The 115343-nt window shown below is 44.4% G+C and carries 101 protein-coding genes and 1 tRNA gene (2 of these 102 running past the window's edge); 58 read left to right on the top strand and 44 right to left on the bottom strand.

Translation table 11 applies throughout. The features are described from left to right. Positions 1–48, top strand: the 3' portion of a protein-coding gene (locus tag JJ941_RS13995) for an Ig domain-containing protein (protein ID WP_290966482.1). It extends 1488 nt beyond the left edge of the window; 48 of the gene's 1536 nt are visible here — the last part of the coding sequence; its start codon lies off the left edge, out of view; it ends in the stop codon at positions 46–48. Between the two features lie 24 nt (positions 49–72). Beyond that, a complete protein-coding gene (gene mutY / locus JJ941_RS13990) occupies positions 73–1161 on the top strand; it encodes an A/G-specific adenine glycosylase (protein ID WP_290966479.1) in 1089 nt (362 codons plus the stop codon). Here the strand turns inward: mutY and JJ941_RS13985 are convergent, their stop codons facing one another. Next, the gene (locus JJ941_RS13985; protein ID WP_290966476.1) at positions 1162–1725 is read right to left on the bottom strand and encodes a class I SAM-dependent methyltransferase; all 564 of its coding nucleotides are present in this window, start codon (positions 1723–1725) and stop codon (positions 1162–1164) included. It abuts the gene before it with no gap. A gap of 150 nt (positions 1726–1875) precedes the next feature. On the opposite strand from JJ941_RS13985, the gene JJ941_RS13980 reads away from it, so the two are divergent. Together JJ941_RS13980 and rpsU are read left to right on the top strand one after the other, a co-directional pair. After that, positions 1876–2724: a TIGR02757 family protein gene (locus JJ941_RS13980; RefSeq protein ID WP_290966473.1), complete on the top strand. Its 849-nt coding sequence runs from the start codon at positions 1876–1878 to the stop codon at positions 2722–2724. Positions 2725–2817: 93 nt separating this feature from the next. After that, entirely contained in the window at positions 2818–3012 is a 195-nt protein-coding gene (gene rpsU, locus JJ941_RS13975) for a 30S ribosomal protein S21 (protein WP_255135103.1), read from the top strand. Positions 3013–3043: 31 nt separating this feature from the next. Here rpsU and radA read toward each other — a convergent pair whose 3' ends face one another. The 3 genes from radA to JJ941_RS13960 form a co-directional block, all read right to left on the bottom strand. Beyond that, positions 3044–4384 carry a DNA repair protein RadA gene (gene radA / locus JJ941_RS13970; protein WP_290966469.1) on the bottom strand — a complete coding sequence of 447 codons (1341 nt, stop codon included), beginning with the start codon at positions 4382–4384 and terminating at the stop codon, positions 3044–3046. Positions 4385–4387: 3 nt separating this feature from the next. Next, a complete protein-coding gene (locus JJ941_RS13965; RefSeq protein WP_290966466.1) occupies positions 4388–5431 on the bottom strand; it encodes a lysylphosphatidylglycerol synthase transmembrane domain-containing protein in 1044 nt (347 codons plus the stop codon). An 82-nt stretch (positions 5432–5513) separates the two neighbouring features. Next, positions 5514–6590, bottom strand: a complete 1077-nt coding sequence (locus JJ941_RS13960) for a class I fructose-bisphosphate aldolase (RefSeq protein ID WP_290966463.1) — start codon at positions 6588–6590, stop codon at positions 5514–5516. A 253-nt stretch (positions 6591–6843) separates the two neighbouring features. On the opposite strand from JJ941_RS13960, the gene dusB reads away from it, so the two are divergent. Then, positions 6844–7833 (top strand): tRNA dihydrouridine synthase DusB, encoded by a 990-nt coding sequence (dusB, locus tag JJ941_RS13955; protein WP_290966460.1) that lies wholly within the window; start codon positions 6844–6846, stop codon positions 7831–7833. 224 nt (positions 7834–8057) lie between these two features. Then, positions 8058–8264 (top strand): hypothetical protein, encoded by a 207-nt coding sequence (locus tag JJ941_RS13950; protein ID WP_290966458.1) that lies wholly within the window; start codon positions 8058–8060, stop codon positions 8262–8264. A gap of 21 nt (positions 8265–8285) precedes the next feature. On the opposite strand, the gene serS is transcribed toward JJ941_RS13950, so the two are convergent. Then, entirely contained in the window at positions 8286–9554 is a 1269-nt protein-coding gene (gene serS / locus JJ941_RS13945; RefSeq protein WP_290966455.1) for a serine--tRNA ligase, read from the bottom strand. A 190-nt stretch (positions 9555–9744) separates the two neighbouring features. Here serS and JJ941_RS13940 point away from each other — a divergent pair, with 190 nt between their 5' ends. The 4 genes from JJ941_RS13940 to JJ941_RS13925 all read left to right on the top strand — a co-directional run bounded on the left by JJ941_RS13940 (position 9745) and on the right by JJ941_RS13925 (position 12855). After that, positions 9745–10227, top strand: a complete 483-nt coding sequence (locus JJ941_RS13940) for an Lrp/AsnC family transcriptional regulator (RefSeq protein WP_255135112.1) — start codon at positions 9745–9747, stop codon at positions 10225–10227. A gap of 150 nt (positions 10228–10377) precedes the next feature. Then, a complete protein-coding gene (locus JJ941_RS13935; protein WP_290966452.1) occupies positions 10378–11670 on the top strand; it encodes a sigma-54 dependent transcriptional regulator in 1293 nt (430 codons plus the stop codon). Further along, complete coding sequence (locus JJ941_RS13930) at positions 11657–12172, top strand: LptE family protein (protein WP_290966450.1); 516 nt, start codon at positions 11657–11659, stop codon at positions 12170–12172. Before JJ941_RS13935 ends, JJ941_RS13930 begins: the two co-directional genes overlap by 14 nt. Before the next feature lie 56 nt (positions 12173–12228). After that, a complete protein-coding gene (locus JJ941_RS13925; protein WP_290966447.1) occupies positions 12229–12855 on the top strand; it encodes a hypothetical protein in 627 nt (208 codons plus the stop codon). Positions 12856–12869: 14 nt separating this feature from the next. On the opposite strand, the gene JJ941_RS13920 is transcribed toward JJ941_RS13925, so the two are convergent. The 4 genes from JJ941_RS13920 to JJ941_RS13905 form a co-directional block, all read right to left on the bottom strand. Next, a complete protein-coding gene (locus JJ941_RS13920) occupies positions 12870–13493 on the bottom strand; it encodes an MBL fold metallo-hydrolase (RefSeq protein ID WP_290966444.1) in 624 nt (207 codons plus the stop codon). Between the two features lie 63 nt (positions 13494–13556). After that, positions 13557–13778 carry a 50S ribosomal protein L31 gene (gene rpmE / locus JJ941_RS13915; RefSeq protein WP_255135117.1) on the bottom strand — a complete coding sequence of 74 codons (222 nt, stop codon included), beginning with the start codon at positions 13776–13778 and terminating at the stop codon, positions 13557–13559. Between the two features lie 72 nt (positions 13779–13850). Further along, on the bottom strand, positions 13851–15338 hold the full coding sequence (locus JJ941_RS13910) for a sigma 54-interacting transcriptional regulator (protein ID WP_290966440.1): 1488 nt from the start codon (positions 15336–15338) through the stop codon (positions 13851–13853). 62 nt (positions 15339–15400) lie between these two features. Further along, a complete protein-coding gene (locus JJ941_RS13905) occupies positions 15401–16681 on the bottom strand; it encodes an anthranilate synthase component I family protein (RefSeq protein ID WP_290966437.1) in 1281 nt (426 codons plus the stop codon). Positions 16682–16749: 68 nt separating this feature from the next. Here JJ941_RS13905 and JJ941_RS13900 point away from each other — a divergent pair, with 68 nt between their 5' ends. After that, positions 16750–17772, top strand: a complete 1023-nt coding sequence (locus tag JJ941_RS13900; RefSeq protein WP_290966434.1) for a quinone-dependent dihydroorotate dehydrogenase — start codon at positions 16750–16752, stop codon at positions 17770–17772. A gap of 10 nt (positions 17773–17782) precedes the next feature. Here JJ941_RS13900 and JJ941_RS13895 read toward each other — a convergent pair whose 3' ends face one another. After that, positions 17783–20524, bottom strand: a complete 2742-nt coding sequence (locus JJ941_RS13895) for a tetratricopeptide repeat protein (RefSeq protein WP_290966433.1) — start codon at positions 20522–20524, stop codon at positions 17783–17785. 22 nt (positions 20525–20546) lie between these two features. After that, the gene (gene pyk, locus JJ941_RS13890; RefSeq protein ID WP_290966430.1) at positions 20547–21980 is read right to left on the bottom strand and encodes a pyruvate kinase; all 1434 of its coding nucleotides are present in this window, start codon (positions 21978–21980) and stop codon (positions 20547–20549) included. A gap of 99 nt (positions 21981–22079) precedes the next feature. Here pyk and JJ941_RS13885 point away from each other — a divergent pair, with 99 nt between their 5' ends. After that, positions 22080–23501, top strand: a complete 1422-nt coding sequence (locus JJ941_RS13885; protein ID WP_290966428.1) for a GWxTD domain-containing protein — start codon at positions 22080–22082, stop codon at positions 23499–23501. Positions 23502–23990: 489 nt separating this feature from the next. Here JJ941_RS13885 and JJ941_RS13880 read toward each other — a convergent pair whose 3' ends face one another. Together JJ941_RS13880 and JJ941_RS13875 are read right to left on the bottom strand one after the other, a co-directional pair. Then, positions 23991–25445 carry a SusD/RagB family nutrient-binding outer membrane lipoprotein gene (locus JJ941_RS13880; RefSeq protein WP_290966426.1) on the bottom strand — a complete coding sequence of 485 codons (1455 nt, stop codon included), beginning with the start codon at positions 25443–25445 and terminating at the stop codon, positions 23991–23993. A 44-nt stretch (positions 25446–25489) separates the two neighbouring features. Next, entirely contained in the window at positions 25490–28771 is a 3282-nt protein-coding gene (locus JJ941_RS13875) for a SusC/RagA family TonB-linked outer membrane protein (RefSeq protein WP_290966423.1), read from the bottom strand. 276 nt (positions 28772–29047) lie between these two features. Between JJ941_RS13875 and JJ941_RS13870 the strand changes: the two genes are divergently transcribed. Further along, complete coding sequence (locus JJ941_RS13870) at positions 29048–30478, top strand: GWxTD domain-containing protein (RefSeq protein ID WP_290966420.1); 1431 nt, start codon at positions 29048–29050, stop codon at positions 30476–30478. 217 nt (positions 30479–30695) lie between these two features. Here the strand turns inward: JJ941_RS13870 and JJ941_RS13865 are convergent, their stop codons facing one another. The 9 genes from JJ941_RS13865 to JJ941_RS13825 form a co-directional block, all read right to left on the bottom strand. Beyond that, positions 30696–31379: a hypothetical protein gene (locus JJ941_RS13865; RefSeq protein ID WP_290966418.1), complete on the bottom strand. Its 684-nt coding sequence runs from the start codon at positions 31377–31379 to the stop codon at positions 30696–30698. Positions 31380–31457: 78 nt separating this feature from the next. Further along, positions 31458–31901: a Calx-beta domain-containing protein gene (locus tag JJ941_RS13860; protein WP_290966415.1), complete on the bottom strand. Its 444-nt coding sequence runs from the start codon at positions 31899–31901 to the stop codon at positions 31458–31460. Positions 31902–31939: 38 nt separating this feature from the next. Further along, positions 31940–33439: a RagB/SusD family nutrient uptake outer membrane protein gene (locus JJ941_RS13855; RefSeq protein WP_290966412.1), complete on the bottom strand. Its 1500-nt coding sequence runs from the start codon at positions 33437–33439 to the stop codon at positions 31940–31942. 20 nt (positions 33440–33459) lie between these two features. Further along, a complete protein-coding gene (locus JJ941_RS13850; protein ID WP_290966407.1) occupies positions 33460–36537 on the bottom strand; it encodes a SusC/RagA family TonB-linked outer membrane protein in 3078 nt (1025 codons plus the stop codon). 304 nt (positions 36538–36841) lie between these two features. Further along, positions 36842–37513 carry a hypothetical protein gene (locus JJ941_RS13845; protein ID WP_290966404.1) on the bottom strand — a complete coding sequence of 224 codons (672 nt, stop codon included), beginning with the start codon at positions 37511–37513 and terminating at the stop codon, positions 36842–36844. Positions 37514–37642: 129 nt separating this feature from the next. After that, positions 37643–38341: a hypothetical protein gene (locus JJ941_RS13840; protein ID WP_290966400.1), complete on the bottom strand. Its 699-nt coding sequence runs from the start codon at positions 38339–38341 to the stop codon at positions 37643–37645. 23 nt (positions 38342–38364) lie between these two features. Then, a complete protein-coding gene (locus JJ941_RS13835; RefSeq protein ID WP_290966397.1) occupies positions 38365–39798 on the bottom strand; it encodes a GWxTD domain-containing protein in 1434 nt (477 codons plus the stop codon). Between the two features lie 306 nt (positions 39799–40104). Then, positions 40105–40359, bottom strand: coding sequence for a GIY-YIG nuclease family protein (locus JJ941_RS13830; protein WP_290966394.1), 255 nt, complete (start codon positions 40357–40359; stop codon positions 40105–40107). Between the two features lie 63 nt (positions 40360–40422). After that, positions 40423–40495 (bottom strand) — tRNA-Met (locus JJ941_RS13825). 118 nt (positions 40496–40613) lie between these two features. Here JJ941_RS13825 and rocD point away from each other — a divergent pair. Continuing rightward, positions 40614–41876, top strand: a complete 1263-nt coding sequence (rocD, locus tag JJ941_RS13820; RefSeq protein ID WP_290966391.1) for an ornithine--oxo-acid transaminase — start codon at positions 40614–40616, stop codon at positions 41874–41876. A gap of 38 nt (positions 41877–41914) precedes the next feature. Here the strand turns inward: rocD and JJ941_RS13815 are convergent, their stop codons facing one another. Genes JJ941_RS13815 through JJ941_RS13805 form a run of 3 tightly spaced genes read right to left on the bottom strand, consistent with a single transcriptional unit; the run spans position 41915 to position 45919 of the window. Continuing rightward, positions 41915–42781 (bottom strand): hypothetical protein, encoded by an 867-nt coding sequence (locus JJ941_RS13815; RefSeq protein ID WP_290966388.1) that lies wholly within the window; start codon positions 42779–42781, stop codon positions 41915–41917. A gap of 13 nt (positions 42782–42794) precedes the next feature. Continuing rightward, the gene (locus JJ941_RS13810; protein WP_290966385.1) at positions 42795–43658 is read right to left on the bottom strand and encodes a hypothetical protein; all 864 of its coding nucleotides are present in this window, start codon (positions 43656–43658) and stop codon (positions 42795–42797) included. A gap of 11 nt (positions 43659–43669) precedes the next feature. Continuing rightward, the gene (locus tag JJ941_RS13805) at positions 43670–45919 is read right to left on the bottom strand and encodes a carboxypeptidase regulatory-like domain-containing protein (protein WP_290966382.1); all 2250 of its coding nucleotides are present in this window, start codon (positions 45917–45919) and stop codon (positions 43670–43672) included. 397 nt (positions 45920–46316) lie between these two features. Here JJ941_RS13805 and lat point away from each other — a divergent pair, with 397 nt between their 5' ends. Beyond that, positions 46317–47651 (top strand): L-lysine 6-transaminase, encoded by a 1335-nt coding sequence (lat, locus tag JJ941_RS13800; protein ID WP_290966379.1) that lies wholly within the window; start codon positions 46317–46319, stop codon positions 47649–47651. A gap of 12 nt (positions 47652–47663) precedes the next feature. On the opposite strand, the gene JJ941_RS13795 is transcribed toward lat, so the two are convergent. The 4 genes from JJ941_RS13795 to JJ941_RS13780 all read right to left on the bottom strand — a co-directional run bounded on the left by JJ941_RS13795 (position 47664) and on the right by JJ941_RS13780 (position 49640). After that, the gene (locus JJ941_RS13795) at positions 47664–48032 is read right to left on the bottom strand and encodes a DUF5615 family PIN-like protein (protein WP_290966376.1); all 369 of its coding nucleotides are present in this window, start codon (positions 48030–48032) and stop codon (positions 47664–47666) included. Continuing rightward, positions 48029–48259 carry a DUF433 domain-containing protein gene (locus JJ941_RS13790; RefSeq protein WP_290966372.1) on the bottom strand — a complete coding sequence of 77 codons (231 nt, stop codon included), beginning with the start codon at positions 48257–48259 and terminating at the stop codon, positions 48029–48031. Before JJ941_RS13790 ends, JJ941_RS13795 begins: the two co-directional genes overlap by 4 nt. Positions 48260–48329: 70 nt before the next feature. Continuing rightward, complete coding sequence (locus JJ941_RS13785) at positions 48330–49049, bottom strand: SDR family oxidoreductase (protein ID WP_290966370.1); 720 nt, start codon at positions 49047–49049, stop codon at positions 48330–48332. Between the two features lie 66 nt (positions 49050–49115). Beyond that, positions 49116–49640, bottom strand: a complete 525-nt coding sequence (locus JJ941_RS13780; RefSeq protein WP_290966367.1) for a DUF1579 family protein — start codon at positions 49638–49640, stop codon at positions 49116–49118. Between the two features lie 140 nt (positions 49641–49780). Between JJ941_RS13780 and JJ941_RS13775 the strand changes: the two genes are divergently transcribed. After that, positions 49781–50632: a helix-turn-helix transcriptional regulator gene (locus tag JJ941_RS13775; protein WP_290966365.1), complete on the top strand. Its 852-nt coding sequence runs from the start codon at positions 49781–49783 to the stop codon at positions 50630–50632. On the opposite strand, the gene purL is transcribed toward JJ941_RS13775, so the two are convergent. After that, positions 50633–52870: a phosphoribosylformylglycinamidine synthase subunit PurL gene (gene purL, locus JJ941_RS13770; protein WP_290966362.1), complete on the bottom strand. Its 2238-nt coding sequence runs from the start codon at positions 52868–52870 to the stop codon at positions 50633–50635. An 87-nt stretch (positions 52871–52957) separates the two neighbouring features. Further along, positions 52958–54232, bottom strand: a complete 1275-nt coding sequence (locus JJ941_RS13765; protein WP_290966359.1) for an acetyl-CoA hydrolase/transferase C-terminal domain-containing protein — start codon at positions 54230–54232, stop codon at positions 52958–52960. A 186-nt stretch (positions 54233–54418) separates the two neighbouring features. Here JJ941_RS13765 and JJ941_RS13760 point away from each other — a divergent pair, with 186 nt between their 5' ends. The 9 genes from JJ941_RS13760 (at position 54419) to JJ941_RS13720 (ending at position 63353) form a co-directional block, all read left to right on the top strand. Then, positions 54419–54886, top strand: a complete 468-nt coding sequence (locus JJ941_RS13760) for an Rrf2 family transcriptional regulator (protein WP_290966356.1) — start codon at positions 54419–54421, stop codon at positions 54884–54886. Continuing rightward, on the top strand, positions 54883–57345 hold the full coding sequence (locus tag JJ941_RS13755; RefSeq protein WP_290966353.1) for a heavy metal translocating P-type ATPase metal-binding domain-containing protein: 2463 nt from the start codon (positions 54883–54885) through the stop codon (positions 57343–57345). Before JJ941_RS13760 ends, JJ941_RS13755 begins: the two co-directional genes overlap by 4 nt. Further along, on the top strand, positions 57336–57518 hold the full coding sequence (ccoS, locus tag JJ941_RS13750; RefSeq protein ID WP_255132812.1) for a cbb3-type cytochrome oxidase assembly protein CcoS: 183 nt from the start codon (positions 57336–57338) through the stop codon (positions 57516–57518). Before JJ941_RS13755 ends, ccoS begins: the two co-directional genes overlap by 10 nt. Next, complete coding sequence (ccoN, locus tag JJ941_RS13745; RefSeq protein ID WP_290966348.1) at positions 57518–59716, top strand: cytochrome-c oxidase, cbb3-type subunit I; 2199 nt, start codon at positions 57518–57520, stop codon at positions 59714–59716. Before ccoS ends, ccoN begins: the two co-directional genes overlap by 1 nt. 2 nt (positions 59717–59718) lie before the next feature. Then, entirely contained in the window at positions 59719–59907 is a 189-nt protein-coding gene (locus JJ941_RS13740; protein ID WP_255132816.1) for a cbb3-type cytochrome c oxidase subunit 3, read from the top strand. Further along, positions 59904–60509, top strand: a complete 606-nt coding sequence (locus tag JJ941_RS13735) for a cbb3-type cytochrome c oxidase N-terminal domain-containing protein (RefSeq protein WP_255132818.1) — start codon at positions 59904–59906, stop codon at positions 60507–60509. Before JJ941_RS13740 ends, JJ941_RS13735 begins: the two co-directional genes overlap by 4 nt. Positions 60510–60754: 245 nt before the next feature. Beyond that, positions 60755–62224 carry a cytochrome c oxidase accessory protein CcoG gene (gene ccoG / locus JJ941_RS13730; protein WP_290966345.1) on the top strand — a complete coding sequence of 490 codons (1470 nt, stop codon included), beginning with the start codon at positions 60755–60757 and terminating at the stop codon, positions 62222–62224. 4 nt (positions 62225–62228) lie between these two features. Continuing rightward, positions 62229–62678, top strand: coding sequence for a FixH family protein (locus tag JJ941_RS13725; protein ID WP_290966342.1), 450 nt, complete (start codon positions 62229–62231; stop codon positions 62676–62678). Positions 62679–62687: 9 nt separating this feature from the next. Continuing rightward, positions 62688–63353 (top strand): sulfite exporter TauE/SafE family protein, encoded by a 666-nt coding sequence (locus JJ941_RS13720; protein ID WP_290966341.1) that lies wholly within the window; start codon positions 62688–62690, stop codon positions 63351–63353. Between the two features lie 8 nt (positions 63354–63361). On the opposite strand, the gene JJ941_RS13715 is transcribed toward JJ941_RS13720, so the two are convergent. Beyond that, positions 63362–64063 carry an HAD-IA family hydrolase gene (locus JJ941_RS13715; RefSeq protein WP_290966340.1) on the bottom strand — a complete coding sequence of 234 codons (702 nt, stop codon included), beginning with the start codon at positions 64061–64063 and terminating at the stop codon, positions 63362–63364. A gap of 113 nt (positions 64064–64176) precedes the next feature. Here JJ941_RS13715 and JJ941_RS13710 point away from each other — a divergent pair, with 113 nt between their 5' ends. From JJ941_RS13710 to JJ941_RS13700, 3 genes are all read left to right on the top strand, one after another. Further along, positions 64177–64767 (top strand): LemA family protein, encoded by a 591-nt coding sequence (locus JJ941_RS13710; RefSeq protein ID WP_255132827.1) that lies wholly within the window; start codon positions 64177–64179, stop codon positions 64765–64767. A gap of 86 nt (positions 64768–64853) precedes the next feature. Then, the gene (locus JJ941_RS13705; protein ID WP_290966335.1) at positions 64854–65315 is read left to right on the top strand and encodes a TPM domain-containing protein; all 462 of its coding nucleotides are present in this window, start codon (positions 64854–64856) and stop codon (positions 65313–65315) included. After that, positions 65308–66069 carry a TPM domain-containing protein gene (locus JJ941_RS13700; RefSeq protein ID WP_290966333.1) on the top strand — a complete coding sequence of 254 codons (762 nt, stop codon included), beginning with the start codon at positions 65308–65310 and terminating at the stop codon, positions 66067–66069. Before JJ941_RS13705 ends, JJ941_RS13700 begins: the two co-directional genes overlap by 8 nt. 89 nt (positions 66070–66158) lie before the next feature. On the opposite strand, the gene JJ941_RS13695 is transcribed toward JJ941_RS13700, so the two are convergent. The 4 genes from JJ941_RS13695 to xrtX all read right to left on the bottom strand — a co-directional run bounded on the left by JJ941_RS13695 (position 66159) and on the right by xrtX (position 69954). Then, positions 66159–67388 (bottom strand): PLP-dependent aspartate aminotransferase family protein, encoded by a 1230-nt coding sequence (locus JJ941_RS13695; protein ID WP_290966330.1) that lies wholly within the window; start codon positions 67386–67388, stop codon positions 66159–66161. After that, positions 67369–67854: an Lrp/AsnC family transcriptional regulator gene (locus JJ941_RS13690; protein ID WP_255132835.1), complete on the bottom strand. Its 486-nt coding sequence runs from the start codon at positions 67852–67854 to the stop codon at positions 67369–67371. Before JJ941_RS13690 ends, JJ941_RS13695 begins: the two co-directional genes overlap by 20 nt. A gap of 207 nt (positions 67855–68061) precedes the next feature. Continuing rightward, complete coding sequence (locus tag JJ941_RS13685; protein WP_290966326.1) at positions 68062–69354, bottom strand: DUF4147 domain-containing protein; 1293 nt, start codon at positions 69352–69354, stop codon at positions 68062–68064. A gap of 81 nt (positions 69355–69435) precedes the next feature. After that, on the bottom strand, positions 69436–69954 hold the full coding sequence (gene xrtX, locus JJ941_RS13680) for an exosortase X (RefSeq protein ID WP_290966323.1): 519 nt from the start codon (positions 69952–69954) through the stop codon (positions 69436–69438). 213 nt (positions 69955–70167) lie between these two features. Here xrtX and JJ941_RS13675 point away from each other — a divergent pair, with 213 nt between their 5' ends. The 5 genes from JJ941_RS13675 to JJ941_RS13655 all read left to right on the top strand — a co-directional run bounded on the left by JJ941_RS13675 (position 70168) and on the right by JJ941_RS13655 (position 74683). Then, the gene (locus tag JJ941_RS13675) at positions 70168–71340 is read left to right on the top strand and encodes an acyl-CoA dehydrogenase family protein (RefSeq protein WP_290966320.1); all 1173 of its coding nucleotides are present in this window, start codon (positions 70168–70170) and stop codon (positions 71338–71340) included. A 154-nt stretch (positions 71341–71494) separates the two neighbouring features. Continuing rightward, a complete protein-coding gene (locus JJ941_RS13670) occupies positions 71495–72703 on the top strand; it encodes an acyl-CoA dehydrogenase (RefSeq protein WP_290966317.1) in 1209 nt (402 codons plus the stop codon). Positions 72704–72705: 2 nt separating this feature from the next. Continuing rightward, a complete protein-coding gene (locus JJ941_RS13665) occupies positions 72706–73080 on the top strand; it encodes a YccF domain-containing protein (protein ID WP_290966314.1) in 375 nt (124 codons plus the stop codon). Between the two features lie 83 nt (positions 73081–73163). Continuing rightward, positions 73164–73664, top strand: coding sequence for a DinB family protein (locus JJ941_RS13660; protein ID WP_290966313.1), 501 nt, complete (start codon positions 73164–73166; stop codon positions 73662–73664). A gap of 44 nt (positions 73665–73708) precedes the next feature. Next, a complete protein-coding gene (locus tag JJ941_RS13655) occupies positions 73709–74683 on the top strand; it encodes a CocE/NonD family hydrolase (protein ID WP_290966310.1) in 975 nt (324 codons plus the stop codon). A gap of 6 nt (positions 74684–74689) precedes the next feature. On the opposite strand, the gene JJ941_RS13650 is transcribed toward JJ941_RS13655, so the two are convergent. Continuing rightward, positions 74690–76696, bottom strand: a complete 2007-nt coding sequence (locus JJ941_RS13650) for a peptidylprolyl isomerase (protein WP_290966308.1) — start codon at positions 76694–76696, stop codon at positions 74690–74692. Between the two features lie 80 nt (positions 76697–76776). Between JJ941_RS13650 and lexA the strand changes: the two genes are divergently transcribed. Further along, positions 76777–77433, top strand: a complete 657-nt coding sequence (lexA, locus tag JJ941_RS13645) for a transcriptional repressor LexA (protein ID WP_255132855.1) — start codon at positions 76777–76779, stop codon at positions 77431–77433. A gap of 1 nt (position 77434) precedes the next feature. Here the strand turns inward: lexA and JJ941_RS13640 are convergent, their stop codons facing one another. Next, complete coding sequence (locus JJ941_RS13640; RefSeq protein ID WP_290966306.1) at positions 77435–77671, bottom strand: hypothetical protein; 237 nt, start codon at positions 77669–77671, stop codon at positions 77435–77437. A 138-nt stretch (positions 77672–77809) separates the two neighbouring features. Here JJ941_RS13640 and rplU point away from each other — a divergent pair, with 138 nt between their 5' ends. The 4 genes from rplU to JJ941_RS13620 all read left to right on the top strand — a co-directional run bounded on the left by rplU (position 77810) and on the right by JJ941_RS13620 (position 81147). Then, positions 77810–78325 carry a 50S ribosomal protein L21 gene (gene rplU, locus JJ941_RS13635; protein WP_255132859.1) on the top strand — a complete coding sequence of 172 codons (516 nt, stop codon included), beginning with the start codon at positions 77810–77812 and terminating at the stop codon, positions 78323–78325. 26 nt (positions 78326–78351) lie between these two features. Next, positions 78352–78609, top strand: a complete 258-nt coding sequence (gene rpmA, locus JJ941_RS13630; RefSeq protein ID WP_255132860.1) for a 50S ribosomal protein L27 — start codon at positions 78352–78354, stop codon at positions 78607–78609. Positions 78610–78681: 72 nt separating this feature from the next. Continuing rightward, a complete protein-coding gene (locus tag JJ941_RS13625) occupies positions 78682–79335 on the top strand; it encodes a fumarylacetoacetate hydrolase family protein (RefSeq protein WP_290966302.1) in 654 nt (217 codons plus the stop codon). 3 nt (positions 79336–79338) lie between these two features. Beyond that, the gene (locus JJ941_RS13620; RefSeq protein ID WP_290966300.1) at positions 79339–81147 is read left to right on the top strand and encodes a M23 family metallopeptidase; all 1809 of its coding nucleotides are present in this window, start codon (positions 79339–79341) and stop codon (positions 81145–81147) included. Between the two features lie 21 nt (positions 81148–81168). On the opposite strand, the gene JJ941_RS13615 is transcribed toward JJ941_RS13620, so the two are convergent. Then, positions 81169–81546, bottom strand: a complete 378-nt coding sequence (locus JJ941_RS13615) for a RidA family protein (RefSeq protein WP_255132866.1) — start codon at positions 81544–81546, stop codon at positions 81169–81171. Positions 81547–81685: 139 nt separating this feature from the next. On the opposite strand from JJ941_RS13615, the gene JJ941_RS13610 reads away from it, so the two are divergent. From JJ941_RS13610 to JJ941_RS13545, 14 genes are all read left to right on the top strand, one after another. Then, on the top strand, positions 81686–82999 hold the full coding sequence (locus JJ941_RS13610; protein WP_290966296.1) for a tetratricopeptide repeat protein: 1314 nt from the start codon (positions 81686–81688) through the stop codon (positions 82997–82999). 23 nt (positions 83000–83022) lie between these two features. After that, positions 83023–84213, top strand: coding sequence for a tetratricopeptide repeat protein (locus JJ941_RS13605; protein ID WP_290966293.1), 1191 nt, complete (start codon positions 83023–83025; stop codon positions 84211–84213). 2 nt (positions 84214–84215) lie between these two features. Further along, complete coding sequence (locus tag JJ941_RS13600) at positions 84216–85352, top strand: cystathionine gamma-synthase (protein WP_290966290.1); 1137 nt, start codon at positions 84216–84218, stop codon at positions 85350–85352. Positions 85353–85435: 83 nt separating this feature from the next. Then, positions 85436–86614 carry an acetyl-CoA C-acyltransferase gene (locus JJ941_RS13595; protein WP_290966288.1) on the top strand — a complete coding sequence of 393 codons (1179 nt, stop codon included), beginning with the start codon at positions 85436–85438 and terminating at the stop codon, positions 86612–86614. Positions 86615–86881: 267 nt separating this feature from the next. Then, entirely contained in the window at positions 86882–90796 is a 3915-nt protein-coding gene (porU, locus tag JJ941_RS13590; RefSeq protein ID WP_290966285.1) for a type IX secretion system sortase PorU, read from the top strand. A gap of 54 nt (positions 90797–90850) precedes the next feature. Continuing rightward, the gene (porV, locus tag JJ941_RS13585; protein WP_290966283.1) at positions 90851–91996 is read left to right on the top strand and encodes a type IX secretion system outer membrane channel protein PorV; all 1146 of its coding nucleotides are present in this window, start codon (positions 90851–90853) and stop codon (positions 91994–91996) included. A 48-nt stretch (positions 91997–92044) separates the two neighbouring features. Continuing rightward, a complete protein-coding gene (locus JJ941_RS13580) occupies positions 92045–95194 on the top strand; it encodes a hypothetical protein (RefSeq protein ID WP_290966282.1) in 3150 nt (1049 codons plus the stop codon). Next, positions 95194–98556, top strand: a complete 3363-nt coding sequence (locus tag JJ941_RS13575; RefSeq protein WP_290966281.1) for a hypothetical protein — start codon at positions 95194–95196, stop codon at positions 98554–98556. The genes JJ941_RS13580 and JJ941_RS13575 overlap by 1 nt, the downstream gene beginning before the upstream one ends. Then, entirely contained in the window at positions 98553–99521 is a 969-nt protein-coding gene (locus JJ941_RS13570; RefSeq protein WP_290966279.1) for a hypothetical protein, read from the top strand. The genes JJ941_RS13575 and JJ941_RS13570 overlap by 4 nt, the downstream gene beginning before the upstream one ends. Positions 99522–99550: 29 nt before the next feature. Then, entirely contained in the window at positions 99551–100405 is an 855-nt protein-coding gene (locus JJ941_RS13565; protein ID WP_255132885.1) for a PASTA domain-containing protein, read from the top strand. Further along, the gene (gene rpe, locus JJ941_RS13560; protein WP_290966277.1) at positions 100402–101070 is read left to right on the top strand and encodes a ribulose-phosphate 3-epimerase; all 669 of its coding nucleotides are present in this window, start codon (positions 100402–100404) and stop codon (positions 101068–101070) included. Before JJ941_RS13565 ends, rpe begins: the two co-directional genes overlap by 4 nt. A gap of 328 nt (positions 101071–101398) precedes the next feature. Then, on the top strand, positions 101399–102193 hold the full coding sequence (locus tag JJ941_RS13555) for a PhoH family protein (RefSeq protein WP_290966276.1): 795 nt from the start codon (positions 101399–101401) through the stop codon (positions 102191–102193). A 141-nt stretch (positions 102194–102334) separates the two neighbouring features. Next, entirely contained in the window at positions 102335–103135 is an 801-nt protein-coding gene (locus JJ941_RS13550) for an MBL fold metallo-hydrolase (protein ID WP_290966273.1), read from the top strand. Further along, a complete protein-coding gene (locus JJ941_RS13545; protein WP_290966270.1) occupies positions 103122–103913 on the top strand; it encodes a purine-nucleoside phosphorylase in 792 nt (263 codons plus the stop codon). The genes JJ941_RS13550 and JJ941_RS13545 overlap by 14 nt, the downstream gene beginning before the upstream one ends. Before the next feature lie 83 nt (positions 103914–103996). Here JJ941_RS13545 and JJ941_RS13540 read toward each other — a convergent pair whose 3' ends face one another. After that, the gene (locus tag JJ941_RS13540) at positions 103997–104866 is read right to left on the bottom strand and encodes a hypothetical protein (RefSeq protein WP_290966267.1); all 870 of its coding nucleotides are present in this window, start codon (positions 104864–104866) and stop codon (positions 103997–103999) included. A 165-nt stretch (positions 104867–105031) separates the two neighbouring features. Continuing rightward, positions 105032–105883, bottom strand: a complete 852-nt coding sequence (locus JJ941_RS13535) for a DUF4384 domain-containing protein (protein WP_290966265.1) — start codon at positions 105881–105883, stop codon at positions 105032–105034. Positions 105884–106005: 122 nt separating this feature from the next. Between JJ941_RS13535 and JJ941_RS13530 the strand changes: the two genes are divergently transcribed. The 3 genes from JJ941_RS13530 to JJ941_RS13520 are packed head-to-tail and all read left to right on the top strand — an operon-like array spanning position 106006 to position 108086. After that, positions 106006–106380, top strand: a complete 375-nt coding sequence (locus tag JJ941_RS13530; RefSeq protein WP_290966263.1) for a hypothetical protein — start codon at positions 106006–106008, stop codon at positions 106378–106380. 12 nt (positions 106381–106392) lie between these two features. Continuing rightward, the gene (locus JJ941_RS13525; RefSeq protein ID WP_255132904.1) at positions 106393–106836 is read left to right on the top strand and encodes a hypothetical protein; all 444 of its coding nucleotides are present in this window, start codon (positions 106393–106395) and stop codon (positions 106834–106836) included. After that, a complete protein-coding gene (locus JJ941_RS13520) occupies positions 106833–108086 on the top strand; it encodes a caspase family protein (RefSeq protein WP_290966259.1) in 1254 nt (417 codons plus the stop codon). Before JJ941_RS13525 ends, JJ941_RS13520 begins: the two co-directional genes overlap by 4 nt. A 104-nt stretch (positions 108087–108190) precedes the next feature. Here JJ941_RS13520 and JJ941_RS13515 read toward each other — a convergent pair whose 3' ends face one another. Together JJ941_RS13515 and JJ941_RS13510 are read right to left on the bottom strand one after the other, a co-directional pair. Next, positions 108191–109741, bottom strand: coding sequence for an acyl-CoA carboxylase subunit beta (locus tag JJ941_RS13515; RefSeq protein ID WP_290966256.1), 1551 nt, complete (start codon positions 109739–109741; stop codon positions 108191–108193). Between the two features lie 14 nt (positions 109742–109755). Then, positions 109756–111414: a hypothetical protein gene (locus JJ941_RS13510; RefSeq protein WP_290966253.1), complete on the bottom strand. Its 1659-nt coding sequence runs from the start codon at positions 111412–111414 to the stop codon at positions 109756–109758. 139 nt (positions 111415–111553) lie between these two features. Between JJ941_RS13510 and JJ941_RS13505 the strand changes: the two genes are divergently transcribed. The 3 genes from JJ941_RS13505 to JJ941_RS13495 all read left to right on the top strand — a co-directional run bounded on the left by JJ941_RS13505 (position 111554) and on the right by JJ941_RS13495 (position 113953). Next, positions 111554–112174 carry an ABC transporter ATP-binding protein gene (locus JJ941_RS13505; protein WP_290966252.1) on the top strand — a complete coding sequence of 207 codons (621 nt, stop codon included), beginning with the start codon at positions 111554–111556 and terminating at the stop codon, positions 112172–112174. Positions 112175–112410: 236 nt separating this feature from the next. Beyond that, positions 112411–113511, top strand: a complete 1101-nt coding sequence (locus JJ941_RS13500; protein WP_290966249.1) for an aminopeptidase — start codon at positions 112411–112413, stop codon at positions 113509–113511. Positions 113512–113527: 16 nt separating this feature from the next. Further along, positions 113528–113953 (top strand): LuxR C-terminal-related transcriptional regulator, encoded by a 426-nt coding sequence (locus JJ941_RS13495; RefSeq protein ID WP_290966247.1) that lies wholly within the window; start codon positions 113528–113530, stop codon positions 113951–113953. A 55-nt stretch (positions 113954–114008) separates the two neighbouring features. On the opposite strand, the gene pckA is transcribed toward JJ941_RS13495, so the two are convergent. Beyond that, a protein-coding gene (gene pckA, locus JJ941_RS13490; protein ID WP_290966245.1) for a phosphoenolpyruvate carboxykinase (ATP) crosses the window boundary here: on the bottom strand, positions 114009–115343 show its 3' portion. It continues 264 nt past the right edge of the window; only the last 1335 of its 1599 coding nucleotides appear in the window; its start codon lies beyond the right edge, outside the window — the gene reads right to left on this strand; the stop codon is at positions 114009–114011.

Below are 115343 nucleotides of genomic sequence, written 5' to 3'. Positions count from 1 at the left end.
ATTGATGTGACTCTGAATGTGCTCAATATTACCCGCGGCGACGAATAACAATATTAGAACGCAGTTTCTCTTTTGAATAACAACGACTTTACTAATCACCTGCAAAGCTGGTACCAGGATCATAAACGCCAAATGCCGTGGCGGGGTGAAGCCGATCCCTACAAAATTTGGGTATCGGAAATAATGCTCCAGCAAACGCGGGTTGATCAAGCCACACCTTACTTCCAGAATTTCATTTCCCTGTTTCCCACCGTTTTTGATTTGGCCAATGCTGAACAGCAGGAAGTGCTGAAAGCCTGGGAAGGATTGGGATACTACAGCCGTGCAAGAAACCTTCACTCTGCTGCCAAAACGGTTGTTCAGGATTATAACGGCAAACTACCGGAGAGCTATGATGAAATCATCAAGCTGAAAGGAATTGGCCCATACACGGCTGCCGCTGTTACCAGTATTGCCTTCAACAAACCGAATGCGGTAGTAGATGGAAACGTAATTCGCGTACTTACCCGGTATTTTGGGATTGAGGAGGACATCCGCAGCAGCAAAACAAAGAACAAAGTTCAGGATTTTGCCACTGAACTGATTGATGAGGATAACCCGGCCGATTTCAACCAGGCAATGATGGAACTGGGGTCAGTAGTTTGTAAACCCACCAATCCGGAATGTGATAAATGCCCGGTTCAGTCAGGTTGTGTAGCTGCCAAAACCGCAAAAACGGATACCATCCCCTACAAGTCTCCGGCAAAAAAGAAACCACACCACACCATTGGCGTTGGCATTATTGAAGCCGAAGACGGAAAGTTGTTGATAGCTTTAAGGCCTGAAGATGCCATGCTTGGAGGACTTTGGGAATTCCCCGGAGGCAAACAAGAAGGTGATGAAGAAATTCAGGAAACTATAGAGCGGGAATTACAAGAAGAACTGGGTGTGGAAGTAAAAGCCTTTAAGGAATTAATGAGCCTGAAACACACCTACTCTCATTTCTCCATCACCATGCATGCGTGGATGTGTAAGCTGGTGTCGGGAGAACCACGGCCTAAGTCGAGCCAGGAAATTCGCTGGGTGGAGCGCAATGAACTTGAAAGGTATCCCTTTCCCAAAGCGAATAAAGTATTAACCGAACGACTGGTGGGTAAAGGCCAGGGTGAGCTGGGTATTTAGTTATTTGACGGCTATACCTGCTATATGCGGCCTGATGGGAACAAAAAAGGTGGGAAGTTGGAATTCATCTTGCTTTATCTCGCTGAATCCGGCCATCATGATAATCCGCCCGGTATCACGGGTAACATTGCAACCGTCAAAAAACCACTTCCATGAGCTTTTTACCATTCGCTGAATCTTGCATACCCAACTATGCTTGTGCGCCCTTACATGCTCCAGGTAAACAAACTTCCCTTCCGGCTCAAGAATCCTTTTCACCTCAGATAATACTTTCGGCATGTTCTTAACTGAGCAAAGCACCAAACTGCTTATCACCATTGCAGCAGAGGAATCTGAAAGTGGTATTTCCTCAGCAACCGACTCATAAATTTCCAGATTGACTCCATATTTTCCGGCCTGGTATTTGAGAACATCTTTAAACCCGGCATTGGGTTCCACTACTTTAACTTTGGTTCCTTTTCTTAAATACCTGAAATTCGCTCCATATCCCGCACCAATCTCTACGATTACATTCGGATGGCTTTCGAATAAAACTTCTTTACGGCTACCGTATTGTGAATGCATATAGTTATCCACAGCGGCAAAAAACCGATTTTTTAGAAACTGAATCAATTCGCTTTGTTTTTGTTTGAAAGGGAAAGAGGAACGATCTCCACCCTTTGTTTATCGTCCTGTATAACTAATACTTTATAATAAATAATTCAGAGCAGCACATTGCCCCGAAAAAGAAAGAAATTCAAAACGCTTTCCAGGAATAAACTCACTGAGCTTAAACCCTTTCTGGATGAATTGGTTGAAAAAATCGAGCAGCCGAACTACATCAATGAAGACCCCGTTCAATTCATGCATGCCTTTGAGGATAAGCGGGATCAGGAACTTGCCGGTTTTTTTGCAGCAACCATGGCCTGGGGGCGCCGGGATATTGTGAATGCAAAAGTTGAAGAACTGCTTCAACGCATGCAGTACAAACCTGCTGAATTTATAGAACATTACTCGGAAAATGATTTTTCAGCCTTTGATGGTTTTAAGCACCGCACCTTTAAGCCTGTTGACATACACTGGCTAACGAAAATTCTGCAAACCATTCTGTTAAAGTATGGCTCCTTCGAACGGTTCTGGAAACACTGTTCTGATGAGGCTAAATGCCAGAAGAGAGAGTTGATTGCTGTTTTCCATGAGAAGTTTTTCACCTTTCATCCCGAGATGCCACGACGAACTCGTAAACATGTATCCAATCCCGAGAAAAACAGCTCAGCCAAACGACTGTATATGTATCTGAGATGGTGCATTCGCAAAAACAGCCCGGTAGATCCTGGTATTATGGATTTCATCTCCCCTGCCGAGTTAAAAATTCCTCTGGATGTACACGTAGCCCGGCAGGCCAGAAAACTGGGGTTATTATCCAGAAAGCAAAACGACTGGAAATCGGTGCTCGAGTTGAATGCAAGGTTGAAGTTTTTAGACCCTGAAGATCCGGCAAAATATGATTATGCGCTGTTCGGTATTGGTGTTTTGGGGTCTGAAATACCTGAAAAATACATCATAAACAGAAAGGTGGATTGATATACGCAAGATACTTCCAATTCTCGGTATGAGTGTGTATATTTGGTGCTCCCAATTAAGGGAAACAAATTAAACGAAAGGATGTGATACTTCATGTTAGGAGTCGAAGTTAAAGACAACGAAAGTGTTGACCGCGCAATTAATCGCTTCAAGAAACTGGTAACAAGATCACGTGTTCTTAATGAATACAAAGATCGTCAACAGTATACGAAGCCATCTGTTGAGCGACGCGAAGCTTTGAAAAAAGCGAAACGTGAACAACGACGTCGCCAGCGCGACAACTTCTAAACGAAGTTAACTCATTTGAGCCCTCAGGTTTTTAACCGAGGGCTTTTTTTATGGCCTGATGTACGTATCGAACCCCTTCTCTCTCTTTTGAGCCGGGTAAGATCACTTGTTTGTACCCCAATTTTTTGGCCTCTTTCTCGCGCTGCTCAAGGTGAGGTACCGTTCGGATTTCTCCTCCCAAACCCACCTCGCCTATAAACGCCATATTTTGAGAAACCGCTTCATCCATTAAACTGGACACCAATGCACAGCATACTCCTAAATCACCAGCCGGGTCGTTAAGCCTGAATCCTCCGGCAATATTTAAATACACATCGTGATTGGAAAAATTCTTCCCCACTCTCTTTTCCAAAACGGCGAGCAATAAGGCGAGCCTGTTTCGGTCAAAACCATTTGCTGTTCGTTGGGGTGAACCGTACGACGATGGAGTTACAAGTGCTTGTACTTCAATCAAAAGCGGACGTGTTCCTTCCATGGTGCACACAACCGCATTTCCGCTTACCCCGGCTGTTTTGTCAGATATAAACAGTTCGGAAGGATTAGAAACTTCAATGAGCCCATCCGATTTCATCTCAAAGACGCCCACTTCCTGAGCAGCTCCAAAACGGTTTTTCAGGCTTCGCAGTAACCGGTAGGTATATTGCTTATCTCCTTCAAACTGAAGCACGGTATCTACCATATGCTCCAGCACTCTCGGGCCCGCTATGTCTCCTTCTTTGGTAACATGTCCAATCACCAGGGTTGTAATATCCTTTTTCTTAGCCAGTTGCTGAAACAAAGCCGCGCATTCTTTCACCTGTTGAATGCTCCCCGGCATACTCGATAGTTCGGTTCGATACACTGTTTGAATGGAATCCACAATCAGTAAGTCCGGCTTCATCTTTTGCGCTTCGGCGATGATGTTATCGACCTGGGTTTCATTGTAGATCAGCAACTTGTCGGATTCCACACCCAGCCGTGCTGCCCGCTGTTTTATCTGCCCGGCCGATTCCTCTCCGGCACAATATAAAATGGTTAAATCAGGATTTGCCTTGGCAATCTGAAGGGTGAGTGTACTTTTCCCCACCCCAGGCTCACCCCCAATAAGCACGTAAGATCCGGGTAAGAAACCACCGCCCAGTACCCTGTCCAGCTCTGTAATATTACTTTTAAAGCGACTCTTTTCGGAAGTTTCTACCTCATCCAATTTTTGAGGAGCAGCAGATGAGTCCAATCCTTCTACTTTGGCTTTGTGACCGGATGAGGATTTGTTCTTACTTACCGTTTTTTCAACAAAGGTATTCCACTCTCCGCACGATGGGCAGCTTCCATTCCATTTTGGTGATATGTATCCGCAGCTGGAACATTCATATTGCGTTTTCACCTTGGCCATGGGTTAATCCTGCGCTTTAATTTCAACAACTTTTTGATTCACATACCAGGTTGTAGCCATCATCCCCAACCCAATACTAATGTAATAGCTGATGATCCTCCACAGGAATACAGCAAGCCCGATAAACCCTTCTCTCGAAATCAAAGGTCCCTGGAACAGCACGAAGAGTCCTTCAACTCCTCCACTTCCACCAGGAGTAGGGACTACCAAAAATGCCAGGTTCATTGCCAGGCTCCTCAGCACCGAAAGTACTTCAGGCGCCGGCAGCAGGCTCAATACCACGATTGTAGGCAACGCAATTCTGGCCAACCACGACATCGTTGAAAGGAAGAAAGCCTTCAACAAAAAACTTAATGGTTTCTGCCCCAACTGCTGAGCATACTCTTCAAGATTTTCCGCTTCTTCTTCCACCTTATCTCCCATCCTCCGGAGCACAGGCAGCTTGAACACATACTTCACGACCCTTTTAATGGCAGTGGGATTTACCAAAACGCCATAGGCAAGCAAGCCAGCATAACTTAACAATCCCACATAAAGTAATCCCATTGAAACATCCCCTACCAAACCAATTTCAGGGGGAACTACTTCATAGAAAATGCCGGAAATCAGCAGAATCGGAATGGCGAGGGCAAACCAGATTTGATCGAGCAATACACCATAGAGAATAATAGCACCTGAATCTCCGAGCTTAAGTCCTTCTTTGGTCATGGCATAGGTTGCCATAGGAGCCCCGCCAATGGTTGAGGGTGTCACAGCGGAGGTAAAATCCCAGGCTAATACAACCCGAACCGAAGCATACCAATCTAATTTCTTTTCAGAAAGAAACCGGATTTTAGCCGCTGAAAACCAAACCCTTAACAAAGAAACAACGAGGGCGATAATCAGTCCCGGCAGCCTGCTTTTGGATAGAAACTCTAAAACCCCGGGGGTGTACGTCCAATAAATAACCCCCGCCATGGTAGCAAGACTCAATAATATGGAAATAATCAGGTACTTCCTGGAAATCAGGGATTGCGGCTGGCTGATATTTACGGATTCAGAACTCAATTAAAAAATTTTAGGTAAAGATGGGCTTGAATAAAAAAAGCCTTACAGGGTAACCCTGCAAGGCTGTAATTATTATGCACGATCAGGCGAGGGTGATTTCATCATTCAGGTAAACGTCCTGAATCATATTCAATAGTTTCACCCCTTCTTTCAGTGGACGCTGGAATGCTTTACGTCCACTAATAAGTCCCATACCACCGGCTCTCTTGTTGATGATTGCTGTTTTAACCGCATCAGCAAAGTCGTTGGAACCGGAAGCACCGCCTGAGTTAATCAATCCGGCACGTCCCATAAAGCAGTTCGCTACCTGGTAGCGGGTCAAGTCAATAGGGTGATCAGATGATAATTCGGTATAGATACGCTCGTCCAGTTTACCATAGCTGGAATCGCCGGAGTTCAGCGCTTTGTATCCGCCGTTGTTAGTCGGCTGCTTCTGCTTGATGATATCAGCTCCCAGCGTAGTACCGATGTGGTTAGCCTGTCCGGTCAAATCTGCCGAAGAATGATAGTCAACACCATCTACTTTAAAGGCTGAGTTTCGGGTATAGCACCACAAAATAGTAGCCATTCCGAGTTCGTGAGCGTAGGCAAAAGCCTGAGCTACTTCCTGAATTTGTCGGTTTGATTCTTCGGAGCCGAAATAAATGGTTGCACCAACAGCAGCGGCACCCATATCATAAGCCTGATCGATGGTTCCAAACATAATCTGATCGTAGTTGTTTGGATAAGTCAACAGCTCATTATGGTTAATCTTAACCACAAAGGGAATTTTGTGAGCATATTTTCGGGATACAGAAGCTAAGGCTCCAAAAGTAGAAGCAACGGCATTACATCCTGCTTCCATAGCCAGGTTCACGATATGATCCGGATCAAAGTAATCGGGATTTTTTGCGAATGAGGCACCGGCTGAGTGTTCAATACCCTGATCTACCGGAAGAATGGATACATATCCGGTTCCGCCTAAGCGTCCGTTATTTAAAAGTCTTTGAAGGTTTTGCAACACCCGGTTATTTCGGTCAGAATGGTACCAAACATCATCAACGTAATTGGCTGTTGGTGTTACAAGTTGATCCTTACCAATAGTCTTGCATTTGTGGTTGAGAAGATCCGAAGCTTCGTCTCCAAGAAGTTCTTCGATACTGTTAATTCCAAGTGACATATTAAGTTTTCCCTTATTAGAATTAGTTTTTTTATGAGTGAGTAAGTGGGCTGAAAATATAAGCCTAAAAGAGGGAAATGGCTAAAGGTAAGTTATATGAATTCATAGCGAAAGATAAACCGGGGCTTTATAGTTTTCGAACAAATGACCGTTGAATAGACTATCTAATCTTTTTATACCGAGCGCAAGCTTATAAATCCTTCTGAAAAGCTGTATCTTTGGTTTAAAATTAAGCCAAAACCATTTTATAGTAATGAATATCGGTCCTATTGAACTGCCAAATCAACCCCTGTTTCTTGCCCCCATGGAAGATGTCACGGATTCCCCGTTCCGACAGCTCTGCCGACGTAAAGGAGCAGATATTGTCTTCACGGAATTCATCAGTTCAGAAGCCATTATCCGGGCTTCTGATATTGCCATGCAGAAAATGGATTTCGAAGAAATGGAACGTCCGTTTGGTGTTCAGATTTTTGGCGGACGTGAGGAAGCGATGGAAGGAGCAGCAAAAGTGGCTGTTGATCAAAATCCTGACCTGGTCGATATCAATTTTGGATGCCCGGTTTATAAGATTGTGAAAAAAGGAGCCGGAGCCGGCTGCCTGAAAGATCTTGCCATGATGGAACGAATGGCCGGTACCGTGGTTGATGCCGTCCAAGACCGGCCGGTTACTGTTAAAACCCGACTGGGATGGGATGACAACACCATCAAAATCCAGGAAGTGGCCCTGATGCTTCAAAAACTTGGTGTTAAAGCCCTTACGGTTCATGCCCGCACTCGCTCCCAAAAATACAAAGGGGATGCCCGGTGGGACTGGCTGAAGAAACTTAAAAATACACCCGGACTCGAAATTCCCATCATTGGGAATGGAGATGTGACTTCTCCCGAGCTCGCAAAAAAAATGTTTGAGGAAACAGGAGTTGACGGCGTAATGATTGGCCGGGGAGCTATTGGCAACCCATGGATTTTTGAACAAACCCGACATTACCTGGAAACCGGGGAGCTACTTCCGGAACCAACCGTTCGTCAACGTGTTGAGCTCTGTGCAGAACAATTACGCCTTTCCGTTCAACAACACGGTGAGCGATATGGGGTCATCATCATGAAAAAACACTACGGGCAGTACCTGAAAGGCGTACGTAACGGAAAGAATTTACGGATGCAGCTTATGGAACACGATGAGATGGATCCTATACTGGAACTCCTTCTCAACTTTGACGAAACCGAGATTCATGCGGTAGCTTGACAGTTGACAGTTGACAGTTGACAGTTGACAGTTGACAGTTGACAGTTGACAGTTGACAGTTGACAGTTGACAGTAACTTGTGATTTAATGGAATAACTCCAAAATTGATCTCTTTTGTATAAAAAACTGCACTGCTCACTGCTCACTGCTCACTGCTCACTGAAAATGAATCTTTTCCCTACCCCGGACGTACCTTGCTAAACCTTTGAACCAAAACTCATCCCATGTTAGCACGATTGGCCCGACTTTTTAAATCATTGCTTGGAGCTTCAGCTGTAGCCGCCTCTCCTCTTAAAGCCATCACCGGTATCATTATCAGTATTATTCTGCCCTATTTACTGTATGCATTCCTCGGAGGCTTTGGGATTGCATTAGCCCTGGTAGGTTTGGTTTGGGGAATCGTTTGGCTGACTAAGAAAAACAATAATTAAAGAAGCTAAATACCTGCTACTCTACAAATAATCCCTTCCGATAAATGGCTTCAGCACCTCAGGCACTCTGACCTTCCCATTCTCTTCCTGGTAAGCCTCCAAAATTGCTGAAACAACACGCGGTAATGCCAGACCCGATCCGTTCAGCGTGTGCAGCGTCTCAATTTCATTTTCATCTTTTCGGTAGCGGAGTTGCATCCGGCGTGCCTGGAAACTTTCAAAATTAGAGCATGAACTCACTTCCAGCCAGCGCTGTTGGCCCGGACTCCATACCTCAATATCATATTTTTTACTCTGAGTGAAACCCATATCGCCGGTGCACATTAACAAAGTGCGGTATGGAAGTTCCAGTGCTTCGAGCAGTTTTTCGGCATGTTCCCGCAGGCTTTCCAGTTCATCATAAGAATCTTCCGGTTTTACAATTTTCACCAGTTCCACTTTATCAAACTGATGCAGCCTGTTCAATCCACGAACGTCTTTTCCGTATGAACCGGCTTCCCGTCTCCAACAGGGAGTATGGCAGACATATTTCAGCGGCAGCTCTTTTAGTTCAATAATCTCATCACGATGGAAGTTTGTAACCGGCACTTCAGCCGTTGGAATCGTAAAAAACTCATCCCGGGGAATCACATACATCATGTCTTCCTTATCGGGAATCTGTCCTGTTCCTCTCGCTGAGTCTTCATTCACAAAATAAGGAGCCTGAAGCTCGGTATATCCTGCCTTTCCTGCTTCATTGATGAAATAATTTATCAATGCTCTTTGTAGTTGAGCAACCCCACCTACATAAAAAGGGAAACCGGCACCCGTTACTTTCACACCTCGCTCAAAATCAACCCAGCCGTGCCGTTCAGTCAACTCCCAATGCGGTTTTCGCCAATCATTCTCGTTGGGCTCGCCCCAGGTTTTGAACGTCTCGTTATCATCTTCCGTGGCACCAACGGGAACGCTCGGGTGAGGAACATTCGGGATGCGGAGCAGCATGTCATCCCTTTTTTCACGAAGCTCTTTAACCTCTTCTTCAATTTCCTTGATCCGCTCCTTCATCTGAGAGGTTTTCTTGATAATCTCCTGGGCTTCTTCCTTCTTTCCCTGCCCCATCAGCTTTCCAATTTCCTTGGCCTTGGTGTTGCTTTCGCTTCGAAGCAGATCCCCCTCATGTACTTTAGACCTCCAGTCTTCATCCACGGCCAGAACTTTTTCTACTACAGAAGTATCCTTTTCCCCCTTATTGATAATCGCCTTTTCTACCAATTCGCGGTTTTCTTTGATGAAGTTGATGTCGAGCATGTTTAGGTACGGTATATTTTTTTGATTTAAGCATCAAAGATAAGAGGTATTCGACTTTTTGTTACACCTTTTTTGAGCTTAATAATTCCGGGTAAACAGTTCCGCTGGAAGCGCTTTTCTAATTGATTACCTAAATAATTAAGGTTATCATCCAACAATCAAAGAATTTTTAGGGAGTTTAAGATAAAATATGAGTCATTTATTAGACGATACCGATCTGGCTATTTTAAACCATCTTCAGGAGCATGGCCGGGCACAGCGAAACACCATTGCTGAATTGGTAAACTTGTCGGTTCCTTCGGTTTCCGAACGAATGAAAAAACTGGAAGAACGCGGACTTATAGAAGGATATAAAGCCATCCTTAACAGCAAGAAATTTCACTTCGATATTACAGCCTTCATCTTTGTGCAGGTTGACGGTTCGGAAAACTATCAATCCTTTGTAGAGAGAGCTGCTGAAGAAAGAGAAATTTTGGAGTGCCATTCTATTACCGGAGACGGTTCACACTTCCTGAAAGTAAGAACAAAGAATACCGGTTCTTTTGAGAGCCTGCTTTCCAGAATACAGGCTTGGGAAGGTGTCAGCAAAACCCGCTCAAACCTTGTTTTATCCAGCTTTAAGGAAACAAGGTCGCTTCCTGTGGAACATGCCGTGGAGCTTATTAAGAAATAGTAGAGCGCTAATTTCCCTTCACATTTCATTTACTTACTAAGGCAGGAATCGTTAACTTACGTCATTCTGACAGTATGTAATTCTAAAGGTATCAGTACTATCTATGCAGATTGCCTGACACTGAGCTGATACTTTAATTCTATTTTCTTTATGGATCGAGAAGTTTTTCAAGAACAGTTTGGTTTGCTTGGTAAATCAGAAGCCATGCGGCAGGTTATAGACAAGATTATGCAGGTCGCCAAAACTGATATCACCGTAACTTTACAGGGCGAAAGCGGGGTCGGTAAAGATGTTACCGCCCGGGCCATCCATGCCATGAGCGACCGCAGCCGCAACAACCTGGTTATAGTAAACTGCGGGGCCATCCCGGAAGGAATTATTGAAAGTGAACTATTCGGACATGAAAAAGGAGCTTTTACCGGTGCCGAAACTTCCCGCGAAGGATACTTTGAGAAGGCTAACGGCGGCACCATCTTTCTGGATGAAATTGGCGATACTCCAAAGAATGTACAGGTAAAACTACTTCGTGTACTTGAAAACGGCGAGTTTTTCCGGGTAGGGTCCAGTAAAGTGCAAACTACCGACGTGCGTGTTATTGCTGCAACCAACCAAAATCTGTGGCAGATGGTGCAGGACGGTTCTTTTCGGGAAGACCTGTACTACCGCCTCGATACCGTTCAGATTAAACTCCCCCCTCTGCGCGACCGGCAAGAGGATATCATCCCTATCTTCCGGAAGTTTGTAGAGGAGTATTCGGCCCGTTACGATTCCGTGTTTAAAGGTTTTTCTGATGACGCCCGGGAGCTGCTTATTTCCTATCGATGGCCGGGAAACATCAGGGAGCTTAGGAATGTAGCCGAACAGCTGGTTGTACTCGAAAAGTCCCAGTTTATAGATACAGATAAGCTTCAAAAATATCTTAAAGGCCGGCAAAGGCAAGGTAGAACCGATAACCTGCCCATGGTAGCCGACGATGCTTATCAGGCAGAAAGCAAAGGTCCCGGCGGTGACTTTGACCATAAAGACCGCGAACTGGTTTACCGGGCGTTGGTTGAGTTGAGAAACGATATTGCTGACGTTAAAAAGATGTTTGCCAACTTCCTTTACTCCACCTTTTCAAACAAAGGCCTGAAGGCTTTACCCGCTTCCGTTCGCGATGAGATGGATAAAGCGGAAGTATCCGGTGTAAATGTTGATCTTGGTGACCACGCCACATTGGGAATGCAATCTATGCCCGAACAGCCTGAACTAGATGAAGAGGAAGAAACGGAGCTCGTTGATTTCCTCCAGAACAATGAAATCCCTTCTATAGAGGAAGCAGAGAAATTTCTCATTCAGCAGGCCCTGAAACGATTTGATGGAAATCGCAGAAAAGCATCCGAAACGCTAGGTGTAAGTGAACGAACCTTATACCGCAAACTGGATCAGTATGGCCTTGAATAGAATACTACTTTTATTGACGGTCACCTTCTGCCTGACCTTTAGCAGCTGCCTGCGATATAGCTTTACCGGGGCCTCTATTCCACCAGGTGTAGACACCATTTTTATTCCTTTCTTTCCGGATCAATCAAACAGCGGACTTGGGGATTTGAGTAATCGACTGAATGAAGCGCTGATAAACAGGTTCGTAAATCAAAGCAAACTGCAGCTTGCAAATAATGAAAGTGATGCCGATGCCGTGCTGGACGGGGTAATAACCGGCTACACTAACCGCCCTTTCAGTATTGGAGGTGATGAACAGTCTGACCAAAACGAAGTTACAATTACCGTTCAGGCAACCTTTAAATATGCCTCCAATGAAGAACCGGAATGGACCAACACCTTTTCCGGGAAGTTTACATACGATCCTACTGATGACCCCATCAACGGGGAAAACGAAGCCGCAAACAGTGCTCTCGAACAAGCAGCAAATAACATGTTTAATGATGCCGTGAGTAATTGGTAATTAGCTTTGATTGTAACCCTACTTCACTTTATTATTGTTCAGTCTTAATACAGCCCATGCAACAACTGCCATTCAACATACCAAAGTCATTGTCTTCTTATGTGGAGAAGTTTGAGGAGAATCCGGAGGAGATTACCCGGAAACTCAGGAAGCACCTGAAGAAAAGAGGTCCCGATGCGGTTGGGCATTTTCTGCTATCATGGTTTTATCATCTGCAGGACAACAAACAAGATGCTATTAAAGAGGCACTCAAAGCAAAAACGTATGCTCCCGGCAGTCCGTTAATGGAACACTTACATTATTTCCTGGTCCACCCCGAAAAATTCGAAGCTGCTATCCCTACTACTTCTTACACTTCTTCTAAGCTTAAATTACAACAGGGTTCACGTACTTCACCGATTTTGGACTTGGACAGGCTCATCGGGATGCTGGAAGCGGTGGAATCTAAACGTATTCAAATTCCTACCGATGATGAGGATTTTGATGATTCCGACCTGAGTAAGGAATCCGAAGAAATTGATGATGTGGTTACCGAAACCCTGGCCAAAATTCATTCAAAGCAAGGCCGGAAATCAGAGGCTATTAAAATGTACGAACGGCTTATCGATAAGGATCAGGACAAGGCAGAGCATTATCAAAAGCAGATTGATAAGCTCAAGAATAAGCAGGAATCAGCCGACTGATTGAACCCTACTTTTTACTTGATAAAGGGATTATGCTGTTTCTCGTGAGCGATTGTGGTCTCAGGACCATGCCCCGGGTAAACGGTAGTATTTTCAGGTAAAGTGTATAGCTTTTCTTTGATGCTTTTTGCCAGCAACTCAAAATTACCTTTATATAAATCCGTTCGGCCGATACTCTCTTTAAACAAAGCATCACCTGCTATAACCAACTCCGGTTCCCGGAAATAGAGAGAGATGTGATCGGGGGAATGTCCGGGGGTATATAAACAGTCAAATTCAAAATCGCCGATAGAGAATGAGCCCTCCGTCGGCAAAGCCTCCGGCTCAAAACCAAAGCCGGTTTGATTGATCCCAAACATCTGGGCCTGACTTCCAAAATTTTCCCACAGAAACCGATCTTCTGAGCACAGATAAACCGGTACATCAAAGTCATTTCTCAATCGGCTTATTCCCAACACATGATCAACATGGGCATGGGTAAGCACAACCGCCTTCAGCTCACCGGTTATTTGTTCCTTCATCTTTTGATACTCGGTCTCGTTTGAGAAACCGGGATCAATAATCAGGTGCTGTCCGTTTTTGGTGAGCAGGTAGGTGTTTTCGAGAAAAGGGCCGACTTCAAATTTTTGAATTTCCATAGGCTGCATAAAAAAAGGATGCACCTTTGCAGATACATCCTTCTTAAAAAACGATTGCTAAAATTACTTGTCGTCGCCTTTACCGTATCGACGCTTAAAGCGGTCAACACGTCCGGCTGTAGACGTAAAAGTGTTACTCTTGGTGTAGAATGGATGGTTTTTAGAGTCAACCTCGCTGCGATACACTCCGTCTTTGGTATCCATAGTGCTGCGGGTTTGTACCTCGGTACCATCGCTCATCACTACCGTAATTTCTTTGTAATCTGGATGAATTCCTTTTTTCATGGTCTTATACTTGCTTGAAATTTGCAAAGGCTTTAAATATAAGGCTAACAAAAACTGAATTCAATCTAATTATCACTCAAATTCATCGTAGCCTTCTTCGTCTATATCTCCCAGCGAGGAGAACATAGAACCTAACATATCGGTGTACAATGTTTGGTCGTCCAGGTCTTGCTTGCTAAGCATCGAGTTCTGATGCAGCGCTTCCAACACAAAATCCATCCAGATTAATGTTTCGGATGAACCGGCATCGGGAACCTGAGACTGAACCAATTCCTTCAGCCCTTCCACTCTGTTCAGCGATGTCTCATACTCTTTATTTGAAAGGGTATCTGAAATACTGATTTCATTGCCGTCAGCAAACCAATCCATAATTTCTTTGTAGGTCGATTTCTTATCTTCGGCTTTAGACTGTGGATCGGGAAAGTGTGACTTAAACATCTTACTTACTGCTTTGCCCAGAATATGTTTTGCAACGCTGATAGCTCCTTCCTGCTCACCTTCATACACCAGTTCGATTTTGCCGGTGAGTGCGGGAACCATGTGATATAAATCAGCGATTCGAACCGTTGTCTCTTTCTCATTATTGAGAATGGCCCGGCGTTCTGCGGAGGATACCACCTGTTCCAGAGCGGTGATGGTCATCCGGGTGGAAACACCACTTTTTTGATCAACATACTCGGATTCGCGTGCTTCAAAAGCGGCTTTTTCAATTACTTCACGATATAAATCGGGAATGTGAATTTTGATTCCACTTTCCCGTTCCTGCCAGGCTTCCTGTCGGGTTATATTTATTCCTACGCCCAGTTCTTTAGGATAGTGAGTAATTATCTGAGAGTCGATTCGGTCTTTGAGTGGGGTAATTATATTTCCACGGTTTGTGTAATCCTCAGGATTTGCAGAAAATGCCATCGATACATCTAAAGGAATTCTGACATTAAATCCTCGAATCTGAATATCCCGCTCCTGCATGATGTTCAACAACGCCACCTGTATTCTGGGTTGAAGATCGGGCAGCTCATTGATTACAAAAATCCCGCGGTTGGTTCGGGGAATCAGCCCAAAATTGATCACATTTTGATCAGCGAGCGTCAATTTCTTAGTAGCTGCTTTAATCGGGTCAATATCGCCAATCAAATCTGCAACCGTTGTATCCGGGGTGGCCAGTTTCTCGCCATAACGGTAAGAACGGTGAAGCCAGTCGATGGGCGTATCGTCACCCTTTTCCTCAACTAATTCTTTGGCGTATTTCGACAGTGGGTTAAGCGGATCGTCATTGATTTCCGAGCCTTTAACGATGGGGATATACTCATCCAGAAAATTAACCAGCAGCCTTAACATTCGGGTTTTTGCCTGCCCACGCAACCCAAGAAGAATCATATCGTGCCGGGAAAGAAGTGCGTGCTGAACTTGTGGAATTACTGTTTTATCGTATCCGAGTATTCCGGGAAAAAGCTCTTCACCGGATCTCATCTTCTGTATTAAATTCTTCCGTATCTCTTCCTTTACCGATATTGATTCCCAACCACTTTCCTTAAGTTCACCTAATGTACTCGCCTTCATTCCGATCCTTCGATGTGCTATGATTTTTACTTCCTGTTTTCATAACCCACATTAAAGAGTCTTCATTCAGCTTCTTCGAAATTCTCGAAAATATTTGTAATCGCCCGGGCTTTTATCAGCGTCTCCTCCCACTCCGCCTTTGGGTCCGAGTCGCTGGTGATTGCCCCTCCCACCGGATAAACCAGCTTATCACCCTCCGAAATAGCCGTTCTGATGACCACATTAAAATCAAAATCGCCGTTAGGCTTCATATAACCCATAGCCCCGGAATAGATTCCGCGTTTGTAATCTTCGTACTTCTCGATGGCCTTCATGGAAGCGATCTTCGGCGCTCCCGTCATGGATCCCATAGGAAAGCAACTCTTTATAATCTCGATGCTGTCGGTGTGATCGGGCACGGTACACTCAACCGTAGATACCATTTGATGCACCGTCTCAAAGCTCTGGATTTCGAATAAATTTGACACTTTCACGCTTTGGATTTCCGCTACCCGACTGAGATCATTTCTTACCAGGTCAACAATCATCAGGTTTTCCGCCCTCTCTTTCTCTGATTGTCGCAGTTTTTCGATATCAAGCAGTGCCTTGCCTCCGGCTTTCCTTGATGCAGTTCCTTTTATAGGTTGTGACCAAACACGATTAGCTGTCCTGGCTAAGAATCGTTCAGGAGATGAACAACAAATAGAAAGGCCTCCGATATTTGCATAACCTCCAAAAGGAACCGGGCCTGCTGCTTTCATGGCTTCATACAAATCCCAGCTATCGCCTTTTATTTCAAACTCCAGGGGGTGAGACAAGTTTATTTCGTAATACCTGCCTTCATAAATATCCTTCTTCGCCTGCTCTACCTTCCGGATGTATTCAGGTTCAGAAATCTGTCTTATTGGGGTGATGGATATTTCTCCGGGCTCAAAGCCTTTTTCCGACGCCTCATTCGGTTCGCCCTTCATAAATTTGATCTTGCCGGCTGCATCAATCTCAATTAAGGTCCCGGGAACCATGAAGTATAAATCAGGCGCGTTTATCAGCTCGTTATTATCAGACTGCAGGTTCTCAACATGGTTTTTAAGATCATATCCCAGATAGCCAAACAACCATTCGTTATGCTCTTCTTTGAACCGGCTCAGGTATTCCCAAGGATTGCCTGTAAACATTTGTACCGACTCCCCGTCCCATATCTCGATTTCATTACCCCTGGCTTTTATCCATGACTTAGGTTGCATCGCCAGAAAGCTTTTCGTGCTTGCCGGGTGACCGGGCATTTGTGATTCAAGCAAAATGACATCCCCTGCATCCCGTGATCTGCGCATTAAAGCCGATATGTATTGTTCTGCTTTTTTCATATAAAATAGGCGACCGATTATAAGGCTTCTTTCACTCTTTTTGAACGTTTTTTCGTATCATTGTCGCGATGATTTACAAAAAGCTTCTCAAACCCCTTTTATTTAAAACAGATGCAGAAAAAGCTCACGAGTGGGCCCTTTCAATCGCATCCAAAACCAATAGCTCGCCACTGCTGCAAACTCTGGCAGCAAGCCTGTATAACGAAACCAACACGAAGTTAGAACAGGAATTATTTGGCCTCACGTTTCCCAACCCAATTGGCCTCGCAGCCGGTTTTGATAAAAACGGGACAACTCCCAGGGCAATGCAAGCTCTTGGTTTCGGCTTTGTGGAAGTAGGCAGCATCACTGCCCAACCATCTGACGGAAATCCAAGACCGCGCGCCTTCAGGCTTCCCAAAGATCACTCCTTAATCAACCGGATGGGATTGAATAACGAAGGTGCTGATGCCATCATCGAACGACTTTCTTCAGTGAACTTGGATATTCCCCTGGGCGTAAATATTGCCAAAACAAACGATGCATCCATTCATGGCGATGCGGCCCTACAGGATTATTTATACAGCTACGAAAAGGCACAACCGGTTGCCGATTACATCACCATCAACATCTCGTGCCCCAATACCGGAGAAGGAAAAACATTTGAAGACCCGGCAGCGCTCAGAGATTTACTCGCTGCCCTTGAGCCCGGAAAAGAAGGGCGAAAGCCATCTTTAGTCAAGTTTACGGTAGATATCAAAAGAGAAAGTCTGGAAAATCTGGTCGGGATTTGTGAGGATTTTGGAGTGGCCGGTTACGTGGCTACCAATACTTCTTCCGTGCGGGATCAATTAGCAACCGGTGAAGATGTATTGAATAGAATCGGTAATGGCGGATTAAGCGGAAGGGCCATTCAGCAAAGAAGTACACAAATTGTACAGTGGCTGGCTGAGATCATCCAAAATGAGAAGCCGATTATTGGCGTTGGAGGAATTGACAGTCCGCGTGCTGCCATCGAGAAAATCGAAGCCGGAGCTTCCCTGATTCAGATTTATACCGGACTGGTTTATGAAGGCCCGGGATTGGTTAAAAGGATTAAAAGACAGCTTTAAATACTGCTGATCAATTATTGACCGGAAATGTAACCTTACACTCTACCGAAACAGCCTGTCCTTCGCTCATAACCGGCTCAAAACTTAATCCTGACTCAATCCCCTGCTCAAAGGCTGAAACAAGCTCAGCCGGCGCATTTTCGGTCTCCAGAACGAAATCATCTATAATACCGCGCCTATTCACCCGGAATAAGTAGGTTAACTCATTAACCTCAATGTCTTTCGGGATGGTCAGGTTACTCAGGAACGACTGCATCCCACCCCTTACCGTTAGCTCTGCCCCGATACTTTCACAACTCGTATAACCTTCGGCCGGTGATGTCTCCTCTTCAGCTATAATTTCAGGTTGCTCTGCCGGTTGTATCTCTTCTTCAACAGCCGGTTCGGCAAGTTCTTCCTTTATTCTGTTCACCTTTCCCGCATAGCCGGAATCTGAAAATATTGCTAAAAAGGTGTCGGCTGCTGTACGGGCGCTGTCCCACATCGCTCCTTCATAAGGAAAAGATTTGGTAAATACGGGTTTGGTTAAGGTTGAGTCTACCATGGACTGCAAATCCTGTCGCATGTCTTCGGTGATTGTGGTGTCGTTTAGTATGGCCTCAGCTGAATCCTTCTCCATTTGAAAGGCGGCTCTTCTTTGCTCCCATACCTCATTCCGTTCAACCCAATCAGAAATTTTTGAACGGTAGTCCGGATTGTCTTTTCCGGCCATCATATAAGACTGAATAGCCTCATAAAGTGCCTTGGGAGCAATCCGGTGTGTTGAATTATTGAGTGATAACTGTTTTAAGAGGTTCGCCTTTTCAGGGTGTGATAGCGAGTCTTCCGAGTTGATTTCGTTATACACTTCGAAAGGACTTTTTGTGTTTTCCTTCTCCCCGAGTATTAACGGGATTCCAAATTTCTCAGATACCCGGCGGGCATATTCCGTTTCAGGATATTCTTCGATAAGTCGGCGGGCGTAATAACGAGCCTCTTCTTCATTTTCCTGAATAGAATAAAGCTCGGAGAGTGAGTACAGAGAAACCGTATTGATATTCACCTTGGAAGGATTCTCAATGGCCTTCTGAAAATAATAGGTGGCGCTGTCTTGTGAGTTTAACGACAGAAAGAACAAGTTCCCCAATTGATACTGATAGGATGCAATAAGATCTTGTACCGAATCCTGCTCCTGTGGTGTAAAAGGAATCGCACTCAAATCAATTTTTACATTAACCTGCTGTTGGTTTGATGCAGCACCGGAGCCTGCCACTGCACCATCGGCCTCATTCGAGATGGCTGAATAATCAATCATGCTTTCAACCCGCCAGTTATCAGCTAAAGGCCGGTCGCCCCAAATGGCATAAAACTGCTGACGTACATTTTCCTGAACAACGGGGTTATTCGAATTCAGAAATCCGTTACTCATGTTATTTGTAGCGTCCGATTCATCCTCATTCCTGTTTACCGTCACCAGTTGGTTTTGCTGCTGTTCCTGCTGCTCTTTAAGCCGTTCCAACTCGGCTATTTTCTTCTTGCGCAGTTCCACTAACACAGAATCGAAGGCTTCCGGAGAAAGGCGTCCCAGACGAAGAAGGCTATCCTGCAGGGCTATTTCAGATTTGAAGCGGGCATAGTTACCAAAAGATTCTGCCAGCTCTTTTGCCTGAAAGTCTTCCGGAAGTTTTTCGGCAGCTACATTCTTCTGGGCTGCTGAATCATAATATGCAGCGGCTTTTTCAAAATTATCATAGGAAAAACGGTAAATCTCGGCCAGTCCATAATAAGCCCGGGCAGCAATATCCGGGGTCGGCTGACGAAGGTTATTATGAAGCACATTGTTATACAGCTTTTCCGCACGCTTGTAATTATTGCGTTCATGCTCTGTTCTGGCCAGTTCGAAATCAAGCTCGGCCTTGTATTCAAGATTCTTATCATCCCGAACCATGTCGTCAAAAATCTGAAAGGCTACTTCATTGCGACCAAGTACGCGCGCCACTTCCGCCTTTTTACGCTGAGACAAATACTGAATCCGGTATTCCACATAATGATTCTGAACTTTGTTGTACGCATCAAAAGCAGCTTCGGGATTACCCAAGCGTTCGTAAACCTGCCCAAGTAAAAAGTATCCTCTCTCCCGGTATTCTTTCTTTTCAAGGTTTGGAAGAGCTTCCGAAAGTACGTTTGCCGCCACCTGCCAATTTTCCATCTTAACGTGATGCTGGGCAAGTAAAGCCTTTGCTTCCGCACGGTAGCCTTCATTCCATTCCCCCTCAAGAAGTGTGAGCTGTTCAGATAGAAAGGCGATTCCTTCATTGTAGAGCTCCATATCCAGCAGTACCCTACCCTGCCATAAAATGGACTTTTGCTGCATATCAGGGTTCTCGGTAGTCACGAACAGCTCTTTAAACTTCTGATCTGCCGAGAAATATTCCTGCCTGAAATAATATGACTTACCGATTAAGCCGATGGCATCGTCCACCCATTTCGTTTCTTCGTACCGCCGAAGTACATCCGCCCCTTTCTGGATGGCTTTATCAAAATCCGAAGCTCCGGCATTTACCGGTTTGGGGTGAATCCGGATGGGCTGAAGAGGATTATACTCGCGCTGCTGATCCAGGTTTTTTTGAAGCCCCGACTGGTAACTCTTCTGGGCATTGTAATAGGTATTATAATATGCGTTGAAGTTCTTCCATTTTGATTGAAATGAGGTTTTGCACCCTGTCATTAGAATCAAAACAAAAGAAATAAAAAGGAGTTTGCGCATCATCATGTTGTTGCTTTAACGCACTGCTTTATTCAATCGTACTTACTTTGATCATATTCGTGCGGCCACGTTTGGCAATAGGCATGCCAGTAGCTACAATCACCCGGTCACCATTTTTAACCATTCCATTTTCGTGGAGGTAATTTTCCATCATCCGAACGCTTCTGTCGGTATCAAAAAGTTCGTCCAGGCGTACTGAGTAAACTCCCCAAACAAGGTTGAGTTGCCTGCGCACCTTTTTACTCTCGGTAAAAGCTACAATGGGTACTTTGGGACGGAACTTGGCTATTCTCCGTGCCGTATTCCCTGAATGGGTAATAGTACTAATAGCCTTGGCCTCTACATTGTCAGCAATGGTAACACAGGAATAAGCCAAAGATTCTATAATCTGTTTTTCTTTCCATTCCGGTTTTCGATAGCCCAGGCTATTATATATTTGCGGACGCTTCTCCTCCACCGAGCGGCAAATTCGGTCCATCACATTCACAGCTTCCATCGGGTATTTACCGGCTGCTGTTTCTCCGGAAAGCATTACGGCGTCGGTTCCATCCAGTACCGCATTGGCAACATCTGAACTCTCAGCACGAGTTGGGCGTGGATTATTGATCATTGAATCCAGCATTTGTGTAGCCGTAATTACCGGCTTACCGGCCATCCGGCATTTCTCGATAATCATTTTCTGAACGATGGGAACCTGCTCTGTAGGTATCTCGATTCCCAAGTCGCCACGGGCTACCATGATGCCATCTGCTTCCTCAATAATCTCATCGATTACATCCAGAGCTTCCGGTTTTTCAATTTTTGCAATAATAGCTGCCTGGCTTCCCGCAGCTCTCACTCGGGAAATTATATCCCGCACATCTTTCGCTGATCTAACAAACGAAAGGGCGATCAGGTCCACATCCTGCTTAATCCCGAATTCCAGGTCCTTAAGGTCTTTTTCTGTTAAGGACGGGATTGAAATCCTCACATTCGGTAGGTTTACACCTTTTCGGGATTTCAGCTCGCCACCAATTACCACCTTTGCCTGCAGGGAATCCGGCTTTTTCTCGATCACCTTAAATTCAAGCAGGCCGTCATCAAGAAGAATGGAATTACCGACTTCGGCTTCGTGCAGCAGGTTTTTATAATCGATGGGGATTACGGAACTGTCTCCGGTTACATCTTCTCCGGTAATTTTCACGATAGAGCCGGTTTCCAATTCAACCCCACCATTTTTCATCTGGCCGACTCTGATTTTCGGGCCTTGCAAATCCATTAAAACCGGAACGCTGTATTCATATTTCTTAGCTGTTTTCCGGATATGTTTAATCACTTTGGCATGATCTTCATGGGTGCCGTGTGAAAAATTCACCCGGGCGACGTTCATACCGTGTAATAAAAGTTCTTCTATCTTGTTAAGAGTATTACAGCTGGGGCCAATAGTACATACAATTTTTGTTCGGCGCCTTGCAGATATCATATAGAGTGTTTATTTAAAGTGAGCAAGTGTTTTAACATAGTTAAGATAGGTTAAATGTTACAATCATTGTGAATTGTTTTTTAAAAAAGAGGCCTCACCATGAAATTACTACCCAGAGATTTTTTTTACTCCCTTTCCCTCATAGGTTTACTACTTCTGATTTCAGGTTGTAACAGTTCTTATATAGAAGATGTTAAACGAGGGTCTGATTATGCATACCAACCCGGCCACCCTGAATTGAGAACTGAAATAGCCGGAGTAATCAGTTCCAGTCAACAACTTAAATTATTGGTTTCAGGAAGTATCCCCAAAAACAGCCTGGTATTCAAAAAAGACGAAGACAACTTACAGGCTAAAGTGAGCATTGAAATTGAGATTAGAAACACAGACCAAAATAAGGCTGAGTCTTTTAACTACCCCATCAAATTGGATCGATCCTTATCAACCAGCGGTTTTGAAGACGACATTTACCTGTTTAACAAAGAGTTTAATGTATCCCCGGGCAATTACGCCGTAACCGTAGCAGCTACTGATCAGGCCACCGGTAAAACCACCATAAGAAGTGATGAAGTAAACCTGCCGGATTTAGAAGAAGAAGTAACGAATATTACCAATATCCGGATTTTTGCTAAAGCGGAAGAGCTCAATAATAACTTTTTCCCGGTTACGACTTACGATGTAAGCCTTGCCGCCGACAGCCTTAAATTTGAATTTCAGTTATTCAATTCCACCTCCGATCCTGTTACTCTACAGGCCCGGTTAATTAAATTCCGCTCAGACAGTTCCTACTCCTCCCCCATGAGCTTTGTGAACAGATCTTCTTCGAGCATTAAATATAAAGGCATTGACTATCGTGACTTCGAAGTTATACAAAGCACTCAACGCCAGCTTAGCCAGCCCGGCAATGTGACTATTGAGTTTGCTTTTGAGAATCTTCCAAGGGGCAATTATCGGTTTGAAGTAAGCCCAAACCTAAACGATAAGGAAACCCTGTACAAAGCCCGGGACTTCTCCATTAAAAGTAACAACTATCCATCCGTTAAATCGGCAGAAGAACTTGCTGCTCCACTCATCTACCTGATGCCGGACAAGGAGTACGAAGAACTGATGGCCATCGAAAACTCCGACTCTTTGAAGGCAGCAATCGACCGATTCTGGCTAAGTAATATTCAGAATTCAGCCCTCGCCAGAAATATAATCTCTCTTTACTATCAGCGAGTGGAAGAGGCTAACAAGCTTTTTTCTAATTTTAAAGAAGGCTGGAAAACAGATATGGGTATGGTTTATATCCTACTTGGCCCACCGCTTTACCAGAATCGAAGCTTAAATGAGATTCAGTGGTCTTACAACTATAATGCGAGCTTACCGGAATACACGTTTTATTTCAAACGGAGCAAATCAAAATCCGATTTCTATCCTTTCGACCACTACATACTTCAACGAGATAACACCTATTTTCAAATAGAGTACAGAGTAAAACAACTCTGGTTGTCAGGTAGTATTATCAACTCAAATATTTGACACTCTATATTATACTCAGGCAGATGTAAACTCTAGTGGTAGTAAAAATATTAGCGAATGCCGGAACCTATTCCGGTGAATAAGCGAGTCGTTCACCACATCCTAGAAGACAAGAATTGAAAATAAGGATATATCCATTTTAACGATTCGGATCCCTGACCTGTCTTTGACTAAGGACAGAGTTCGATGGGATGACAGGACAGGTTGTAACCACTTGGGCAAAGTAGGGCCGTGAAGATTTTCCATGAATCCCATTGAGAGATTACAACAGAGTGAATACCTGATTGCAGTAAACGATTCCTTCTTTATTGCCTCTCTGTTTTCAACTTAACAACGATATCCTTTTCTAAATTATTAATACCCCGAATTCGAGATGAATATAGCTTACAATAGTAAGTACATCAGGTAAGAATACAAGGCATAAAAAAAAGCTGCCCTCGTTAGAGAGCAGCTCTTAAATATCAATTGAATGAATTGATTAGCTAAGGCTTATTGATCCCACCATACGTTAGTAAGTGGTGAATCAGGTCCCTGAGCATCAACAGCAGCGTTGTAGTTCTCCGTATTGTTAGTCGCCTCAGAAGTTGGGTACGTAAAACGTACAGGTATTTGATTCAATACCCCCCACTCGTTTGGCTCTAAATCAGGATAACCTAAGCGTCTCCATTCAGACCATGCTTCGTAGCCGTTTGGAAACAATGCCAGCCATTTCTGGTAGCCAATCTGCTCTTCCCAAGTTGTAGAACTGTAAGCAACTTCAGGATTTGCAAGATAAGCATTGAAATTAGCTTGATCGAATACGCCCCATTGATTCCAGGAAGCTTCGATACCTGCATTGTAATGATCTGCAGCTACTCCGGTAATCCAACCACGCTCAACGGCTTCTGCTTGCGCAAACTCCATTTCAGCTACGGTGATAATTGGAAGTGGAGCGTCCTGCTGCCCAACTCCGGGTCCACCGGCTCCTATGGCCGATCCCGGGAATGAAATCGCCGAGTTCGGAAGGTTACCAGCATTCTGCAAGAAAGGTATTCCTTCAATTTCATCAAAGGTCACTTCACTGTCTCCGTTGTCTTCATCCGGAGCAGGGTTTGCATATACCAGGATTCGGTAGTCATTCAGGGATTTCATGGTATCCGCTATCGTTTTATGGATAGCATAGTCAGTTCGAGTACGGAACCGACTGTACCATGGGTTTTCGTTATCCGCATTGGATAAATACGGATACATAACATCTTCCTGAATAATGCCATCACTAACGGCATCTGCGAATTCTGTAGAGCCTAAAGAAGCATTTGCTTCAGACAGGCGCAGTGCAGCACGTGCACGAAGGCTGTTTGCAAAAGCTGCCCACTGATCCATATCACCTTCAAAGATGATATCTCCCACAACAGCTGCGGAATTCGGATCAATCTGCTCAGCCGCTGCTTTCAACTCTGCAATAAGATCAGAGTAGATAGCGTCCTGTGCATCGTAAGCAGGCTGAAGGTTTTCTCTACCCTGAAGTGCTTCAGAGTAAGGAACCATTCCCCAACGATCAGTGATCATCATGTAGAAATAGGCCTTCAGAATACGAGCTACAGCGATCTGGTTGGCATTGCTACCACCTGAAAGTACGCTACCGGCTGTTTCCGGGTTAGAATTCAGATCAATAATGGTCTGCAGATCCTGTAGTGGACCTGTGTACCATCCGTTAAAGTCGGCGTTCACGTTACGGTACTCCTGGTCGTCAGTGTACTGAGTTTCCCCAATATACTGCACCCAAAGAGTTCCCATTACGGCGCCAACCTTACTATCCATGCTTTTCTGAGCATTCGTAAGCAATAACTCAGTTCTTACCTGTGATGGGTTGTTTGGATCCGTATTAATGTTTCCAAAATCATCACAGCTCGCAAATAGAACGGTCACTAATGTAACAAGAACTATGCTTTTTACGGCTTTCATATAATTTTTATTTAAAAAGTTCATAATAATCTATCTCCTATGATTTAAAATCCTACGTTGATATTAAATCCGAAGGAGCGTGTTCCCGGTATGGTTCCACCTTCCCAGAATCCAAATCCATTTGCGTTGTTCTGGATAGCTGACGGATCAACACCGGTAACGCTTGAATAGATTAATAATGGATTCATAGCTACAAGCGAAACGCTTGCACGAGACAGAGGCAGTCGCTCAATGGTACTAACAGGAATGTTGTACGTTAGAGATACTTCTCTAAGCTTAATGTAGCTTGCATCTTCCAGCCATTCTTCTTTGTTGAAGAACTTGTTCAGCCAGTAAGTTGGCGCATCTACAAGATAAGCAACCTCATTACCATTGGAGTCAACTCCTTCCAGAAGCATACCACCTGAAGCAGAGTTTGCACTTCCTACAGGTACGGAAACCACTTCATTTCCATTAGCGTCAAGAACCGGATCACGTACAGGGTTACCCAAATTGTTGTTTCCAACAGTTTCCTGGGTCAGACCGGAGTAAGCACCGAACATTCTTGAGATAGAATAGAATTTTCCGCCTTTCTGGAATTGTACAAAAGCTCCTAATGAGAAGTTCTTGTAGTTTACATCAAGGTCGAAACCACCATTCCAATCAGGAAGAATATTTCCTAAGTCTTTGTTGGTTTCCAGCTCATAAGCAGTTCCGGAAGCATTAACGATTGGCTTACCGTTCTCATGACGGAGTGTTCCACCGTATCCACCGGAAGTAATGGCTCTACCCCACTCTTTGCCTTCTTCAGCATATAACTGAAGACCGAAGAATGCACTTTCAAGCAGTCGGGTATCAATACCTTCAGCAAGTTTAACAACACGGGATGTACTTGCTGACCAGTTAACGGTCATATCAACAGACAGATCTCTGGACTCAATTGGAGTGGTTCCAACAGCAACTTCCCAACCGGTAGTTTCAAATTCACCGGCGTTAACCAAGGTGGCGTTATATCCACTTGATCCGGGTGCATCCAGCTGAATGATTTCATCTTCACGTACAGAGTTGTAATAGTTAACGTCTGTGCGCAGTCTCCCGTTAAAGAAGCGCAAGTCAACACCAAACTCGTAGTCGGAAGAAATCGCCGGCTTCAAGTCAGGGTTAGAAAGCACATTCGGGATAGACTGTGTAGGCTGACTTCCGTATGGAGTAGCACTATTGAATGTCTGCAGGATTCGGTAAGGATCCAGATCACTACCTACCTGTGCAATAGAAGCTCTCAGCTTACCAAAGCTCAGGATATCCTGATTGTCGAACAGATCAAATTCAGTGAAGATTAAACTTCCTGAAAGTCCATAGTACAGATATGAGTTATTGTCTTCAGGCAGTGCAGAAGACCAGTCATTTCTCAGAGAACCTTCAACATAAATAAAGTCTCTGAAACCAAGTGTAGCTGTACCAAATAAACTGCGAACTTCTTTCTGCTCTTTATAGCTGGTTACATCCGGTCGGTTAACCGAAGCATCAATGTTAAAGAAGTTTGGAGTGGAAAGACCACCAACAGTTTGCTGGATTACAGAGCTGTAGTCCTGCGTAAGAATATTACTTCCTAAATAACCGGAAACAGAAATATCTTCAAAGTCCTGGTTGAAGCGAGCACCAAGCTCATAGTTCACTTCTCGGCGAGAACGCTGAGCAATGTAGTACCAGTCTTCTTCAAGACCTCCACTTCCAATACGATCTTCTACAGTGAATGAATACTGGTCAAGGTGTAATTTACCAAGCAGTTCAATGTTCTCATTCACGTTATAGGAAAGATTGTAGTTTCCATATACACGATCCCGGTCATCCTGCTGTACGTTTTCATAAACAGAGAAATATGGGCTATCCCAATAAAGCGGACGAGTATTCGTATTAGATCGAATATTCCAGGACATCTTAGTACCGTTATCCTGCTCGTACTGCTTCAGGTAATCCATTCGCAGCTGTCGCTGGAACCACTGATTCATAGACTGAGCAGGGTTACCCTGAGCAGCTGAATATCCGGTTGCAGGTCGGCCTTTACCTTGTGTGTTCACATAGTTGAATGCGATACTTGAAGTCAGCTTGTTATTGTGATTCAATGATCCATTGAAGTTAATAGCTGTTTTATCAAGATCGGAATTCGGATACACACCGGTTTGATTAGTGTGATTCACGCCTGCACGATACGCTGCATTGCTTGAACCACCGGAGATGGAAAGCTTGTTCGAAATACGAACACCGGTTTCGTAGAAGTTACGAACATTATCCGGGTTGGCTTCCATAGGAATTTCTGTTCCATAATCGCTTTGTCCGTCTCCGTCAAAGTCATGATCAAACCAAGACCACCATGGGCGATACATAGTACCATCCATTCTTGGACCCCAGCTCTCATCGGCTGCATAGTTCAAACCATTATAGGTTTGGCCATCCGCCGGATCCGTGTACTGCAAGAAGTCCTGCGTATATCCACCACCGTACTGGTTTTGGTAATCAGGCAGGATGTACACGTTTTCAAAATGTGTACTGTTTGAAAAGTCAATGCGTACCGGTTGGTCAGAGCCCATTTGTCCGTTTTTGGTGGTAATAAGAATTACACCATTAGCGGCACGGTTTCCGTACAGTGCAGATGCCGCAGCACCTTTAAGTACCGAAACGTTCTGAACACTGCTCAGGTCAATATCGGATGCAAGGTTACCAAGGTCACGACCTCGGGCAGACCCACCACCTGATACTAAGAATGAGCTGTTATCAACGGGTGTACCATCTACTACGAATAGTGGCTGGCCATCAGATAGTCCGTTAACACCACGGATTCGGATACGCTCAGATCCACCCATAGTCGGGCTTCCTACAACCTGAACACCGGCAACTTTACCGCCAAGAGCGCCAACAACGCTATTTTGGTCAACTTGTGCAAGTTGTTCGGCGTCAACGTCCTGAACGGAATAACCGATAGATTTCTGCTCACGGCTCACACCAAAAGCAGTTACTACCACATCTTCAAGTAGCTGAAGATCTTGCGCCAGTTCAAAATCGAATGTGTTATTGTTTGCATTGACGGTCATTTCCTGTTCAAGGGTGATGTAACCTACCGAACTCACACGAAATGTGTAGGTTCCGTATTCAACACCACTTATTGAATATTCGCCATCAATATTAGTAGCAGCACCAGTAGCCAAATCCACAATGTATATTGCAACCTGTGGAAGAGGATCGCCAGTTTCTGCATCAGTTACTGTCCCGGTTATGGTTGTCGATTGCGCAAAGGCTGCCGACATAAAAACCATGGACATAATCGTACTGAAAAGTAGCTTTTTCAACATATTATACCTCTATTGTAATGTTTCTGTTAAAGAATGTAAGCGATGATAACCAAATGACGTACTTGATTCAACCTTAATTTACGTTCTTATAGTCTATAATAATTTAGATGTATGATTAGATCCCTGTTCTGTAGCCTCTTAGGTAAAATATATTGTGAATGAAATATATTCAGGGCGATATTGGTTATGATAAATGATGGCTTGTAATTACTTTCCTACCACCTTTACAGGATTGTCTCTGCCAATTAGAACAAATTCTAACTGAGTAAACGCCACATGATTCAATTATATAGAATTACCCCCTTTGTTCTTAGCCTACTTATACTTTTGGTTTTTCAGGGTTGCTCAAACCAATATGTTGATGATATTGACCGGGGGTCAGGGTATAACTATCAGCCGGGATTGCCTGAACTCAGATTGGCAACTTCCGGCCAGATTACTGAATCAAACACTCCCAAAATCATTGTTTCCGGAAATGTTGTGTATGGAAGCCTGGTCTATTCCCAAAAAGACAGCGTATTTGAAGCAAGCATCCTGGTAGAAATCCTGATCAGAAGTACCTCTGATGAAAGTGAACCTCCCAAAAGACGAGAATTTATTCAAACGGTAAGAAGAGCAGACCAAAGCATTATTAACAATCAGGAAGTTTTTCGGTTTGAAGAGTCATTCACAGTATCTCCCGGCACATACGAAATTCAAACCATGGTGACGGATCAAAAATCCGGCAAGAGTACCCTGCGAACCAGTAAAACTGAACTGCCAGATCCTTCTGATAATATTTCCCACATCACGGAAATCAGAATTTTGGGTAAAAATACGGATAGCTCACAGGAAAGCTTTAATCAGGCCACCACCTATGATATTCCCTCAAAGATCGATTCTTTGAAATTCGTATTTCAGGTTACCAACAACAAACCCGATGACCCTCTGGATATAGAATCACGGCTTATTAAGTTTAAATCGGACACGACCATTGCCCGCCCTATGCACTTTAATAATTATTCGCCCTCCAGCATTCAGTACCGTGGTATCGAGTATGATGATTATGAAGTCATTCAAACCTCAACCCGTACGCTTGACCAAACCGGAAGCGTTTTAATCGAATTTGAATTTGCAAATCTTGACCGGGGAAATTACAGACTTGAGGTTACTGCCAATGAAGGGGAAGAGAATGAACTTTATAAGGCCAGAGATTTCGGTATCAAGAGCCCCAACTACCCTTCTTTGAAAACGGCCAAAGAGCTGGCTCGACCTCTTGCTTATTTAATGGAGGAGAAAGAGTATGAAAAACTAATGGCGATCGAAGATCCGGAAAAAATGAAAAAAGCTATCGATCGGTTTTGGCTCTCCAATATTCAGAACTCAAATATGGCACGGAATGTCATCTCTCTGTATTACGAACGCGTAGAGGAGGCCAACAAGCAATTTTCTAATTTTAAGGAAGGCTGGAAAACAGACCCGGGGATGATCTACATTTTATTTGGTCCACCCTGGTATAGCGACAGTTTTTCAGATCAAATGGTTTGGTCTTATTCCTACAACCAAAACGATCCGGAAAAAACTTTTCTTTTTAATCAGTCCAAACTGAAGTCAAAGTATTATCCTTTCTATAACTACCTGCTTCAACGCAATGGCTTTTACCATCAGGTACAATATCAGCAGATAAACCATTGGCTGAATGGAAGTATTTTGACCAGGAACTTATAGTCCTGAACTCTCTATAATAATCTTCTTACCCTAAATACATCAGTTTATGAAATCCATCTGACAGATTACCCGTCCAATGAATGGCCTGAATGAACTAACCCTCTCTTCTGACCCTGACTTAAGTTCAGGGTCACCATTCTTTTATCACAAAGAGTAAAGTTCTTGAATCCACAGACTATCCCGGTTCCTCACTGTAGTAATCCTGAAGCCCTGCTACTTACTGAACATTTGATGCAAAGGCTTCGACGGTTAATGAATTTTCAATGTTTTCTATTATTTGGGAACTGTTATCAGAATTGGTGGGATCAATCAAATTATCATTCTCATCATAAAACACATCTTTAAGGTCTAAAGACTTAATAATGACGATTGTTTCATCATCATCATTTAGTTTCACATCTTCAAAAGTCAGTTCTTTTGTAAAGTTCGCTTTAGATCTGTAGGTAAAGTTCTTCCCATTGTATGTTCCCTTTATAATTATAGAATAGTTACCGTTGGAACCTATAAAATCATCATCTACAATATTAGACCCTTGTGCTACCGGACGTAAAAACATAGTGTAAGAGTTAAAAACAGCATTGTCGGCTATAGTCAAACCAACCCCTATCACCAGGCGCTCGTCGGTTGCATTCTCATCATATCCAAAAATAAAGGCTCTTATACTGTTGGAACTACCGAGTTCTATGTCATCTCCTTTCAGGTTAAACTGACCAATGGAGAATTTGAATTCGTCAACTCTGAGAGTATCCTCACCGGCCTGGAGGTCTTCCGCTATTTCATCTACTTCAAAATAAAGAGCTATTCTTTTTTCAACCTGTATATCAGGGTTAAAAATGCTGCAAGCAGAAACCAAGGATACTGCAACAATGAATAATAAAATTTTAGTGCTACTGAATTTCATAATACCAGACTTCTAAAAATTAAAAAAAGTCATGCTCCTTGCGAAGCATGACTTTTAGTATAACTAATTGGGTCTTAATTAAGAACCAAAGATAAAGGTAGTGGACTGATCCAGGTTAGGAGCAGCTGTTACATCACCGGAATCTTCCAGGTTCAGAATTAACGTTACTTCTTCACCTGCATTCAGGTTTCCATCAATCAGGTTAACTGTAACCGTTGTGGAGCTTGTTCCTGAAGCAATAGTTGCTGAGGTGGAAGATAGCGTGTAGTGCGTTCCTGCAACAGCAGTTGAAGAACCATCTACATTAAAGCTAACCGGAAGGTCAGAACCTCTTTGCTCACCGATTAACTGAATGGCTACGTCAAATGAACCGCTGTTTTGGTTCGCTTCTTGTTGAAGAGGCTTGAACTCAATTTGAGCAGGTCCATTGAACTTTCCTTCTACATCACCTTTGTCGAAGAGGCTGTCGCAGCTTACAAACAAAAGCGGTATAAGTACAAATATTAGTGCTTTAAGTTTCATTGGATAAAATATTTTATGTGAAAATTTCTGTAGGCTGATTACTCGGCGTAACCTGGATTCTCAACCAATAGATCGTTTACGTTTCTCAATCCTGATCCGATTTCAGCAAGAATTCGGTAAGAATCGGCACGCATCTTAATAGATCCATCCGGGTTTCGAACATCACGAGCTAAACGCTTCAGGTCCCAGAAACGATGTCCTTCAACGCCTAATTCACGCATTCTCTCATCCAATATGTAGTCTTCAAAAGCAGTCATATCAGTAAGAGCAGTAGCAGGAACAGTACCTGCGTTACGAGCGGTCATCAGAGTCTGAAGTGGTGTAACACCGGCTGCAGGACTATTAGCATCTTTAGCTAACGCTTCTGCACGGATAAGATACATTTCTGCAAGTCTTATCATTGGCATGTCATCTACAGAGTTTCCTTTCTCTCCACCAAACTTAACACTTACCAAACCGTTGGTGTTAACACCAGTACAGTTTGTAGGCTGAGTTAATGGATTCAACTGAGTAGTAGTACAGTCTTCGTACCAACCTAATCGGTAGTCGGCTGCATCATACTTGTCTAACAGGAATTGTGTTGGCAATTGAGCCAGGAACCCGTCAGCTGTGTAAGTAGCCGGGCCGTTGTTTGCGAATGAACCACCACCTGTAGTATTCTCAGTATCGCTGTTTACAACAACTTTAAAGATCGCTTCCGGATGGTTGCCTGATCTTTCATCAAACATTTCCGCTACACCGGTTTGTGTGTCAACCAAAGTACCAGGGAAGTTGTTGATCGCATCTTGTGCAGCTGATGCAGCAGCAGCCCAGTTACCTGCGTACAGGTTAACTCGAGCTGAAAGCGCGTCAACAAAAGCTTCAGTAACGTATCTGTTATCTGCATTTTCGCCGGCTAATAAAGTTTTAGCATCACTCAGGTCATTTAAGATTTGAGTGTAAACTTCACCAACGGTGCTTCTGGCACGGGTATCAGCATCTGAAAGATCTAATACCGGTTCTGTACGAATTACAATACCGGCATTCCAGTTTGCCTGAGGGCCTACTGAAAAATTACCGGGCTCATAACCATACACACGAACCATGGTATGCATTGCGAAAGCTCTTAATGCAAGAGCTTCCCCTCGGTATAGATCAAGGGTAGCAGGGTCTTCAAATACTGAAGGCTCCACTGCTCCGATAATCAGGTTTGCATCCTGAATGATTTCATACAGGCCCCAATTATTAAGGTGAGCAGTACCACCGCTTGTGCCGGTAGCTACTGTTAATGCCTGGTAACGGGTTGAACCGGGTCGGTTACGGGTTTCATCAGCAAAAGCACTTGGGCCGATGAAATATTCTGTAGTAAATCCGAAATTTTCACGGATTTTTGAGTACATGGAAGCTCTGAGAGCATCCACTCCTTCTTCACTTGTAAGCACTACTTCAGCAGATACAGAAGTAGAAGGCTCTACATCGTCCAAGAGGCTGTCGCAGCTGGTAAAACCTACCATAAGTGCTGCAACAAGAACGTATTTTAGTGTTTTTAAATTATTCATATGTCTATCTAATTTTTTGATTAAAACTGGATTTCAATCCCTGCATTCACCTGTCGCTCAGTCGGGTAAGAAGCGTAAACTTCGTTTCCGTAGATGTCATCGGTGTCAGCAGCAACTTCCGGATCGTACCATGGCCATGCGGTCCATGTTACCAGGTTAACTGCAGAAGCAAACAAGCGTACGTTGTTCAATCCAAGGCTCTGAGTAAATCTGTCAGGCAGATCGTAGTTCAGAGATACGTTCTTGAGTCGAATGTAGCTTGTATTATAGATTGAGCCTGTACTTAACTGTGTACGGTAATTCGCAGTCTCTGCAAAGTCGGTACCGGCTGTCATAGCTCGTGGATAGTGAGTAATGTCACCCGGTGCTGTCCAGCGCTTATTAACCTCTGTAGAGAGGTTCATCAAGAAATCAGGCGTTCTTGTAAAGTAGTAGTCGGTTCCTGGGAAAGCCCATTGGCCAAAGCTGAATTGTAAAAACGCATCAGCGCTAAATCCTTTATAGCTGATTGTGTTACCAAAACCACCGGTCACATTTGCTACACCGTCTTTGTATTCAACCGCATCTACAGAGTTGGTTGGAGTGTAGGTAATGTTACCATCGGCATCGTACCACATTGGACGACCATCAGCAGGGTTTACACCCGCCCATCGTACAACCTGGATTAAACCAATCGGCTTGCCTTCCTGAAGGCTTTCAAACAGATCATCTTCATCAATTGGAGTTCCGTTTGGAAGTTCAAGGATTTCATTGTCGGTAAAGGCTACGTTAAAGCGTGACTGCCATCTGAAACCGGCAGCAGCAACGTTAACTGTATTGATTTCAAACTCAATACCGGTGTTTCGTACTTCACCAATGTTCTCAGTAATATCATCATAACCACTGCTTGATGGAAGTGGACGATCGAATAGAAGCTGAGTATTATCTTTTTGGTAAGCATCAATAGAACCAAAGATACGGCCTTCGAATAATTCATAGTCAAGACCAATGTTGATTTCCTGAGCTTCTTCCCAACCTAAGTTAGCGTTAGCCAGCTGATTCGGACGTAAGCCTGTTGAGCCAAGGTAAGAACCTGAAGCAGAATACAAGCCTCGGGAAGCAAAGTTACCAATCGCAGAGTTACCTGTTGTACCGTACCCGGCACGCAGTTTCAACTGATCAATAGCTTCAATATCCAGGAAGTCTTCTTCGGAAATAATCCAGCCTACAGATACAGATGGGAAGAATCCCCAGCGAGTATCTTCACCGAATCGTGAGTTACCATCATAACGAGCAACAACATTCAGGATGTATTTCTCGTCGTAGGTGTATTTAGCGTTACCAAAGTAACTGGCTTGTTTCCACTGGCTGTTAATACCGGCAGCAGTAGTTGGAGTAGATGTAGCACTCAATACCTGGAAGAATGGTCCCGGCAGTCCGTCACCACGAGTTAACTGGCTTTCGGAATAATCAGAACGGAACTCAGTTCCTACGAAACCTGAAACAGCATGAACACCGTCAAAAGTACGGGTTGCGTTTGCAACCAGGTTACCCTGATAGTTTTCTACGTTTCGGTTTGCAAAGCTGATCCAACCATTTTGAGCCGGAGCTGCAACAGCAGAACGATATTGCTCATCCTGAGTATTTCGGTAATCAATATTAGCACTACCGCTGAAAGACAACCAGTCGTTAGCTTGGTACTGTAGTTTCAAAGCACTTAATACCTGAGTAACGGTGTTGTTACGGTCCACTTCGTTTTTCACAACCGCTGGGTTGGTAGAAAGTCCAAAACGGGTGTTAGGGTTGTAAGAACCATCAGCAAGGTATGGGAAACTCATTGGAGCTTCGAACATCGCCTGAGATGGAGGACAGTTAATAAAGTTACCATCCTGACATACACCGGTTTGGGTAGCACGAGAAATATTCAAACGAACGCTTGCACGCAGCTTGTCTGTCATGTCGTGATCAATATTCGTACGTAAATTCAGACGGGTAAAGTCACTACCAAAAGCTGTTCCCTCAGTATCTTCATAACCACCTGAAAGCAGGAAGTTGGTTGATGAGTTACCACCGGAAGCAGAAACATTGTACTTCTGAGTTACACCTTCAGAGAAGATGAAATCCTGCCAGTCAGTATTAGCCAACTGTGGGTCGTTCGGGTCAGAATCAGGATCTGCACCAAAGAAACCTAAGAAGAAGTTTCTGTATGTATCTTCAAAAGAAGAAATGTCAGCACCATCAGCGCTTACATCGGTCACACCATTATTAATGGCAAGTCCTTCTCCCATGTAACGTACATATTCCTCAGAGTTGATGTAGTCAACGTTACGAGCCAGGGAACGAACACCGGTTTCAGCTCTTGCAGTAATTCGGGTTGGGCCTGCAGTACCGTTCTTGGTAGTAATAATTACTACACCGGCAGCAGCCTGAGCACCGTAAATAGCCGCAGAAGCCGCATCTTTAAGTACTTCAATAGACTCAATGTCGCCTGGGTTAATAGCATTCAGTGGAGTAGTACTGGCCTGTGAAGAAGTCTGCGCAAAAGAAATCTGCACACCATCCACAATGTAAAGAGGCTCAGTAGCCGCGTTAATAGAACCATTACCACGGATGTTAACCTTGAATGCACCACCCGGGTTACCGGAAGTAGTGGTAATGTTTACACCTGCAGCACGTCCCTGAAGAAGGGCTTCTGTACTTTGCAGAGAAACATTTTCAAATTCATCAGAAGAAATAGTTGAAATAGAACCGGTGATTTCCCGCTTCTGCTGTACAGCATAGCCGGATACAACCAATTCGTCCAGTCCAACCACATCCACACTTAATTGAATATCAAGTGTAACGGTGCCGGATCCAATTTCAACACTTCTTGAAACTGTTTCATAACCAACGTATCGGTAAGATACGGTGTAAGTGCCTGCATCAATTCCGGAAATCGTGTAATTACCGTCAATATTAGACTGGGCACCTTTATTTAGCGATTCGATATAAACAGTCGCACCAATTAACGGCTCGCCTGTTTCAGCATCTGTAACTTGCCCTGTTAATGTACCGCTTTGTGCAAACGCACTCGCCGATAATAACAAAGCAAATACTGTAAATAGTAGCTTTTTAAACATAGTAGCTTTGATTTAAGTTATAGGTTTTAGATAGCACGTAATAGTAGCTATAAAGTCAACAAGTGATAATATTAGATTAACATTAAAATACAAAACCAATAATGCCCTAATTTTCATTTTAACCATGAAGATGGTTCTCAGAAAATCGGGGAGTATGGGTATTTAACACCTACTTATATAAGAAATGTATTTTTTGGTAACCTAAAATTATTCATCATTGCTGGGTTGCAGAAATATTTTGTCCTGCCATACCCCGTTAATATAATCAGTTTTGAACTACTGCCAACTTAATCAGGCAAAAAAATTAAGAAAAAGGACTTTTTTGAATGATTTTCTGCAACACATCATCCAGTAAGTTTCTGTAAACCTGATCTCCATCCATTACAGAGTATTTTTTTACTGAATTCACTTTACCCCAGGCTGCGGCTTTTTGTAATTCATTATCCCAGATCAGGTACTTGGTTTCAAACTTAAGCCGGGTCTCCTTATGCATTTCATGGCCGGCATAATTCCCACCCCCTGTTTCAATGGTGTACATCTGGTAATTATACTGATCCAGAATAAGTATGAAACGGCTGTCAATAGCTTCCATATTAAGTGCCGTTTCCTCTTTGGGGCCAATGATTTGCATTTTTTCATCGGTACCCAGATTCAGCTCTTTCATTTCAAATGCAGATCCATTTAGTGAATCTCCTTTAAATATTGAAGTCACATCAGCATCCGTATTTCTTTCTATATAAAATGGAAGGTAATAATCAAAGATGTGAGATTCGTTTGGCTTTAATTCTCCGTACACATAGTTGGGAAAAATATTAAAGAAGTATTCCGCTTCTACCGGTAAAATGGTTACGGTAGAATTTTTAACTGCGTTATCTTTTGAATAGTCCGGAGCTAAGAATTGAGAACTGTTGGTTGTGGAACAAGAAGCTGTAAATAATAATATAGTGGCAGCTACAGCTAATAATCTGTATTTCATTAGTTATTAAAAAATGTTAAATGATAATTTTATAGAGCAGACCTTGATGAATAGTAAGTCTGGATTTTTCGGTCTTACAATACTACTTAATACGTATCTATTATTTTAAAATTTATTAAATAATTATTCTCAGGATGTAATCTCGTTGTATTTGTTCACAGCCTTTTCGATATGATCCGGATTAGAGAGGTCAAGATTATTCTCTTTGATGTAGTTATTGACTTGTTTGTTGTCATTAAAATGTTTTGCAACCCGGCGGTGTCTTAACCGTCTCAGCTCATGAACTTCCCCACCCTTTTTCAGATAGTAACGTTTGTTTTTTGCATAGACTTCTTCTTTGGAGGCTGACCCATAACCGGCACTGGAGTTTTCTGAGTAGTTAACCTCATGCTTAATCAAAAAGCTCATGGCACCGTCGGCCTTCACTTCAACAAATTGGTTAGCATCCAGTCTTCTTGACTCAAATCCTTTTTTATATACTCTTTCCTCTCCATTCATTTCTACAACAAACTGCTTTACGTCATCAGCAGAAACGGCATATACCTGATTGCCATCAACAATTTCTATCCTGTTCTCATAAATATTGTAATTCATTTCCAGGTTCTCGGTAGTCGCTCCGCTGTACAGCTCAAAAGAACCCATTAAAAAATTATCGGCGATATAGGGATTCCCTTTTACATTGGTTGTTTGAAAAGTAGGGATCAGATTATAGCTGACCATTTCCTGAATGTCATCAGTGGTCACTTTAGTCTGAGCTAATAAAGGGAGAGCAAATAAAGCTGCCAAAGTAAATAGTAACGTGCTCTTAATTTGTTTTGAAAGTGTCATGGTATTGGTTTTAATAATAAGTGTTAAAGATCTACTGAAAGGATGTTGCCGGTTCTCCAGCGCTGTATTTGTCTGTATTCCAGATTGTGGTATAAAATATTGCGGTCTAAAATGTAATTGTCAAAGGGGAAGTACTTACTTTTTAAATCAGATACCCTGAATAAAAAGCCTCTTTCAGGGTCATCCAGATTATTGGTGTAGTACCAAATCATCCGAGAGTTTAATACATCGTCAACACTCCATGGCGGACCAAAAAGGATATAAACCCTTCCCGGATCTGTCTTCCACCCCTCTTTGAAATTTGAAAACTGTTTGTTGGCTTCTTCAACCCGGTTATAATACATGGAGATGGCCTCTTTGGCTAAAGCTGAATTATTGATGTTCTTCAACCAGAACCGATCGATGGCACTTTTTAAAGAATCAGTATCTTCGATGCTCATCAAAGCCTCGTACTCATCTTCCTCCATTATATAGTATAGAGTCTCGGCCATTTTTCGTGCAGTTTTGACCGCAGGATAAAATGGTGGTTTAATTCCAAACTCTCTGCCTGATATGGCCTCAACATCATTCCCATCCGTTATCTCTACTTCCAGGCGATAGTTTCCTTCATCGAGCCCCTTGTAGGCATACTCAATAAAAATATTTCCCTGCTGCTGCAACGTTCGGGTTCCGGACTGAAGAATGTCAAATTCATCGTACTCAATTCCCTGATACCTGATATTAGATCGGGGGTAGTTCTGAATGCTCATGGGCCAGGCGATGGAAGTATCTGCCCGAAATTTCTTTAATCTTGAGTTTACAGTGATATCATTGTTGGTACTATTGGTAATCTGTACCACGAACTTCAGAGAGTCGAGCTGGCCCGGAACATCATAGGTTGTTACCGGAACAAATTCGGAATTAGTAAGTGCATTGTTCTTCCCGAAGATTTGAATTTCTGATATGGCGGCAATGCGGTCGGCGTAATCGGGAATAGTCACTTCATTATTTTGGGTTGTTTGCTTGCCCGACTTTTCATCAGTCAAAACAACTTCCACATTAAAAGACCCCGGCCTCACTTCAAACTTTTCGTTAAAGCGGTGAACATTCTGGCTGAAAATAACCCCGCTATCGTCGCTGACCAGAGAATCTGTGATTGTTTCCCGGGCTACAAAATCGCCGTCTTTTTGGTCTGTTATATTAATGTCGATCGACACATCTGCCTGAAGATCGCCCCGGGCATTTTCAGCGTATATCAAACCGGCATATACAATATCACCTGATACATCTATAATGGGGGTTCCGTCCAAATTGTAATATCCGGCTGTGGATAGCCTCAACTCCGGAAACCCGAATTCATAATTGTAGCCACCGCCCCTTTCAATGTCATCGATATAGTAATCGGAGCAATTCGCGAGAACACTTCCCGCAAAAAGGACCATCAGGAACAGCTTTAATTGTCTTATTTCTGCGTGCATCAAGTAACGAACAATATCAATTTTAAATAGTTTCGATGTCGAATTATAAGATAAGCTTCCAACAATTCCATTCAATAACCTGTAAAAGCTTTAATTATTATAGGATTCTCCTAATAACATACCTTTGATAACAAATCAGGATGAGCCACGTGAAAATAAAGGCTGATTTTTGTGTAATAGTTCAGCCTTTTCTCCCCAAAATAAAAAAAGCCTTCTGAACTTAATCAGAAGGCTTTGATAGTGGCGGGGGCATCCCGGATACGGGAGAACCTGCGTCCGCCAGCCGGCGGATAAGAGCCCGACGAGCTACCCAAATTTTTCTTGCACTTGTTTCCATATATATTCTCTGCCCTTTGCAGACTTCAACTCTTTCTCTCTTTTCATGGCTTCAGGTTTTGTTTCGAATTCCTCATAGAAGATAATCTTCCATGGGCGATATTTAATTGTCCAACCTTTCTTCCCCAGTTTATTATGTGACAACATGCCCTGCTCCAGGTTAGAAGTGTATCCGATATAAATTTTTTCATGATTTGCCGAATACAGCGTATAAACTTTGTACATAGTACCCCATTTTTCTGCCCAAAATAAAAAAGCCTTCCGAACTTAATCAGAAGGCTTTTATAGTGGCGGGGGCAGGATTCGAACCTGCGACCTTCGGGTTATGAGCCCGACGAGCTACCAGCTGCTCCACCCCGCGGTGAAGGCTTTCAATATACGACTTTTACCCAACCGATATCAAGAGATTTTTTAGATTTCTTGTTAATCTTTCATTGTTCGATTTAGTAATTTTCGGGAAACTCGAATTAAAGAAATTTATGATAGACAGCAAGCAAGCTATAGCACTGGAAAATGAATACGGAGCTCATAATTATCACCCCCTGCCGGTAGTATTATCGAAGGGAAAAGGAGTTCATGTCTGGGACCCTGAAGGAAACAAGTATTATGATTTTTTATCGGCCTATTCTGCTGTTAACCAGGGGCACAGCCATCCTAAAATAATCCAGGCTTTAACCGAGCAGGCTAACACACTCAGTCTCACCTCCCGCGCTTTCTACAATAATGTGCTTGGGGAATATGAGAAGTACATCACCGACTATTTTGGATTCGATAAGGTACTTCCCATGAACACCGGTGCCGAGGGAGTTGAGACGGCTATCAAAATTTGTCGGAAATGGGCCTATGAGAAAAAGGGGATTCCTGAGCAGGAAGCGCAAATCATTGTACTGGAGAATAACTTCCACGGGCGGACCACCACGGTCATCTCTTTTTCCAACGATCCGGATGCCCGGAAAAATTTCGGACCTTATACCCCCGGTTTTATCAAGATACCATATAATGATATAGATGCACTGCAAGAGGCTTTAAAACAACCGAATATCGCCGGCCTGCTGGCCGAACCGATTCAGGGAGAAGCCGGAGTTGTGGTACCTGATGATGGTTACATCCCGAAGGCAGCCGCCCTTTGTAAAGAAAACAATGTGCTTTTTATCGCTGATGAAATTCAGACCGGTATTGCACGAACCGGAAGCTTACTTGCCGTGTGCGGAGATTGCACCTGCGCCGGTAATTGCGAGCGACAGCCTACCCATACCAAGCCCGATATGCTCATTTTAGGAAAGGCCTTATCCGGAGGAGCTTACCCGGTTTCAGCGGTGCTGGCTGATGATCCTATTATGGAAGTCATCAAACCCGGGCAGCATGGCTCTACTTATGGTGGAAACCCGCTGGCCTGCAAAGTTGCTATGGCTGCTTTAGATGTGGTGCAGGATGAGAAACTGGCTCAGAATGCCCGAAAACTGGGTGAATTCTTCCGGGAGGAGATGAATAAACTGGTTGAAGAATTTGACCTGTTTGTGAAAGTGCGCGGAAAAGGACTACTGAATGCCGTCATCATCAACGACTCTCCGGAGAGTGATACCGCGTGGAGATTTTGCGTAGCGCTGAAAGACAATGGACTACTCGCAAAACCTACGCATGGTAATATCATTCGCTTTGCGCCACCTTTGGTTATGACTGAAGAAGAGCTGATGGATTGTGTGAACATTATTAAGCAAACATTGGCAGGCTTCAACGCTTAGAAGATATACCTGCACTGCCCCGCTGTATAAATCTGCCCTTAGTCCAGATCATGGTGGGGTGCGCAGGATTCATCTACATCAAATTCGCAAGGGTGAATCTGTATTTCCGTTTCACCTGAATATTTGCTGAGTACGATTTGTTTATCAGGCGCCGGCTGGATTAGATTTTCATCCCCCTCGTTAGACTGTTCATCACCTTCTACATAGCCAACATGGGTAAATCTAAACCGGATTTTTTCACTGGAAAATCCATTGCAGGAAATGGCATCAAAGGGTCCGAATACGAATTCAGAAATGCTGTAGGGAGTCCACGACAAAGTTAGGTTTTCCAAGTCCTCATCATGTACTCTTGCCATTTCTCTGGGGGTCCATAGCCATTGCTGGCCAACCTTAATTGCCACTTCAGCATCAAGGCGTTCTCCAGCTGCTAAATCAATGTTTGTTAACCGAATTCTAAATGGTGAAATGCAGGTTACGCTATCCTTTAATACGGTAAGATCCGTTTGTTTGGTGGTTACCGAGGTTATATCATAACTAACGCCTTTCTCATCTTGCATGCTTATGCGGTACCGCTCGTCAAACTGAACAGGCATGTTTATTTGGAAGTTGTGGGTATAAACGTTGTCAAATGCTACTATGCTGTCTTCCAACACTTCCGTCTCACCGGTACTTAAATTGGTGAAGGTCATCTCAACATCAAGTGGCAATGTCCCTTCCTCACTTAAAGGTGCTTTATTATCATGCACCCGTATGTAGTTGGGTGTCTGGAAAATGTTCAGGGGTCCGTAGATTGAGTATGTTCTGTCTTCCTGCGTTATCGGATCAATTGATGATTCACATCCTTGTGATAAGCACCCGAATAACAACATTGAAAAAGCTCCTAAAAGATGTTTGAATCTACTCATTGTAACTCCTGATTCATTTAAAACTGCAGGCCACCGGGCTGCTTTCATTCCTGCATGGGTTTATCTGTATTTCTGCCTCATCAGAATATTTACTTAGCACAATCTGTTTATTTGCAGAACTCCCGTTGAATTCTGACGAATCAGGCAGTACACCCTCTTCATTTCCTTCAACGTAGCCTATATGCGTAAACCGGAATTGAATTTTTTTACTGGTGAATTCGCAGCATTCGAGAAAATCCAATGGCCCCATCACATAGCTTGAAATTTCATTTGGCGTCCAGGACAGAGTCAGCGTCTTGGCTGCTTCATCATAAACCCGGTTTACACTCCTTGGCGTCCAGCGCCAATCATCTCCTATCTTTACCGCCACTTCGGTATCGAGCCGTTCGCCGGCCTCTAAATCAATATTCGACAACTGTATTCTAAATGCTGTATTACATCCCACACTATCTTCAAGAATGGTAATTTCTGATTGTTTGGTTGTCACACTCACCAAGCTTGAAGTGACTCCTGTCTCTAAATCTTCAAGGTCAACCCGATAACGGGTATCGAACTCTATGGGCATATCAATTCTGAAATTATGGGTATAAATTCCCCGGAATTGTACCAGCCTGTCATCCAGCACTTCGGTAAGTCCTGAGTTCAGGTTTGTAACCTCCATGCTTACATTTAACGGTAATGTGGATTCTGCATTCAGCACGGCTTTACTGTTATGAACCCGTAAGTAATTCGGAGATTCAGCAATATTCAGCGGCCCGTAAATCGAGTATTGTTGATCTCCGCCCGTGATGGGTACGATAGAAGTATCACATGAAAGAGATATGGCTGCCACCAATATCAGCATACATGAAAGACGAGTGTTTTTAAAAGTCTTCATCCTTTCTCCCATCAGTTAAAGCTTACGCTCAGAGATATATAAGGCAACATCCCGGTCTGGTTTACCACTTCATACTCCACAATATCCACATAGAAAATATTATCCTGATTGTAGGCATTGATTGCCCCTATTTCACTACCCAGCCTAACCGATGTTGACAGGTCAAAATATCTTTTTAAAGAAACGTCAAGACGATGGTAAACCGGGAGCCTTTTTCCGTAGGGTTTATCGTAATAGGCAGCACCTAAACCGGGTGTTTTAGTAGGTTCATCATATGGAACATCAAGCAGTAAGTCGGTCGCATAAATTTGTGTGTAAGGAAACCCGCTGCCAAACTCCCAATTAAAGCTAAGGTCAAACCCTTTGAACCTATAATTTATGAGGGTATTTACTTTATGGCGCTGATCGTGTCCGGGATGGTAGCTTTGCAAATCTTCCCCCAGCCATCTTCCAAGTTCAGATCCTTCTGCCGTGTATTCTACTTCCCCGAACCCATAACCCACGTACCAAAACACGGGGCCGTTATCATATTCCAGCCTGAAATCTGCTCCATAGGTATTGCCTTCGGCCCGAACGGTTTCCGTTTCCAGGCCCACCGTTTGTGACCATCGTGGCACCGGTATGTTGGTGTGCTTTTTATAATACACTTCCATATTTGTGGTCCAATTTCGGCCAAAACGATTTCTCCAGGAAAAAATACTGTGGAATGCCTTTTGCAAAGGGTCATTATATCCTGTGGGTGAATACAAGGTGAAGGTGGAACCGGCATCCCGGGGATCTGTGATACCTTCCAGCGTTTGAGAGTATAAACCTGTGGCTATGCTAAACTCAGTCCGGTTGTTATTAAACGGATTGTACTGCACCCTTAACCGTGGCTCGAGTCCCGACGAATAATTCAGCGTGATCTGGGTGCCGGCTCCGGGTTCTAAAATCAGGCGGGGCGTAACCTGCCATTTGGTTTTCAGGTAAAGCTGTATGATTGCCGAAATGCCTTCGATCCCTTCATCAAAAGAAGTAAAAAGCTCATTGGCTTGTCCGCTAAAGCTTTGATACCAAACATTGACTCCATAATCAAAAGTCAGGTTTGCTACTTCTTCCTGCATATCCACCCGCAGGTACCCTTGATCAACTCTTGAATTTCGTTCAATCCGGGAATCGGAACCTTCTGTATTCGAAAATCCGGAATATCCCAGAGAGACTTCAAAGGGATGATCAAACATCTCATCGAACCCAAAACAGCGGATGCCGGCACCGGTATTCGTCCATCCCAAGCGTGTATTTCGGCTGGTGTTAATCCGCCCCTCATCTTCCGTATAAATGGCGCTTAAGCTACAATTAAACTTTTTACCCTGAAGGGTATATCTGGAAATGATATCGTAAAACTGCATGTCTTTTTCATCAGAACCCAGGTAGCCCGAAAACTGATTGATGGTTGAAGCCCTTCCACTCACAAATAAAGATGATAAGCCTTTACGCACAGGAGTTTCGATGAATATGGTAGACATATACGGGCTTAAAGAAGCACTGCCCGAAAACTTTTGAAGGTTCCCGGTTTTCAGGTTTACATCTATTACTGCCGAGGTACTGTTCATGTAGCTGTTGTCAAATCCACCGGCCATAACCGATACATTGTTGACCGCTTTTTCAGGAAAGGCAGAGAATAAGTTTGAAATATGAAAAGGTTTTACCAGCGGGATGTTATCAACCAGCACCAGGTTCTGCGATGGTGTTCCTCCGCGGATGTATAAGTCCCCACCCTGATCTCCCGTACTTACCACACCGGGCATTGTTTCGATGTAGGCCATCAAATCACCTTCAAGGCTTGCCGATGGAATCCTGGAAATATCTTCAGCCCGGATGCGGGTTATCCCGGCCATCCCTGTCTTGGCTCCTTTTTCAACAATCTCAAGATCCTGCAATTCACCAATGCTTTCCTCCATTGCAATGCGATGAATATCCGTCTCCCCTTGCCCAATCTCATAATACTCTTCAAAGGTTTTAAACCCGATGTATGAAATTTGAATTCGGTAACGCCCGGCTTTGAGACCCCTGAATTCTACAAAACCATCACGATTGGTAACGCCGTAGTCTGTGTAGTCTTCTTCTTCACCTTCAAACAACAAGACATTTGCACTTACAATAGGCTGGCCGCTCTCTTCCTGTATAATGAACCGCAAAATGGAACCAGATTGCGAATACAGGGCCGGTGAGCTGAACAAACTGAATAAAATGATGAATAGAATACCTGAGGTAAATTTCATATTACTAACTGCCTCTTTGAATGCCAGTCCTATATATACTCTAATAATTGCAAAGTTTTCACCAACAATGGTTAAGGAAATGTAAAAAACACATTGTTACAAGTATGAGCAAATTCGCGGGGTATATTTGTGCGCCTTATTCAATTAATCGACGCCTAACTTCAAAAATAATCCCCAAACTGAAATTGAGATATTAATAGAATATGATTCCCTTTCAGAAACCGTAGATATACCGGTGGGCTGGTGTCCATAACTTCTCCATCACTCGCACCGATCACAGCCTGAAATACGCTCATTTTAACTTTAGTGAATTTAAACGCTATTGAGAGGTGAATGCCTATTTGGTAGCTTCCAAGAAACAGTAAATTTATTGCAGGAGCTAACAATGCGAGATAGTATGACAATTACCCCTGATCAGGTTCGATCTGTGTTAAGTAAACATATGCTTACCGATGGTTATGAAATGGTACTCGACCTTGAGGAAAGCGAAGGGCCTTATCTTTACGACTCCAAGTCGGGCAAACGCTATCTCGATTTCTTTACTTTTTTTGCTTCTAACCCCTTAGGGATGAACCACCCGAAACTGGCTCAGGATGATGATTTTGTTGCCAAATTAGGACGTGTAGCCATTAACAAACCGTCCAACTCTGACATCTACACGAAGGACATGGCCGAGTTTATGGAATCATTCGACCGGGTTGGAATACCCGATTACATGCCCTATTCCTTTTTCATTTCCGGTGGAGCGTTAGCTGTTGAAAACGCCATGAAAGTTGCCTTTGACTGGAAGGTGCAGAAGAATTTCGAAAAAGGATACCGGGAAGAAAAAGGCCATAAAGTGCTTCACTTTGAAAAAGCATTTCACGGGCGTTCCGGCTACACGTTGTCGGTCACCAATACGGTTCCCAACAAAGTAAAATACTTCCCAAAATTTGACTGGCCCCGGGTAATCAGCCCTGCTATGACCTACCCTGCCACCAAAGAAAATGTACAGCACACAGCCGCTCAGGAGCAACTAGCTATTGCGCAGGCCGAGCGATATTTCGAGCAGTTTAAAGATGACATCGCCTGCATTTTGATTGAACCTATACAGGGAGAAGGTGGCGACCGTCACTTCCGACAGGAGTTCCATCGGGCGCTAAGAGATTTAGCTGATAAACACGAAGCCTTACTGATTTACGATGAAGTTCAAACCGGAGTTGGCATGACAGGTAAATTCTGGGCTCATGAGCATTATGTTAAACCCGACATCCTCGCGTTTGGTAAGAAGGCACAGGTATGTGGCATCCTGGCCGGCAAGCGTGTAGATGAAGTTGAAACCAATTGCTTTCATGTTTCATCCCGTATTAATTCTACCTGGGGTGGAAACTTAGTGGATATGGTTCGCTTCGGCCGTATTCTGGATGTAATCGAAGAAGAGAACCTGGTTGATAATGCGGCCAAAGTCGGCAATTATCTTCAAACCCGACTGGAAGCCCTGGCCGACCAGCACGAGTATTTTACCAATCCTCGAGGTAAAGGATTATTCTGCGCCATCGACCTGCCCGATGGCCACTCCCGCGATGCCGTGATCAAAGAATGCGTGAATAACGGGCTGATGATCCTTTCCTGTGGTCCGAACACCGTGCGTTTCCGTCCGCCGCTAACTATTACGCAAGACCAGATTGATGAGGGGCTGGATATACTTGAGAAGGCATACAAAACTTCGCTGGATAAATGCCCGGTTGCATAAACATGTTAAACTCTATCGTGGTATAGGCAGGATTGTGGCCCTTGCTTTGGTGAGATCAACCGTTATTAAAGCTCCGCTTTCTAAATGCGTTTTATATTGCCTTAACGCTTTAAAAACAATTGGGGAAAGTACACTTGGATTGGTATCCAAAGTTCGAATCTGAATAACACTCGGAAACTGGCCTCCACTTACCGCTAATATATTTCCAAAGTCCAGATCATGAGTAAATATGACAAAATTATGTTCCTTCGCATATTCTAAAATCTGCTTATCCGGTGCATCCATTTTACCAATTTCACTCCAATGTACAGCTCCTATTGATTTTGCCTGAAAAAAGCCCACCCAAGCTGGACTTAAATTCATATCAATTAAAATTTTCATACAGCTGAGAAGGGTTCCCTAAGCTCATTAGACCTCCAGGCAGCATATTCCAGAGATTGATGAATGTCCTCTTTTTCAAGATAGGGGTATAATTCAAGTATCTTTTCAAAAGAATACTCTTCGGCTACTAAACCAACAATTGTTCCAACTGTCACACGTGTTCCTCTAATGCAAGGTTTTCCTCCCATTATTTTCGGATCAAATGTAATACGTTCAAAATCTTTCATAGTATTTGTAGTAGAACTGATAAATAATAATCTAATAAAACCACTACAATTTTCATATTTCTTGGAAAGTCTACACCAACTGGTGACTTTCTGGCTGAATCACAACTTCATTCATAACCGAACCGGAAGGTTGGTTTACGGCATAGAACACAGCTTCAGCTACTTCATCGGGGGTAAGCATCATGTCTTTTTTGACTTTCATGTTTACCCTCTCATCGTCCCAGAAAGGAGTATCCACCCCACCCAGATACAACAGTGAGAATTTTGTATTACCCCTTCGTTGCTCTTCAACTAAGGCTTTGGTTAAGCCCTGAATGGCGAATTTGGAAGCTGCGTAAACGGAAGCGTTCTTCATCACATACTTACCCATGGTACCGGGAAACATGACCACAGATGTTGGCTCATCCTCGTTCATGTTTTTCATCACCGTTTGGGTAACCAGAAACGTTCCATACACATTGGTATTGATGATTTCTTTGGCATCGGCCGGATTGATATCCATGAAAGGTTGTATGATTCCCTGACCAAATGCATTAATCAGTACATCGATTTTTCCAAGCTGATTGGCAATTTCATCCGTCATTCTTTTAACGGAAGCTTCATCGGTAGCATCCACTTCAATGGCAAAAGCCTCTCCCCCGTTATCATTAATTTCTTTAGCTACTTTTTCTACGTTGGCTTTATTGCGGGAGGCAAGTATAACTTTAGCGTTCTCTTTAGCAAATCGCTTTGCCGTTGCGCTTCCGATTCCACCTGATCCGCCTACAATGAGTACAATTTTATTTTCCATGATGTGATCTTCTTTCTTGATAAATAGTCAACATGGAAAAGTGGAAAACATGGTTCTTCGTTCCAACTAATTCACTCTTTTATATTGTATGCGCCAATTAAGTGACCAGGTATCCCCACCATCCTGTGAAGACTCCCAGTCCCAGGTAAAAGAGCCTTTTTCAATATCATAAAATACCATACGACTGATGATGGTACCTCCCTGTGGCCCCGGTCTTTCTCCCGTTTGAAAAATTCTTTTATCTCCATCTACCGATCCTTTCAGGTCGATATAGCCGCCCTGATTATCTACCCAGGCCTGATGCCACAATTGACGCTGCGGATTATAAACCGAAACGCTCCTACCTTTATATCCTTCGAGGGCTCCACGGGTGGCAGCAAAATTTTCCTGAATAACCACACCGTCCAGAATTTTCTCAATGGTGTTTGTTCCTGCCCCTGCATTCCCCTGATTGTCAGTCCACGCCAATTCCCATTCTCCAACCCAGAAATCGAAGTATGCTTCCGGTTCTAAATCAGAGATACTTGTTTGAGCATAAGATATATTGTTAACAGCCAAAGCCATCACCGTTAGAATCATAATTAATTTCATAGCAGAACCATTTGTTGAAAGTTGACTAAATCATACAGAATCTGGCCGATAGTATCCTTGTAAAAAAGACGAATTTCTGGCTAACATTCACTATTGTTTTGCGTTGAAAGACACGAACAGCATAGGAGGAGTCACATTTTATGGATTATGTTGAATATTCGGCGCCGGTTTCTGTCAGCCATCTTGTAGAATCTTATTGGGTAAGCACGCTCCATCCTGATGATTTTGAACAGGATTTTGACTTCATAATTCCTGACGGCAGCACGGATGTTATCATTATGCTGAATGGGAATTATTTGAGAGACGATGAGGAGAACAGTGAAAAGCATTTAGTCGAGTATTGCAGCTTGGTCCCTGCATTCAGAAAAGCCGTGAAGGTCTATCAAAAACCGTTTACAAAATGCCTGGGAATGCGATTCAAACCCGGGGCCATTCAACAACTAACCGGAATTAGCCTGCAAGAATTAGGTGAAGTTGGATATCCCCTTCAGCAGCTGATGCCTGAATTGGCCGACCTCGCTATGGATGAAGCGATAAAAAACACCCCTGCTCCAAAAATTATTGAAAAGATTAACTCATGGTTGGTCACTCAGGTTAAAGAACCGAAGGAGGATCACATAATTTCAGCTTTTATTGCCGAAGTGATAAAAAAACAGGGCGGTATTACCATCTCTACATTCTGTGAGTCTTTCAGGATGCATAAATCTACCCTTGAAAAGAATTTTAAGCACGCCACCGGTCTTTCTCCGAAACAATATGCCAACCTCATCCGCTTCAATTACCTGCTTAATCGGTTAATTTTTGACGGGTCCAGCCTCACAGAAACGGGATATGATTTAGGCTATTTTGATCAAAGCCATATGATTAAAGACTTCAAAAAGGTGATTGGAATCACCCCTAAAGAGTTTTTGGACAAGAATTTCACCGTACCCAAGCTGGCGGCTCTGTATATTTCAAATAAACGGGCTCATTTCGAATCGGTTCAAATCTAATCAGGCTTCCATTGCTTTAGGGATCACGCTTTCATAGGTCTTCTCGGCTGCATCTACGCTTAGTGAGACCAAATCTTTGATTTCGAGGGAATCCCCTTTAACCACGCCTAATTCAAACATGGGCACGTTGGCTTTTTCAAAGTGGTGTTTGGCTGTCTGCAATTCTGCTGCCGGAATAGTAATGACCACTCCTGACTGAGCTTCACTAAACAGAATTTCATGGGTTGATCCTTTCATCGTTTCCACAGAAACTTCTGCTCCTTTCTTCCCGAAGATAGCCATTTCCGCCAGGGCAATGGCCAAACCTCCATCAGATACATCATGGGCGGCGGTAATCAATCCGGTTTGAATGGCTGTCAGTAATGCCTGCTGCAGGTTTGCTTCGAAGTTGAGATCTATTTCAGGTGCGTCACCGGTAGTGAGTTCATGGATGGTCTTCAGGTACTCACTTCCACCCAGCCCTTTTCGGTCAGCTCCTATATAAAGAACGATATCGCCTTCTTTCTTGAAGCCGGGCGTCATCAGGTGTTTCTCCACATCTTCAATCACCCCTAACATCCCGATGATAGGCGACGGGAAAATAGCTCCGTTCGGATTTTCATTATAGAAGCTCACGTTTCCACCGGTTACCGGAGTGTTGAGTGTACGGCAGGCATCGGCCATTCCTCCTAATGCTTCTTTGAAAGTCCAGTAGACTTCCGGCTTGTACGGGTTTCCAAAATTCAGGCAGTTGGTGATGGCCATAGGTTTGGCACCGGAACAAACTACATTTCGTGCCGATTCAGCCACCGCAATTTGCCCTCCTTTTCGGGGATTCAGATATACATACCGGCCATTACAATCGGTTTTGGCAACCAATCCTTTTTTACTTCCTTTGATACGAATCACCCCGGAATCAGAAGCCCCCGGACCGGTTACGGTATTGGTGCGAACCATGGTGTCGTACTGCTCGTGCACCCACCGCTTGGAGGCAATATTCGGCGCGCCAAGCAACCGGGTTACCGTTTCCGAATAATTATCATGATGCTCCAGGGAATCAATATCGAAATTCTGAACTTCATCGAGGTAAGCCGGCTTCTTCGTTTCCCGGATATACTGAGGAGCTCCTCCACCAAGCACCAGGTGTTCCGCCGGGATGTCGGCTTTAATCTCACCGTCTTTCCAGTAGGTTACATTCTCGGTATCCACAACTTCCCCAATCACTACTCCGTGCAGGTCCCATTTTTCGTATACATCAATTACCTCCTGCTCACGTCCTTTCTCGGCAACAATGAGCATACGCTCCTGACTTTCGGAGAGCAATAGTTCGTAAGCGGTCATACCGTCTTCCCGGGCAGGAACTTTGTCCAGGTCAATTTTCATTCCCTGTCCGCCTTTGGCCGTCATCTCGGACGTTGAGCACGCGATTCCGGCCGCCCCCATATCCTGCATCCCAATTACAGCCCCGGTTTTCAGTACTTCCAGGCTGGCTTCAAGTAATAGCTTTTCAGTAAAAGGATCGCCTACCTGAACGCTCGGTCTTTTGGCTTCGCTTTCTTCGCTGATTTCTTCGGAAGCAAAAGTGGCACCGTGAATACCATCCCGGCCGGTACTTGCCCCTACAATAATAACCGGGTTTCCAAGTCCTTTTGAAATGGCGGATGCGGTCTCCCCTTCTTTCACCAGCCCGATACTCATGGCGTTAACCAGCGGGTTACCTTCGTAGCTTTCATCAAAGCAAACTTCTCCGGCAATGACCGGTACTCCGAATGAATTTCCATAATCTCCGATACCCCGAACCACACCGTCCAGCAGATAACGAACGCGAGGGTTTTCCATCGAACCAAACCGCAGAGAATTCAGGCTTGCCACCGGGCGGGCTCCCATCGTGAAGATATCGCGATGAATACCACCCACTCCCGTTGCCGCTCCCTGGTAGGGTTCAATAGCCGACGGGTGATTATGACTCTCAATCTTGAAGGCGCAACCGAGTCCATCACCTAAATCCACCAATCCGGCATTTTCTTCACCGGCTCCCACCAACAGGTTTTCACCTTCGCTCGGCAGTTTTTTTAGCTCAACGATGGAATTTTTATATGAACAATGTTCACTCCACATCACCGAATAAACGCCCAGTTCCGTAAACGTTGGCACCCGACCTAACCGGGATTTTATCATTTCAAATTCTTCTGCATTCAGACCATGTTCTTCGGCCAGTTCGAGTGTTACTTCCGGTTCTTGAATCGTTGTTTGCGACATTCCGATGGAGTGATTGAAGCGTTATGGTTTCAGAAAGTCCAAAGGTACGATTATTTGTGAAAAGGCTCTAACTCACTTGCCGCCTTTCTATTTTTTATTGAACCGTTCGTGGATCGCTTTCTCCAGTTCTTCACGGTGATCGGGATGCGCAATTCCGGTCAAAGCTTTTGCACGCTGGCATAGATTCTTTCCATACAAGTTGGCCACTCCATATTCTGTCACCACATAGTGAACGTGTGCCCGGGTTGTTACTACGCCGGCTCCCTGCTTTAAAAAAGGTACAATTCGGCTGATCCCTTTATTGGTTGTTGAAGGCAGCGCAATGATGGGTTTTCCTCCCGGCGAAAGTGAAGCTCCCCGTATGAAATCCATTTGTCCGCCAACCCCTGAGTAATGATAAGTTCCGATAGAATCTGCACATACTTGTCCCGTTAAATCCACCTCTACCGCGCTGTTGATGGCCGTCACTTTTGGATTTCGGCGAATCACAGCGGTATCATTGATATAGGCGATATCGAGCATGGCCACGGCCGGATTATCATCTATAAAATCGTAGGTTTTTTTAGATCCCATTACAAAGCCGCTTACAATTTTTCCGGGGTGAATTTTCTTCTTTCTACCGTTAATGATTCCTTTTTCAACCAGCTCTATCACTCCGTCCGAAAACATTTCTGTGTGTACGCCGAGGTCCTTATGATTCGTCAGGCTCTTTAATACCGCATTAGGGATGGCTCCAATCCCCATTTGCATCGTTGCGCCATCGTCAATCAGTTCTGCACAATACTTCCCGATTTTGAGTTCAGCCTCGTTGGGTTCCGGTGCCACTTGCTCGGGTAGTGGATCATTGGTTTGTACCAAAGCGTCAATTTCGTTTACGTGAATCAGGCCATCACCATGCGTTCGCGGCATATTGGGGTTCACCTGTGCAATTACATACCTAGCCGACTGAACCGCCGCCACCGCTGCATCCACCGAAACCCCAAGCGAACAGTAACCATGGTTATCCGGTGGGGAAACGTGAACCAAAGCTACATCCAGTGGTAGTATGTTATTTCGGAACAGGTTTGGAACCTCACTCAGAAAAACCGGAACGTAATCCCCGCGTCCTTCATTAACAGCCTTCCTTACATTGGCCCCAACGAACAGTGCATTCACAAAAAAGCTGTCTTTGTATTCAGGATCAGAGTACGGGGCCGGTCCTTCGGTGTGTAAATGAATAACTTCCACATCTTTGAGCTCGCTGTGGCGGTTAGTCATTGCTTTTACCAGGGGTACCGGTGTGGCTGAAACTCCATGTACAAATACACGGTCTCCTGAATTAATAGCCTTTACTGCTTCGTCTGCTGTCTGATATTCGATCATAGGTAATGCCTTAAATTTTAATTTCGCTTATGATAATCATCAAATGTGAATATTCTTTTAAGAGAGATCCGTGTTTAGAAAAACTCTAAATACAAAAATTACTCCCTCACCGGTTGATCGGTATTTGAAAACTTCTTAAAATCTAATATTGATATTAGAATATGAATATTTATTTAATAATCTCTTATGCGGTTCATATCACAAGGGGCTCAATACGCCATTTCTGCCATTATAGCGATCTCTAAGAGTTCGGATGATGGAGCTGTTTCAGCCTCACAGTTATCAAAATCTCTGAACTGCCCAACGGCCTACCTTTCTCAGATACTGGCCAAACTGAAAGAACCGGGCATTCTTAAATCCCGAAGAGGACTAAACGGTGGGGTTTATCTTGCCAAGCCGGTTGATCAAGTAACACTGATGGATGTTATTGCTGCCATTGATGGAGTAGAATTTTTCAATAAATGCTTTATGGGAATTGAAGGGTGCGGCCACATTGAACCCTGCCCTTTCCATGCATTCTGGTCTAAAGAACGAAAGAAAATAGAACAGTGGCTTAAAGACACCACCTTCGATCAGGTTGATAAGCAAATGTCACAGAAATGGTTCGACTTACGTTTGCAATTTTCGAACGGTGTTCCTTCATTCAAACAATGACCAAAGGGGCTGCAACCATATCAACTGATGTATGCTACCACTGCGGCGAAGTATGTCATGAAGCAACGGTACGCTTTCAGGACAAGCCCTTTTGCTGTACCGGCTGCAGTACAGCCTTCCAAATTCTGGACGAAAGCGGGCTCTGCTCCTACTACGACCTTGAAAGCAATCCCGGTATCAACCTCCGCAATACCCGGTCCCGCACGCGGTTTGATTACCTTGAAGATGAAGAAGTAATTTCACGGATAGCCGATTTTCGAAACCAGCAGCAGCTCTCTGTTTCTTTATACATTCCGAATATTCATTGCACCTCTTGTGTTTGGCTGCTTGAAAATCTACAGAAACTGGATTCCGGCATTCTGCAAACCAAAGTCAATTTTCTAAAGCGTGAGCTGGATGTACTTATTGATACTGAAGCTACCTCCCTGCGCAAAGTTGTTGAGCAATTAACCACTATTGGATACGAGCCGGAAATCCGGCTCAACAAGCTGGATGCCACAACGTCCAAATCGCACCAAAACCGATCGTTGTGGCTGAAACTGGGAGTGGCCGGCTTTGCCTTCGGAAACATTATGCTATTCAGCTTCCCGGATTACCTGGACGTAGGCAACAGCGGACTCGGTGGCCAATTTCATGTTTTTTTTGGGGTTTTGAATATTATCCTCGCCATTCCGGTACTTATTTATAGCAGCAGCGATTACCTGAAATCCGCATTTGCCGCTTTGAGTCAGCGAGGGGTGAACCTCGACGTTCCCATTTCCATCGGTATCGTTGCCCTTTTTGGACGAAGTGTCTATGAGATTGTAACCGGAACCGGAACCGGCTACATGGATTCTTTTACCGGACTCATTTTCTTTTTATTGATCGGGAAACTGGTTCAGCAGAAAACCTTTAACCGCCTGTCTTTCAACCGCGACTATAAATCCTACCTTCCCATCGCCGTAAATGTAACAGACGGTTTCGGTGCTGAGAAATCTGTCTCATTGGATAAGCTGGTTCCCGGAATGGAAATCAGACTACGCAATCAGGAGCTGGTGCCCTGCGACTCCACCTTGCTATCCGAAAAAGCTTATGTGGATTACAGTTTTATTACCGGAGAATCCGACCCGGTTGAGGTTTCAAAAGGTGAGCTGATCTATGCCGGTGCTAAATTGATTGGCACTTCTGCTTCGTTCAATACCGAAGAAGAAGTTGAAAACAGTTATCTCACCAAGCTCTGGAACCATGATGCCTTCACCAATAACGAAAAAGAGCTCAAGCTTACGAGCTTTGCCGACCGAATCAGTCCCTATTTTACAGTATCTGTTTTGGGGATTTCTGCCTTTGCAGGAATGTATTGGCTGCAGGCTGCAGGCATGGAAATGGCCTTATCGGTTTTTACAGCCGTATTGATTATTGCCTGCCCCTGTGCCCTCGCGCTATCCACTCCGTTCACATTAGGATCGGCTTTAAATGTATTGTCTCTGAACGGCTTTTTCGTCAAAAACCACCTTTTGCTTGAAAATCTATCCAAAGCCGGTGCTGTGGTATTTGACAAGACCGGCACGCTTACGAATAAAGAAGAAGCCAATGTAGTATTCAGAGGGATGAACTTAACTGAAACTGAAAAGGCGCTGATATATTCTACCTGCAAACAATCGGTTCACCCCATAAGCCGAAAAATTACTGATTTTATCGGGAAGAACGCTGAGAACTCACTGAAACCTGAGAGCTTTTATGAAGTATCCGGGAAGGGAATTTTTGCTTCTGTTGAAGGGCGATTTATTTGCATTGGTTCTCGTGCATTTCTGGCGGAACAGACTAAAACACCCCTGGCCGAAATTCCCACATCAGATTTCACCGGTTCGGTTACACACGCATCCATTGACGGTGAATATCTTGGATACTTTGGAATTAAAGCCGGGCTCAGGGAGGGAGTATCTGAGCTCCTCCAATCTCTGAAGGCGAGATTTCTCACCTATCTCATTTCCGGGGATAACGAAACCCAGAAAGAAGAACTTGAAGAATATTTTACAGAGCAACAATCCCTACTGTTCAACCAATCACCGGAAGAAAAACTGGAATTTATAAAACAGCTTCAGAAAGGGCATCAAAAGGTGGTAATGATCGGGGATGGATTGAATGATGCCGGGGCCTTAAAGCAAAGTGATTTTGGTATCGCCCTTTCTGACGACATCAGCTCCTTCTCCCCGGCCTGCGATGCCATCCTGGAAGGAAAATCTCTTAAAAAACTGAACAGCTTCATCGAATTTTCACAGGGAAGTATGAATATCATCATCATGAGTTTTGTGCTTTCACTTTTATATAACACGGTAGGACTGGGCTTTGCCATTACGGGACATCTCTCCCCATTAGTGGCAGCTATTTTGATGCCGCTCAGTTCTATCAGTGTGATGGTATTTACCTTTTTAACCACGCGCTATAAAGCGCAAAAACTGGAGCTGGCTATATGGAAGTAATTTACCTGCTTATTGCCTTCAGTTTAATGGTCGCTTTAATCTTCCTGGGACTGTTTTTCTGGGCAGTGAAAAGCGGACAGTTCGACGATCAGTACACTCCATCGATGCGGGTACTTTTTGACGATACGAATTCAAACAAAAAAACAACTAACCACAAAAATCGGGATGAGTAATGTCATCATTAGAAACCTTTCATTACGATAACGAAATCGTCCGGAAATTCGGGATAGCCACTATCATCTGGGGCTTAATCGGATTTATCGTTGGGCTAACCATCGCCCTGAAACTAATTTATCCGGACTTCCTCGGCTTTATACCGGAGCTGTCTTATGGCCGGCTGCGACCTCTGCATACCAATGCTGTGATCTTCGCCTTTGCCGGAAACGCCATATTCTACGGGGTCTATTATTCACTTCCACGGCTTTGTAAAGCCAGTATGTGGAGTGAGAAACTCAGTAATATTCACTTTTGGGGCTGGCAGGCTATTATTGTTTCGGCCGTATTAACCCTTCCTTTCGGGATTAACACCAGTAAGGAATATGCTGAGCTGGAATGGCCTATTGATATCGCCATCACTCTTATTTGGGTGATTTTCGGTATTAACATGATCATGACCATCCTCAAGCGTCGTGAAAAACACCTCTACGTAGCCATTTGGTTCTATATCGCTACTTTTATCACCGTGGCTGTACTGCACGTGGTTAACTCTTTTGAAATGCCCGCCACTTTCCTGAAAAGTTATCCGATCTATGCCGGTGTTCAGGATGCCCTGGTTCAGTGGTGGTATGGTCACAATGCCGTAGCCTTCTTCCTTACCACGCCCTTTTTGGGGATCATGTATTATTTCATCCCGAAGGCAGCGAACCGACCTATTTTTTCCTATCGGTTATCGATCGTTCATTTCTGGTCACTGATTTTCATTTATATCTGGGCCGGACCTCATCACCTGCTTTATACTGCACTGCCGGGATGGGCGCAGGCCTTGGGTACGGTTTTCAGTTTAATGCTGATTGCACCCAGCTGGGGTGGTATGCTTAACGGTTTGCTTACCCTTCGCGGAGCCTGGGACCGGGTTCGTGAAGATCCCGTTCTCAAGTTCCTCGTAGTGGGTGTTACCGCTTACGGTATGGTTACTTTTGAAGGCCCCATGCTTTCCATCGCTAACGTAAATGCCATTGCCCACTACTCCGATTACATTATCGGTCATGTGCATAACGGTGCCCTGCTCTGGAATGGTGGTTTAACCTTTGCGATGCTGTATTACATCACACCGAAGATCTACAAGACCAAGCTTTATTCTGTGAAGCTGGCCAACGTCCACTTCTGGTTTGCTACGCTTGGTGCCATCTTCTATGTGATCCCTATGTACTGGGGTGGAATCACTCAAAGTTTGATGTGGAAACAATTCACTGCTGAAGGTCTTCTGCAATATCCAAACTTCCTGGAAACCGTAACTCAGATCATTCCCATGTATGCGTTGCGTGCGGTAGGTGGAACGCTCTTCATTATAGGAGCAGCTATCGGTAGCTATAATATCTTTAAAACTGCCCGCCAGGGTTCGTTGGAGAAATCTGAAGTGGATGAAGCCCAGGCAATCATCAACCCGGCAGAGGGACATAAAGAAAGCTGGCACCGACGCCTTGAATCCCGACCGCTCCAAATGACTGTATTGGTATTGGTTGTAATTTTAATTGGCGGTATTGTGGAATACGTACCAACGGCTCTTGTGAAATCAAATGTGCCTACCATTGAAAGCGTGAAGCCATACACTCCGCTGGAAATTGAAGGCCGCGATATTTACATCGCCGAAGGTTGTAATAACTGCCACTCGCAGATGATTCGTCCTTTCCGCTCCGAAACCGAGCGTTACGGCGAATATTCCAAAGCCGGTGAGTTTGTTTACGATCACCCACACTTATGGGGATCAAAACGTACCGGCCCTGATCTGCACCGTTTAGGAGGCAAGTATCCGGATTCCTGGCACGTGCGTCACATGTATGATCCGACGTCCACTTCACCGGGCTCTATCATGCCGGCTTACCCATGGCTTTTCACTCAGGATATGGACAAAGAATCCATTCCGGCCCGTATTAATGCGCTCAGAAGTGTAGGCGTGCCTTATGTGGAAGGCTATGAAGAAATCGCCATTCGCGACCTGGAGGCACAGGCTCAGGAAATAACTCAAGGGTTGAAAGAAAATGGCTTTGATCAGATTGAAGGAATTCAGATCACTTCCGACAAGAAAATCATCGCCATTATTGCCTACATGCAGCGGCTGGGAGTTGACATTAAAGGGGAAGAAAACCCCTGGGAGTCACTTCCATCCAGCGATCGTATCCAGGCAAACTTCAAACCGCAAATGGAGGAGTAATCATGTACAAGAATGTATTACGTGCGATCGAAGATATTGGGATTTACCCGAGCATCTCCCTCATTCTGTTTTTCACCTTTTTTGTGGTCATGTTGATTTACCTGATCAAGAAAGGAAAACATCATTGGGATGATGCCGCACGCCTCCCCCTCGAAGACGACAAGATGAACTATAACCAATCAGAGCAATGAAAATATTAGACGACGAAAAAGATCTGTTACTCGACCACGAGTATGATGGAATCCGTGAACTGGACAATCATATGCCTGTTTGGTGGTTATGGTTATTCTATTTCACTATTGCGTGGGGTGTAGGCTACATGGTGTATTATTATATGCTGGGTGGTCCTTCTCAGGAAGAACTCTACGAGATGGAAATGGCTGCCGCCGAGGAAAAGTACAACCTGGACAGTGGCGGTGGTACAGAACCTCAGGGTGAATCTGATTTTACCTGGGCGTACCTCGATGACGAGGCCAGAATTGAGGAAGGGAAGGAAATCTTTATGAGTAATAACAACCTTTGCTATACCTGCCACGGAAGCAATGGCGAAGGACTTGTTGGCCCTAACCTTACCGACGACCTCTGGATTCATGGTTGCTCTGCTGATGAAATGGCCGCCAGTATCATCGAAGGCTTTCCGGATAAAGGAATGATTGCCTACGGAAGTGGCGCACCCATGTCGAACGAAAAGGTTCAAAGCCTGATCAGCTATATTGCCTCCATACAGGGAACCGACCCTGCCGGTGCAAAAGCCGCTGACATGAGCCGCGCTCAACCCTGCACAATTGAGTGATTTTAATGATAAAGTGATGAAGTGATGAGTGATAAGTGAAGCATGCGGATAATAGCGCAAGCGGACGCTTGAACCAATTTAGTTCTTAAACCAGAATTGTGTGATAAGTGGTAAATTGAACATAAATAACCTACTCATCACTTCATCACTTCATCACTTCATCACTTTATCACATTCATAAAATCATCACAAAAGAAAAATACATTAGGGCATTATTTGAGGTCGAATAAACGAGAGCGAAGAACATGGCATCGTTAGAGGAAAAAAGAAGAATTGATAAAAAACAGTTTCGTGACCACCTTGCTACGGTCAACAAGGAAGGGAAACGGAACTGGATTTATCCCAAAAAACCAAGCGGCAGGCATTACAAGGCGCGTAATGTAGTGGCTGTACTCTTACTGGCTTTCTTCTTTTCCGGACCGTTTATCACCATAAATGGGAATCCCTTATTACTGCTCAATATAATCGAACGGAAATTTGTGATCTTCGGGGTTGCTTTCTGGCCGCAGGATCTGCATCTGCTCGTTTTTGGAATGCTGGCCTTCATCCTGTTTGTGGTTCTTTTCACCACCATTTTCGGCCGACTTTGGTGCGGATGGGCTTGCCCCCAAACCATTTTTATGGAAATGGTTTTCCGGAGAATAGAATACTGGATTGAGGGAGATGCCGCTGACCAAATCCGGCTCAACAAAAAGCCCTGGAATTTTGAGAAAATCTGGAAAAAGACGACCAAACACGGAGTCTTCTTTGGCATTGCCTTTTTGATTTCGAATATGTTCCTGGCTTACATTATCGGCCCCGATCAGTTGTTTGAAATCATCACTGATCCACCTTCTGAACATCTTGCCGGTTTAAGCTCTATGATTATTTTCAGCGGGGTCTTTTACGGCGTTTTTGCCTTTATGAGAGAACAGGTTTGTCATTTTGTGTGCCCGTATGGACGAATGCAGTCCGTGATGCTCGACAATAACTCCATCAATGTAATGTACGATTACAAACGTGGAGAAACCCGGGCCAGCGTCAAAGACCGGTATCAGCTGGAAAACCGAAAAGCCACACTCGAAGATTTGGGCTTCAGCGCCAATGAAACTTTTGGCGACTGTATTGACTGTTACCAATGTGTGAAGGTTTGCCCGATGGGAATCGACATCCGTAACGGGACTCAACTTGAGTGTGTGCATTGTACAGCATGTATTGATGCCTGTGATTCTGTAATGGACAAGATTGATAAGCCCCGGGGACTTATCCGGTACTCTTCGGAGAACGCAATCAAAGAAGGAGAACAAAAAGTACTCACCCCGCGGGTAGCCGGTTATTCAGGTATTCTGATTGTTCTGTTAGCCACATTCATTACGCTGCTTACCTTACGGCCGGATACGGAGACGTCCATTTTGCGTGAGCCCGGAACTTTATACCAGGAACTTCCCAACAACATCTACAGCAATATTTACAACCTTAAAGTGCTGAACAAAACCTTTGAAGATCTTGACTTCGAGCTACGACTGGAAAGTCCGGAAGGAGAAATAGTGTCGCTTGGAAATGTGGATACCATCCCTTCCCAAAATTCTGCCGAAGGGCGTTTTTTAGTGAAACTACCGGAGAGTGAACTAACCGGATTGCAAACCCAACTTACCTTTGGTGTATATTCAAATGGTGAAAAACTTGAAACTATAACCTCCGGATTTTTAGGTCCGGCCACCAACAGCAATAATTAATCCTATGAAAAAATTTAACTGGGGAACCGGAATTGTATTGGCGGTTACCTTATTTGTGATTGCCACTTTGAGTGTGGTAAGCTACATGATCTCGTTAGACTTTTACCTTGTTTCCAATGATCATTATCAGGAAGGCGTTGAGTACCAGCAAACCATCGATAAAAAGCAGCGGGCAGAAAACCTTAAAAATCCGGTTGTGGTACTCTTCGATGAGCCCACGGTTTCCATCAAGCTGATTTTCCCGAAAGAAATTCTAACGGATTCCCTCTCCGGTAACGTTACTTTCTATCGCCCTAACAATCCCGAGCTGGATAAAAGATATAAGCTTGACCTTGATCAGGAAGGCCGGCAATCAATACCCGTGGGTGAGTTTGAGCAAGGCCGCTGGAAACTGACCGTAGAGTGGCAATCCGATTCTCTGCTATACATTGAAGAGAAGAATATTTTCATATAACTGTGATACATGGAACTCTGGACCGGTTTTACCTTGGGGCTTTTAGGTAGTTTTCACTGCATTGGCATGTGTGGTCCCATTGCCTTAGCTATACCGGGCCAAAATCGGTCAACCGGAGCCATGCTGTTTCGGGGGATTCTCTATAATCTGGGACGCATACTTACCTATGCATTTATAGGCTTTGTGTTTGGGATTTTAGGTCTGGGCGCAACTATTGCCGGATACCAAAATGCGCTGTCTATAGTACTTGGGGTGCTCGTCATTGCCTTCGCGGTATTTCCTCACATAAAACTTCCCGCTAAAGTAAATTCGGTTTATACGGATTTCACCACAAGAATAACCCGGCATATTTCCGGCCTGTACAAAAGCAATTCCCGATTTTCATCGTTCTTTATAGGACTGCTGAATGGCTTCCTCCCCTGTGGGTTTGTAGTTACCGCTCTGGCAGCAGCTTTAATTACATCGACTACCTTTTACAGTGCTCTTTACATGGCATTGTTTGGTTTGGGGACCCTGCCTGTGATGTTGATGATGAACATGGCTCCGGGATTTATCTCTCCAAAGCTTCGATCTAAATTACGCCCCTTCTCTTCCTATTTTGCCATTATTATTGGTTTGTTATTGATCTGGCGCGGGTATTCCATGATGAACGGCGGACATACAATGATGCATTAATAAGTGAGTCAGATCCCAAGCTTATTCAGAAGCTCATCAAAATCATCGAAAATTAAGTCAGCTAACTTGTAGCCCTGTTCAATCGGTGTTTGGGTGTACCAGGCTACTTTCCAGTTTGCTTTGGAACCACCCACCACATCCGACGTGAAGGAATCTCCCACATACAGAATATCTTCCCGGTTCACCCCGGCTAACTTTGTGGAATGGTCAAAAATTTTGGGATCCGGCTTCATCACACCTACATCCTCAGAAATGACAATTTGACGGGCGGTTTCTTTTAAATTGAACTGATCAATTTTCAGGCGCTGGGTTTCAGCAAATCCGTTGGTGATGATACCAACTTCAAATTTATCAGCTACTGCTTCATAGGCTTCTTTAGCTCCAGCAATCCATTCCCAATGATTCCGGTAGTAATTCATATAAACTTTACCGGCTTCTTCCTGCATATTTTCATCCAGGCCAAGTTCCTGAAAGGTCTCAGAAAATCGGCGCCGGTGTAGTTCATGCCGGTCAATTTCTCCACGCCCGTATTCTTCCCATAATCCTTTGTTTATATGGTGATAGGTTTCCAGAAGGTTGTCTTCCGAAATGCCGTTAAACATATCAAAATGCTGATGCACGTCTCTGAGTCCGGCTTGTTCTGCCTTTTTGTGATCAAGGAGCGTGTCATCTAAGTCAAAATAAATGAATTTGGGATTCAGTTGTGACAATGGAACAGTTTTTGATTATTGTTGGAATGAAATTTCAGACCTTTGAAAGTCTTTGAACCTTAATATAATTCAGTCCGTAGCAGGGCGATAAATAAACAACTAAATCACTACTCATGAAAGCTAAATTTTGGATTATTCTCGGAGTCATTGCACTCTTCGTTTTTTATGGAATCAGCGTAAACAACAGCCTGGTTTCTCAGGAAGAAAATGTAAACAGCGCCTGGGCTCAGGTAGAAAATCAATATCAACGCCGTGCCGATCTCATTCCTAATCTCGTAAATACGGTTCGCGGTGCTGCAGATTTTGAGTCTGAAACCCTGACTGAAGTAATTGAAGCACGCAGCCGTGCCACTTCTGTAAATATTGACGCCAGCGACCTGAACAATCCACAGGCTTTCCAGCAATTTCAGGAAGCCCAGAGCCAGTTAAGCGGCGCTCTCTCCCGGTTATTGGTTACGGTTGAACGTTATCCGGAATTAAAAGCCAATCAGAACTTCAGGGATCTTCAGGCGCAACTTGAAGGAACCGAGAACCGAATTGCCACTGAACGGCGGCGCTTTAACCAGGCCGCGCAGGCTTACAACACCAAAGTACGCCGGTTCCCCGCCAGTATGATTGCCTCCATCGCCGGCTTTGAGCAGAAGGAATACTTCCAGGCCGATGAAGGTGCCCAGGAAGCCCCAACCGTAGATTTCAGCAATTAAATTTAGACTTTAGATAAAAGACATGAGATTTAAGACAAAGGAGTAGTCTTAAATCTTATGTCTAAAATCTCAATACTAAAAAACCAATGGCCAAATTTCTTACCGAAGAGCAGGAAAAATCAATTGTTGAATCCATTAAGGAGGCGGAGAAAGAAACCTCCGGAGAAATCAGGGTTCACATCGAAAAAAAGTGCAGTGCTGAATCTCCCTTACAGAGGGCGCAGGAAGTCTTTGGCGAGCTGAAGATGCACGAAACCGAATTACGAAACGGGGTAATCGTTTATGTGGCCTGGAAAGATCACAAGGTTGCCATTTGGGGAGATCAGGGTATCCACGAAAAAGTGGGACAGGAGTTTTGGGAAGAGGAACTCAAACTGATTCTCGACTTCTTTAAAAAAGAAGACTATGAAACCGGTTTAAGTGAAGTGATCCTGCAAATTGGGCAGAAACTAAAAGAATATTTCCCTCATCAGAAAGACGATGTGAATGAGCTTTCCAATCAGATCAGCTATACTAAGGAAGACAAACAAGACGAGAGCGATGCGTAAATTATTAAGCCTGTTCCTATTTTTAAGTTTAACCGTAAGCGCATTCGGTCAGGATTTTTTGCCGGACCGTCCTACCGGAATGGTGAATGACTTCGCTGATATGCTCTCCTCTTCTGAAGAACGGCGGCTTGAGAATAAATTGCGCAGCTACCGGGATACCACAACCAATGCTTTTGTGATTACAACCATTGAAAGCCTGCAGAATTACCCTATTGAAGATGTAGCTACCAATCTATTCAACTCCTGGGATATACAATATGAGCAGCGCAATAATGGCGTTTTAATTTTGATTTCTGAACAGGACCGGGAAATGCGCATCGAAGTTGGATATGGGCTGGAAGGTGCCATCCCCGATATCATGGCAAACCGGATTATCAATGATGTAATGACCCCAAGCTTCCGCGCCGGAGACTTCTATGGCGGACTGAACCAGGCTACTGATATTCTTATTGATTTAGCTGCCGGTGAGTTTGAAGGATTTCCGGAACGCAGAACCTCTTCCGGCGATGAGGGCATACCCATTGACCTGATTATTCTTTTTATCATCCTCATATTCTTCTTGGTTTCTAAAGGGAAAGGAGGAAAAGGCGGTCGCCGGCATTCTCTTGGCTCCAACGGCATCATATTCTTTGGCGGAGGATTCGGAAGTGGGCGCGGAGGCAGTTCCTTCGGAGGCGGTGGTGGCGGCTTCGGTGGATTTGGCGGCGGTGGCGGCTTCAGCTCCGGCGGCGGCGGTGCTAGCGGCGGCTGGTAACTTTTGCTATCCGGAATTAAGAATTCAAAATGAAAAATTTAAAATTGAGTCAGATCAATTTTAAATTTTGAATTCCTAATTTTGAATTCCTAATTATGAATTTCCAGCGCTTGCTCGAGGTCGGCGATGATATCTTCTGCACCTTCGATACCTACCGAAATGCGTACCAGCCCGTCAGTGATACCAGCCTGCTTTTTTAAGTCCTCATCCACGATAGAGTGCGTCATAGAAGCAGGATGCTGAATCAGGGTATCAACCGCGCCCAGGCTTACCGCCAGCGTACACAGCTTTACATTGTTCATCAGCGATACACCAGCCTCGTAACCACCAACCAGTTCAAAGGCGATCATTCCTCCATATCCCTCTTTCATTATGGAAGATGCCAAACCATGCTGCGGGTGTGACTCAAGCCCCGGATAAAAAACATGATCCACTTTGGGATGGTCCTCAAGGAACCGGGCTACTTTCATACCGTTTTCGGCATGTTTCTTCATTCGAAGCGGGAGCGTTTTGACTCCATTCAGGGTAAGCCAGGCATCCATAGGTCCGGCAATACCGCCCAGGTTCTTTCTGAAGAGAGCCGCTTCAGATTCTTCATATATTTCTTTTTTGGCAACCATCACACCGCCAATAACTGAGCCATGTCCGCCTATGTATTTTGTTGTTGAATGAACGACAACATTGGCTCCCAATTCAAACGGACGAATGTGATACGGAGTAGCGAATGTATTATCAACCATCAGCTTGGCATCGTGCTCTTCAGCCAGTTGTGAAAGTGCTTTTATGTCCGCAACCGTCATCGTAGGATTGGCGATGCTTTCAAGGTAAATGAGTTTGGTTTCCGGATGCTTTTTCAGTTCCATTTCAACCTGAAATAAATCGGACATATCGGCAAACGAGCAGCTCATGCCTATCACCGGAACTTCCTCTTTCAAAAACTGACTGGTGCAGCCATAAAGAGCATCCTGAGCTACAATATGCCCTCCTTTGGCAAGTGCAATAATTCCCGTTGTGATGGCGGCCATGCCGCTACCAAAAGCCATTCCGACGTAATCTTCAGGATTGTCCAGCGAATAGGTTTCCAACTCACAAACTGCTCTTTCAAGAGCTTCAACAGTTGGATTTCCCAGTCGGGAATAAACGTGGCTTGCCCCGCCCTCTTCGTGACGAAAAGCCTTAGCTCCGGCTTCTACATCGTCAAAAACATAGGTGGATGTTTGATAGATGGGCGTTGCATGTGACCCATATTGATCTTTTTTCCCTTTTCCGGCATGTACGGCAACGGATTCTAATGTGGGTTTAATCTTCGTTTTCATCATAAACTGGAATTGGAGATTGATCTTTAATGGTATTCAGCACAATGCTGGTATGCAGACGTTCAACGTCGGGCAGGGTCGTCAGCTTATTTCGCATAAGCTGCTCATAATCTTTGGTGTCTTTTGCAACCACGTGTAATAAGAAATCACCATCGCCTGTGGTGTGGTAACAGGCCAGTATTTCGGGGATCTCTTTTATGGCAGATGTAAATTCTTCCAGCAAGTTTAGCTGGTGAACGCTTAAGGTTACTTTCACAAAAGCCGTAAAACCCCGGCCGACTGACTCTTTATTAACCTTGGCGCTATACCCTTCTATAATCCCCTCCCGCTCTAATCGACGAACCCGCTCTAAAGTCGGCGTGGTTGTAAGCTCAATTCTTTTGGCCAGCTCGTTATTGGCCATCCTTCCCTCTTGCTGAAGAATGGCGATAATCTTTTTGTCGGTGGCATCAAGCTTGGGAGTTGACATAGAAGAAGGACTTACTAAAATTACTCTTTAATTATAAATAATTATCCTTCAAAAAGACATTTTTACAGATATAAAAACTACCTTTAAGATTAATAAGGCATAAAATTCTATTTATAATTATTTCATAGAATTTAATTCTTCAGGAACAACAACTTTCCTGTACTCTCTGAAATAATATTCTGCAATATGCCTCTCTTTCGCTCCCTATTATCCTACCAAAATCACCTGAAGATCCATCAGATTGTTCCCGGTGGCACCGGTTTTGAGCATGGTATCCATTTGTTTGTGGAAGTGATAAGAGTCGTTTTTCTGGAGGAAATTTTCCGGCTCCAGTTTGTTTTTACGGGCTTGTAAAGTCGTGCCGGAGTTAATGATAGCCCCTGCTGCATCAGTTGGGCCGTCAATGCCATCGGTTGCAAAACTTAGTAACGAAATGGAGTGCTGACCTTCTATCGAAATAGCTGCATTAAGGGCCAGCTCCTGGTTTCGGCCGCCCTTTCCTTCCCCTTTCACATCCACTGTACTCTCCCCATAATAAACCAGAGCAGCCGGGGGGGTCATATCGGATTTTTTGCTTAGAATGGAGACAGCATCACTGCATATTCTCTTGGAAACCTCTTTTACATCTGCATGGTAGGCTTCCTTACTCACCTGCACATTAAACCCTTGGTTGCTTAAATATGACCCAACATTCTCCGCCAACATTCCGGCTCCTGAAATCACGTTAACCTCATGTTTTTTCCAGTTTGAAGTTTCAGGCTTTGGGGTTTCGGGGCTGTCGCCATGCATCCCTTTGGAGAGATGAATACGAACCGAATGCGGAACATCATCCCACAGCTTAAATTGCTTAAGAATCTGAAAGGCTTCTTTAAAAGTTGAAGGGTCCGGTACGCTTGGGCCGCTGCCTATCACTTCGGGTTTATCTCCGGGTACATCAGAAAGAATAATGGAAATAAGTTTATGCTCTTTCAAAAGCTGCCCCAGCCTTCCACCCGCTGTCTCCGAGAGATGTTTTCTGACCACATTAATTTGCTCGATGGAGGCACCAGAGTTCAGCAGCAACTCAAAGGTTTTACGGTATTCTTCGATTTCAATACCGCCGGCCGGAATGCAGAATAATGATGAAGCTCCGCCCGATAATAGAAACACCACCGTATCTTCTTCAGGTATTTTTTTCGCCAGCTCCCAAAGTTCGTACGAGGCCGACACTGAATCATCATCCGGATAAGGATGGGCACCCTTAAAAACCTGTACCTGATTCAATTCCCGTGAGCTTTGAGGGGCAATCACCATTCCGTCTTTTATTTGGGAACCGAAATAACCCTCCGCCTCCTTAGCCATCTCAAAGGAGGCCTTTCCTGCCCCCAAAACCCAAATTCTACCCTCTGTCTGAAAGGAGGATAAGATGCCCGGCAAATCCGGGTCAAAAAATTCCCCATCCACAATGTTGTCAACAACGTTTTCTAATAGTGAGCGATGCTGATCTGATTTTTCACTCATTAAATCCTTCCCTTTTCTATTAAAACCAACGATATCTGAAATTCAGCCTCATCTGGAGGCAGCACATATCTATTCTAAATATTAAGCATATTCTGCAGGCTTTTCATTGGGGAATGCGTCTGCATAATTCACCCAAACCATCCATAGGATAAATATCACCATGTAGAAAATGGCCGTGGTGGAGTAGTCGTGGGTGAAGTCAAAAAACTCAGGCCACTTTGCCTGGGTGATGGTTAGTATCACAACTCTAACGATGTTTACCAGATAGATAATCCCGATCCCGACAAAACAAAAGCTTAATTTATTTTTCCAGTCGCCCGGATAAGCCAAAATAAACCCGAGGAACAACCCCATTGCGGCAATCCCATTACAGCCATCTATAATTTCAATTCCGGGATACTCTCCGATTCCAATAATCCGGTTTACCGTAAAAACATCGAACCCAAACATTTCTATAATTCCAGCACTGGTTCCGATGATATTAAGCGACAACCAATAATCGAGATCTCCGGCCGGAAGCAGCCACAACTCATACAAAATGTACCAACCAATAAAGACGACCAACGCTTTGGCTATAAATTTGAAAATCGGAGAATTCATGTAGATCTGATTTAATTAAAGCATCATAAAAATCCTGCGCCAATATAAAACCTTGAACTCCAATTTATTCAAAGATTTTGAAAACAGGATTACCCGGAACGCACCACCGTAAAAATCAAATTTTACACAATCCTGAACGATATTAATCATACAAACCGTTATCTTGGAAGCGTTTCCAACAAACAAATTTAAACAGATAGTAGTATAGAAATTATGGATGCCGTTTTAGACCGAGAGTTATCATTTGAGCTTACAGAGGATCAGAAAATGATCCGCGACAGTGTAAAAGAATTTGTAGAACGAACTGTAGCTCCTTCGGTAATGGAAAGAGATAACAGTAAGGAATTTCCGCACGATATTGTTAAGCAATTGGGAGAGTTGGGAATGCTTGGCATCTACCATGAAGAACAATATGGCGGTGGCGGTTTTGATGTAGTCAGCTTTTGCCTGGCCCTTGAAGAAATTGCCCGTTGGGATGCCTCCCTTGCACTCACCGTTGCCTCCCATACTTCCCTGGGTACCGGACATATTGCTATTGCCGGAAACCACGACCAAAAGATGAAGTACATGCCCGCTCTCACAAAAGGTGAAAAGCTGGCAGCTTGGTGCTTAACTGAACCGGGTTCAGGAAGTGATGCTTCCGGGATGAAGTCCACAGCCATAAAAGAAGGCGATAAGTACATTCTGAATGGCTCCAAGATTTTTATAACACAGGGGTCTGTAGGTGATGTATATGTTGTACTTGCGAAAACGGATCCATCGAAAGGAGTGAAAGGAATTTCTGCTTTTATTGTAGAGCGCGAATGGGACGGCGTAAAACCCGGCGAAGGCATGCACAAGCTGGGCATGAATTCATCCGACACAACCGAAGTGGTATTTGAAAATGTGGAAGTTCCGGCTGAAAACCTCCTCGGTAAAGAAGGCCAGGGTTTCATTGACACGATGAAGGTTCTTGACGGAGGCCGTGTAGGGATCGCTGCCCTTTCGGTAGGTATCGCTCGCGGAGCGCTGGAAGAATCACTCAAATACTCCATGGAAAGAAAACAATTTGGGCAGGCCATCGGGAATTTCCAGTATATGGAAGGGAAAATGGTGGACATGGCTACTGAAATTGATGCCGCCCGCCTGTTGGTTCACCGTGCAGCCTGGCTGAAAGACCAGGGTAAACCGTACACAAAAGAAGCCTCCATGGCTAAGCTGTTTGCTTCAGAGTTATCGGTTCGCGCAGCCGATGAAGCCGTTCAAATTCACGGCGGATATGGTTACACCAAAGAATATCATGTAGAGCGATTTATCCGGGATGCCAAACTCATGACCATTGGGGAAGGAACTTCGGAAGTACAGCGACTGATCATCGCCAGAGAACTTAAAAAAGGGTTAGCCTGATCAGCTGAACATCCTATTGTTGTTGGAATCAAAAGCCTGTAGTTCTCTGAGAGCTGCAGGCTTTTTTTGTTATATCTGCTGATAATCTCTTTCGGCCTGAAGCATATTTTTCTTACTATCCATCAAACGAACATCAAGATAAAAACTCAACGTAATGTCCAAGAATCTATTCAACATCGATGATGCTTTTCTTTTTGAATCTGAACTGAATGAAGAAGACCGGCTCATCATGGAAACGGCCCGGGATTATGCCCAAAGTAAACTCGAACCCCGTGCCTTAAAGGGAAATACCGAAGAGTATTTTGATCAGGATATTGCCAAAGAAATGGGTGAAATGGGACTGCTTGGAGTAACCGTTCCCGAAGAATACGGAGGCTCCGAAGCCAGTTATACCGCCTATGGTTTAATTGCACGGGAAGTGGAACGGGTGGATTCCGGATACCGGTCTTTCATGAGTGTACAATCTTCGCTGGTAATGTACCCGATCTCAGAATTCGGGACTGAAGTACAGAAACAAAAATTCCTTCCCAAACTGGCTGCCGGTGAAATGATCGGCTGTTTTGGTTTAACCGAACCTGATCATGGTTCTGACCCAGGCTCCATGGTAACGACAGCCGTTAAAACCGATGGTGGCTGGGTGTTGAACGGGGCCAAAATGTGGATCACCAATTCTCCCATTGCTGATGTTGCGGTAGTTTGGGCCAAAGCCAAAGAGCATAAAGATGACAAGGGCGTAATCCGCGGCTTTCTGGTTGAAAAAGGGATGGATGGATTTTCAGCACCGGCTACCAAATACAAAATGAGTCTGCGTGCTTCGGAAACCGGTGAGCTGGTTTTTGATGATGTTTTCGTTCCGGATGAAAATGTATTCCCGGATATCAAAGGATTAAAGGGCCCTTTCATGTGCCTCAACTCTGCACGATATGGAATCGCATGGGGAACTGTAGGTGCTGCTGAGTTTTGTTACCAGCGTGCCCGTGATTACGTGCTTGACCGCAAGCAGTTTGGCAAACCCCTGGCTGCCAATCAGCTTATTCAAACCAAGCTGGCCAACATGATGACAGACATTACCGGCATGCAAATGCTGGCTTACCGTTTGGGGAAACTAAAAGACGAGGGGCGTGATCATCCTTCTATGACTTCCCTCGCCAAGCGAAACAACTGTGGTAAAGCTCTTGAAATCGCCCGCATCTCCCGTGATATGCACGGCGGCAACGGTATTACCGGCGACTACCGGGTTATCCACCACATGGTGAACCTGGAATCGGTAAACACCTACGAAGGTACTTATGATATTCACGGGCTCATTCTTGGAAGAGAAATTACCGGCATTCAGGCCTTCACCCCAAAAGGGAATGATTAATCATGAACACCCTCGGCAACATCATCTGGTTTATTTTTGGTGGAATTTTTGTGGCTATTGAGTATGCCATTTCAAGCCTGATTTTATGTCTTACCATTATCGGTATTCCATTCGGAGTTCAGACCTTCAAGCTGGCCAAACTATCCCTGTTCCCTTTTGGAAAGAAAACGGTGGTAAATGAGAAATCCGACGGTTGCCTTTCCCTTGCCATGAACATCCTCTGGATTCTTGTAGGTGGCATCTGGATCAGTATTACCCACATTGTTTTTGGAGCCATTCTGTTTATAACCATCATCGGCATTCCGTTCGCTAAGCAGCATTTCAAACTGGCATCGGTTGCATTATTACCCTTTGGGAGAGATATAGTGCCAGAATAAAATTTTATCTCTCTCCCAATACGATCTTTTACTGAAACTTTCAGAACATTCATTTACTTTAGGCGGGCAATTTAACCTGTACTATGACGCTTAAAAATCAGCTTTTAGAAAACACCAATATCTTTGTTGGCAAGATCAACGAGTTCACCAATGCGCAATTTAATCTAAAGCCCGATTCGGATTCATGGTCGGCAGCGGATGTGTTGGAACACGTTTACCGTTCTGAATTTGGAGTCCCCCGGCTGTTCACCGGTGAAACGAAGAAACTTATCGACCGCAAACCCGATGCGCATGTTTCCCGGATGAAGCAACGATTCCTCGAATCGGATACAAAAATGGAAGCTACCGGTGTGATTCTTCCCACAGAAGGAGAAAAATCCAGAGAAAACCTGGTCGAAAAATTTCGCAGTAACAGGATTAAAATTGCCGGGCTTATCGAAGACCTCCCGGCAGAGGAACTATGCCTTAAATTTGAACACCCGCTGTTTGGCTTTTTAACCCGCATGGAGTGGGTTCACTTCAGTATCATTCACAGTCAGCGTCACCAGAAACAACTCGATCGTATTCAATCGCAACTTCAATGAAACCAAGGACCGATATCTATTTTCATCCAGAAAGACTATTCAACATGATGCGAGTGACCGTTGCCACCATCACCCTTGTATTGGTTGGTGCATTTTTTCCCTTAAATAGCCATGCTCAGGAAACTTCCCCTGCACCCGAAGAAGAAGTTGTTTTTAAAAGCGGTAATATTGTTTTGAACGGAACCCTGGTTTTGCCTGAGAATGCAGAAAATGTACCTGTACTTGTGTTTTCCGGTGGAATGTATGAATGGGGAGATCATCATCCACAGCGTGAAATTTTTATCCGGGAAAACCTGGAAGCGGTTTTCCCACAGGCCGGAGTCGGTGTACTCTATTATGATCCACGCGGAGTCGGAGAGTCAGGCGGGCGATGGGGCCGTGCTTCCTTAACCGATTTCGCTGATGATGCCAAAGCAGCCATTCAGTACCTGAAACAAAGAAAAGAAGTGGACCCAAACCGTATTGGAATTGTTGGACTTGGTGAAGACGGCTGGATGACTCAAATTGTAGCAGCAACTGCACCCGGGCAAGTTAAACTTATGGCCTCCCTTGCCGGCCCTACTTTCGACCCTACCCGGCAGCTGGTTAATGAATATCACAGCGGGTACGTTTGTAACGGACAAGACAGTACCACTGCATACAGGAAGGCGGTACAAAAGGCACAATCTCACCAAAACTGGGTCTCGGTACTGCCTCTTACCAAAAGATGGCGGCATATGAACATGAAGGTTGGGTTTGAACCTGAAACCTATATCAGTGACATCAACATCCCGTCCTTATTTCTTTTTGCTGAAAATGACGGACAGGTTTATCCGGATTGGGCTATGGAAAGTCTTCAGGAAATATATCCCGACTCACTCCCTTCAAACTTTACCGTTCATACCATTGCCGGTGCCAACCATTTCTTCCATGTAGTGCCCAAGTGCTACGACTACCTCGAGGAAAGCCAGAGTGTTCAAAAAAACTTCTCCTTTCGGTTCAAAGAAGTTTTCCAGGACTGGATTTTTGAGAACCTCTAGCCGGGTTTATTTATTCTGCCAGCTCGCCTTCAACACTTTATCTCCCACCATAATCCGGTCTACCACGTCCATTCCTTCAATCACTTCACCGATAATGGTATAACGTCCATTCAGATGGGGTGCCCAGTCGTGCATCACAAAATACTGGCTGCCTTCTGTGTCCGTACCCGCACTGGCAATGCCTGCCATTCCCCTTCGGTATTCTTTTCCGGAAGCTTCGGTTGGCACCACGTAATCCGGTCCGCCAAATCCATCACCTGTTTCCACATCTCCTCCCTGTATCACAAAGTTTGGTACTACACGATGGAAGGCTACGGAATCATACACTCCGGCACGGGTCAGGCTGTCAATTCCCGAGATGGTTGCAGGAGCAGAAAGTACGTCCATGGCAATTTTAATGGTTCCCTCTTCTGTTTCCAGCACCCAGACAGGCTCAAAGTCCAGCTCTGCCAGACGTTGCCAATCGGGAGTTCTGAATGTTGGAGGTTCGGCTTCGGAATCCGGCACATCCCAACCCTGATTTGCCAATGTGGAGTTAAGTGCGGGGTTACCTTTTGCAGCCAGAGAATCAATCAGATCCTGAGCTTCATCCCGAAACCGCTCGTATAAAAATCCGGCCATCGATTGGTACACTTCAATATCTTCCGGAAGCTGATAGTTGGTCAATAGTTGTTCAATTCGGCTGAAGTCTTCGTCTAAAATCACCCCGGCTGATTCTATAAACGAAGCTGTTATATAGGTGATGGAGCGATCTCCCCTTTCAAGTAAATCAAAAACCAGGTCTCTTACGCTCTCTTTCAGTGATGATTTCTGGCTCTCCTCCAGATCAGCCCACCAACCCGACATTGCCTGGGCGGCAAACAAAGCTTCCATCCTGTTTGAACTGCCGGCATATTCTTCCAGCTTCTGCAGGAATTCATCAGCATTCAAAGCCTGACGGTAGATATGTAACTTTTTAATCAGCAAATACTCCTGCCCCTCAGAAAGTGACGCTGACAGACTCAGGTATTCATCCCCTTCACTCATTGCGATAATACCGGAAAGACGAACTGATGCTTCTTTCTGTTCGTTCTCAACTATTTTTTCACTGATAACCGCATCAAAACTGCTTTCTTTTTCGGGGTGATTAGCGATCCTGTTCAAAGCCACTTCATTCACAACGGGGTTGGGATGATCAAGCAGCCTTGTGTACACCTCTTCGAGTTTTGGACTCCATCCGGCATTCGAAGCCTGATTTGCCAGTTCTACCGCAAGCTGCACATTCATTTCTGATATATCCTCTACCGGCAGGCGCTCAAGGGTCCATTCTGCATCGCTTTTAAAAGCTATTCGAAGTGCATACTGACGGATGTACGGACTTTCCACCCATTCATATGCTTCCCAAATATTAGTTCTGATTTGTTCATCTTCTATGACCTCATCGCCCCGGTAGAGTCCATAAAAGTAGGCTCGGTATAAATCCTCATCCTCCAACACAGCTGCATAACGGAGAATGCTTCTGCGGGAAGATTCGGGGATATCATGCTCCATCATCAGCTGCCCCATGGCTAAGGCTGAATTATACTCGTAGTCAGAATCGGGGCCTATAATTTCATCAAAATTTCTAAGCAAAAGACCTAAAGACTCCTGATTACCCTGTTGCCCCAGTACCAGGCTGATCCCTTTTCTCATCGAAGCTCGTCGGTTCCACAGGTCGTGCAGACGGGTTAATTGTTCATCTGTGAGTTCGTGTGCGCTCAAAGCCATCCACCCCAATTCGGTATTTGCATACTGGGCTTTGGTCACAAACGCATCCATATCATCAACCGGCGTACTGATGAGCGCCCGCCACGCTTGAGCCTGTACAAAAGAATCCGGGTGTTCGGTGTAAGCTAACAGAGAATCCGCATTACGATCAAAAACGTGCCGGTACAGCTCCGGGTACTCATCCTTTAAAAGTTCTGAATATGCACTTTCCTGCATACATGATGTGGTGAGAAAAGCCACAAAAGTGACCATCATCAAAACACACATACTTTTTACACATTTAGTATTGAACTTCATACACAAACTCCGTTTATTACACATGTTTCTTACATTAAACTTCTTTCGCCATGGATAATGCACATTTGACTCGTAAACAGCACGAATTTTTCACTTTCATTGTCGACTATAAAAAAGAGAATGAAGTGTGGCCAACTTACCGAGAGATAGCCGACCATTTCGGGTATGCATCTCCAAATAGCGTGACCCAAAATATACAGGCACTGCTGAAGAAAGGCTATTTGGTTAAAAGAAATGATGAGGAGTATGACTTGCCCTCCGATAAAAAGAGTCTTTTGGGCGAAACCGAAGAACAGGAAGGCATTCCGGTTCGCGGGTTGATAGCAGCCGGTTCCCTGCAGGAAGCCGTTGAGGCAAATCTGGGCAGCATCACACTAGATACCCTGTTCCCTGATCTTGATGACCTGTTTGCATTGAGGGTTACCGGCTTTAGCATGAAAGATGTGGGAATTTACGATGGTGATTTTGTGCTCCTCATGGATACGGATGTCAAAAATGGAGATATCGGGGCCGTACTGTATGATGGAGAAACCAGCCTGAAGAAAATCTACTGGGATGATAATGGCCTCAGGCTGGAACCCGCCAATGAAGAATATGATGACATCATCATAGAACCGGACGTGTTCGAAGAAGTCCGAATCATTGGTAAATACATCGGTCACGTAAACCGACAAGGATTTCAGCGGGCTATCCCTTTAGTGGCTTAAATTAAGGCAAAGGAGAATCTTCATTCAGATGAGTGGGAAGATCTTTGTTATCTGAAATAGTGGTCTTCTTATTTGGCACTTTCAGCTCATCGGCTATGGTTAGGAAACGGCCATTCGCATCCTTACGCGCCTCATGCAGCTGAGAGTCTTTAATCCATGCCCGGCCGCCGTCTCTTTGAAGTCTTTTGGTATTTTTATACTTAAATGCTTGTTCGTGAAGCGAAGGTAGCTTTTTCATAATAATTGCCTGATTTACATTTCTCTAAATTTAAGTGAAGTTTCTGAATTTATCAGTATAGATTTGCTTTGTTTTGTCTGATCTAAACGTTATCTTTTCAAGCTCTGAATTAAACGCAAAGAAAGAAATTAATCGATTATGTACGCTATTGTTGAAATCGGCGGACACCAATACAAAGTAGCAGAAAACGACGTGCTGTTTGTGGACAAGCAAAACGCCGACGGTAAGAAGCTTACATTTGATAAAGTGTTGCTGATTAAAGATGACAACGGAAATGTTAATATTGGAACTCCTGTAGTTGAAGGAGCTGAGATTTCCGCTACGATCCTGGATACGGTTAAAGCTGACAAAGTATTAGTATTCAAGAAAAAACGCCGTAAAGGATACCAGAAACTTAATGGACACCGTCAGGTAATGTCTCAGATTCAAATCGAGAGCATTTCCACCTCGGGTTCTACTTCAAAAAAGAAAGCCGCTAAGAAAGATGACGCTCCTGCCCCTAAAGCAGAAGCCAAAGCATCAGCTTCCAAAAAAGAAGAATCTGCTGATTTAGATTCTATGACGGTAGCTGAACTCAAAGACTTGGCGAAAGAAAAAGGCCTTACCGGATACTCAAGTATGAGAAAGGCCGAATTGATTGAAGCATTATCATAAATTTTCATTACTAAACCCTTACTGTTATGGCACATAAGAAAGGTCAAGGTTCAACAAAAAACGGTCGTGATTCAAACCCAAAGATGTTGGGTGTTAAAAAATTCGGTGGCGAGTTTGTGCGAGCCGGAGGAATTATCGTAAGACAACGCGGAACCAAATTTCACCCCGGTGAAAACGTTAAAAGAGGCGGCGATGACACTTTGTTCGCAACTTCTGACGGAACCGTGAACTTTGCTGTTCGCTCTGGCGGACGTAAGCACGTGAATGTAGATCCTATTAACTGATTTACATTTTAAAAATTTCTAAGCCCCGCTCTTGATGATTTAAGTGCGGGGCTTTTTTTATATCTTGATGCTATGAAAAATCCTGATATACCCGGCCTCGATCTCCCCGTCAATAACATCTATTGCATTGGCAGAAATTATGCCCAGCACGCAAAGGAATTAGGAAATAAAGTTCCAAAAATCCCGCTTGTTTTTATAAAACCTTTAGGTACCATCTGCTATAATGAGGCAACCATTCAACTTCCCGTACAGACCAATGACGTGCATTACGAAGCAGAGATTGTTGTGGCTATTTCCAAAGAAGGTAAAAGCATCGCTCAGGAATCTGCCCTCGATTATGTAGCCGGATACGGAGCCGGTATCGATTTTACGGCCCGGGATATTCAATCCATTTCCAAAAAGCAGGGACAACCCTGGACTATTGCTAAAGGGTTCGACAATTTTGCTCCCATCAGCAAATTCGTGCCCGCTGAAGAAATTGCAGATCCGACCGACATAGATATCAAGCTCTTTCATAATGGCTTTGTTAAACAGCACGGAAACTCTTCGGAAATGATTTTTTCTGTGGCCAACCTGATATCTTTTCTTTCGGGAATTTTCACCCTTCACCCCGGAGACCTCATCTTTACCGGAACACCTGAAGGAGTGGGGCCTGTTGAGTCAGGAGATAAGCTGGAAGTGCTGCTGAATAATGGAACCTCATCCTTAACGGTGAACATCGGGTAAGCTTTGCGATTATTCAGTATAGCCATCTTTTCACTTTTCATAACTGCTGCAAATGTTCAGGCACAGGAATACCTGTGGCCATCCGCATCCGGCAATTACCTGAGCTCTACCTTTGGGGAAACGCGATCCGCTCACTTTCATGCCGGACTGGATATTAAAACCTGGGGACGGGAAGGCTACAAAGTTTTTGCTTCCCGGGACGGCACCCTGTTTAGATTACTGGTTACAGAACGCGGGTACGGAAACGCTATATATCTTCAACATGATGACGGAACATTCACCGTTTACGCTCACCTTCAGCGTTTTAAGGAGCAATTTCAGTCCATTGCAGACTCGATAAGGCTACAGGATTTTTCTTTTGAAATGGATGCCTTCCTCGACACTCTGGCCATACAAGTAAACCAAGGGGATGTAATTGGATATACCGGATCGACCGGCATTGGCCCGCCCCATCTTCATTTTGAAATCCGGGACTCACTGGAAACACCGGTCAATGCTTTAAGAACCAATTTATCCATAAAAGATGACCTCCCCCCGGTATTCTCTTCGCTTATTGTTGAGCCCTTGACAAAAAACTCACGGGTAAATGGGCAGCCCGCTTCCAATTATATCAGGGCAGGTAAAAGCAAGGAAGTGTTCGATTTTGGTGAAGTAAAACTAACCGAAAAAGCAGGGTTGGCCGTGAATGTGTACGATCGGGCCGATGAGGTTTATAATGCCTACGCGGTTTACTCGCTGGCATTGGTTCAGGATTCGGATACGTTGTTTTATCAAGAACTGAACCGGTTTGACTACAATGAGAGTAACGAAATGTTTCTGGATCGGATAGCTCCTTTCGGATCAACCCGGCGTGGGCATCAGCGGCTGTATCGTAAAGATGGAAGTAAAAATCCTTTCTATCTGATCACTAAAGAAACAGCACGGGTAGGTATATCCGACTCTTCGGAAACTTATACCATTGTGGCTTCAGACTACTTTGGCAACACATCCAGAGCAACTGTAACATTTGTCCCGGACACACTTTCAAATTCTTCATCGGTTTCTCTGACCCCCAATACGGATGAATGGTACTGGGCTGAAAACTGGGCTTCACCTGACCTTCAGAACACCCTTGACCTGACACAACTCACCCTTGGAATTAAGTGGGAAGAATCTCAGCACATTGTTCGTGTTGACTCTTCAAAGCAGTTACAATTTGCCCGCATCACTCCCGGAAGCGCTCAAAAAATTGTAACTCCTGATCATCGATTAAAGCTTAGATTTGGTGAAAAGGCTTTCTTTGACACGCTGACCGTTGCTTCTTCCTATGAAATGGATAATGAAGCAATCAGCATCTCCGTGCAGCCTGAAATGCTTCCTGCAAAATCCAACTTTGGGCTGGAATTCTTTTTGGGAGATTACTTTGAAGCCGGCAACAACTACCGGCTTTTCCGAATTGATGCTTCAGATGGAGATACAAGCTATGTGGAATCTGAATTGACAGGAAGAACACTCCACGCCCGTCCATCATCACTTGGTGAGTTTACGGTTTTAGCTGATAATGAAGCCCCGGAAATCTCCGGTCTTAACATCTACAAAACGGACTATGGAAAATGGCGGGCTTCGGTAAGGGTTACCGATGATCTTACCGGTATCGAATCATCTTCTGCCAAATTCATCATGAATGGACAGCGAGGAATCGCTGAATACGATTACGAAGAAGAGCTACTGATTTATTACCTGCCTGAATTTACCCCTCAAGCGGCAAATTCAGCGGTTGTTGAGATTAAAGATAAAGCCGGAAACATAGCTTCAAAAGAGTTTCAAAACTAATTTCCGGCTTCTAAACGGTGGTTAGAGATGCGCAATACAGCTAATTTCAACCAGCACATTTTTCGGTAATGTTTTAACAGCTACCGTTTCTCGTGCGGGAGGATCTGATTTAAATCGTGCTCCATACACTTCATTCACGGCGCCAAAATCATCCATACTTGCCAAAAATATGGTGCATTTAAGTACGTGTGAGAAATCGATGCCGGCCTCGGCAAGAACAGCTTTAAGATTGTCCATAACCTGAGCAGCTTGTTCAGCGGCGGTTTCACCTACCAGTTCCATAGTTTCAGGATTTAATGGGATCTGTCCGGAGCAGTAAAGCGTTCCGTTATAAGAGGTTGCCTGACTGTAAGGGCCTATAGCAGCCGGTGCATTGTCTGTAGCATGTATTTTTTTCATGAATATATTCCTTAATGATTATGGTGATATAAAAATCTAAAGCATGTGCGCTAATAAATTGCAGAAAGCAGCACATATGACTATTTTTGACAACATATACATTTGACCCGATTTCAACCAAATTCAATTTTATAATAAAATGAAAAAGCTACTTAGAAACTTACTTTCAGCGGTTCTTTTTGTAGGGATCCTTGCTAGTTGTGAAACGACAGATCCTTTGATTGAAGAGGCGCAGAAGAATATTTTCACTCAGAATTATGACTCTGCCCTTGCCGTTTTAGACCGTTCCATCCAAAACAACCCTGAAAGCGGCCTTCCCTATTACTACAAGGCCATGACGTATAAAGAAAAAGCAAGAACAATACCTCAGGCAGGTGAGAGAAAAGGAACCTATGAGAATTTCAGAGAGTCTGCTGTAACAGCTCGTGAGAAATTTTCCGCTCAGGAAGAAGTTCCTTCTGAAGCCGGAGACGTGGATAATCTTATCCTCAGTACCTGGGGCTTTGAGCATAACAAAGCTATTGAGTATGTAAATGATGACAGCCTGAAAGCTACGGTAGAAGAACCTATCAAAGTTGCTGTTGCTCACCTTGAAAATGCTGTAATCATCAATCCTGACAGTACCCTTTCCTGGGATATTCTTGCTCAGGTTCAAAGCATTAACGGCAACTATGCCGGAGCCATTGAAGCTCTGAACACTTCTATGGAAATGAAGGGCAACCCTCCTTCTGAAGACTTCTTGCGACTAGGAACTTACTACAGAGAAAGTGAGCAGCCTGAAGAAGCAATTAACGTACTGGAAAACGGCGTCGAGTCTTACCCGGACAGTGTACAGCTGGTACAGGTTTTAGCTGATGTGTACATGCAGGCCGGACAAAGAGAAAAATCCATTCAGACGATTGAAGCACTGATCGAAAGAGATCCGGAAAACGCTCAATATCACCTGGCGCTTGGTACTCAGTTATTACAGGCTACCACCGAGATTTCTGAAAGAATCACCAGTAACTATGACGATATTTACGACTTAGGCACTGAGCTTCGAAACAACCGCAACAGAGCGGACGCCATCAATGCCTCTATCGACTCTTTGGTATCTGTGAATGAAGAACTTACATCAGAAATGAATAAGTTAAGCGACCGCGCAGAATCTGAACTGATCAGAGTTACGGAATTGCGCCCTGAAGATCCTAAGGCTTACCAATATCTTGGTATTTCTTTCACCAATAAAGCAGCCGCTTTATACGAGAAAAGAAACTTTACCCAGGATAACGAACTTGCCAGTGAGCTTGACAAACAAGCTAAAGAAGAGCTTCGCGAAGCCATGAAATATTACGAAAAAGCAGTAGAGCTTGAGCCTGACAATACGGCCAACTGGCAATCACTGTCTCGCATTTATGTACAGCTCGACATGCAGGAAAAAGCTGCCGAAGCTATGGATAAAGCGGGCATGTAATCTCACCTATCAAAAAATTTAATATGACTATTTCAAATTTTACCCGGCTGACAGGCTTACTTCTGGTGGCCGGGTTTTTTATTTCTTGCAGCACATCACAAGTTAACATTGATGAACTGCTTGCAAATAACAAGTATCAGGAAGCTATCACCGAAATTGATAACCGGCTTGCTGAAAACCCCGAACAACCTTCCCTTTACATTCAAAAAGCTACCATTAATGCCGATTTAGCCAACCAGGCAGACCCGGAATTAAGAGCCGAATTTTACGAAAATACGGCCGATAATTTTGAGTTAGCCGTAGAATATGGGGCTGATGCATCCCAGGTTTCCGTGATAGATAGCCTGCGGCAGCAGTATTGGAAAAAAGAGCACAATGCCGGTCTTCGGATTTCAGAGAATGAAGATATTTCTGAACGATACCAGCGCGCTGCCATTCATTTTCAAAACGCACTTATTTTGCGGGAAGATGCCGTCAGCTCTTATAAAAACCTTTCGATTGCACAGTTTAATGTGGGAGATTTGGACGATGCCATCCAAACACTCGAAACGGCCCTGAATTACGCGGATGAAGACCCGGTCGAAATCTATGAAAACCTTGGGTATTTATATCTCGAGAAAGGAGATCCTGAACAAGCTGCATCTTACTACGAGCAGGCCAATACAAATATGCAGGAAGACATGAACCTGGCTTTTGGATTGATCAATGCCTACATCTCGGAAGGAAACAGCGAACAGGCTGCCGATATGCTTGAGAATCTGGTAGCAGAATATCCGAATAATGCCAACCTGAGAAATGTATATGGCACCCAGCTATACCAGATTACTTCCGGAATTTTACAAGACCTGAAGCAAGCCTATTCGAGTAATGATACTATGCTTGTTGAGCAGATTAAATTTGAAGCAGAAGGAATGGGCGATGAAGCCGAAACACAGCTGATCGAAGCCTTCAAAAGAGACACCTCTAATACGGAATACCTTGAAAGCCTGGCTGTTTTTTATAACAACCTCTCAGCTCAGTACTTATCACTTCTACCCGTCGCATTTGAGAACGACAGAGCCAGCCTCGAATCCAAAGCTTACACACTTATCAACTTTGCGATTGATTACTACGAAAAATTAGTTGTAATAGATCCGAACAACGAAGAGTACACCAGTAAACTCAGCGTTCTCAAAACTTTAAAAACTCGCAAAACTGCCTCAGCAGATAATTAATTATGAAATTTAATACCAAGACGATTCATGCCGGCCAGAAGCCAGAAGAAACTTCAGGCGCGGTAATGCCTCCCATTTTTCAAACTTCAACATACGCTCAGGAAGCTCCCAACAAACATAAAGGGTACGATTATGCCCGCGTTGGGAACCCCACGCGCACAGCTCTTGAGCAAATGATCGCCGGTTTAGAAGGAGCTGACGAAGCCGCTTGTTTTTCCAGCGGAGTTGCAGCTATGGATTCCCTGATGAAAATGTTGCGTCCGGGCGATCACGTTGTGACGACTAATGATTTATATGGAGGCTCCTACCGGTTATTTACCAAGGTATTCGAACCCTATGGGATTGATTTCACTTTCGTTGATATGACGGATCTGGAGAAGGTCAAGGATGCCATTACCCCACAAACAAAGCTGATGTGGATTGAAACCCCAACTAATCCTTTGCTCCGTATTGTAGATATCGAGGCGTTGGTAGGATTAGCTAAGCCCAACAATATACTCACCGTAGTTGATAATACTTTTGCATCTCCATACCTGCAGAGGCCGCTCGAATTTGGAGCTGATGCGGTGCTCCATTCCGCGACCAAGTATTTGGCCGGACACTCTGACGTTATTCACGGTGCGGTTGCCAGTTCCAACCAGGAGATTATGGAAAATCTCCGGTTCCAAACCAAAACATCAGGAGCGGTACCCGGGCCTATGGATTGCTATCTCACCTTACGTGGTATCAAAACTTTGAGCGTGCGCGTTCAGCGTTCTGTTGATAATGCTAAGCAAATAGCTTCATTCCTGGAAAGTCATGATAAAGTTGAGTCTGTATTATATCCCGGCTTGTCATCACATCCACAGCATGAATTAGCCGCTAAACAAATGGATGACTTCGGAGCTATGCTTTCCTTCACCCTGAAAGATGACTCAATTGAAGCCGCTACCAAATTTATGAGTAACACATCCATCTTTACCTTAGCTGAAAGTCTGGGCGGTGTGGAATCATTAATAAGTCACCCCGCTTCTATGACTCACGGCTCCATCCCTAAAGACGCTCGGGAAAAAGCTGGTCTGAAGGATTCTTTAATTCGTATTTCAGTGGGAATTGAAGACGCTGACGACCTCATCGATGACCTGAAACAGGCATTTTAGTATATCATCATTCCTGAGCCTTTAGTATCTTTCAGGCGCTAGAAAAGCGCTTACAGAAATCTAATTTAAAACTTATTCCGATCATGCGAGACGTTGTAATTGTATCTGCAAAACGAACCCCAATGGGCTCCTTTGGAGGCAGCCTTTCTTCCTTTTCTGCACCCGAGTTGGGCGCATCCGCCATCCTTGAAGCGGTAAAATCAGGAGGTATCAAACCCGATGATGTTCAGGAGGTGGTTATGGGTAATGTACTTTCAGCAGGTATCGGGCAGGCACCGGCCCGGCAGGCAGCTATGAAAGCAGGACTTCACGAGCGAACACCTGCAACCACGGTCAATAAAGTATGTGCTTCAGGTATGAAGTCGATTATGATCGCAGCCGACCAGATTCGTTTAGGCGAAGCAGAGATCATTGTAGCCGGAGGAATGGAGAGCATGAGTAATGTTCCCTACTATCTGCCTAAGCAACGTTTTGGCGCGAAATACGGCCATGTTGAAGCCGAAGACGGTATCGTAAAAGACGGGCTTTGGGATGTATATAATAAGTACCTGATGGGTAATGCGGGAGACCTTTGCGCCCGGGAATGCAACATCAGCCGCGAAGAGCAAGACGAATACGCCATCAACTCTTACAAAAGAGCCATTGAGGCCACCGAGAAAGGCTACTTCAAAGATGAGCTGATTAAGATCAAAGTTAAAGACCGCAAAGGAAATGTTACCGAAGTAGAAAAAGACGAAGAATTGGGTAAAGTTCGTTTTGAAAAGATTCCTGAATTGCGACCGGTATTTGACAAAGAAGGAACCGTAACTGCTGCCAATGCTTCCAGTATTAATGATGGTGCAGCCGCTGTTTTAGTGATGAGCGCTGACAAAGCCAAAGAACTCGGACTAAAGCCATTAGCAAAAATATTGAGCCATAGCAGTGCTGCCAAAGCGCCTGAATGGTTTACAACCGCACCGGCCGATGCCATCCCCATTGCGCTTAAGAGAGCCGGGCTGACCAAGAATGACATCGATCTTTTTGAGATAAACGAAGCTTTTTCGGTTGTGGCTTTGGCTAACAACCAGATTCTGGAACTCGACCCTGAGAAGGTAAACATCCACGGAGGGGCCGTAAGTATCGGTCACCCGCTCGGTTGTTCAGGAGCACGGATTATTGTTACCCTCATCCATGCCCTTCGCAGAACGAAAGGTAAATACGGATGTGCGGGTATCTGCAACGGCGGAGGCGGAGCTTCCTCCCTCGTGCTGGAAATGCTTTAAAAGCACATAGCCCGCTTATGTTTTTAAGCGGGCTATTTTTTTATTGACATTATTATTTCACCGACCTATTATAAAGCAGACCTGAAACAAACGACTCTACTGTATAGACCAAAGCTACTATTCATTTATCGTTAACTAAACATCAGCGCAGAGAACATTCTCATCTTACAGGTCAATCTTAACTCGAAGTACTATATCCTTATATAGAAAAACTGCTACAAAACCTTAAGCGTTAATACGCGAAACCAGTAAACGATTAGTTCCTTTATGCTTAACAAGCTGCTTTATATTAGTGGTTTGCTTTGCTTATTGATTGCTGAAGTAGCAAATGCCCAGCAACTGAAAGTAGTAGCAGAAACAGACTCATTTACAGATTACGAGTTCTCCAATGAGAAGCTCGAAATCCTGTCTCCTTATGGGTTGATGGTTCCCGTTTCCGGTAACACCCCTCGTTACCAGGTCCTTGAGCAAGCTGTCTCTACTATTAATCGTGAAATTTCCCCGGAACAAGCGACCGTTTTAGCTCTTTCTGATAACTCTAAGCCACTGATTGAGATCTCTGAGCCCGGTATTCAACGCGGCCAAAAAGTAAGCGCGCTCAGTATAAATATTGCCCGCTATGGAGAAAGTGGCACGAAAGTTCTGCGAAAATTCAGAATTCGGGTTTATAAAGAGGGAGATACCCGCCTTCCACAATTGAGAACAGCCAAGCAAAACAACAGCTCTCTGTTTGACGAAGGAGCCTGGTACAAAATCCCCATCACTAAAAACGGAATTTACGAACTGGATGCCACCTATCTTGAAGATCTGGGGATTGAAGTCAGCGCTATTGATCCACGCAATATCCAGCTTTGGGGAACTGGAGGCTATCAGCTGCCTGAAGCAAACGACCAGCCCCGCCCGGAGCTAACCCAGATTCCTGTTATTGTTGAAGGACAAAATGATGGCACTTTTAATGCCAATGACCGCGTAATTTTTTACGGAAATTCACCACACCGGGTACTCAGAGACAGCATAGAATTTGAGCACCGCCTTCATCCTTACAGTAACCAATCCTTTGTATTTCTGACCGTTTCGGATGCTCCCGGAGACCGTCTTGCAGCCGTAAACAACAATTTCTCCCCTTCCCGAACCATTACCTCCTTTCATGATTTTAGCTGGAAAGATGAAGAGCTCTACAAGACTGAAGAAAGCATAAAGTCAGGCCGGCACTGGTTTGGGCGGCGATTTGATGCCTCAAGCAACGGTACTTCCATCCCTGTTTTTGCAGATACCCTTGCCGGTATCATCACCAATGAGCCTATTACCGTAGAAGGTCAATTTATTAACAGGTCCACGAATTCTGCCAATTTCGAAGTCTCGATAAACAATCAACAAATTGAAACGGTGAATATCCGGGCTATTTCCTGCTTAAGCAGCTGTGGAAGCTGTTATAACTGTAGTTCCGGGGATTCCGGTGTGGAGGGCTCCTTCAGGACCAGTTTCACCCCATCCATTCAAGATGGAATTATTGAGGCAGAAGCTACCTATAATCACAGCGAATCAAGCTCAAGGGGCTTTTTGGACTGGTTCCGCGTGGTAGTTCGCAGAGAACTTCAGGCACAGAATAATCATCTGTATTTCTATTCCCCAGCCGATGGTTCTTCCAGTGAACTTGCTCAATACCGGCTCTCCGGGTTTGACAGCCAGCCCGTCATTCTAGATGTAAGTGATGTAACCCAGCCGAAGCTATTGAGTTCAACCGGATCTAACGGAAATTATAGCTTCAATTATTATTCAGGGGATGACTTACGGTTTGTGGCTCAATCCAGCTTTTTCCAACCGGCTATGGGCACTTTAGTAGCCCCTCAAAACCTGAAAGGAATTACCGATTACCCTGATTATATCATTGTCACCGCCGATGAGTTCAGGGAATATGCCGAAGACCTTGGCAATTACAGGTCTCAGAAGGATGGATTAAATCCCGTTATTGTAACCCAGGAACAAATATTGAATGAATTTTCGGGCGGCGTTGTCGATCCATCCGCCATTCGTGATTACACAAAATTTTTGTACGACCGCGCTTTGAATGACGGGCAGGAACCTCCGCAATATTTGCTCCTTTTTGGGGACGCCACCTTCGACTACAAGAACATCATCAGCAATGGCTTCCAAAATTATATCGTCACCTATCAAAGTGATGAATCGCTGAATAGAATACAGTCTTTCGCTACCGATGATTTCTTCGGTTTCCTGGATGACAATGAGGGAGATTTAACCGGTGGGCAGACCAGCAACTCGCATTACCTGGATATTGGACTGGGCCGAATTTCTGCACAAACACGATCAGAAGCAGCTATAGCCGTCCAAAAAATTAAAACCTACGAAGACCCGGCCAACACCGGCAACTGGCAAAATCTGTTAACCTTTGCTGCCGATGATGACTTCCCTGATTCCGGCGACCGAGACATACACGTGGTTAATGCCGATGAAACTGCCCAGCGCATGAACTTTATGGAGCCAGGACTACGAATCAAAAAAGTGTATGAATTTGCCTACCCGGTTGAGATTACCGGATCGGGACGAAAAATACCCGGTGCCACCGATGCTTTCATAAGCTCATTTAACGAGGGTACGCTGGTTATGAATTATTCGGGCCACGGAAACGAGCAGACGCTGTCTGATGAGGAGTTATTTCTCTCCAATTACATTCCCAACCTGACCAACCGCGACCAATTAGCTGTGCTTGTAACAGCTACTTGTCAGTTCGGCCGATACGACGACATTGATGCCCAGTCTGGTGCTGAAAAACTGCTTTTTGCAGAAAACGGTGGGATTATAGGAGCATTTACGACTACCCGGGTCGTCTTCACAAGTTTTACGATAAGTGCCGGAAATAACTTCGGATTGAACGTGGCCCTCTCCCAACGCATGGTTGAACGTAATCCCGATGGAAGCCCTCTTCGATTGGGTGATATTTACTTGCGTACAAAAAACTCCAGTATCGGCAGTTCTACCGTTGTTGCTTCCCGGAACAGTAAAAAATTCATTCTTATTGGTGATCCCGCTACAAAATTCCGCCTGCCTGAGCAACAAGCCGACCTGACGTCCATTAACGGCTACACAGAAACCGGTGAAGATACCACACTCACCATAAAGGCTCTTGAACAGGTTAACCTGGCCGGACAGATAAAAGACCTGCAGGGAAATCCATTACCCAATTATAGCGGAGAGGCGGTTATTACGGTTATGGACGCCCCTCGTAACGTGCCTCTGCCATCCGATCGAGAATGGGTTGCCCAGGACAACTGCCGGCTTTCTGGCTGTGATTATGAATCGGAGAACGATATTCTTTTTAAAGGCAAGGCCGCCATCACCAATGGGCAGTTTACCTCTTCCTTTATAGTACCTAAAGACATCAGTTTTTCAGATAACACCGGCCGTATCATTTTCTTTGCTAACAGTAATGGCCAAACAGCCGGCGGCTCATACACAAAAGTGCGCTTTAACGGAGTTAACGAAAACGCGGTTGACGACGGGTCGGGACCGCAAATGGATGTATTTCTGAACGATGAACGCTTTGTGAACGGAAATTTGGTGAACAGTTCACCAACACTGATAATTGAACTTGAAGATCAATCTGGCATAAACACTACAGGAACAGGAGTAGGACATGAAATAATTGCTACAATCGATACAGAACCACAACAATCGTTCGTCCTCAACGATTTTTATGAGGGCAGTTTAAATGATTTCACGCGGGGGCGTATCGAGTACCCTCTGGATCAACTTCCGGAAGGTAGCTATACCCTTAAAGTTCGAGCGTGGGATGTGCACAATAATCCTTCAGAAGAAGAAGTTTTCTTTGAAGTAGCATCGAGTGAGGAGTTAACCGTCAGAAACGTGTTTAACTTCCCCAACCCGATGAATAATGCCACCCGATTCAGCTTCGAACATAACCAGCCCGGTAATCCACTCGACGTATCAGTTCGTATTTATACACTGAGTGGCAAGCCGGTCCAACACATTGAACAGTCACTCATAACTACAAGTTCTTATGCCAGTATTTCATGGGATGGCCGTGACCGGGATTATGATCGCCTGGGTAACGGTACTTATATTTATGTGCTTCGGGTTGCAACAAATACCCCGAAAGGAAGACAAACAGCAGAGCAAGTCGAAAAGCTCGTAATCATACGATAGCATCGTAACTTAACCCTGAATCTCTTATATTCAACTATCTTAAATTCGTTTTTTATGAAAAGGACAGTATCCATCATAGCAGCGGCATTATTTTTAATGCCCGCCATCACATATGCACAGGTTGCCATTACAGCGGTGCCCTTTCTTCAAATTGAACCGGATTCACGCGGTGCCGGTATGGGTAACACCGGGGTAGCTATTGCAGACAACGCATCTGCGCTATTTTGGAATCCCGCAGGCTTAGCTTTCCAAAAGGGAGCGAACCAGGCTAGTATCACCCACTCGAACTGGTTGGCTAACTTTAACGTGAGTGACCTTTTCTACGATTACGTGGTAGGAAAATATTACGTTGAAGGCATTGGCACCTTCGGTGCTCACTTAACATACCTGAACCTGGGGGAACAAGTGGAAACGGATGAAACAAGTCCGGAGCCAATCTCCCGATTCCAAAGTTACGAAGTGGCACTCGGTGGATCTTATGGATACCAGGTGAGTAAAAACTTTGGGGTTGGAACCAGTCTCCGCCTTATTTACTCCAGTTTGGCCAGTGGTACTTCCATCGCAGCCCAAAAAGTGAATCCGGGAAGCAGTGTAGCTGTAGACCTTTCCTTCTTGTATAAGACGGACACGTTCTCGCTTGGCGGAAGAGATGCACGGTTTAGCTTTGGATCAAACCTATCAAATCTCGGGCCCGGCATCCAGTACACCGATAACGCCCAGAAAGACCCGCTGCCTACGGTACTGCGCTTCGGGTGGTCATTCGATCTTGACCTGGATGATGAAGGCATTAACCGCATCACCGTTGCCAACGATATTTCCAAAATCATGGCCCGTACCGATAAATTTGAAGTGCAAAGCGGTGACTCAACCGTTATCGAAACCAAAGCAGTGGGCCCCATTGAAGCCCTTTACAAGTCATGGAGCAGCTTCGAGCGTTTTGACGGTCAGAATACTGTAGAGGTTGGGCTGATGCAGCAGTTTATGATTGGAGCCGGTATTGAGTATTGGTATGCTGATCAGTTTGCTCTGCGTGGCGGTTATTATTTCGAAGACCCCCAAAACGGTGATCGTGAATACATTACTTTTGGCGCCGGTATCCGCTATAGTTTTCTGGGTGTTGACTTCAGTTATATAAAAACGCTTGAAGAAGATCACCCACTTGCCAACACCTTGCGATTCAGTTTGCTTATTGACTTTTAATACATGCAGCATTTGAAGTTTTTCATGAGGAGCATGTTAGTTTTTAGCATGCTCTTTCTATTTTGGAACCGCCACACCCACGCTCAACATATCCCCGTTAAGCGTTCTCATGCTATTTCCAAGCCCCATCCGGTATTGAGTGAGAACCTGAACGCGACCGGAACGCTTAATGTGGTTGCCATTATGGTTGAATTTCAACCGGATAGTAACCGTCTGACTTCCGGAACCGGGATTTTTGGCCCCGATGGCATGGACGGACTTCCTTATTTGGCTAATGCTGAAGACTTCCGGGTTGAACCCCTTCCGCACAACCGAAGTTATTTTGAAGCTCACCTTGAGTTTGCTAAGAACTATTATGAGCAATCCTCCGATGGTCAACTGACCATCGATTACCAGGTACTTCCCACAATTTATCAACTCCCGAAAAAAATGGAGGAATACTCCCCCACTGGAGAAACCTTCACGAACGAAAAAGTAGCCGAGCTTGCCCGCGATGCCTGGCAAGAAGTTGAAAACGGTCCAAATTTTGATGCTTCCGGACTGGATCCTGAAACCACTGCTTTTGTCATATTCCATGCCGGTGTTGGGCGTGATATTGAGCTAACGGGCACTAATCTGGACATCACCCCTTTTGACATCCCTTCCCTTTACCTTCGAAAAGAAAATCTCGGGCAGCTTCTAAATGATCCTTCTTTTAACGGATTTACTGTAAATGATGGCTCGTTTCGTGTCACAAACTCCATGATTCTCCCAAGAACAGAAACACGCCGTGGGCTTGATATTCAGGATAATGAATTCGCTTTTCCCCTTTCCATAAATGGGCTTCTGTGTGCATCTATTGGAAGTCACCTGGGCTTACCGGATTTATTTAATACTGAAACCGGAGACCCTGCAATTGGTCGTTTCGGTTTGATGGACGGAGCCGGATTCTTTTCCTACAATGGACTGCTTCCTCCCGAACCTTCTGCCTGGGAAAAAATGTATTTAGGATGGGAAACCCCTTTTGAAATTGATGTGAACCAAGCGGGTGATATTCAGCTTCCGGCAAATTCCCTCGATCAACCTAATGCCATTGCAAAATACAAGCTCTCCGATTCCGAGTATTTCCTGATTGAAAACAGGCACAGAGATCCCGATGGAACCGGAATTACGCTGACTATCCGACAACCCGATGGCAATGAGGTTCAGCAAACCTTTACCAATCAGGATGAAGCCTTTGTATTTCAGCAGTCAGAGTTCGACACTCTTCTGCAGGCCGGAACTTTTGTGAATGCCTCAAATTTTGATTTCAGCCTTCCGGGTGGACTGGATGTCGGAGAAAATGAAAACGACCCGTCTGATGACAGAGATCTTAATGGCGGGATTCTGATTTGGCATATTGATGAGGCCATGATCAACCTGCAGCTTCAGAATGAGCGCGTAAATGCAGACCCTGCGCGACGTGGCGTGGATTTGGAAGAGGCAGATGGTGCCCAGGATATCGGCCCCGGAGTACCCGGAGCACTGGATAACAGCGCCGCTTTTGGATCCGCTTTTGACTATTGGTGGAGTGGTAATGACTATCGCGTAATTTTACAATCCGGGCAGGTGCTCAGCTTCTATCAAAACAGGTTCAGCTCCAACACCCGCCCGGATAACAAAAGCAATTCGGGGGCTCCCTCCTTTTTTGAGCTGTACGATTTCTCCGATAATCTCCCAACAGCTTCATTTAAAATCCGTCCTGACGAACCCAATTCCGATTTATATACCTCGGACTTTACGGTACAGCTGGATTCCTCCCAAAGCTATTTCACCGGCGATGATCCTTACTTCAATTACTTTCCGCTTTCCCTGTCTGTTTATGAAACCGCAACCGACACTTTTTTGATTGTTCCTTCTCAGCAATCGGTGACTGCTCTTTCTATTTCTGATCCTGAGAACATGCAGTTTCAGCTTTCTGATGCCACTGTTCAGCAGCCATTTATTGGAACTGAGTTGGTATTGGGGGAAAAACCCAAAGCAGGTACTCCTGATATAGCGGTCGCTTCCATTTCATGGAACTCAAATACCCAACAAATTGACACCAGCTGGACAGCTACGCTCCCGGCCAACCGTGGCTTTCTGAGCTCTCAAGCCGGCGAAACTATTTTAGCTGATTTTACTGATGCGGGATTGACGGCCGATAACGGTAACCCTACCTCAGAAGGGATTCCTCCTTTTCAACGCTCTGAAGTTATCAGCGGTGAATTCTCCGAAGCGTATGATTCCGGCGTTTCATTCTCATCCGTAAGCGGGTATGCTTATACACCTGTATCTGATCAAAACCGGCTCTATACAGGCTCAATCATGCTTGGTAACCGGGTAATGTTCTATGTTTTTGAAGATAATCGGTTTGTATTGGTTGATCCTGAATCTGACCAAAGAGAACTCCTTGTTTTTGAAGAAACAGCTGCTGAGTGGCCGGCAATCCTTGACGATGCCACCATCCTTCGGGTTGATAAAACCAATAATCAGCTCATTGCAAATAACCGACTTGGATCTACCGAGGATTATTATCCCGTAGATGCACCAGCCGGTGTTCAGTTTATCGGCACTCCTCTATACACCGACCTGATAGCATCCGGTTCTGAATATGCAACGTTGGTCGTCGGTCAGGATAGTCTGTCCCAAAACATTTTTGCTTACAACAATCAAGGACAGCTGATTGATGGCTTCCCGATTTATGTTGGTAAAGCGGTTACGTCAACGACTCAACCTGTTCACCCGATTATCTACAATAGAAACTTATATGCCGTCAGTCACGATGGTACGGTGAAATCATGGAATCTGACTCAGGTTACCGATACCAAATGGGCAACCCGATATGGGGAGGCCCCATTCAATAAGGTATCAGCCCGTGTTCAACCTTCGGAAAATGAATCTCCTTCCGGTTTTGGTGTTCTGAATGAAACAGAAACCTACAACTGGCCAAATCCGGCAACAGATTATACCAACATACGTTTTGAGCTTGCGGAACCCGGCGGGAACGTACAGATTACTGTGATAACCATGAGCGGGCGTATCATTTTTGAACAATCCCTTAGCTCTCCCGGAGGTTTTCCTCAGGAAGTTCAGGTTCAAACCGGTGACTGGGGAAGCGGTGGATACGTTGCACGGGTTAAAGCCACCGTTGACGGCAAAACTGAAACCAAACTCATTAAAATCGGAGTTGTGCATTGATGAGAAGATTTAAGCTAATTTCGGTTTTATTTCTGCTTCTGGGGCTGGCTCCATTTTTATCTCAGGCACAGACAGATGTGCGGTTCTACGATTACCCCATGAATCACCTGGATTGGTACACCATTGAAAGCGAGCACTTTCTGGTGCACTTTCAGGAAGGTAACAGCCGTTCAGCACAGGTGGTCTCCCGCATTGCAGAAGAAATCCACCCTCCGATCACCGACCTGTACCAATACACCCCGGATGAGAAAGTAAGTATTGTGCTCAAAGACAGGGAAGATTATTCCAACGGCGCTGCTTACTTCTTCGATAATAAAATTGATATCTGGCTTCCTGCTTTAAACACTCCCCTGCGTGGCACCCACAACTGGCTGCGAAATGTAATCACCCACGAATACACTCACATCATCCAAATTCAGAAGGGGATGAAGCGGAGTCGCAAAATTCCGGCTTTTTATTTACAGTGGTTGTCGTACGAAGATGTACGTCGCCCTGATGTGCTTTACGGATTCCCCAATGGCATCATAACCATGCCTTTTGCAACGGTGAATATCCCGGCCTGGCTTGCCGAGGGTACGGCTCAATATCAAACGGCCGGGCTTTTATATGAAACGTGGGACAGCCACCGCGATATGATTTTACGAACGCGCATCCTTACTGACACCTACTTTTCGCTTCAGCAAATGGGAACTTTTTCTTCCAAAACCAGCCTTGAGCGTGAAACGGTATATAATCAGGGCTATGCTTTTGTTATTTACCTGGCTAATCGTTTTGGGGATGAAGTACTGAGAGAAATAACTTCTGCCCTTGGTGAAAAAGGTGTTTATACCGTTGAAGAGGCCATTGAAATGGCAACCGGACTGCCCGGCAATGAAGTTTTTGACAACTGGATTGATGAACGAAAAGACTTTTATGCAACAGCTACGGAAGGCATCAACCCTACTCTAAGTGATACCGTTGAGCAAGCCGGTTTTTTCAACTTTTATCCGCAACAATCCCCGGATGGTTCCAGGCTGGCTTATCTCTCAAACAAAGGCGTTGATTATGGTTTACTCTCCTTATACCTGAAGGATCTTGACGGTAACGAAAAGGAAGTAGCTGTGATAGATGATCTTGACTTCCACCAGTCCAAAAACCATGTGAGTTCTTTGGAGCCGATACTTACTTTTCTGGAATCTTCATTTTCCTTTTCTCCGGACGGCAACCGGATTGCCTATGCCATCAACAAGAAGAATAAATATGGAGAACATTACCGGGATATTTTTATTTACGACATCAAATCGGAAGAGAATAAACGCCTTACAAACAGTGCCCGTATCGAATCCCCTGCCTGGAATAAGGATAACAACAAGATAGTAGCCGTTCAGTATTCGCGCGGTACTCAGAATCTGGTGCTGCTTCACCCCGAACATCCTGACTCGGTAACCCGGCTAACCAACTACCAAAGTGGAGAAACAGTTTATACTCCTGAATGGGGACCAACCGATTCAAAAATTTATTTTGCCAAAGCTGTAAATGGAAACCGTAACATCTACCTTCTCGATGTAGAATCGGGCGTGGTTCTTCCCTACTTATCAGATAAGTACATCGATTATCGGGATCCTCATATTGGTCCTGATGGAAATTACTTGTACTACTCGGCCAATCCTGAAGGTATCTTCAATATCTTTCGTGTTCCGCTGAGCAGTGGAGAATCGCAACAGCTTAGCAGTGTAGTCGGTGGAGCGTTTATGCCTTTCATCGGGCAAGACGGAATTATTTATTTCTCAGAATACCACGCAGACGGATATAAGATTAAGTCATCACCGGAGAACAGGCTGCTGGCACAACCACGTTTTGGTTATTATGAGCCTCCGTTTCCGGATGAAATCATGGAGCCGGGAGCTGACTTTGAGTACATCAACAAGCTTAATGATTTTGATGATACCGACATCCGCCCCTTTGGTGAACAGGCAGAAGCCATTGCCGACACCGGCAGTTATCGTTTTGAATTGTCCACCATAGATGATGACAGTGAAAGAACCTATCGCGAATACGAAGATACCTATTCCGGCTTTAGCTTTTTCCCGGTGCTTCGGTTTGATAACTACTCCCAGGTCAATGGAAATAACGGCTCACTGATCAGAAATGGGAAAATCGGACAGTTCGGCGAGAACCTGCTTCGGGATGCCAAACCCGGCGTTTATTTCTCTTCTCGGGATGTGATAGACAAACTGAGTTTATTTGGTGGATTGATGGTAGGAGTGGCATCACAACCGGCTGAAAGCATTGGCGGTTTCTTCCGCCCTGACCGACTTTTTGGCCTGGACCGTGATGCATTTCTGATTGCCGAACACCGCGGGCTCCCTTTTATAGAGCGCAGCTGGTCACCAACGGTGGCACTCGAAATTTATAACCTTCGCCGTAATGTATCAGACGGATTGTCGATTGAAGAATTTCGCTGCACTTCCTGCGGCCAGCCCGATACCATCTCTGTGGATATTGCTTATGATATCTGGGAAGCCGGTTTATATTTCAGAAGCAAATTGAGCCGAAGGAGTATGCTAGAGCTGGGAGTTGCTTACAGCCCTTACCGGGTTTCCACCGACGACTTCTATTCCCGGGAACTGAAAGCACAAGTAAGCGGATCTTCTTCACAGTACTTTCGAGGCACTACTCTGTCCGCATCCTACACCTTCGATTATTACACATATTCAAATGATGCCGACATTGCCCCGCTGGGTTTAAAAGGATATGCACGCTATCAATATCAACCCTCCAAATTACTGGAAGAATATGAAATTGATGATGGATCCCTCTCCCCCGTTTTCAAGAACTCCAATAATCACTCTTCAGAAATTCATATGCGATATGGATTTAAAACCTTCGGTGATCAGGCGTTTCAGGCTCGTATAAGAGGCTTTCACTACTTTAATAACCCCGGCGATTCTTTTTATGCTGATTATGTTGGCGGATTTTTAGGGCTGAGAAGTTATCCCTATTTCGCATTAGGCGGCAGCACTACCGGTTTTGCAAGCCTGTCCTGGTTTGCTCCCATTTTCAGGAACATCAACAAACAAGTGGGACCGTACACACTGGATAAAGTTTTTGCCCGTTTCTTCTTTGAAACCGGCAACGGCTGGCGAAGTCCTTACGATACGGGCAACAACCTGAAATCCGGCATTGGGGCCGAACTGCGACTGGCTTTAAACGGATATTACTTATTCCCGCTGAAATTCTTTGTGAGTGGAGCCTATGGGTTCAATGAGTTTACCTTAACCCTTCCCGAAGACTTCATCACAAACTCACAGAGTAACAAAGTTACTTATGGGCGCGAATTACTCATTCACTTCGGTATAACCTTTGATTTTGAACTGTTATGAGAAAGCTTTCCAGCATCTTAATTCTACTACTGCTGACTTCAGCCGGAAGCAAAGCCCAGACGCTGAGCAGCTTCAGTAATGAGATTTTTAAGGAAGCTAATTCTGAGGTTTATGATCCCGGCGAAATTACCCTTTCAGATTTCTCTTACCGGTCTGCATACACGAATCAACAATCCACTTTTTTAGAACTTCCACGAACCAAGCCGTTTGTTGCTTTTACGGCATCGGCAATTATACCGGGTTCAGGTCAGGCCGCAAACGGGAAATGGGTACGGGCCGGAATCTACTTTGCGGTTGAGGCCGTCGGTATTATCTATCATCTCGACCGAAATGCAACGGCTCGCCGACAGGAAAAAGCTTATGAAGAATTCACTCATCAAAACTGGAGCGTATTAGCTTATGCGGAATGGCTGGTGAATTATTCTATGCAAAATAACCTGAATAACGGTTGGCAGGATCTTCAGTCTCATATTGCAGGAAAGAATCCGGATTTCACCAACACTACTAACGACTGGTCGAAGGTAAACATCAACCTGCTGCATCAGGTTGAACAGGAAACACCTTTTGTATTTGAAAATCGGTATGGCAGTGAGTTTTCACATTTGCTGCCTGATTATGGCTCGCAACAGTATTATGAGCTGATCAGTAAATACTACCAATACCAGCCGGGTTGGCGGGATTGGTACGGACAGGTTACCACCGCCAACAATCAAACCCCCGATATGTACCGATACATGTGGAATGGCAGGGATGAACCGTTCACCCTATTCTACCAAGGTCGGGATCGGGCGCAGAAATTCAATGACAACTACCGGGCAGCCGGGAACATCCTGAAGCTGTTGGTAGTAAACCATGTTGTTTCCGCCTTCGATGCATTATTCACGGTTCAGCTAAAAAACAGTCGTATTGAGACCAATACCAACCTGATGAAGATGGAGCAATTTTCTGTAACCTGGCACTTTTAACACGTTGATAGTTCCTGTATTTTATGCGCATGCTCAAGCAGATTCTGACTAACAAGTATTTTTATATCGGCACCTTCTCGCTGATGCTATTCGGTGCCGCTTTTCTATATGTGGCTGATAACTTCATCATGCCCTACTACACCAACTATAATGAAGGGGTAACGGTACCTGATGTAACCCGGATTTCTTTAGAAGAAGCCGAAGCTTTGCTAACCGACTATGGGCTTCGTTTTGAAGTGGCAGACCGTCGTGCCAATTCAGCCTATCCGGCGAATTACGTAATTGACCAAAGCCCGAGCGCCGATAACATCGTGAAGCCGAATCGGAAAATCTATCTCACGGTAAACAACGAAGTTAAACCACAGGTAGTGGTCCCCAATGTTGTAGATCTCTCCCTTCGGAATGCAGAAATACAGCTTCAGAATTATGGACTGGAAGTGGGCAGCCGCAGCTATGAATCGTCCCGGTTTAAGACCATCATACGTCAATCTATTTCAGGCGGAACCACCGTTCAGAAAGGTACGGTTATAGACCTTGTGGTAGGTGACGGATTTGGCAGTCGTATTATCACAGTCCCGGAAATAATTGGGCTCAGACTTCCTGAAGCTCAGCTCAAACTACGTGAAGCCGGATTCAGAGTCGGTGAAGTCCAGTTCCGGCCAACCAAAGATGTTGTGCCCAATACCGTGCTCGACTTTTCTCCCAAAGCAGAAGAACTTCGCGAAGGAGAAAGCCTGACACTGGTCATATCCGAACGTTTTGAAGTTATCGAACAAAGCGAAGGCGGAGCTGTGATCATAGATTCTACAGATAATAATTCAGGTGCTAACCCTGATTCCCTCAACAATCAACAGAACCAACCCAATAACAACCCTGATCAATGAATTTTGAACTTCCTATCGTTGCACCATCCATTTTAGCGGCCAACTTTACACGCCTTGGGCAAGATATAGATGATGCGGTTAAAGGCGGAGCAAGCTGGATTCATTGTGATATCATGGACGGGCATTTTGTGCCCAACATTAGTTATGGGCCAGGAGTTGTAAAAGCTGCAAAATCAGCTGCTCCCCAGGCATTCATCGATGTACACCTGATGATTGAAAACCCGGATGACTATGTGGAAGCATTCGTACAGGCCGGAGCCGATTTAATCTCCGTCCACTTCGAAACCTGCCCTCACCTCCACCGAACCCTGCAGAACATTAAAAAGTATGGGATTATGACAGGTGTCGTTGTTAACCCGGCTACTTCACTTCATAATATCGAACCAGTGTTAAATGATGTGGACCTGGTACTGATTATGAGCGTAAACCCCGGCTTTGGCGGGCAGAGTTTTATCGAGAGCAGTTATGACAAACTGAAGCGATTGGCTGAAATCAGAGAAGAACAAGAGCTCGGGTTTCTGATTCAGGTTGATGGTGGCGTGAACCTCAAAAACGCCAAAAAGGTGGTCGAGTCCGGAGCAGATATCCTGGTAGCGGGAAGCAGCGTATTCAGCGCTGAAGATATTACCGTCCGGTTTGAGGAGCTTACGGAGAAACTGGGGTAATCCAATCCATCCGGCTTCACCCCTGTAAATCCATTTCCTGAAAGATAGCTTCCACGGCAGCCTGCATCATTTCTTCTGCTAAATCCTTATCTTTGGGCAATTCTTTCATTCAAAAATTTATACCGCTATAGAAGACGAGAAAACACTTTCAGAACAAGTCATTGAAATCAAAGGTGCGGATCCTGTTGCCCTGTTTGGACTGCATGATCACAACATCATTGCTCTAGATAAGGCTTTTCCCGAAACCAAATTCAACACCCGCGGCGACCGTGTTAAACTCACCGGGCCGCAGGAGGAAGTTGATACCGCTACTAAAGTAATTGAAGGGATGATCGAGCTGCTGGATCGTAAGAACAAAGTAGCCGAGGACGATGTTAAAACCCTGGTTGCTCTTAAAAGTGGGGAAACCACAGCGGGCCGGCCTCAAATCCGTACGCTCGATGAGACTACAGGTGATACCATCATTCATACCCATAACGGGGAAGCTATCACAGCTAAAACTCCCGGGCAGCGAAGAATTGTAAGTTCTTCAGCTGAGCATGATATCGTGTTCGCTATTGGTCCCGCCGGTACCGGAAAGACTTATACCTCTGTTGCCTTAGCCGTTCAGGCTCTGAAGAACCGGCAGGTAAGAAAAATTATTTTAGCCCGCCCTGCTGTTGAAGCTGGTGAAAACCTTGGTTTTCTTCCGGGCGACCTTAAAGAGAAAATTGACCCGTATCTCCGTCCGTTATATGATGCCCTGGAAGATATGATCGACCGGGATCGACTGGAGCTACACCTGACCAAGAACGTGATTGAAATTGCTCCGCTCGCCTACATGCGTGGACGTACCCTCAACAATGCATTCGTGATTCTGGATGAAGCACAGAATGCCACAAACACGCAGATGAAGATGTTCCTGACCCGAATAGGGTTCAACAGCCGGGCCATTATCACCGGTGATATTACCCAGACTGACCTCCCCCATCGTCAGCAATCGGGACTCATTTCTATTCAAAAGATCCTGCAGGATATTGATGGAATTGATTTCGTTTATCTTGGCGAAGAGGACGTAGTACGCCACAAGTTGGTCCGCGATATTATTAAAGCTTACGACAAGTTTGAGGATAAGAAGAAATAGAAGCTCTCAGCTGTCAGGTGTAAGCTATCAGTTTTTCACTCTTAATAAACTGATTGCTGATTGCTGACAGCTAAATCTGCTTTATTTATGAAACTGGATTTCTTGTTGCACATATTATTAACCACCGACCATAACTAAACTATGCAAACCTACGCTGCCACTTTGTATGAGGGCACATTTTCCGTTGGATTAGATAAGAAATTTGTCCGAATAAACCGGGATGACCCTCCTGCTAAAGGCGCATTGAAACTATCTTTGAATCCGGCGCTCATTCACACCCCGGAGCGGAATTATCTGTTTGATTGCGGAATTGGGGAGTTCGGTGAAGATACCGGACCGGAAACCATTCGGCAGAATTTGAACGACCACGGACTTACCGAATTTGATATCACCGATATCTTTTTGAGTCACCTGCACTACGACCATATTGGTGGATTAGCCCATCGCGAGAGTGGGTATTGGGAACTTACCTTCCCGGATGCCAAACTTTGGGTTTCCAAAAAAGGCTGGGAAAAGGTGATGGCTAAAGATGAGTACTATGATGAAGAGAAAACGGAGTTTGTCTCTTTTATCGATGCCAAAGCCGACCTCCATTTTCTGGATGAGGAAGACCAGCCCTATCCTGAATTGAAAGTCCGGAAGATTGGCGGACATACTGAGTTTCACCAGGTTTTGCTTTTTGAAGATGGCGAACATAAATACCTGCAGGCCGGTGATGTTATTGGAACCAAAGGAGCCATCAACCGAAAGTATGCAGCCAAGTATGACTTTGAACCCAAAGTAAGCCAGCAGAAGCGCGAAGAATTGGCCAAACTGGCATTTGATGAAGGATATACTATTTTAGCCTACCATGAAGATCAGAACCCTTTGTTTAAACTGACTGATTACAATGAGAAAACCGGGTACAGCACCGAAAACATCGAGTCTTATGTCCCTGCCTGATTACATCACTGACATCAAAAACTTCCTCACCGATAATGACTTCCCTGAACAAATAGACTCAGCCGTCATTCTCGGCTCCGGACTGGGTACATTTGGGGATCACATTGAGGATGCACTTTCTATTGAATATTCTGAGATTCCTGATTTCCCCCAATCTACCGTAGTCGGTCATTCCGGGTCGCTGATTTGTGGGGAAGTGGAAGGCAAAACCGTACTGGCCTTTTCCGGCCGTTTTCATCATTATGAAGGGCATGCTTTTGCCAAAACCGTACTTCCGGTGCAATTGGCTAAAGCTTTTGGTGTGGACAAACTCATTATCTCAAATGCGGCCGGGGGTATCAATCTGCGTTATCGGGTGGGAGATTTGATGATCATTGACAGTATTATCAAACAGTATATGATGGTTTCCGAACCGGCTGTAAATACCTGGAGCTCAAAGTTTGAAGAGTATGCCCGCGAAGTAAAAGCTATTGCCCGCGACCTGAATATTGAAACCCAAACAGGAACTTATCTTTACGTGAAAGGGCCAAATTACGAGAGCAAAGCCGAAATAAGGGCCTTCCGCAAAATGGGCGGTGATGCAGTTGGGATGAGTACGGCCCCGGAATTAATTGAAGCTGCCAAACTGGGAGTTAAGACGGCCGCCGTTTCGCTGATCACCAATGCGGCTGCCGGAGTCACCGACCAGAAACTGGATCATGCAGAAGTAAAGGAAGCGGCAGATCAGAAAAAAGGAGTGTTTGCGAAGCTGGTGAAGGGGTTGATTAAGAAATTTTAGGTGTTGCTATCAGCTGACTACTTAAGCTGTCAGCATTCAGGTTTCAGCTGTCAGTTTCTCTCACTTATTTAATTCCGGGTAGATCACTCAAACTCATTGCAGCCGGGCTGGTAGTATTCTTCATTGAAATCGGGATAGGAAGCGGTTAGTTCTTCATCGTCCCAGATCGAGGCTTTTGCCAATTCCCGGTTCTCATCAACGTATAGGGCCTGCCCGGTGCTGTCAACCCAACTACTTGAGGTTTGGACAAAAAGACACGGGTCAGAAAAATTATCTGTTCTGTTGATTTCACTCACACCATCTGTTGCATGAATTAAATAAAACTTCTCCGAACAGAACTCCTCACAAGCACTCACCAATAACCGGTCAGCATCAATCCAGGCTACCCCGTCAAAATCATTACCGGGTACATCAAAAGTATTTTGCGGCAACCACTGTCCGTTTTCTTCTTCCCAGAATACAATGTCGATGGTACAATCGGAACGAGTTTCGAGGACGGCCAGCATACTTCCATCAAAAGACGGGATTACATTGATTGACTGAAAATTTCCAATTTTATCTCCGCAAATCCCGGAATCATTGGGCGAAAACGTGTGTAGCAATTCACCGGTTTCGGCATTTGTCAGGTGGTATTCTTCGGAAAAACTACCTGAGACCAGGTACCCGGACTCTTTCATGTAAAACAAATCTTCTGCATTCCCTTTTAAAACCTCCGAAACTTCGAAGTCGCCATTTAATTCTGTATCCGTCAGGTAAATAGAGTATTCCTCATTCTTCACATCACCACCGTCAGGATAATTTCTCCTGTAGTCATACTTATTCAGTATATAAGCTATTTCAGAGCTGTCATCACTCCAAACAGGCGCAGTTATTCTTTCTTTGTTTTTCCATTTCGCGCAGGAACCCAGCAGAATGGGGACCAGAATAACGATCAACAGAGATGGATTTTTCATGGCAATGCACCCACAATGATTATTTCCCGCAGGTAAGCGGACATCCGTTATAAGCTATCCATGCTAATGTAGCTCAAAATCTTTTTATTTGGAAAAGGGAAAGTATTTGGCTGATTGCGGTCCAACCAACGGTTCAGAAAAAGAGACAACTCAAATAACCAACAACTAATTATCATAGATTACAATCTGAGCAAAATCTTCCGTCCATTGATCTCTTTCCAAATCCATTAACCACTTGTTTAAGGTGATCCAGTTGTTTTTGTAGCTAAGCTCTTCGGCCAATTTTTCAAACTCATATTTCTCTTTGGTAGCAACGGCAAAAATGAGCTCCGAATAGACCTCCTGATTTCCCTCTGTTTGAGCCATAAAGTCTATAATCCGACGTTCTTTTTCGTTGGGGATGAGGCGAAGCTCATCACTTTTAACATAATTCTCCTGCAGGTAAGTATTGGGAAAAAACATAGCCACACTGTTGTCTTCTTTGATAGAAAATAGTGTGATATATGCATCCTTGGTAGTGGTAACTTCAAATTCAATGGGTTCTCCAACGGTATAGGCCTTTTTGTTGCTCGATATATCTACCTTGAAATACTGATCGTAGTCTTTATCCAGTTTCTGAACCTTACAGGTGTAGGTTATACCAACCATATTCCCTTCTACATAATATTCCGGCGTATCCTCCCCCACAATTCTCCCTTCTACGTTAATTCGCATCAGTCGCCGAAAGGTTTGAAAATAGGCAGCATCATTTTCTTCAATGCTTTCCGTTTCCGCCTGGGCATCAAACGATTTAATATTCAACCCTGTAACTCTTTGAACCGCTTCTACCCGTGCATCTCTTAATAATTCTTCTTTCACCTGATCTAAAGACCGATCCGATTCCTGCATTAGTTCCAGGTTTACGGTTACCGATTGTGGTTTCTCCTGCCCCAAACACTCGCCGGTATAAACCATCAGAAGAATGGTAATGACCAAATGCCCCGTTTTTATCAACCCTTTTGCACCGAATATTTTCATACTGTCGTCTTTTTTTGCCGAAAATATAAATCAACTGAACATAAGTTTATTATTTTTTTTTGCATATAATCCCCTAATTATATTAATTCAGCTAAATCTAAACACAATTTTCGGGGGTACTTATGAAAAGAAATATAATTTTCATCATGCTTTTCTCTTTTTTATTGGCTGCCTGTTCTCAGACATCTTATGTAAGAAAGAACCAATCTCACTTTGACTATCCTAATAGCAATGTTACACCCATAGGAAGCTCAAAAGTATTGGGGACTTCTAAAACAGGTCTTTCAATGAAACCGCCAACCATCACATCTTCCATCGAAGCACAAGCTTATCAGGATGCTCTAAACAAAGTTAACGGAGCTGATATGTTAATAAATATTGATTACAACTGGAAAGTCACGATAATACCAGTTTACGTATTGACATTATATACCGGAAAACTGACTGTCGAAGGATACCCGGTAACCATGGAAGTAGGCGAACAAGAATTAAATTAATCGAGGTACATCATGAATAAGTTTAAATCACTAATTACAGTTTTTGCATGTGCACTTCTATTAGTTGGTTGTAGCACTAAATATGGGCAGAGAGTTGTAAGCAGCCATTATGTTTATCCTAATAGTAATGTTGTACCACTAGGGTATACAACAGCTGAAGTATCCAGAGTAGGTATACTTTTTCCCAAACAAGCTAATAAAGAAGTTTATGAAGAACTCTTTAATCAAGCTTTATCCAAGCACCAAGGTGCAGATATCATTGTGGATATGGGCCTTGACGTAACTTATACACAAATTCCCATTCCTATTCTTACTATCTGGATTACAAAAATGAACCTTACCGGAACTGCAGCGTCGGTTGAAGTTGGTGAGCAAGAGTTATCTCAAATAAGAAACCAAAACTTCGAAGAAGTGGTTGATAAATTTCACTCCTTAGACATTACGAAAATAAGGTGAACACGAATAAACCACTAAATATTTCACTATTACTTTTTACAGTACTGGTATTTTCTGCATGTAGTTCGGTAGGAGTATTAAGCTCTGAAAACGAGTATCTGCCAAAAGCTTCAGATGATGCCAGTATTGTTTTTCAACTGAATTCCAATGTGCCTAGAACAACCTTCTATGTAGATGGAAAAGAAGTTGTAACGGCAGAAAGAGCAAAAATCTTAGTTAATGGTAAAGCTCATACCATTACCGCATCTCCTGAGGGATATAGATCAAAAGAAGAGTACTTACAACCTCCTTACGATAAGACCAATTATCTGCGGTTTACTTTTATGATTGGCGACAAATTGAATACTGATGATGATACTTCAGATCCAATACTGGCCGATCGACAAAGGAAGCCAGATCAAGCGGCAGTTGAAAAACAAACCCCGGTAGATATTGAATTCGATATCCCAAACGCCGATAAAATTAATACTGATGCGGTTGGTGTTATTATCGGTAATAAGGATTACTCAAAAGACATTCCTGATGTTGACTATGCCGTGAATGATGCGACTCTTGTAAAGGAATACTTTATAAACACCCTGGGGATCAAACCCGGAAATATTATTTATGAAGAGAATGCCGGTAAAGCTACTTTTGATGCTATTTTTGGAAATGAAAACAACCACATGGGAAAGCTTCACAACTTCGTGAAACCGGGAAAAAGTGATGTTTATATTTTCTACTCTGGGCATGGTTCCCCCGACGTGAATTCTAACTCGGCTTACATGATGCCTATTGACTCTGACCCCGCCTTTGTATCCTTCTCAGGCTACAGCACCGACCTTTTGTACGGCAACCTTTCTAAGCTGAATGCCAAATCAGTAGCCGTCTTTCTTGATGCCTGCTTTTCCGGAGCATCCGGTTCCGGGGAAATGCTGATTAAGAATGCCTCTCCCATAGGCATTAAAGTAAAGAACAAAGCTTTAACCATCGATAACAGCCTTATCATCACTGCCAGCAGTGGAGAGCAAATTGCCAGCTGGTATCCTCAAATGAGACACGGACTCTTTACCTATTTTTTATTGAAGGGATTTAAAGGCGAAGCGGATCTTGATAATGATGGAATCTTAACTAAATCAGAGCTTCAAAATTATTTGACCGATCAGGATGATGGAATACCCTACTTCGCAAGGCGACTACACAACCGTATCCAAACGCCCGAAATTATTTCCAATGAATACGAAGAAACACTGATAAAGTATAAGAACTAATTTTAGTGCTTGCTCAGTGTGTATCATAGCTTTTACCAAATAGAACCTGGTGTCCCCAACCGGGTGGTTGGGAACAAGATCGATTGCAAGGCGAAACTTAAATTTTACAACGGCAGATTGTCGTGCTTCTTCTTAGGCACGGATTCCACTTTGTTATGGGACACTTCCAGTGCTTTAATCAGTTTCTCACGGGTTTCGGAAGGCAGTATTACATCATCCACATAGCCGCGCTCGGCCGCTTTATAAGGATGCGCAAAGTTCTCGCTATACTGGTCTTCCAGTTCCTTCTGCTTGGCTTCCGGATCATTGGCTTTGGCAATTTCTTTGCGGAAGATAATCTCTACCGCACCCTTGGTTCCCATTACGGCAATCTCGGCTGTTGGCCAGGCCACGTTGTAATCAGCCCTTATATGCTTGGAGTTCATCACATCGTAAGCTCCGCCATAGGCCTTACGGGTAATTACCGTCATTTTTGGAACCGTAGCCTCGCAGAATGCATAAAGCAGCTTAGCTCCGTGTTTGATGATTCCATTCCACTCCTGATCGGTACCGGGCAGGAAGCCGGGGACATCTTCAAATACAACCAGCGGAATATTGAACGCATCACAGAAACGAACAAAACGAGCTCCTTTCAGAGAAGCATCGATATCCAAAACGCCGGCCAGTGAAAGCGGTTGATTAGCAACAACGCCTACACTTCGGCCTCCAAGTCGGGCAAAACCGACCACGATGTTATCCGCATAATCTTTGTGAACCTCGAAGAAGGAATCTTTATCCATAATTCCCTCAATCACATCATGAATATCATACGGCTTGTTGGGGTTAAGCGGCACCAGGTCTTCCAGTGCTTTGGCTTTGGCCGAATCCGGTTCTTTGGATTCTACCATCGGTACTTTTTCCTCACAATTCTGAGGCACGTATTTCATCAGCTGCCGGATGTCATTCAGGCACACAGCATCGTTAGGGCTGGAAAAATGGGAAACCCCCGATTTGGTGCTATGCGTAGAAGCACCGCCTAATTCTTCGGATGTAACTTCTTCATGCGTTACTGTTTTTACCACATTCGGTCCGGTTACAAACATATAGCTGGAATTTTCCACCATAAAAATGAAATCGGTAAGCGCCGGACTGTACACAGCTCCACCGGCACAAGGACCCATTACGGCTGAAATCTGAGGCACAACACCAGAGGCCATACTGTTTCTCCAGAAGACCTCGGCATATCCACCTAGTGAGGAAACCCCTTCCTGAATACGAGCACCTCCTGAATCATTAAGACCGATGATAGGCACTCCGTTTTTCATAGCGAGGTCCATAATCTTGCAAATTTTCTCTGCGTGAGTTTCTGACAGAGAACCGCCAAATACGGTAAAATCCTGACTGAAAATATAAACCGGACGGCCGTGAATTTTAGCGTGGCCGGTTACGACCCCATCCCCTAATATCTTTTTCTTATCCAATCCGAAAGCTGTACTCCGGTGGGTCACAAACTTGTCAATTTCCTCGAACGAGCCTTTATCCACCAACAGATCGATTCGCTCTCGGGCGGTTAGTTTGCCTTTATCATGTTGCTTCTCGATTCGGGCTTCACCTCCGCCTTTAAGTGCTTCTTCCCGCAGTTTCTGTAGTCGTTCTACTTTTGGATTGGATGCCATAATTAAGGTATTGTTTAAGATTTATATTCGTCAAAGTAAGCTTGCAGCCGGTCGGTAAAATCGATGGCTACTTCAGATGTCATATCAACTTTATTAGTCGAAAATACTTTTTTTTCAATGAATTCAGTAGCCTCATCCCAATTGTCCAGCTCCTGAATTTTACTCAGGGCTTTTTCGTATTTCTTATCTGATCCTTTGAAAATTTCTTCTACAAAAAAGCCTTCATTGTTGATCATAAAGTCCTTCAGTGTGGGCATGGTCTGGTCGTCTTCGTCCTCTTCATCAACGAGTTCATCGACCAGCGTTTCTTCATCAATCAGCATATCGTCACTATCCGAACCCTTGCTGCTCATCAACATATCCATTTGGTCGGGACGTATAAACTGCTGCCACATGGGCTGCTCTTCATTATCTTCGGCTTCTTCCTCAATAACAGATTCATCCGTATCATCTTCCGCAGCTAATTCATCCAGCACATCCTCTTCTTCTTTTTCAGGCGCCGGTTCTGCAGGCTTCTCTCCTTTTTTAGAGGACTTCTTTTTCTTCTTTTTTGATTTTTTCTTTTCCTCTTCCTCTTCTTCTTCAGTCAGGTTTTTGAACGAATGTGCTGCCTGATCAAGTACCGTTACGAGGTTCTCCCGAAACTTCTTGATTTCATCGGTTTGATCTCCGGTTTTGAGTGATTCCGAGATCTTTTCAGCATCGGGCACTTCTTCAAACTCCTCAAAAATGGACTTATCTTTCTGCTCGGTTTTAAACAAAGCATTGAATGACTCTTCGTCCGTCATTTGCGGACCTTCTTCGCTGTAATCGCCAAAAAAACTATCCAACAATCGCTGTTCCTTTTCATCAATTTCTTCCATCTCCTCTTCATCCGGATGGTCAAATCGATTTTTCTGGGCAATTAACTCCTCGCGGAACTGATCCCTGAATTTCTCCTGAAGCTTCACATCCAGCAAGTCTGGATAGGACAGAATTTCAATAAACCGCTCTTTAGTTATCTGCTCATCCAGTTCGTTAAAAGCTTTTGCCGTGAGGTACAGTCCCTTGTCTTCAAAAAATAGCTGAATGAGCTTGGCATCTACTTCTCCTCCAAATAGGGTAAACAAAAGCTCAAGGACCTGCGCCCATTCTTTGGCGGTATAGGAAGCCACAAGGTTAGCATCCAGGTTATGGATAAGCAGTTTACAGCGCTTTTTCTCCAACGTTTTCAGCTTCCGCTTTTTCATATACAGCGGAATGGCTTTACCAAAGTGCTTATAAATAGTCAGCTTGTCGGTTCGCCGAACCAGCTCTTCGTAATCGAGTTCTTCTTCGCCTTTGTAAATATAATCCGCCATGTGATGGCGCGGTTCCAGGTACACCTTCACAATTTCGGTCATTACCCGGCTGGTAACTACGTAAAACTTGTCTTTGGGAATGCGGGAATTCGCAAATAATGCTTGCTGAAATTCTTTCCACGCATCTTTAACCAGCTGCTGATCGGTGTTCGCCCATTCCGTGTCTTCCAAAACAAATTCTTTCTTCAGCTTTTCGTTGATTTCGATGCGAATTCGTTCAACAATAAAGGTCGGAAACCCCGCTGAAAGACAGTCTTTCAGGGTATAATAGGGCTTGTCGGATTTAACCGCGCCAATAAGCCGATCGATGATTTCTTCTACTGCCTGATGCATAAGTCGTTTTAGTATTTCACTGAAAATAAAGCCTGCCGGCTCGCAATACAATTAAGGATTTAGATATTCCGTTATAGTTTTCAAATTTTATGAACTGAAAGCATATTCTTATTAGTCACAAACTTGCTACCTTTGGGGCATGATTTCACTTCAGGTACAAAATCTTACCAAAAAATTTAACCGTCATACCATTTTCTCGGATCTCAACTTTGAGCACACCGGAGGAATTCTGGGTATATCGGGAGCCAATGGCAGTGGTAAATCAACATTGGTAAAATGCCTGTCATATCTCCTCCGCCCTAATTCGGGAACCATCATTTGGAAGCAGAATGATGAAGTGATGGATCAAAAACAGGTAAAAGCTCAGATGGGATATGCGGCTCCTTACATCAACCTCTATGCAGAATTATCGGTTGAGGAGAACCTGCGCTTTTTGATTGAAGCCGGAGGCAGAGTTGGACGAGGAGATCGACTTTCAGCCTTACTTGAGAAGGTTCAGATACCGCATTTGAGCGATCAGCTTTTTGGAAGCCTTTCTACCGGACAGCAACAACGCATTAAACTGGCCGCCGCTTTGGTTCGTAAGCCCAAAATATTAATGCTGGACGAACCCGGTTCCAACCTCGACGAAAAAGGACACACACTGGTATCCGAGATAGTCATAGAAGCAGCTGAGGCTGGTACTCTGGTCTTCCTCGCCTCCAACGATCCCAACGAAATTGCCTTGTGTGACACTGTTCTTAATGTTAGTGATGAGTGATTAGGTGATAAAGTGATGGGGTGTTTATAAGCTATGAGGTAGCGAATCAATATTTTAATCACACATTTCTTTCGGGTCCACTCCTCTCATTTACACCTAATCCCCCACTTCACCCAATCACCTAATCACTTTATCACCTCACTACTTTATAACTTTATAACTCTCAACTGTCTTCGGATTCTCTTAACTTTGTCTGCCAAATCGAATATTCATCGTTCCAAATTCAATACTGCAATATGATCTCACAAAATGATCAGAAACTCGCAAACCTCATTCTTGAACACAGTACCGAGGTTCAGGAAGGGCACAATGTGATGGTACAGCTTATCGGCTTAAACGGTATCGACCTGCTCCGAGCTTTGGTAGAGCAAATCCGTGAAAAGGGAGCGCACCCGTTTATAAAGATCGAAGATGCGGATACGCAACGTATTTTAATTGAAAATGGTGATGAGGAATTCTGGAAGAATCAGGCTTCTGTGGATCAGCTTCCACTGATGAAGCAAATGGATGCCTTCATCGGAATCCGTGCTTCGCAGAATATCTATGAAAATTCACAAGCCAGTAAGGAAGCCAATAAAGCCTATTCCGAGCATTTTCTGAAGCCGGTTCACTTTGATGAGCGCGTTAATAATACCAACTGGTGCATCATGCGGTATCCATCGGCTGCCTTTGCGATGAACGCCAAAATGCCAACGCGCGCCTTCGCTGATTTTTATTACGATGCCTGCCTGGTTGACTACGCCCAGCTTGAAGAAGCAATGAAGCCCCTGGAAAAACGACTGCGAGCCACCGATGAAATTCACCTGAAAGGCGAAGGAACCGATATTAAGTTTTCGGTTAAGGGCCAGAATTGGGTTCCCTGCTTTGGTAAGCGAAATATCCCTGACGGAGAACTTTTCACCTCTCCTGTTCTGGATTCGGTAAATGGAGTGATTTCTTACGCTCCTTCCGTATATCAGGGCAAACCTTTTGAATTTGTTAAGCTGGAAGTAAAAGGCGGCGTGGTGGTTGATTTTGATTCCTCCAACAACGAAGCTCTCAAAGATATTCTGGACACAGACGAGGGAGCACGGCGATTTGGAGAATTCAGCTTTGGGTTGAACCCGGTAATCGAGAGCCCGATGTATGACATTCTTTTTGATGAGAAGATTTACGGGTCCAACCACCTTACCCTCGGTAAAGACTATGAAGTAGCACCTAACGGCAATTCCAGTAACATCCATTGGGATCTGGTTTGTATTGGTGCTGATGTGTACCTGGACGGAGAGCTGGTGCGCGAAGGCCGCAAGTTTGTTGCTGACGACCTTAAAGGTTTAAACCCCGAAAAACTACGGTAGCATATCAAATTTAAGGATGAAGAAAACAGTATTAATTTACGGGGCTGTACTTGCTGCCGGTGTATTAGTAGTCGAAGCGATTGAATATTTCTACACGATAGAAATCATTTCAACTCCGGTATATATCGTTGCCATTGCCATTCTATTTACCGTATTAGGCATTTGGCTGGGTAAAAAACTAACGGCAAAAGCACCACAGGAATCTGAAAAAACCTCCTTCAAACGGAATAAAAAAGCCTTGAAGTCGCTGGGTATCAGCGAGCGCGAACTTGATGTCCTCGAGCATCTCGGTAAAGGTCACTCTAACCAGGAAATAGCCAATAAGCTTTTTATATCTATCAATACGGTGAAAACACACCTTTCCAGTGTTTACCAAAAACTGGAAGTAAGCCGCCGAAGCATGGCCGTTAAAAAAGCCCGCTCGTTAAAGCTCATCCCATAAAAAAATCCACCGCCCCATTCGAGCCGGTGGATTGAAGTTACCAGGGATTAATTGATTAATCGCTGACTTTTGGTCCTGCGTTTATGATTTCATCACTGCTTTCTGCTTTATACTTATCGAAGTTTTTGCGGAAGAGCTTACCAAGCTTTTGAGCCTGTGCATCATACTCATCTGCATTGCTCCAGGAGTTACGTGGCTGTAGTATTTCTGAAGGAACTTCAGGGCAGTTTGTTGGAATCCTGAAACCAAACACTTCGTCTTGCACCGTATCGGCATTATCAAGTTTACCTTCATGAATGGCATTAATGATCGCACGTGTATTTTTGAGATTGATGCGCTCTCCGCCTTTGCCATAGGCTCCGCCGGTAATTCCGGTATTCACCAGCCAGGCTTTGGCATTATGAGTTCTCATTTTCTCCGCGAGCATTTCGGCATATTTAGACGGTGGCCATACCAGGAAAGCTGCTCCAAAACAGGCAGAAAATGTAGCTTCAGGCTCTGTAACACCCATTTCGGTTCCGGCAACTTTGGCGGTATATCCACTGATAAAGTGGTACATAGCCTGCTCAGGAGACAGCTTGCTTACCGGAGGCAATACACCGAAGGCATCATAAGTCAAAAAGATGATGTTTTTAGGATGTCCGGCTGTGCATGGGATTTTGGAATTTGAGATAAAGTCGATAGGATACGAAGCCCGGGTGTTTTGAGTGATGGAAACATCATCGTAATCCACTTTACGGGTATTCGCATCATAGCCCACATTCTCCAGCACCGTTCCGAACTTGATGGCATTATATATCTCAGGCTCTTTTTCCTCAGAGAGGTTGATGGTTTTTGCATAGCAACCCCCTTCGATATTAAACACGCCGTCTTCACTCCAGCAGTGTTCATCATCGCCTATCAGTTTGCGGCTATTGTCAGCCGAAAGTGTGGTTTTTCCGGTTCCGGATAAACCAAAGAAGAGCGCTACATCTTCGGGTTTCTCCCCTTCGTTTGCCGAACAGTGCATGGATAGTACATCTTTCTTAGGCATCAGGTAATGCATTACGGTAAAGATTCCTTTCTTCATCTCCCCGGCATATTCGGTTCCCAGAATCACCATTTCGCCTTTCTCAAAGTTCACATCTACACTGGCATCGGAGGTCATTCCTTCAGTAAAACGGTTTGCAGGAAATTTACCGGCGTTATAGACTACAAAATCAGGCTCTCCAAAGTTTTCCAGCTCCTCGGCCGTTGGCCGGATCAACATATTATGCATAAACAATCCATGATACGGGCGCTCTGCAATAATCCGGACTTTGAGGCGATAGTTGGGATCCCACCCTGCAAAACCATCAACTATATACAGCCGCTCCCGGGTATTCAGGTAATCGGTGGCTCTTTGATGGTT

It is taken from the genome of Gracilimonas sp. (assembly GCF_017641085.1).
Lineage (GTDB): Bacteria > Bacteroidota > Rhodothermia > Balneolales > Balneolaceae > Gracilimonas.
The sequence above is the reverse complement of the archived record's forward strand: the minus strand, read 5'-3'. Positions and strand labels throughout refer to the sequence as shown.

Excerpts from the sequence above, each read along its gene's own strand:
- JJ941_RS13650 (WP_290966308.1), bottom strand. The coding sequence starts at position 76,696 with ATGTGTGTTTTGATGATGGTCACTTTTGTGGCTTTTCTCACCACATCA.
- ccoS (WP_255132812.1), top strand. The coding sequence starts at position 57,336 with ATGGAAGTAATTTACCTGCTTATTGCCTTCAGTTTAATGGTCGCTTTA.
- JJ941_RS13865 (WP_290966418.1), bottom strand. The coding sequence starts at position 31,379 with ATGAAATTCAGTAGCACTAAAATTTTATTATTCATTGTTGCAGTATCC.
- rplU (WP_255132859.1), top strand. The coding sequence starts at position 77,810 with ATGTACGCTATTGTTGAAATCGGCGGACACCAATACAAAGTAGCAGAA.
- JJ941_RS13600 (WP_290966290.1), top strand. The coding sequence starts at position 84,216 with ATGAAATTTAATACCAAGACGATTCATGCCGGCCAGAAGCCAGAAGAA.
- rpe (WP_290966277.1), top strand. The coding sequence starts at position 100,402 with ATGAATTTTGAACTTCCTATCGTTGCACCATCCATTTTAGCGGCCAAC.
- rpsU (WP_255135103.1), top strand. The coding sequence starts at position 2,818 with ATGTTAGGAGTCGAAGTTAAAGACAACGAAAGTGTTGACCGCGCAATT.
- porU (WP_290966285.1), top strand. The coding sequence starts at position 86,882 with ATGCTTAACAAGCTGCTTTATATTAGTGGTTTGCTTTGCTTATTGATT.
- JJ941_RS13670 (WP_290966317.1), top strand. The coding sequence starts at position 71,495 with ATGTCCAAGAATCTATTCAACATCGATGATGCTTTTCTTTTTGAATCT.
- JJ941_RS13775 (WP_290966365.1), top strand. The coding sequence starts at position 49,781 with ATGGATTATGTTGAATATTCGGCGCCGGTTTCTGTCAGCCATCTTGTA.
- JJ941_RS13950 (WP_290966458.1), top strand. The coding sequence starts at position 8,058 with ATGTTAGCACGATTGGCCCGACTTTTTAAATCATTGCTTGGAGCTTCA.
- JJ941_RS13790 (WP_290966372.1), bottom strand. The coding sequence starts at position 48,259 with ATGAAAGATTTTGAACGTATTACATTTGATCCGAAAATAATGGGAGGA.
- JJ941_RS13850 (WP_290966407.1), bottom strand. The coding sequence starts at position 36,537 with ATGTTTAAAAAGCTACTATTTACAGTATTTGCTTTGTTATTATCGGCG.
- JJ941_RS13675 (WP_290966320.1), top strand. The coding sequence starts at position 70,168 with ATGGATGCCGTTTTAGACCGAGAGTTATCATTTGAGCTTACAGAGGAT.
- JJ941_RS13855 (WP_290966412.1), bottom strand. The coding sequence starts at position 33,439 with ATGAATAATTTAAAAACACTAAAATACGTTCTTGTTGCAGCACTTATG.
- porV (WP_290966283.1), top strand. The coding sequence starts at position 90,851 with ATGAAAAGGACAGTATCCATCATAGCAGCGGCATTATTTTTAATGCCC.
- JJ941_RS13880 (WP_290966426.1), bottom strand. The coding sequence starts at position 25,445 with ATGAAAGCCGTAAAAAGCATAGTTCTTGTTACATTAGTGACCGTTCTA.
- JJ941_RS13500 (WP_290966249.1), top strand. The coding sequence starts at position 112,411 with ATGATCTCACAAAATGATCAGAAACTCGCAAACCTCATTCTTGAACAC.
- JJ941_RS13705 (WP_290966335.1), top strand. The coding sequence starts at position 64,854 with ATGGCCAAATTTCTTACCGAAGAGCAGGAAAAATCAATTGTTGAATCC.
- JJ941_RS13930 (WP_290966450.1), top strand. The coding sequence starts at position 11,657 with ATGGCCTTGAATAGAATACTACTTTTATTGACGGTCACCTTCTGCCTG.
- JJ941_RS13900 (WP_290966434.1), top strand. The coding sequence starts at position 16,750 with ATGATTTACAAAAAGCTTCTCAAACCCCTTTTATTTAAAACAGATGCA.
- JJ941_RS13505 (WP_290966252.1), top strand. The coding sequence starts at position 111,554 with ATGATTTCACTTCAGGTACAAAATCTTACCAAAAAATTTAACCGTCAT.
- JJ941_RS13530 (WP_290966263.1), top strand. The coding sequence starts at position 106,006 with ATGAAAAGAAATATAATTTTCATCATGCTTTTCTCTTTTTTATTGGCT.
- JJ941_RS13885 (WP_290966428.1), top strand. The coding sequence starts at position 22,080 with ATGAAATTACTACCCAGAGATTTTTTTTACTCCCTTTCCCTCATAGGT.
- JJ941_RS13810 (WP_290966385.1), bottom strand. The coding sequence starts at position 43,658 with ATGAAGACTTTTAAAAACACTCGTCTTTCATGTATGCTGATATTGGTG.
- JJ941_RS13815 (WP_290966388.1), bottom strand. The coding sequence starts at position 42,781 with ATGAGTAGATTCAAACATCTTTTAGGAGCTTTTTCAATGTTGTTATTC.
- JJ941_RS13510 (WP_290966253.1), bottom strand. The coding sequence starts at position 111,414 with ATGCATCAGGCAGTAGAAGAAATCATCGATCGGCTTATTGGCGCGGTT.
- JJ941_RS13665 (WP_290966314.1), top strand. The coding sequence starts at position 72,706 with ATGAACACCCTCGGCAACATCATCTGGTTTATTTTTGGTGGAATTTTT.
- JJ941_RS13580 (WP_290966282.1), top strand. The coding sequence starts at position 92,045 with ATGCTCTTTCTATTTTGGAACCGCCACACCCACGCTCAACATATCCCC.
- JJ941_RS13685 (WP_290966326.1), bottom strand. The coding sequence starts at position 69,354 with ATGAGTGAAAAATCAGATCAGCATCGCTCACTATTAGAAAACGTTGTT.
- JJ941_RS13760 (WP_290966356.1), top strand. The coding sequence starts at position 54,419 with ATGCGGTTCATATCACAAGGGGCTCAATACGCCATTTCTGCCATTATA.
- JJ941_RS13660 (WP_290966313.1), top strand. The coding sequence starts at position 73,164 with ATGACGCTTAAAAATCAGCTTTTAGAAAACACCAATATCTTTGTTGGC.
- JJ941_RS13910 (WP_290966440.1), bottom strand. The coding sequence starts at position 15,338 with ATGAAGGCGAGTACATTAGGTGAACTTAAGGAAAGTGGTTGGGAATCA.
- JJ941_RS13690 (WP_255132835.1), bottom strand. The coding sequence starts at position 67,854 with ATGTCAACTCCCAAGCTTGATGCCACCGACAAAAAGATTATCGCCATT.
- JJ941_RS13735 (WP_255132818.1), top strand. The coding sequence starts at position 59,904 with ATGAAAATATTAGACGACGAAAAAGATCTGTTACTCGACCACGAGTAT.
- JJ941_RS13610 (WP_290966296.1), top strand. The coding sequence starts at position 81,686 with ATGAAAAAGCTACTTAGAAACTTACTTTCAGCGGTTCTTTTTGTAGGG.
- JJ941_RS13655 (WP_290966310.1), top strand. The coding sequence starts at position 73,709 with ATGATGCGAGTGACCGTTGCCACCATCACCCTTGTATTGGTTGGTGCA.
- JJ941_RS13860 (WP_290966415.1), bottom strand. The coding sequence starts at position 31,901 with ATGAAACTTAAAGCACTAATATTTGTACTTATACCGCTTTTGTTTGTA.
- JJ941_RS13765 (WP_290966359.1), bottom strand. The coding sequence starts at position 54,232 with ATGATCGAATATCAGACAGCAGACGAAGCAGTAAAGGCTATTAATTCA.
- JJ941_RS13605 (WP_290966293.1), top strand. The coding sequence starts at position 83,023 with ATGACTATTTCAAATTTTACCCGGCTGACAGGCTTACTTCTGGTGGCC.
- JJ941_RS13895 (WP_290966433.1), bottom strand. The coding sequence starts at position 20,524 with ATGATGATGCGCAAACTCCTTTTTATTTCTTTTGTTTTGATTCTAATG.
- JJ941_RS13640 (WP_290966306.1), bottom strand. The coding sequence starts at position 77,671 with ATGAAAAAGCTACCTTCGCTTCACGAACAAGCATTTAAGTATAAAAAT.
- JJ941_RS13740 (WP_255132816.1), top strand. The coding sequence starts at position 59,719 with ATGTACAAGAATGTATTACGTGCGATCGAAGATATTGGGATTTACCCG.
- JJ941_RS13495 (WP_290966247.1), top strand. The coding sequence starts at position 113,528 with ATGAAGAAAACAGTATTAATTTACGGGGCTGTACTTGCTGCCGGTGTA.
- JJ941_RS13795 (WP_290966376.1), bottom strand. The coding sequence starts at position 48,032 with ATGAAAATTTTAATTGATATGAATTTAAGTCCAGCTTGGGTGGGCTTT.
- JJ941_RS13830 (WP_290966394.1), bottom strand. The coding sequence starts at position 40,359 with ATGTACAAAGTTTATACGCTGTATTCGGCAAATCATGAAAAAATTTAT.
- JJ941_RS13940 (WP_255135112.1), top strand. The coding sequence starts at position 9,745 with ATGAGTCATTTATTAGACGATACCGATCTGGCTATTTTAAACCATCTT.
- ccoN (WP_290966348.1), top strand. The coding sequence starts at position 57,518 with ATGTCATCATTAGAAACCTTTCATTACGATAACGAAATCGTCCGGAAA.
- rpmE (WP_255135117.1), bottom strand. The coding sequence starts at position 13,778 with ATGAAAAAAGGAATTCATCCAGATTACAAAGAAATTACGGTAGTGATG.
- JJ941_RS13555 (WP_290966276.1), top strand. The coding sequence starts at position 101,399 with ATGATCGAGCTGCTGGATCGTAAGAACAAAGTAGCCGAGGACGATGTT.
- JJ941_RS13925 (WP_290966447.1), top strand. The coding sequence starts at position 12,229 with ATGCAACAACTGCCATTCAACATACCAAAGTCATTGTCTTCTTATGTG.
- JJ941_RS13755 (WP_290966353.1), top strand. The coding sequence starts at position 54,883 with ATGACCAAAGGGGCTGCAACCATATCAACTGATGTATGCTACCACTGC.
- ccoG (WP_290966345.1), top strand. The coding sequence starts at position 60,755 with ATGGCATCGTTAGAGGAAAAAAGAAGAATTGATAAAAAACAGTTTCGT.
- JJ941_RS13615 (WP_255132866.1), bottom strand. The coding sequence starts at position 81,546 with ATGAAAAAAATACATGCTACAGACAATGCACCGGCTGCTATAGGCCCT.
- JJ941_RS13840 (WP_290966400.1), bottom strand. The coding sequence starts at position 38,341 with ATGACACTTTCAAAACAAATTAAGAGCACGTTACTATTTACTTTGGCA.
- JJ941_RS13535 (WP_290966265.1), bottom strand. The coding sequence starts at position 105,883 with ATGAAAATATTCGGTGCAAAAGGGTTGATAAAAACGGGGCATTTGGTC.
- JJ941_RS13565 (WP_255132885.1), top strand. The coding sequence starts at position 99,551 with ATGCTCAAGCAGATTCTGACTAACAAGTATTTTTATATCGGCACCTTC.
- JJ941_RS13935 (WP_290966452.1), top strand. The coding sequence starts at position 10,378 with ATGGATCGAGAAGTTTTTCAAGAACAGTTTGGTTTGCTTGGTAAATCA.
- JJ941_RS13700 (WP_290966333.1), top strand. The coding sequence starts at position 65,308 with ATGCGTAAATTATTAAGCCTGTTCCTATTTTTAAGTTTAACCGTAAGC.
- JJ941_RS13710 (WP_255132827.1), top strand. The coding sequence starts at position 64,177 with ATGAAAGCTAAATTTTGGATTATTCTCGGAGTCATTGCACTCTTCGTT.
- JJ941_RS13920 (WP_290966444.1), bottom strand. The coding sequence starts at position 13,493 with ATGGAAATTCAAAAATTTGAAGTCGGCCCTTTTCTCGAAAACACCTAC.
- JJ941_RS13625 (WP_290966302.1), top strand. The coding sequence starts at position 78,682 with ATGAAAAATCCTGATATACCCGGCCTCGATCTCCCCGTCAATAACATC.
- purL (WP_290966362.1), bottom strand. The coding sequence starts at position 52,870 with ATGTCGCAAACAACGATTCAAGAACCGGAAGTAACACTCGAACTGGCC.
- pyk (WP_290966430.1), bottom strand. The coding sequence starts at position 21,980 with ATGATATCTGCAAGGCGCCGAACAAAAATTGTATGTACTATTGGCCCC.
- JJ941_RS13575 (WP_290966281.1), top strand. The coding sequence starts at position 95,194 with ATGAGAAGATTTAAGCTAATTTCGGTTTTATTTCTGCTTCTGGGGCTG.
- serS (WP_290966455.1), bottom strand. The coding sequence starts at position 9,554 with ATGCTCGACATCAACTTCATCAAAGAAAACCGCGAATTGGTAGAAAAG.
- radA (WP_290966469.1), bottom strand. The coding sequence starts at position 4,384 with ATGGCCAAGGTGAAAACGCAATATGAATGTTCCAGCTGCGGATACATA.
- JJ941_RS13780 (WP_290966367.1), bottom strand. The coding sequence starts at position 49,640 with ATGAAATTAATTATGATTCTAACGGTGATGGCTTTGGCTGTTAACAAT.
- JJ941_RS13725 (WP_290966342.1), top strand. The coding sequence starts at position 62,229 with ATGAAAAAATTTAACTGGGGAACCGGAATTGTATTGGCGGTTACCTTA.
- dusB (WP_290966460.1), top strand. The coding sequence starts at position 6,844 with ATGAATATCGGTCCTATTGAACTGCCAAATCAACCCCTGTTTCTTGCC.
- JJ941_RS13905 (WP_290966437.1), bottom strand. The coding sequence starts at position 16,681 with ATGAAAAAAGCAGAACAATACATATCGGCTTTAATGCGCAGATCACGG.
- JJ941_RS13540 (WP_290966267.1), bottom strand. The coding sequence starts at position 104,866 with ATGAAAAATCCATCTCTGTTGATCGTTATTCTGGTCCCCATTCTGCTG.
- JJ941_RS13835 (WP_290966397.1), bottom strand. The coding sequence starts at position 39,798 with ATGCACGCAGAAATAAGACAATTAAAGCTGTTCCTGATGGTCCTTTTT.
- JJ941_RS13720 (WP_290966341.1), top strand. The coding sequence starts at position 62,688 with ATGGAACTCTGGACCGGTTTTACCTTGGGGCTTTTAGGTAGTTTTCAC.
- JJ941_RS13695 (WP_290966330.1), bottom strand. The coding sequence starts at position 67,388 with ATGATGAAAACGAAGATTAAACCCACATTAGAATCCGTTGCCGTACAT.
- JJ941_RS13595 (WP_290966288.1), top strand. The coding sequence starts at position 85,436 with ATGCGAGACGTTGTAATTGTATCTGCAAAACGAACCCCAATGGGCTCC.
- JJ941_RS13985 (WP_290966476.1), bottom strand. The coding sequence starts at position 1,725 with ATGCATTCACAATACGGTAGCCGTAAAGAAGTTTTATTCGAAAGCCAT.
- JJ941_RS13960 (WP_290966463.1), bottom strand. The coding sequence starts at position 6,590 with ATGTCACTTGGAATTAACAGTATCGAAGAACTTCTTGGAGACGAAGCT.
- JJ941_RS13550 (WP_290966273.1), top strand. The coding sequence starts at position 102,335 with ATGCAAACCTACGCTGCCACTTTGTATGAGGGCACATTTTCCGTTGGA.
- rpmA (WP_255132860.1), top strand. The coding sequence starts at position 78,352 with ATGGCACATAAGAAAGGTCAAGGTTCAACAAAAAACGGTCGTGATTCA.
- JJ941_RS13545 (WP_290966270.1), top strand. The coding sequence starts at position 103,122 with ATGTCCCTGCCTGATTACATCACTGACATCAAAAACTTCCTCACCGAT.
- xrtX (WP_290966323.1), bottom strand. The coding sequence starts at position 69,954 with ATGAATTCTCCGATTTTCAAATTTATAGCCAAAGCGTTGGTCGTCTTT.
- JJ941_RS13785 (WP_290966370.1), bottom strand. The coding sequence starts at position 49,049 with ATGGAAAATAAAATTGTACTCATTGTAGGCGGATCAGGTGGAATCGGA.
- JJ941_RS13845 (WP_290966404.1), bottom strand. The coding sequence starts at position 37,513 with ATGAAATACAGATTATTAGCTGTAGCTGCCACTATATTATTATTTACA.
- JJ941_RS13570 (WP_290966279.1), top strand. The coding sequence starts at position 98,553 with ATGAGAAAGCTTTCCAGCATCTTAATTCTACTACTGCTGACTTCAGCC.
- JJ941_RS13875 (WP_290966423.1), bottom strand. The coding sequence starts at position 28,771 with ATGTTGAAAAAGCTACTTTTCAGTACGATTATGTCCATGGTTTTTATG.
- lat (WP_290966379.1), top strand. The coding sequence starts at position 46,317 with ATGACAATTACCCCTGATCAGGTTCGATCTGTGTTAAGTAAACATATG.
- JJ941_RS13515 (WP_290966256.1), bottom strand. The coding sequence starts at position 109,741 with ATGGCATCCAATCCAAAAGTAGAACGACTACAGAAACTGCGGGAAGAA.
- JJ941_RS13805 (WP_290966382.1), bottom strand. The coding sequence starts at position 45,919 with ATGAAATTTACCTCAGGTATTCTATTCATCATTTTATTCAGTTTGTTC.
- JJ941_RS13525 (WP_255132904.1), top strand. The coding sequence starts at position 106,393 with ATGAATAAGTTTAAATCACTAATTACAGTTTTTGCATGTGCACTTCTA.
- lexA (WP_255132855.1), top strand. The coding sequence starts at position 76,777 with ATGGATAATGCACATTTGACTCGTAAACAGCACGAATTTTTCACTTTC.
- rocD (WP_290966391.1), top strand. The coding sequence starts at position 40,614 with ATGATAGACAGCAAGCAAGCTATAGCACTGGAAAATGAATACGGAGCT.
- JJ941_RS13870 (WP_290966420.1), top strand. The coding sequence starts at position 29,048 with ATGATTCAATTATATAGAATTACCCCCTTTGTTCTTAGCCTACTTATA.